A 112,768-nucleotide genomic window follows, 5' to 3' on the forward strand; every position below is an offset into this window, starting at 1 on the left:
CCACCCCCCAGGTCATCCCATCGACAGGGGGCAACAGTCATGCCGGGCCCGGAGGCCAGCGGCCCTCTTGCAGGACCGCGAAAAAGATAACGGGGGCTGTGCGCGGGTGGTCCCGGCCGGGGGGGTGGGGGCGGTGTGGGGTGGGTTTCGGCCGGGAGGCGGGGGCTGTGCGGGCGCCGGTCCCGCGCGGGAAGCGAGGGCGATACGGGGGCGGAGAGCACCGGGACGGCGGGGCCGGAGCGGGGTGGGTGACGCGGCTGGTCACCCGGGTGTGTGGGCTATGTTGAACCCTCGTGGGAGACGAAGGAGGCGCACCGGTGCCATCGCCGCAGCAGGCACGCGCACAGGCATCCGCGATCACCTCGGGGAAGGCGGGCCCGGACACGGAATTGTCCCCGACGGCCCAGCTCCGCACCCTCTTCGACCGTCCCCGGCTCTCCCCCGGCCAGCGGCGCATCGCGCAGTACCTCATCGAGCACATCACCGAGGCGGCGTTCCTGTCGATCACCGACCTCGCGGACCGGATCGGGGTGAGCCAGCCGTCGGTGACCCGCTTCGCCTCCGCGGTCGGCTTCAGCGGCTACCCCGCGCTGCGGGAGAGGCTCCAGGCGATCACCCTCGGCACCCGCTCCGGCGGGCACGCCGAGGAGAACCGGGCCAACGAGCTGCAGGCCGCGGTCGACGCGGAGATCGAGAACCTGGAGAACCTGCGGCGGGACCTCGCCGACACCGACCGGGTCATCGAGGTCGGACGCAAGCTGTCCGCGTCCGCGCCCCTCACCGTGCTGGGGCTGCGCATCTCCGTCTCCCTGGCCGAGTACTTCGCCTACGCCGCGCGCCGTATCCACCCGGACGTGCGGCTGGTGACGCTGGGCGGCAGCGTGGCCTACGACGCGCTGCTGCAGTCGCGGGAAGCGGGCGGCACCTGGGTGCTGGCCTTCTCCATGCCGCGGCACGCGCAGGAGACCCTCACCGCGATCCGGGTGGCGCGCAGCGCAGGGCTGAAGGTCGCGCTGATCACCGATCTGGCGCTCGGGCCGCTCGTGGACGAGGCGGACGTCACGTTCGGCACCGGCACCGGCTCCCGCCTGGTGTTCGACTCCTACGCCGCTCCCGGCGTGATGTGCGCGGCGCTGCTGCAGGCCATGACGGACGCCGATCCGGAGCGGACGCAGGCCCGGCTGGAGGACTACGAACAGGTGGCCGACGAGCATCAGTTCTTCCTCCGGGACTGAGCCAGGACCGAGCCGGTACCCGCCGGTCGTCGCCGTCACCGCCCGCTTCGAAGCAGGCGTGAATGTTTTCATACGTCTTGAAAACCGGTTGGCATATATAAATACTGCTCACGGATCACGGCCCGGCCGCTCCGGACCGCGTTCCGCCCACCGCACCCGCCCGCCCCTGGAGGCCGACGGTCCGCCATGCGCTGCACGCACCACCGCCGCGGCCCGGAACCGGTTTCCACCGGGCACCCGCGCGAACACCCGAAGCCGCCGGCTCCTACCCGCACCGGCGGCCCGGGTGTTCGGCCGGGCCTCCCCTGCCCGGCCACCCGTGGCGGTCCCGGTCATCCCCTAGACCGGGGCCGCCCCACCCCGTCGTCCGCGCCGGCGACGCCGTAGACCCGGAAGCGATGATCATGCCCCTGACGTCCACGCGCCTCAGCCCCGACTGGCCCTGCCAGGTCAAGCCCCCCGGGAGCTACGACTGGGAACGCTCGGCGGCCAAGTGGCTGCGCGGGCTGGTACCAGCGCGGTACGCGAGCTACCCGGCGTTCATCCGGCACCCCGTCCTGCTGGCCCGGCACGCCCAGATCCAGGTCGAGCACGAGATCCGGGTGGCGCGCACCGCCCTGCGGACCGCACGGGCCGACCTGCCCCGGCTGGGACTGCACGAGGGCGTGATCGAGCACACCATCAAGCTGTACGCCGCCGAGCTGATGCAGCTCCAGCACATCGCCCGCAGCGTGCGGGCGGTCACGCAGGCACTGGACGAAAGCGGCCGCTGACCGGGCGGCGAGCCCGCGCCGGCGGGGCCCCGTGGGCCGGGCCCCGCTCCTATCGGTGAAGGCGCAGTGCCTGCCCGGAGCCGATGCCCTTGTCGGCCCACTGACTGTGATGTCAGTCAAGGGCACCGTGTCCGGCGAAGGCGGTTTCCAGCACGTCGCGCAGGGCGAGACGTTGACCCTCCCGGTAGACGTGCGCGTAGGCCGTCTCCCCGAGCGTCCGACGTACCTGTTCCACGGCTCGCCGGCGGTGAGCGGCCATGTGCGCGAATCCGAAATGCCGGGGAACGCCGGAGGGTTTCCACACGCGGTCCACAGCTCCGAGCACAAGCGCTGCCGAGCGGGCGTCGCCCTGCGAGGCAAGCAGCCAGGCAAGGGTGTCGCTCAGTACCGCCTCTCCCATGCGCTCCTCGATGTCCTGCACGAGTCGGAGGGCACACCGCAGAAGGCCGAGGGCCTCCGGAATCTCCCCGGCTTCGCCGTGGATGATGGCGAGGATCCACAGCAGGTAGCACCGATGCCATGTGTCACCGCGCGTCGCGGAGATGGCGAGGGCTTCCTTCAGCAGGGCGAGGGCACGCACGCGATCTCCTCGCATCACCGCGGCGAGACCGAGTTGAGCAAGGCACTGTGGCTGCGTCAGCAGCATCGCCGACCACCGCCCGGAGGTCAGTGAGGACAGCGCGTACACGGAAGCCTGCGGGATGTCCTGTTCCATGAGGGCCGCCAGCCCCCGCAGTTGGAGGAAGGCGGCGGCAAGCTCGGCCCGCTCCCCTTCGTCCGCCGTCACGTCTGACGGGCCGGGTGAAGCGGACAGGTCTGCCAGCCGCTGGTCAGCCTTGCCGATCACCCGGTCGGCGTTGTCGCGGTCGCCGTGCATCAGCAGCAGAAAGCCGGCGACCCAGGCGGCGCGGCACCAGGAGAAGACCGCTCCCGGCGACTCGGACGGGAGTGGGTGACGGTCGATGATCATCTGCATCCAGTGAGCGCCTTCGCCCACCTTGCCCGACGTCAGACAGTGCAGCCAGAGTCCCTGAGCCGCGCGCAGGACGGCTTCGGCGGGCTCCCCGGCCGGCGGGACCTCGGTGAAGATCTGTCGCAGGTTGGGGTGCTCGGGACGCAACCGCCGCAACCAGTTGGCCTGCTCGGCGGAGCCGTAGGCGGCTCCCGCCCGCGCCGCGAGATCGAGGAAGCAGGCACGGTGGCGGCGTACGGCTTGCTGCCCGTGGTCGCTCTCCCTGAGACGCTCCAGCCCGTAGGCGCGGACCGTCTCAAGCATGTGGAGCCGGGTGTGACCGCCCGCGTCCACCCTGTTGACGAGGGACTTGTCCACAAGTCCGGACAGGGTTGCGAAGGCGTCGACAGCACGGTCGCCGACCGGAGCCCGCGTTCCTCGGGTGAAGGCAGCCCCGCAGAGCTGCTCGGCATCAGTCAGCAGCACTCCCCCGGCACACAGCGACAGCTGTTGCCAGGCGGCCCGTTCGTCAGCGGTGCACAGGTCCCAGCTCCAGTCGAACAGCGCACGCAGTGCGCGGTGTCGCGGAGGCGCGGTGCGCTCGCCGCCTCCCGGACCGAGCAGGCAGAACCGGTGCTCGATCCGCTGCGCGAGTTCCTCCAGCGTCAGCGTGCGCAGCCGACGTGCGGCGATCTCAAGAGCCAGGGGCAGGCCGTCCAGCAGGCGGCATACCTGAATGACCGCCGCCTGGTTGGTGCTGGTCACCCGGAATCCGGGACAAGCGGCCTCGGCTCGGTCCGTGAAGAGGGCGACGGCCGAGGATCTCGGACAGATGAGCCCGGTGGCTTCCTTCCGCCTCAGGCTCCCGTCGCGCACAGGGGGAACGTCCAGGGGCATCACCCGCAGCACATGCTCTTCGCCGATGTCGAGGGGCTGACGGCTGGTGGCGATGACGCGGAGTCCCGGCAACAGGGCCAGCAGCGTGCGGACGGTCCTGGCACACCCGTCCAGCAGATGCTCGCAGTTGTCGAGGAACAGGAGCACCCTGCGTCCCTGCAACGCGGTGGCAAGCTCGTGCAACGGATCCTGTTCGGCCGAGACGTGCAGACCGAATGCCGCGGTGATTGCCGCGGCCACGGAATGGCCGTGGCGGAGATCGGCCAACTCCACGCAGTGGACGCCGTCCTCGAAGCGATGTGCCACGTCCCTGGTCAGGCGCTGGGCCAGCCGGGTCTTGCCCACACCTCCGACTCCGACGAGCGTGACAAGTCGGCCGCGGTCGAGCAGCGCGCTGCCCGCGACGAGCTCGGACGTCCGGCCGACGAAGCTCGTCGCCTGCTCCATGCCATGCCCGACAGGAGCCCGCGGGGCCGGCACATGCGCGGCACCGCCAACCCGCACGTCCCGCCGGCCCTGGTTACCGCGCTGTCGCGGCGGGGCGCCCGTCCCGCCCGCCTGGACGAAGCCGCTCTCGCCGATACGACGGCGCCACCCGCGTCCGGCCGTCTCCTGGAGCCTGGTCGCCAGATCGGAGATCTCCCGGCCGATGGCAGGCAGCCGCTCGGCGTTGCCGGGTGCCTGCGCCTTCAGCGCTCGAGCGACGGCCGCGCTGTCCTCGACACCGGGGAGCCGGTTGTGTTTGGTGCCGGGAAGCAACTGCCCACGACCGCGGAGCCAGTACGACAGCAGGGGCCCGTCGATGGCGGCGCGCGCCGCCCACTCCGGGGTGTGCCGCTCCCGCTCCAACAACCTGACCAACGTCTTGCGCGCCGGTCGGCCCCTCGACACCGCATTGTCCACGCACACGGCCCATGCGTCGAGCGCCCGTACAAGGCCGTACGCGAGGCTCTCGAAGCAGTCCTCTTCCCCCGTCGTCAACTGCCGCTACCGCCTGTCCTTTGTTGCAGTGCAACCGAGAGGCAGCAGGTTACGGAGATGCACATTGCACCGCAAATGCGGAGATTACTTGCACTGGTGTTCTCCTCGCCCGGCTACGGAACAGTCGTGCCCAACGGCACGGAACGTCCGGCCGACGCCCTGCGGCAAGGGCGGACAACACGGGAGAAAGCACATCACCATGAACATGATGAACAGGCTGGTGGTGGGGATCGCCACCGCGGCCGTACTCACGACCGGAGCGGTCACCGCCACCGCCCAGCCGACCGCCGGTACACCGTCGGCTCCTCACGCCACGGCCGCGTCCGCTGTGGCGCTGGTGTTCGTGAAGAACAAGAAGGACCCGTCCAACTCGACGCTTCAGGTCTGGAACGGCAGGACCCACGTCACCAGCTACCGCGCCGGGTCAGGTCTGGGAACCGCGGCCGACAACGGGACGAAGGCGGGCAAGCGGTACCGGGACGAATGCGCCTCGAACGCAGGGTGGCTCCCCAACGGCACGTACCGACCGTCGTCGTTCGAGACCAGCCGGAACGGGACGATCAAGGGGTACGCCATCGGTCTGCCCGCCAAGAAGTGCCACCCCCGTAAGACCGAGCGCAACGCGCTGTTCATCCACAGCGAGATGACCAAGCACAGGAAGCAGGGGCCACGCAAGGGAGCCGACAGCCCGCAGCGCTGGGACGGGGTGTCGGACTACAAGTCCTACGGCTGCATCAAGCTCCACCCCCACCACATCGCCCAGCTGTTCAGCTACATGAACAAGCACGGGCGCGCCACCCTGCTGACGGTGCGCTGATCCGCGCGTAGCGCACGACGCAGTTCGCCGGACGTTCCGTCCCCGGAGGCTTCGGCATCCGGGGACGGAACGTCCGCACTCCCGCATCGGCGGGGCCCCAGGGCGGGCGGCGTGACGCACGGCCCCGGGTGGGGGCGTCCGGGGTCCGTGGGGTCGGGGGCTCACTCCCGGGCCCCCGTGCCCGGGCGTGAGCGCCGTGATCCGGGCCGGGCGGGAATCCGTAGGAACAAGCCGGTCAACGAACCCGCGCGGGTATGCCATGCTCGGGATGTGAAGAGCGATCGCCTTGCCCCGGTCGAGCCCGGAACAGTCCCGGACCTGGTCGAACTGGCCAGGGTCGTCGCCCAGCAGCGCGCGGAGATGGACCGGCTGCGCGAGCAGGCCGCGACGACCGTCGTCGTGGAGCGCGCCAAGGGCGTCGTGATGGCTCGGACGGGCTGTACCGCCGACGCCGCGGAGGAGACCCTGCACGGGCGTGCCAAGGCCGCCCGCCGCACCCTGCTGGAGGAGTGCTGGATCACCCTCGGCGAACAGACGCCCGCCCGGCCGGGCACCGACGCGGCCACCGGCGGCCCCGACTCCGGCGACAAGGACGCGGCGGCCGCGGCTCTCGTGGACGCCCCGGCGCCCTTCTCGGCCCCCGACGACGTCGCCGACGCCCTGGCCCGCCTCGGCCGCGCCCTGGTCCACGTGGACACGCACCAGACCCTCGCCCGGTGCCTGCTGGACCACCTCGCCCCTGAGCTGGACGCAGACTCGGTGATGATCTACGCCCGGCGGCCCGAAGGCGGCCTGGAACTGGTCGGGCACGCCGGCGTCGACGAAGGGCTGGCCGCCCGATGGCGTCAGGTCCCGCCGTTCAGCGGGGTCGCCGTGCTGGACGCCCTGCGCTCCGATGAACCTCGCTGGCTGGAGAACTTCGCCGAGGACAGCACGCGGTACCTGCTGATCGGCGAGCCGCCCGAGCGCTGGCAGTCCCGGGTCTGGCTGCCGCTGGCGGGCGGCGACGGCTCCCACCTGTCCATCGGGGTGCTGCGCGCACGCCCCGGCGCCTTCTCCCCGCGCGACCGCGCGCACCTGCACGCGATGATCCGGCTCTGCGCCGGCCGCCTGCGCACCTTCACCGCTCCCACGGAGGCCGCCGACGACACACACACGGACGCGGTCCAGGCACTGTTCGCGGCCCTGCCCGTCCCGGCGATGCTGCTCACCCCGCTGGGCGGGGCGTCCGGCGACGTCGAGGACTTCCGCGTCGACGCCGCGACGGCCCAGGCCGCCGACCTCCTCGGCAGCCCCTCGGGCGAACCGACCGGACGTCGGCTGCGGGAGGTGCGGCCCGACCTGACCGACCTGCCGATGTGGCAGGGCTGCCTGGACACCCTGGCCGGCGCCGGGCCGTACGAGAGCGAGCCGTTCGCGCACCAGGAGGCCGTGGACGGCGCCCTGGAGCTGGCCACCTACTCGGTACGGGTGACGCGTCTGGAGGACGCGCTGGTCGTCACCTGGCTCCGGCACGCCTCCTCGGACCGGCAGGAGCAGCGGCTGGCCGAGCTGCAGCGGCTGGGCAACCTCGGCTGGGCCAACTGGAACCTCTCCAAGGACGAGGCCTCCTGGTCGGCGCAGGTCTTCGCGATCCTCGACCGGGACCCGGCGGACGGGCCGGTACGGCTCGTCGACGTTCCCGCGCTCGCGCTGTCCGACGACCGGCCCCCGCTGGAGGCGGCCGTCAAGGCGCTGCTGCGCGAGGGACAGCCGTTCGACGCCTCGTTCCGGGTCCGCGGCGGGCGCGGCGTACGGCATCTGCGGTTCGTCGCCGAGGTGGTGGCCGACTCCCACGGCACGCCCGTCGAGGTGCACGGGGTGGTGCAGGACCTGACCGCGCGACGGCGGGCCGAGCTCGCCCTCGTGGAGAGCGAGCGGGCGATCCTCACCCAGCACGACGTGCTGCAGTCCGAGCGGGTCCTGGTGGCGCGGCTGCAGAACGCCCTGCTGCCGCTGCCCGACAAGGTGGTCAACCTGGCGGGGCTGCGCGTCGAGGTCGCCTACCTGCCCGCGCAGGCCGGCATCCATGTCGGCGGCGACTGGTTCAGCGCCGTCGAACTGCCCGACGGGGACGCTTTGTTCGTCGTCGGGGACGTCGCGGGCCACGGCGTGGACGCCGTCGCCACGATGGCGCAGCTGCGGTTCACGGCGAAGGGCATGGTCAGCACCGGTTCGTCGCTGACCGGAGCGCTGGCCCGGCTCAACACGCTGCTGCTGCACTCCCGGGACGCCCACGGCACCGCGACGATGGCCCTCGCCCGCTACCACGCGGCGGACCGGCGCCTGGTCTGGGCCCAGGCGGGCCACACGCCGCCACTGCTGCTGCGCGGGGGCGAGGCGACGTACCTGCCGCGGCCCCCGGGCATGCTGCTCGGCGCCACCGACGCCCCGTACTTCGAGGAGACCGAGTACCTCCTCGAACCGGGCGACCGGCTGCTGCTGTACACGGACGGTCTGGTCGAGCGTCCGCCGGAGAACATCGACGTGGGCCTGGCCCGCCTCGCGGACGCCGCGCTCACCCACCCCGCCGACGCCGAGGGCGCCGGCGCCGGCGCCCTCGGGACGCTGCTGGACGCGATGCTGGAGGGGGAGCGCCGGGACGACGTGTGCGTCCTGGACATCCGCGTGCCGCGGGACTTCTAGCCCCCTGCGGGGGACAGCCTCAGGGGTCAGGGGCCGCCCGTGTGGGTCTCCAGGACCCGGCGGGTGTCGTCGCCGTAGACGCCGGTCTCGTCGCCGCGGACGCCGTACCAGAGCTGGAAGCGGGCGACCGCCTCGGTGAGGGTGGTGTCGTAGCGGCCGTCCGTGGTGGCGTCGCGGTAGACGTCCGGGACGCGCAGCAGCCGTTCCTGGAGGGCGGCCACCTCGGGTCCCGTGTCGCCCTCGCGGAGGAAGCCCGCCTCGGCCGGGGCCGACGGGCCGGCCGGCGTGGGGACGCCGGTCGTGGGGGCGGTCGTCGCCGGGGCGGCCGGTGCCGCGTTGTCGTCGGGCGGGGGCTGGGTGAACAGGAGCGCGCCCCCGAAGCCGGCCAGCGCGGCGACGCCCACCACGAGGGCCGGAGCGGCGCGGCGCAACCGGGACGGGCGGGCCGGGGCCGGTGGCGGGCCGGCGGGCACCGGCGGGAGTTCGCGGGTGACCTCCTCGGACCCCTCCGGCGGCGGAGGGGGCGCCACCTCCTCGTCGTCGCCCCGCTCGATGTCCCGGAACAGCTCCGCGAGGGCGTCGGTGCGGCGCGGGCGCAGCACGCGGACGGGTTCGAGGGGTGGTCCGTCAGGGGACCCGGGCCCCTGCGCTGTCGTCACGTCGCTCTCCTTCCGTACCGGACGGGGGAGTCGATCCGTCTACGGCAGGAGGTACGTGCGCGGGGCCCCGCCGGTTCAGCTCCGGGGGCCGGCGGCTCCGCGCAGGAAGTCGCGCAGGGAGGCCGACATCGCGGTGACGAACGCGTCGCGCCGCGCGTCGTCGAGGGCGTCGAGGGAGAGGTACGGGTTGAGGTCCTCCAGCTCGACCAGCAGCAGTTCCCCGCCCGGCGCGCGACAGGCGTCGACCCGCTGGATGCCGTGGGCGAGGGTGTTCCACTCGACGAAGCGGCGGGCGAAGTCCAGGTCGCCCGCGGTCGGCCGGTACGGCTCGAGCTGCCAGCGCCGCGCGGGGTCGGGGGCGTGGAGGGCGTACTGGAAGGTGTGGTCGACGAAGTAGAAGGAGACCTCGTACACGAAGTCGATGTACGGCTGCACCAGGACGTCGCCGCCGGCCGGGGCGGTCACCTCGCCGGGCGGGACGACGCGCAGTCCGTGGGAGTCGGCACCGAGCCGGGGCTTGACGACGTACCGCTCGGCGCGGGGCAGCCGGTGCAGGTCCTCCGGCCGTCCGACGGTGGGGATCACCGGGAAGCCGGCCTCGGTGAGGTCCAGCAGGTACTGCTTGCCCGCCATGTCCCCGCGTCCGGTGAGCGGGTTGTAGACCGGGGTGCCCGTCGCGACGGCGTGCGCGCGGAACGCCTTGTAGGCGTCCAGGTATCCCAGCACCGGCCCGCTGTTGCGCACCACGACGCCGTCGAACCCGCCCATCAGGGCGACGGCGTCCCGGGGATGACACAGGGCGAGGTCCACGTCCGCGCGCAACCGGGAGGTGAGGAAGATGTCCTCGTCGCAGTAACGGCGCCCACGGGCCGGGTAGGCCAGGTCGCTGACGTACAGGATCCGCGGGCGGACGGACGGCATGGGGGGCTCCTCGGGGCGACGGTGACCCGCGCATGAGAGTGGCACGGACGTGCGACTCATCATGACGGGCGTCGGCCGTCCCCCGATCACCGGAGGGCCGCTTCGGCGGGCGGTGTCAGTGCACGGTGGGGCGGTAGACGCATTCCTGGATGCGGTCGTCCAGGGTGCGGCACTCGATCAGTTCCAGGTCGAAGTCGACCGCGCCCTCGAAGATACGGTCCAGGCCGGTGCGGCCGGTGATCACCGGGAAGATCGTCACCTGGAGGCGGTCGACCAGGCCGGCCGCCATCAGGGCGCGGTTCATCGACAGGCTTCCGTGCGAGCGCAGCGGCACGTCGGACTCCTCCTTGAGGCGGGCCACGACGTCGACGGCGTCGCCCTTGACCACCGTGGCGTCCGGCCAGTCGAGCGGCTCCTGGAGGGTGTTCGACACCACCGTCGCCGGCAGGGCGCGCAGCCGCGTGACCCAGGGGTCGCGTACGTCCGACTCCTCGGTGCTCGTGGCCAGCATCTGGGCGAAGGCCCGGTAGGTGTGGGCGCCCATGACCATCCGCTGCTCCCCCGCGTACTGGGCGAGGCGGTGGTCGAGCAGTTCCGGGCCCTGTTTGCCCCAGTAGCCGGTCCAGTCGCCCCCCGCGCCCCCGTATCCGTCGAGGCTGGAGAAGACGTCGAAGGTGTAGGTGGCGGTCATGGCGGGCTCCTCGGGGTGTGCGTCGGCGTGAAGGCGACGGCGGACGGGCGGGGTGCCGGTCACGTAGGGAGGACTCCGCCGGCGTGCCTGGCTCATCGCCTCGTCCGCCACCGTTCCTCAGGTGTTCCGCCCCCGCACCTCAGAGGGCGATCCGCGCCGCCACCGGGAGGTGGTCGCTGCGGGTCGCGGGCAGGGTCCAGGCCGATGTGGCCCGCACTCCCCCGACGAGGATCTGGTCGATCCGGACCACCGGGAAACCGGACGGCCAGGTGAAGCCGAATCCCGCCCCCGACGTGGCCTGCGCCGAGGCGAAACGGGAGGTCAGGGGGCGTAGCGTCCGGTCGTCGGCGGAGCCGTTGAAGTCGCCCAGGACCACGGCCCGGGAGGCGTCCTCCGCCCGGATGACGCCGGTCAGCCGGGTGAGCGCCGCGTCACGGGCGCGCGTGGTGAACCCGGCCGCCGGGCTCACCCGCACCGACGGCAGGTGTGCCACGTACACGGCCAGCGGGCCCTGGGGCGTCTCGGCCGTGGCGCGCAGGGCGCGGGACCACGGCATGATCGGCAGGCTGCGCGCGTCGTGCAGGGGAAAATCGCTCCAGATGCCGACCGTTCCCTGGAAGAAGTGGTAGCGGTAGGCGGGCGCCAGGGCCCGTTCGTAGACGGGTGCCGTCTCCGGGCTCAGCTCCTCCAGCGCCAGGATGTCCGCGTGGGCGGAGGCCAGTTGGCGTGCCGTGCCCTCCGGGTCGGGGTTGTCCTGGTTGACGTTGTGGCTGACGACGGTGAGGTCGCCGCCGCCGGCGGACTTGTCGGTGAGCGTGCCGCCGAAGGCCGTCAACCACAGGGCGAGCGGCAGGGCCGCGGCGGCCAGGGCCGTACGGGAGCGGCGCAGCAGGGCCACGGCCGGCAGCAGGGGGAGCGCGAGGACCGTCCAGGGGAGCAGGGTGTCGGTCAGGCTGCCCAGGTGGCCGGGGCTGTCGGGCAGCAGACCGGGGCATGCGAGAAGCGCGGCGAGAAGGACGGCGCAGGCGGTCGTCAGCGCACCTCGGCGACGCCGTCTACAGGGCGGTCGGGGCTCGGCCGTCGTCCGGGGCCGGTCCGGGGCAGGAGTGATGGTCATCGCCGTTCAGCCCTGCGTCCGTACCGGCAGCAGCCGGCCGCGGAGGCCGTCGATCAGGGCGTGGGCGGCCTCCAGGGCGGCTGTCAGTCCCTCGACGGGGGTGGTGTTCGCCCGCTGGTGCAGCACCGCGCCGAGGAGGAGGCGGGTGCGGTCGCCGGTGTGGATCTCCGACGCCCACAGGAGGTTGCCTCCCGCCGGGGTGCTGGAGCCGGTCTTGAGGCCGACGACGCCCGAGGTGCCGAGCAGCGTGTTGCTGTTGCTCACCCGGCCGACGCCGGGGACGGTGGCCTCGCGGGACGCCACGATCTCGCGCAGGACGGGGTTGCGCATCGCCCGGCGGGCGAGCTTCAGCTGGTCGTCGGCCGTGCTGGTGGTCGTCACCTCGATGCCGCTGGCGCCCGTGTAGGTCGTGTCGTGCATGCCCAGCTCGTCCGCGGCGCGCTCCATCTTCCGTACGAACGCCTCCTGGCTCCCGGCGTCCCAGCGCGCCAGCAGGCGGGCGATGTTGTTCGCCGAGGGGAGCAGCAGCAGTTCCAGCAGGTCCCGCTCGGTGTGGCGGTCGCCGGCCGTGACGACGACGGTGGACTCGTCGCCCACGCCGGCCTCGTACGCGGCCTCCCGGTCCACCTCGATCCGGGGGCCCTCCTCGCCGGGCCGCAGCGGGTGGTCGGTGAGGACGACGTAGGCGGTCATCACCTTGGTGAGGCTCGCGATCGGTACGGGCCGTTGCGTGCCGCGCGTCACCACCGGGCCGGTGCCCTCCAGGGCCACGGCGGTCTGGCCCTCCCCCGGCCACGGGATGCCGCCGTCGTCGGCGATCTCCCCGAGGCCGCCCTCCGGCATCGCGGGGGCGGTGTCCCGCCCGGCGGAACCTCCCGCCCCGCCGAGGCCGGCCGGGAACACGGCGAACAGGACGACCAGTGCCGTCAGGCCGGTCATGACGAGCAGTGTGCCCCTCGTGCGGTTGCGGGGGACGGGGAACAGGGACATGCGGGGTGCCACCTCCGGGCTGTCGTACGGCGGGTACGGCAGCAAGGCTGCGGGGGTGGTGCGTCCGGAGGACGGGCGGCGAAGCACCGGCGGCACTCGGTGACACGTCAGTTGTGTATCAGGGGCGGGCGGCAGGCATCGGGGGGACGACCGGCGGGCGGCGAGCACCCGTGGGGGGTGATCAGCAGGCGGCGGGCACCCGTGGGGGGGGGATCAGCTGGCGGCGGGCATCCCGGGGGGCACAGCAGGCGGCGAGCACCCTGGGGGTGACCAGCCGGAGGGAACATCCCTGGGGGTGACCAGCAGGCGTGGGGCATCCGGGAGGGGGACACCGCAGGCGGAGCACCCCTGGAGCGCGACCAGCAGGCGGCAGGCGTCCCCGGGGGCACAGCACGGGGCAGACGTCCCTGGGGCGACCGGCAGGCGGCCGGCGTATGAGGGCGGCCCGCAAGCGGCGGGTCATGGGCCGCGGTGGTCAGCGGCCGGGCGGCGTGGCCCCGTCCGGGAGTCGCAGTTCCGCCACCGCTCCCCCGTCCGCCGAGTGGTTGCGGAGGTCGAGCCGGGCGCCGATCACCTTCGCCTGGCCCCGCGCGATCGTCAGGCCCAGCCCGTGTCCCCGGCCCCGCTGCTCCGCGCCCGTGCGGAACCTCTGCGGGCCGTGGGCCAGGAGGTCGGCCGGAAAGCCGGGGCCGTGGTCGCGCACCGTGACCGTCAGGCCGGAGACCGCGATCTCCACGGGCCCGGCGCCGTGCCGGTGGGCGTTGACCACCAGGTTGGTGACGATGCGGTCCAGCCGGCGTGGGTCCGTCTCGGCGGCCGGCGCGCCGGTCGCGGTGACCGTCGCGGGGAGGCCGGTCCGGGCCACCGACTCCTCGACCAGTTCGGCGAGGGCCACCCGCCGGGGCTGGACGTGTTCGGCGCCCGCGTCGAGGCGGGAGATCTCCAGCAGGTCCTCGACGAGGTCGCGCAGCACCCGCACCCGGTCCCGCACCAGCTCCGTCGCCTCTCCCTCGGGGAGGAGCCCCGCCGAGGTGACCAGGCCCATCAGCGGGGTGCGCAGTTCGTGGGCGACGTCGGCGGTGAACCGCTGCTCGCTGACGATGCGCTCGCGCAGGCTGTCGGCCATGGAGTCGACCGTGGCCGCGATCTCGGTGATCTCGTCGCCGCCCCGCCGGCCCATCCCGGTGCGCGCCTCCAGGTCGCCCGCCGCGATGCGGCGTGCCGTGCGGGCCACCCGGCGCAGCCGCCTGGCCGGCAGCTCCGTGGCGAGGGCCGTCGCGGGGATGACGACGGCGAGGGTGACCAGCGAGTACTTCCACAGGTGCCGGTCCAGGGCCTGCCGGGTGAGCAGGTCCGCGGTCATGTCGGTCTTGAGGGCGTGGAGCTGCCCGTCCTTGCGTTCGGCGGCCCAGTAGGCGGGCGCGGGCGGGCCGTCCTCGTAGAAGGTGCCGCTGCCGTGCCGCTCGACCTGGCGCAGCAGGGACTCCGGGAGCTCGCCCGGTGTCGCCAGCGGCGGCGCCTGGCCGGTGCGGCGTGCGTCCTGTTCCGCCCGGTGGAGCTGGTCGGCGGCCCTGAGGGCTCCCTCGTGCATCGACCGGGCCAGCGTCGACTCGTGCACCAGCACCCCGACGGTGAGGGCCATGGTGGCGCAGGCGACGCTCACCAGCAGGATGATCTTCCAGTGCAGGGAGCGCAGGTTGAGCAGCGCCCGTACGATCGGCATGTCCGGCTCTCCGGGTCAGCGGCGCAGTTTGTAGCCGAAACCGCGGACGGTCTCGACGCGGTCGGCGCCGATCTTCTTGCGCAGCCGTTGCACGCAGAGGTCGACGACCCGGGAGTCGCCGTCCCAGCCGTAGTCCCACACGTTGCGCAGCAGGGTCTGCCGGTCCAGCACGATGCCGGGGTGCTCGGCGAACTCCAGGAGCAGCCGCAGCTCGGTGGGGGCGAGCTCGACCCGCGTGCCGTCCCGGTACACCTCCAGTGCGGCGGGGTCGATGGCCAGGTCGCCGAAGACGAGCCGGTCCGGCGTGCCGGGCGGGCCGCCCGCCCGCGCGGGCGCGAAGGTGGCGCGGCGCAGCAGGGAACGGATACGGGCCACGAGGACGGCGGTGTCGACGGGCTTGACGACGTAGTCGTCGGCGCCCGCCTCGAGGCCGGACACCACGTCGAGGGAGTCGCCGCGGGCCGACATCATCAGGATGGGGGCGGTGCTGGTCTCCCTGATCCGGCGGCACAGTCCGATGCCGTCCAGGCCGGGCAGCATCACGTCGAGCAGCAGCAGGTCGTGGTGGCCCTCGCGGAACAGTTCCAGCCCGCCGAGCCCGTCGGCGGCCGTGACCACGTGGTAGCCGTAGCGCTCCAGGGCCAGGGCGACGGACCGGCGGATCACCTCGTCGTCCTCGACGAGGAGGACGGTGACGGCGGGGGTCTCAGGCATGTGCTTCCAACGGGGCGTCGCAGGGTCGGTGGGGGCGGCGGACAGGCCGGGCCGCGGTTCGGGGTCGGGGACCGGTACTCCATGATGCCTCGCCGCGTCGGTGATCCCCGGTGCCGGCGGAGGTGGGGTACAGCTCATGTCCGCCCGGCCGAGCTGGGAGGACGCGGGGCGGACGCACAGCCGATACACAGCCGTGCGGTCGCCCGATACACGGCCGCCGCACAGCTGCCGCACACCCGAGCCGTCGCCGACACCTCGGGTTCCGGAAGGTGGCCGAAGTGCGGGGTCCGCGTGCGGGCGCCCTTCTATCGTCAGCCGGATGATCTCCAACTGGCGTACCCGCAAGAGGCGATCGCTCGGATCGGCCCTGTCGCTCACCCTCTCGCTGCTGCTGGCCGCGCTGTGCGTCCCGAGCGCCTCGGCCGCCACGTCCGGCTGTCAGGAGGACGGGAACTACGAGGCCTGCTTCATCTACGGCGGGACCGAGGACACCCTGCTCGTGTCCAAGATCAGGGGCAAGGTCGACGCGGCCGCCAGGGCGTCGGCGGCCGGGGAGGCGGGCAACTACGTCCGCGTCGCCCTGTACGGCTGGAAGGCCGACGGCGGCGGCCTGGCCCTCGCCTCGTCCCTGGTGGACGCCGCGAGGAGCGGGGTGAGCGTACGGCTGGTGATCGGCACGGCCGCCGCCTCGGTGAAGGCGGAGCTGGCCAAGGCGGACATCGGCATCACGTACTGCGCCGACGCCTGCGCGACCCCGGGCTCGGGGGCGATGCGCAACAAGTTCTTCCTGATCAAGAAGGGCGCGACCAAGCTGGTCCTGCAGTCGTCCAGCAACATCGGTTCGACGCAGGCCCGGCACGCGCAGAACATGCTCGTCGTGCGGGACGACGACGCGCTGTTCTCCGCGTACGTCAACTACTGGCGCCGTCTGAACGCCAAGGGCTGGACCTACGACGGCGTCACCTGGGGCACGGACGCCTCGCGGACGCACGACGGCGGCAACGACCTGTCCGAGGCGTACTTCTTCCCTCAGCCGGGCAGCACGCGGGTGGCCGACGTGCTGGGCAACGTCAGTGCCTGCGCGGAGGGCAACGACCGGGTGTGGCTGGAGGCCGGCCTGCTCGACTCCAGTTCCCACTCGGCGGGCGTCGCCGCCCAGTTGAACCGGCTGGAGTCGCTGGGCTGCGACGTGAAGATCGTGGTGCAGAAGGGCGCGGGGCGGGACACCCTGCTGGCCAAGGGCATCGCCTCGTCCCATGTGCGGTGCGACGGCTACAGCCACAACAAGGTGATCGTGCTCGACGCGAAGTACGCGGGCCAGTGGCGCAAGGCCGTGTTCGTCGGCTCCTACAACCTGACCGAGAACTCCGCGACCCGCGCCAACGACGCGATGCTGCGCGTCGTCAACGGGTGGGTCACCAACCGGTACATCGAACAGTTCCGTCAGCTGTGGACGAACCCCCGCGCCTGCGACTGACGAACCGGGGGCCCGGCGCACGCACGGCGCCGGGCCCCCGGCCGGGGTCATGTCAGCGTCTGCGGGGCCGTCCGGCCCCGATGCCCGCGACATGCAGGGCCAGGGCGGTGAGCCCCAGCAGCATGACGTTCACCGAGGAGAACACCTCGTTGGTTCCGATCTCTGCCGCGTTGATCAAAAAGGCGATGAAGAACAGCACCGCCGCCACTATGCCGAGCATGAACGAGCTCCTCTCGTCGGGATGTTGCCCGTATGCCCGGCCATCGCGGACCCAGACCCGTCACATGCCGGAAGGCCGCGAAAGCCGCCCGCGCCCCACACAAGAGGGTACTGAGTGCCTTTACTCGTGGCACTCAGTGCCATAATCTGTGGCTGTGCGCGGTGGCACGGCCACCGGGCAGGCGCGTGCCCGGGCGACCGGGCGCGTGGAAGTCCGGCCGAGTGCAGGGAGTTGACCAGCGTGTACCACTTCTCAGGGAACGTCGCTCAGCAGGCAGCCGGTTCCGCGACGCGCCTGCTCGAACCGCGGGGCGCGAACCAGGACGCGATGCTCTTCCAGCGTTGCACCTGGTGCGGCACGGCGATGTACCACCGGTTGCTGTGCCCGGTCTGCCAGGGCAGCGACCTACGGACGGAGGCCAGCGAGGGCGTCGGTACGGTGCGCCACTCGACGGTTCTGCACCGCAACACGCCGGCGGCGCGCAACGTGTCGCTGATCGAGATGGCCGAGGGGTTCGTGGTGCGCGGGCGGGTCATGGGCCCGCCCATCGGCATCCACAGCGGCGACCGGGTGCGGCTGTCGACGGCAAAGGACCCGGTGCGCGGCGAGCCGGTGTTCCAGCTCGTGGACGAGCCGCTGCGCGCTTGGACCTGACCCGGCCCCGGCTCAACTGCCGTGCGCGGGGCGCCGGTCAGAGGGTGACGCGGATGCCCACCGTGCCGCTCGCACCGCGGCGCAGACGGCTGCCCAGCAGCGTCAGCCGGCCCATCAGGCCGTACTTGCGGGCGATCAGCTCCCGATAGCGGGCGGTGGTGTCCGCGTCGCAGACCCCGGCGGTGGCCGGTACCTGGTCGCCGGTCGGGTTGCCGCGTGCGTCGCACGGTCCCACGAGGACGTCGCCACGGGCGCGGACGCGCTTCACCTTCCAGGAGTCGGCGGCGGTCCACACGCCGAGCGCGTCTCCGTCCCGTACCACCCACACCGGTGTGGCGACGGGCGTGCCGTTCTTCCGGAAGCTGGTGAGCAGCAGGTACTTCCCCGCCCCGAGCCGGTCCCGCAACGCGTCGTCCATGCCCCGAGTGTAGGCCCGTTCGCGACCGAACCGCGGGGAATCGTCCCCGTAGCGTGACCGGAAGCGATCGCGGGAGGGCGCGGGCGGAGGCGGGCGGCGGGAAATCAGGATGCGGTACGACGGGTGGTCTGCGACAGTCTCGCGCTGTGAACAGTGATGATGTCGTCCTGCGCCGTGCCGACCGTGCGGACGCGCTCGGCGCGGCCGATGTGTGGCTGCGTTCCTTCGCCGCCGCCCTGCCGTCGGTGCGCCGCGCGCATGACGACGCCGAGGTGAGGGCCTGGTTCTCGCACGTGGTCGTGCCCCGTCACGAGACCTGGGTGGCGGTCGTGGACAGCGATGTGGTGGGGGTCCTCGTGCTGGAGGGAGGGGAGCTGGAGCAGCTCTACCTCGACCCGTCGTGGCGCGGGCGGGGGTTGGGCGACCAGTTCATGGCCCTGGCCAAGCAGCGGCGGCCGGACGGGCTGGCGCTGTGGACGTTCCAGGTCAACGAACCGGCCCGGCGCTTCTACGAACGGCACGGCTTCCTCGCGGTCGAGCACACGGACGGGTCGCGCAACGAGGAACGCGAGCCGGACGTCCGGTACCTCTGGCAGCCCCGGCACACCGGCTGAGCCCCGGCCGCCGTACGCGGGACCCGTCACCTCCGGTACCGCTGTGCCACCGCCGTGAAGGCGGCCCGCCCGGCGCGTCCGCCGGCCGCGTGGGACCGACCGTTCCCGAGCGGGAGGCAGGGCTTCAGTCCTCCGGCCGGCGCGCGACGAACACGAACTCGCGGCCCGGGCGGTCGGGGGCGTCCCGTACGTCCTCCAGGACGTAGCCGTGGTCGGCGAGGTCCGCCTCGACCTCCTCGCGCTCACGGAACCGCAGGGTCGAGTCCGAGGTCAGGACCGCTCCGTCCGACGTGAACTCGAACGTCGTCCGGAAGGACACCAACGGGCCGTCCACGTCGGTCACTTCGTGCCAGCTCGCCACCCCGCCGGCACCCGGTATGTCGGCTCTGACGTAGGAGTGCTCGCGGGTCCAGCGTTCCCAGGCGCGCCGGGCCGGGTCGCGGGTCTCGAAGACGAGATGGCCGCCGGGCCGCAGTGCCGCCCGGGCGGCGCGCAGGGTGGCCCGCCAGGTGCCGGGGTCCGCGATCGCCTGGGCGACGTTCGCCGTCATGGTGGCCAGGTCGGCCCGGAGTGGGGGCAGGTCCGTCGCGTCGCCCTCGATCCAGCGGACCCGCGCGGCGCCCGGCTTGGCGCGGGCGACGTCGAGGGACGCGGCGGCCGGGTCGACGCCCACGACGTCGATGCCGTGGTCCGCGAGGAGCAGGGCGAACACTCCCGTGCCGCAGCCGATGTCCAGCAGCTGCCGGGCGCCCAGTTCCCGGGCGACGCGCAGATAGGGGCCGAGGTCACCGCGGTCGGGGTCGAGCGGGTCGTAGAGGGCCGCGAGGCGTGGGTCGGCGAAGCAGTCGTCAGGCACGGGCGCGGCCCGCCGCCGTCACGGCGTCGGCCATCCGCCGTACCGCCTCCGTGAGCACCTCGGGCGAGGTGGCGAGGTTCAGCCGGGCGTGGCCCGCGCCGCCCGTGCCGAAGGGCAGCCCGCCCGTGAGCGCCACCCGGCCGTGCGCGAGGAACACCGCGGCGGGATCGTCGCCCAGGCCGAGGTCGCGGCAGTCCAGCCAGGCGAGGTAGGTGCCGTCGCCCGGACGGTACCGGACGGCCGGCATGTGTTCGGCCAGGAGGGCGGTGAGCAGCCGGCGGTTGGCGTCGAGCCCGGCGAGCAGGGCGTCCAGCCAGGCGGTGCCGTCGCGCAGGGCGGCGGTGTGGGCGAGGATGCCGACATGGCTCGGTCCGTGGCCGACGATCTCGGGCATCCGCGCCAGCTCGTCGCCCGCCCCGGGTCCGGCGACGGCGAGGGCCGCCTTCAGCCCGGCCAGGTTCCACGCCTTGGACGCCGACATCAGCGACAGCCCGCGCTCACCGCCGGGCACGCTCAGGTACGGCACGAAGCGGGCGTCACCGAGCACCAGGGGCGCGTGGATCTCGTCGGCGACGACGCGCACCCCGTACCGCTCGGCGAGCGCCGCCACCGCCGTGAGCTCGTCGGCGGTGTGCACGGTGCCGGTCGGGTTGTGGGGGCTGCACAGCAGGTGGGCGGCGCGACCGCCGCCGGCCGTCACCTCGCGGAAGGTGTCCTCCAGGACGTCGAGGTCGAGCCGTGCGTCCGCGCCGAGCGGGGCCTCGACCACCCGGCGCTCCGCGTGCCGCACGAAGTCGAAGAAGGGCGGGTAGACCGGCGGGTTCACCACGACTGCGTCGCCCTGCCCGGTGACCAGCCGCAGCATCTCGACCACGCCCAGCATCACGTCGGGCACGATCGCGGTGCGCTCCACGGCGAGCTCGGGCCAGTCCCAGCGCTTGTCGGCGAAGGCGGCCAGCGCCTCGGCGTAGGCGGTGCCGGCGGGATACCCGGTGTCGCCGGTCCGCATCGCCTCCGTGACCGCGCGGACGACCGGCTCGGCCACGGGCACGTCCATCTCGGCCACCCACACGGGCAGGACGTCCTCGGGATAGGTCCGCCACTTCATGCTGGTGCGACGGCGCAGCTGATCCAGGGGAAGCGCCGTGAGGGGATTCGGTTCACCGGACGTGTCGTGCGGGATCCTGGTCATGAAACACACGATAGGGGGCGTGGTGTGGACCCACATCAGGATTTCCGGGCGCCGCCCGGAGACGGTGACGGGACGGTCCTGGAGATCGCCTGCGACGAGTCGGGGTCGGACGGCGAGCGCTCGACGACCTGTGCCGGGCGTACGCCGGTACGGCCGCGGCGGCGGTGCCGGCTTGGCTGACGGCGGGGCGCGAGCGGGCCGAGGCCTGCCGGGCGGGGCTGCTCGACGGCCCGGCGGCGCGCATCCCCGTCCTCAGCCCGCTGCTCCCGGCGATCGTCGCCACGGCCGCGTACTGGAGCCGGCCCGGGCACCGTCCGGCGCGGCTGGTGCACGACCGGCAGAACCTGCTGACGGCCGAGCGCATCGCCTGGACCGAGGACACCGCCCGGCACTCCGGTGTCGCACTGCGGGAGGTGCGGCTGGTCGTCGCGCGGGACGATCCACGGGTGCGGCTGGCGGACTTCCCCGCCGGGATCGCCCGTAAGGCGGCCGGCGACGCACTGCGCGGCGTCGGCGACCCGCGGCTCGTCCCGCTGTCGCGCCCCTACGTGGACCCGGCGTCGGTGTGGGGGGGGACGCCCGCAGCGCGGCCGTGCCGGCCCTCGGCGCCCCCGACTCCCCGGCGCGTGCGGCCGGTTGAGCGCGAGGCCGCGCACATCGACGTGCGTCCGGACTGAACGCGGCGGGTCCCGGGTCCGTATGGACGGGGGGCACTCGGCTCGGAGGAGGCCCCGCGGTGCGCGCACCGCGTGTCGAGGTTCTGGAGCCATGCATGAGGCACGCACGACGACGGGTGGTCCGGCGAGTGACACGGCTGGCGGCCGTCGGCGGACTCCTGCTGGGCGCCACGATGGTCACGCAGGCCGTGGCCGGCGAGCCGGGCACGCCCGACGCCGTCCCGTTCTCCACCGCCGCCCCCACCGACAAGGCTGCGGGGCCGGGCGCTGCTCTGGTCCAGCGGCTGGGCACGTCCCGTACGGCGGGCAGCTGGATCGGCCCGGACGGCCGGACGGTGGTCGCGGTCACCGACGCGGAGGCGGCGGCCGAGGTGCGGGCGGCGGGCGTCGAGCCGAAGATGGTGCGCCACAGCATGGACGACTTCGACTCCGCCACGAGGACGCTGAGTTCGGCGCCGCGCGTCCCCGGCACGGCCTGGCTCAAGGACTACCGGACCAACCAGGTGGTGGTGCGCGGCGACACCACGGTGTCCGCGGACGACTGGTCGGCGCTGACCGACGTCGCGGACGGCATCGGGGACTTCGTGCGGATGGAGCGGGTCGGGGGCGCCTTCAGCACCCGCCTCAACGGGGCCCTGCCGATCCTGTCGACGGCCGGGCGCTGTTCGGCCGGGTTCAACGTGACCGACGGGGAGAAGGACTTCATCCTCACGGCCGGTCACTGCGGCCCGGAGGGGTCGGTGTGGTTCGCCGACAACGGGGGCCGGCAGGCGGTCGGCACGACCGTCGGGCTCAGTTTCCCGGGGGACGACTACTCGCTGATCGCTTACGCCGGCGGCAAGGCGGGGGCCGACCCCGGTGTGGTCGCGGTGGGCGGCGGCAAGGGTGTGCGGATCACCGGGGTGGCCGACCCGACCGTGGGGCAGCGGATCTTCCGCAGCGGCAGCACCAGCGGGCTGCGCGACGGGGAGGTGACCGCGCTCGACGTGACGGTGAACTACCCGGAGGGCACGGTCGGCGGGCTGATCGAGTCGGACGTGTGCGCGGAGCCGGGCGACAGCGGCGGGCCGATGTTCTCGGAGGGTGTCGCGCTCGGCGTCACGTCCGGTGGCAGCGGCGACTGCCGCGCGGGCGGTACGACGTACTTCCAGCCGCTGACGAAGGCGCTGACCGACCTGGACGTGCGGCTGATCGTGGCGCCCCAGGAGGGCGGGGGCGCGGCGGACCCCTCCCCGGCGCCGTCGCAGGCGCAGGGGGCGGCGGCGCCGGGCTCCGCCTCGCCGGGGTCGTCGGCCCCGGTGCGTGGCATCCTGCCGGATCCGTCGACGCTGCTCTCGCGGCTGGCCGACCCGCGGAACGTGGGTCCGGGGCTGCTGGTGATGGGCGGGAGCCTGGTCGCGCTGGTGGCGTCCCGCTGGATCAGGGCCGAGCAGGACCGCAAGGCCTACCGGCGGCAGTACTCGGCGATGTGGGGCTGAGAGAGGGGAGATGTGGGGCTGAGAGAGGGGAAGGGCACCCGTGCGCTCACGGGTGCCCCGTCGTGCTGCCGAGGGCGGTCAGGCCGCCGTGGCCGCCTGCGGGTGGGCCGAGGCCCACTCCTCGACCAGGCGCTGGTACTCCTCGCGCTGTTCGACGCTGAGTGTCCCGCCCGACCGGAGCCACAGAGCCCGGATCTCCTCGTTGACCTCGGCAGCCGATCGCTCGGAGGAAGGTTCAACACTGGTGGACATACCGTGAAGCATACGGCCCCGGAGGTGAAGACGCTGTGAGTAATCGCACGCGCATCGGGTATTTCGGACAGTGTTGCTGATCACGTCCATCTGGCAAGCAACGTGGGCGAGTTCACACCCGACGCGCCGCGTGGCGCCCGGCCGCGGGCCGGGCGCCGGGAGCCGTCAGGTGCCCGGCTTGCGGCCGTACACGTAGACGTCGTCGCCCTTCTTCAGCAGCGACCAGTACTTCATGGCGGCGGTCTTGGTCATGTTGACGCAGCCGTGCGAGCCGGGCGGGTTCCACATGCTGACACCCACGGAGTGGAAGGCCTGCCCGCCGTCGAAGAACTGGCTGTACGGCATCGGCACGTCGTAGATGGTCGAGACGTGGTTCTTGTTCCGCCAGTAGACCTTCTCCAGGCCGGTGCGGGTCTCGTACCCGTTGCGTCCGGTGCGGACCGGCACGGGGCCGTAGACGAGCTTCTTGCCGTCCTGGATCCAGCTGAGCTGGAGGGTCAGGTTGACGCAGGCGATGCGCCCCTTGTTGGTGGGGCACTTGCCGGCCTTGTTCGGGTTCTTGCCGACCGCCTTCTGCTTGTTCATCAGATTCATGACACCCCAGGTCACGGGGCCCGCGTAGCCGATGTTCGGCCTGATGCCGTGCTTGTTCTGGAAGGCCCGGACCGCCTTGCAGTCGGCGGCGGACTGCTTGCCGTCGACCGGGCGGCCGAGGAACTTCTCGACCTGCTTCTGGTACGGCCCCGCCGAGGTGGTGCAGCTCGCGGCCTGGGCCGGTGACGCCCCGAGCACGAGCGTGAGCGGGGCCACCAGTGCGGTGACCCCCAGGGCGACGACACCCCGTCTACGTATGTCCCCCATGGTCCGTTTCGCCTTTCCCGCGAAGGTGTGCGCTGGCCGCGCACTCTGCCAGGTAGACGGCTTGGGAGGAAATTCGGTTGTACGCGCAACCGGACCGTTATGTCCGTCACTCCGGGCGCTTCGCTGTGAGGCGCCTCACGCCGTACGACCCGCTGTGCGGGGCCCGTCACCTCCCGGTGTGGTCCACGGCCCGGTGGAAGCCGTGGTTGACGGCCGTGACGCCGCCGTCGACGACCAGGGTGGTGCCGGTGATCCAGGAGGCGTCACGGGAGGCGAGGAACGTGACGGCGGCCGCGATGTCCTCCGGCTCGCCGACCCGGCCCAGGGGGTAGAGCTTCGAGATCGCCGCCATGTCGTCGTCCCGGCCCGCCCAGGCGCGGGTACGGACCGTCCCGGGCGCCACGAGGTTGACCCGGACGCCCCGGGGGCCGGCGTGCCCGGCGAGGGTGCGGGTGAGGGAGATCAGGCCCGCCTTGGCGGCGCTGTAGGCGTGGTTGCCGAAGTCCTGCAGCCCGTTGACCGAGCCGACGGTGACGATCGCGCCCCGGCCGGACGCCTCCAGGTGTGCCAGGGCGGCGCGGCAGCACCGGTACGCGCCGGTGAGGGTGACGTCCAGGTCCGCGGCCCACTCCTCCTCCGGCTCGTCCTCGAAGCGGGGCGCGTCCGGGGTGCAGTGCGCGGCGTTGTTCACCAGTACGTCGAGCGAGCCGAAGCGGCGGACGGCGTGGGCCACGGCCGCCTCGACGGACGCCCGGTCGGACACGTCGCAGGCGACGGCCTCCACCGTCAGCCCGCGTCCGCGCAGCTCCGCCGCCGTGTGCTCCCCCGCTTCCGGGTCGGCGTCCGCGACCAGGACGCCCGCTCCCTCCTCGGCGAACCGCGCGGCGGTGGCGGCGCCGATGCCGCGTGCCGCCCCGGTGATGAGCACCCCGTACCCCGCGAAGCGTCCTGTGTCCGTCGTCATGAGGTGAAGGTAGCGGCTCGGACGGTCACCACGGCAAGCCCTTCGCGCACCGCCCGGCCCGGGGGACTCAGCGATAGCCAGTGACGTCCGCCGGCCGGCCCGGGTCCTGCACCTCCACCAGGTAGCGCCAGGCGTCGGGGCGGCTGCCGTCGAGGTCGGTGAAACCGTACTCCCGGGCGAGACCGCCGCTGGAGAGGGAGGTGCCGTTCAAGCGGGCCACGTCCGGGTCGGCGGCGAGCGCGGCGACGGCGCGGCCCACGTAGCGCGGCGTCTCGGAGATGGCGAAGTGCGGCACCTGCTCCAGCGCGTCGCGCCAGTTGTCCTCCCGCACCCCGAAGTGGTCGAGCATGATCTCCGAGCGCAGCCAGCCCGGGGTGAGGGCGACGGCCGTCGCGCCGCGCGGGCCGAGTTCGTGGCCGAGGGCGAACGCCATGCGCAGCACCGACGACTTGGCCAGGTCGTAGAAGAACGACACCCGGTAGTGGTCGCGGTTGTACTCGGCGGTGCCGTCGGTGACCTCGACGACCAGTCCGCCGGGGCGGCGCAGCAGCAGCGGCAGGGCGTGGTGGCTGGTGATCGCGTGGGTCTCCACCGCGAGGCGCAGCAGCCGCAACCCCTTGTCGAGGTCGTGCTCCCAGACGGGGGCGTCCCATGCGAAGAGCGTCTCGCCGCCCCAGATGTCGTTGACGAGGACGTCCAGTTGGCCCTGTTCGGCGGCGATCCGGTCGACGAGCGCCTTCACCCGCGCCGGTTCCAGGTGGTCGGTGGGTACGGCGATGCCCCGGCCGCCGGCCTCGGTGACCAGGTCGGCGGTGTCCTCGATCGTCTCGGGGCGGTCGTACTCCGAGCGGCGGGCGCGGGTGCTGCGGCCCGTGACGTACACCGTGGCGCCCGCCGCGCCGAGTTCCACGGCGATGCCCCGTCCGGCTCCCCGGGTCGCCCCGGCCACCAGCGCTACTTTGTCCCGCAACGGCTGTGTCATGTGTTCCCGGCCTTCCGTTCCCTCGTCCCGTCCGTCGACGACGAGCCTGACGGGTAAGCCGGACATCCTCTGTCTCCTTTTCGGCGAGGATCACCCGGGGCGTCGGCGGGTTCACCCGGACGCGCCCGCACGGCCGGTGCTGGGAGCGGACGCGCGCCGACACGACGTGCGCCCGGACGCCGGTGCGTCCGGGCGCGTGGTGTGAGGGGGCGTGTCGTCCGGGCGCGTGGCGTCCGGGCGGTGGCGGCCGGACGGCGGTGTGCCCGGTCAGTGGCCGCGGGCGATCCACTCCTCCAGGTGCGGCGCCTCGGCGCCGATGGTGGTCGGATCGCCGTGGCCGGTGAGGACCTTCGTCTCGGGCGGCAGGGGCAGCAGCCGGTCCCGGATCGAGTCGATGATCGTCGGGAAGTGCGAGAAGGAGCGGCCGGTGGCGCCCGGGCCGCCCTGGAAGAGGGTGTCGCCCGTGAACACGGCCGCGAGCCCCGGGTCGTACAGGCAGACCGCGCCGGGGGCGTGGCCCGGGGTGTGCAGCACGGTGAGGTCGGCGCCGCCGGCCTCGATCACCTGCTCGTCGGCGAGCCAGGCGTCGGGGTCACGGTTCGGGTGGGTCTGCTTCCACAGCTGCAGGTCGTCGGGGTGCAGCCAGATCATGGCGCCGGTGCGGTCGGCGAGGGCGGGGGCGGCGTCGATGTGGTCGTTGTGGGCGTGGGTGCACACGATGGCGGTCAGGCGCCGGTCGCCCACCGCCTCGGCGATGGCGTCGGCGTCGTGGGCCGCGTCGATGACGACGGCCTCGTGGTCGTCGCCCACGATCCAGACGTTGTTGTCGACGTCCCAGGTGCCGCCGTCGAGGGTGAACTGGCCGGAGGTGACGAGTCGTTCGATGCGGGCGGTCATCACAGCACCACCACCGAACGCAGCACGTCGCCGCGGTGCATCCGCTCGAACGCCTTCTCCACCTCGTCCAGGGCGATGGTCTCGGTGACGAACGCGCCGAGGTCCAGGCGGCCCTGGAGGTGCAGGTCGATCAGCATCGGGAAGTCCCGGGAGGGCAGACAGTCGCCGTACCAGGAGGACTTGAGGGCGCCGCCGCGGCCGAAGACGTCGAGCAGCGGCAGTTCGATCTTCATCTCGGGGGTGGGTACGCCGACCAGGACGACCGTGCCGGCCAGGTCACGGGCGTAGAAGGCCTGCCGGTAGGTCTCGGGGCGGCCGACTGCCTCAATGACGACGTCGGCGCCGAACCCGCCGGTGAGTTCCCTGATCGCCTCCACCGGGTCCGTCCGGCGGGAGTTGACGGTGTGGGTGGCGCCCATGGAGCGCGCGGTCTCCAGTTTGCGGTCGTCGATGTCGACGGCGATGATCTTCGCCGCGCCGGCCAGCCGGGAGCCGGCGATCGCCGCGTCCCCGACGCCGCCGCAGCCGATGACGGCGACCGAGTCGCCGCGGCCCACGTTGCCGGTGTTGATCGCGGCGCCGATGCCGGCCATCACGCCGCAGCCGAGCAGCCCGGCCACCTCCGGCGCGACGGCGGGGTCGACCTTGGTGCACTGTCCTGCGGCGACCAGGGTCTTCTCGGCGAAGGCGCCGATGCCCAGCGCCGGGGAGAGCTCGGTGCCGTCGGTGAGGGTCATCTTCTGCTTGGCGTTGTGCGTGTCGAAGCAGTACCAGGGGCGTCCGCGCAGACAGGCGCGGCAGGTGCCGCACACCGCGCGCCAGTTGAGGATCACGAAGTCCCCGGGCGCCACGTCGGTGACGTCGTCACCCACCGACTCGACGACGCCCGCCGCCTCGTGGCCGAGAAGGAAGGGGAAGTCGTCGTTGATGCCGCCCTGTTTGTAGTGCAGGTCCGTGTGGCACACCCCGCAGGCCTGGACGCGCACGACCGCCTCGCCGGGTCCCGGGTCGGGTACGACGATCGTCTCGATCCGTACCGGCTCGTCCTTGCCGGGTGCGATCACGCCGCGTACTTCCTGGGCCATGGTGCTGACTCCTTAGTCGGCCGGGTCCGTCTCCCCCGTCGTCTCCCGACCCTACGCGGGAATGATCGGCTCCGCCGCCCACCGTGCGGGGCGGCCGCCCGGCCCACGTAGCCTGAACATCCGTCCGACGCCGAGGGGGCCACGTGAGCATCGCAGGGGAACAGACCGGCCGGCCGGCCTGGCGACTGCTTCTCGGGTACGTACGGCCGCACCGGTGGGCGTTGCTGGGCGGCGCCGCGCTGTCCCTGGTGACCGGTGCGACGGGGCTGGTGCTGCCGCTGGTGGCCCGGGAGCTGATCGACGACCTCGCCCACGACCGTGCCGTGACCGGTGCGCTGCTGCTGATGTCGGCCCTGGTGATCGCCAACGCGGTGCTGGGCGCGGTGGGTTCCTACGTGCTGCGGCGCACGGCGGAGTCGGTGGTGCTCGGGGCGCGGCGCAGGCTGTCGTCGTATCTGCTGCGGCTGCGCATCGCCGCCGTGGACCGCGCCGAGCCGGGCGACCTGATGGCCCGCGTCACCTCCGACACCACGCTGCTGCGCGAGGTGACCACCGATTCGCTGATCGGTCTGGGCACCGGCGGCCTCACCCTGGTCGCCACCGTGGTGCTGATGGGCTTCGTGGACCCGGTGCTGCTGGCGGTCACCCTCGGCGTGATCGCGCTGGCGGGCACGATGCTCGGGGTGATCGTGCCCCGGATCCAGCGGGCGTCCCGCCAGGCGCAGGACGCGGTGGGCGTGATCGGGGCCTCGCTGGAGCGGGTGCTGGGCGCGCTGCGCACGGTGAAGGCGTCGGGTGCCGAGCCACGGGAGGAGCGGACCCTGCACGAGGCCGCGCGCGAGTCGTGGCGGATGAGCGTGCGGGCGGCCAAGTGGTCGGCGGCGGCGGGCAACACGGCGGGGCTGGCGATGCAGCTGGCGTTCATCACGGTGCTCGCGGTGGGCGGCGCGCGGGTGGCGACGGGGGCCATCGACATCGGGACTCTGGTGGCGTTCCTGCTGTTCGTGTTCTATCTGATGGCGCCGATCTCGCAGGTCGTCGGCGCGGTCACGCAGTACCAGGCGGGCAGCGCCGCGCTCGCCCGGATCCAGGAGGCGCTGCGGCTGCCCGCCGAACCGGACGCCCGCCCGGCGGAGTTGCCCACGCCCGGTGCCGCCCCGGCCGCCGTCGCCTTCGAGGACGTGCGGTTCCGCTACGCCGACGACCTGCCGTACGTCCACCACCGGGTGACGTTCACCGTGCCCGCGCAGGGGCTCACCGCGTTCGTCGGGCCGTCCGGCGCGGGCAAGACCACGGTGTTCTCCCTCATCGAGCGGTTCTACGACCCCGAGTCGGGCGTGATCACCGTCGACGGGCGGAACCTGGCGGACTGGGACCTGCCGGAGCTGCGGGCCGCCATCGGGTACGTGGAGCAGGACGCGCCGGTGCTGTCGGGTTCCCTGCGGGACAACCTGCTGCTGGGCAACCCTGGGGCGGACGACGCCGCGCTGACGCGGGTGCTGAAGACGACCCGCCTCGACGGCCTGGTCTCCCGGCTGCCGGACGGCCTCGACACCCTCGTCGGACATCGCGGCACCAAGCTGTCGGGCGGTGAGCGGCAGCGGGTCGCCATCGCCCGCGCCCTGCTGCGCCGGCCTCGTCTGCTGCTGCTCGACGAGGCGACCTCGCAGCTGGACGCGGTGAACGAGGCGGCGCTGCGGGACACCGTCGCCGACGTGGCCCGCACGACCACGGTGCTGGTGGTCGCGCACCGGCTGTCCACGGTGACGGCGGCCGACCGCATCGTGGTGATGGACGCGGGCCGCGTCCGCGCGGTCGGCACGCACCGTGAGCTGGTCGCCGCGGACCCCCTGTACGCGGAACTGGCCGCGACGCAGTTCCTGGCGACGGCGGGCTGACAACGGGGGCGGCCCCGTGACCGGCCGGTGGGGCTTGCCCGGGGTCGCGCGGCGGAGGACGCTCGTAGGAGAGGCCGTAGGGGCCCGCCGAAGTTCCGGGCCGCGGCCTCGGAGGAGGTGGGTCATCATGACGACCGCCGCACATCCTGCCTTCGGCACCGACACCCTGCGCCGCGGCATCGAGGCGGACACGCCGGCGATGCTGGCCTCGCTCTACGCGGACGACGCGGAGCTGCGCGTCGTGGACCACGTGAGCGGGCCGAGCCGGCCGAAGGTGCTGCACGGCAAGGACGAGATCGCCGCCATGCTGGACGACGTCTACAGCCGCGACATGACGCACGCGCTGGAGGCGTGCGTCGTGCAGGGCGACCACGCCGCGTACTGCGAGAGCTGCCGCTACCCGGACGGGGTGCGGGTGCTCTCGGAGTCGATGCTGACGCTGCGCGACGGGCAGATCACGGGGCAGGTGATGATCCAGGCGTGGGACGAGTGACATCGCGGGCGCTGGGTCCCGCCGGAAGGGTCACGTCTGCGTCGCGTCCGGCTCGGTGAGCGTCGCCCTCGTCGCGTCCACGAAGGACTCGACGAGTGGCGAGGGGCGCTCGCCGACCCAGGCGAGCGCCACCTCGCCGGGCGGTGCGTCGGTGACGGGCAGGTAGGCGATGTCGGGGCGCGGGAAGACCGCCGCGACCGACTCCGGCACGAACACCACACCGCTCCCGGCGCGGACGTACGCCAGGATCTCCTCCATGTCGTGCACGTCCGGCCCGCGCCGCCACGGTGTGCCGTCGGGCCGGGGGTCGGCGTTCCAGACGGCCGACCACGCGGGGGCGGCGCCCGCGTACCGCAGCAGCGGTTCGTCGGCGAGGTCGCGCAGCCCGACCGTGGCCTCGCCGGCCAGGGGATGACGGACGGGCAGCACCGCGCACAGCCGCTCCCGGTACAGCGGCAGCACGCGCAGCCGCCCGGAGTCGACGGGCGGGCGGACGAAGCCGACGTCGGCGGTGCCGTCGAGCAGGTCGGCCGCCTGGCTCCACCAGCGCAGCCGCACCAGTTCGATACGCACCTGCGGCCGGCGCGCGGAGAAGGCGTGCAGCGGCGCGGTGATGTCGGAACTCAGCATGAAGCCGACCTTCAGCACGCCCTCCCCCGCGGCGAACCGCCGGACGCGGTTCTGCGCGGCACGGGCGGCGGCCAGGAGCTCCCGCGAGTCGTGGAGGAACTGCTCGCCGGCGGGCGTGAGGGCGACCTCCCGGCTGCTGCGGTGGAACAGGACCACGCCGAGGTCGTGCTCCAGCTGCTGGATCTGCCGGGAGAGCGCGGGCTGGGTGACGTGCAGCGCCGCCGCGGCCTGACCGAAGTGCAGCCGTTCGGCGACCGCGACGAAGGACCGCAGCCTGCGCAGATCCAGATCCGTCTGTCCGCCGTCCATGGCTCCCTCTCCCCTGCTGCCTGCGCCGATGCACCGACGTCATCGTAGGCACCGAAGGAAGCATTGGACCTCCGGGAAACCGCAGGTCACGCTGGTTGGTGTACCGCGGGGGCACCGATCCTCCGCCCGCCTCCTCCCCGATCTCCTGGAGTGTTCGTCATGATGCGTGCCGCCGTCGCCGTCGGGGCCGACACCCCGCTCGCCCTGCAGGACCTGGAGATTCCCGAACCGGGTCCGGGCGAGGTGCTCGTCAAGGTCACCGCCTGCGGGGTCTGCTTCACCGACCTCAACCTGCTGCGCGGCCACTATCCGTTCGCCCGTTTCCCCGTCGTCCCGGGCCACGAGATCACCGGCGTGGTCACGGCCGTGGGACCCGGTGTCACCTTCCCCGAGGTCGGCACCGCCGTGGGCGGCCAGTTCCTGTACGACTCCTGCGGTCACTGCGACTACTGCGTGCGCGGCGACCAGATCCTCTGCCCGCGCAAGGTGATCACCGGCATCGTCGCGGACGGCGGTTACGCCCCGTACGTGCTGCTGAAGGCGGGCTTCGTCACGCCGCTGCCGCACGGGCTGGACCCGGTGGCCGCCGCGCCGCTGATGTGCGCCGGGCTGACCGCCTACAACGGGCTGCGCCAGGGCGGCATACGGGCCGGTGCCCGCGTCGCCGTCGTGGGCGCCGGGGGCGTGGGCGCGCTGGCGGTGCGGTACGCCGTCGCCATGGGGGCCCGGGTCGCCGTCGTCGGCCGGTCCCGGCACGGCGAGGACGCGGCGAAGGCGCTCGGCGCGGAACTGTTCGTCGCGGCCCAGGAGTCGGACCCGGCGCAGGCGCTCAAGGCGTGGGAGGGCGGCGCGGACCTGGTGCTGAACGCCTCCCCGTCCACCGAGGCGGCCACCGCCACGCTCGGCGGGCTCGCCCCGGACGGCACCCTGATGCTGTGCGGCTACGGCCCGGAGCCGCTGGTGCTGCCGACCCAGCCGATGATCCTCAACCGGCTGCGGGTGGGGGCGTCCCCGTCCGGCTCGCCGCACGACCTGCGCGACACCCTGGCCTTCTCGGCCGCGCACGACATCCTCCCCGACGTCACGCCGATCGGCCTGGACGAGGCCCCGGCCGTGCTGGACGCGATGAACGCGGGCACCTCCCGCGGCCGCAGCGTCATCGTCTTCTGACCCCGCTCCCCCGCCCCCCGCTTTCCCCAGGAGCACATCATGTCCGCTCACGTCATCCTGATCACCGGCGCCTCCAGCGGCTTCGGGGCGCTCACCGCCCGCGCCCTCGCGGACGCCGGGCACACCGTCTACGCCGGGATGCGGCACACCACCGGGCGCAACGCCCCGGCGGTCGCCGAGGCCCGCGCGTACGCGGAGGAGCACGAGGTCGACCTGCGCACCGTCGAACTCGACGTCTCCCGCCAGGAGTCGGTGGACGCGGCCGTCGCCTCGGTCACCGGGGAGGCGGGACGCGTCGACGTGGTCGTCCACAACGCCGGCCACATGGTGCTCGGCCCCGCCGAGTCCTTCACCCCCGAGCAGCTCGCCGAGATCTACGACACCAACGTGCTGTCCACGCAGCGGGTCAACCGGGCGGTGCTGCCGCTCATGCGGGAGCGCCGGGACGGTCTGCTGGTGTGGGTCGGCTCCACCAGCACCTACGGCGGCACGCCGCCGTACCTCGCCCCGTACTTCGGCGCCAAGGCGGCGATGGACCACCTGGCGAAGAGCTACGCCGTGGAGCTGTCCCGGTTCGGCATCGACACCTCGATCGTCGTGCCCGGTTCGTTCACCTCCGGCACCAACCACTTCGCGCACGCGATGCGTCCCGAGGACACGGCGACGGCCGAGGCGTACGACGAGTTGTACGAAGGGCTGATGGACGACGTCGGCAACCGGCTGGCCGCGCTGTCGCCGCCGGACGCGGACGCGGGCGAGGTCGCCCGCACGATCGTGGCGGTGGTCGACGCGCCGAAGGGCGAGCGCCCCTTCCGGGTGACCGTCGACCCCGCCGACGACGGTTCGGAGAGGGTCGGCGAGGTGGCCGACCGGATCCGTGCCGAGTTCTACGACCGCATCGGCTTCACCGATCTCCTGACCACCCGGACACCCGCCGACGGCTGACCCGGGGCTGGTATGACTGGGTGCATGCACGCAGACACCGCCCGGTCGGCCATCGACACGTTCATCTCGGCGTTCAACGCCTCCGACGACGCCTACGTCACCTCGCTGCTGTCCCAGGCGCTCACCTCGGACGTGGTCTTCTGGGGTCCGCTGGGCCGCAGCGAGGGCATCGAGGCGGTGGAGCGCTTCGTGCTGGACATCCGGCGGCACCCGGCCGGGTCCGGCACGATGGTCCGCTGCTCGGGGGTGGACATGCCCGACGAGTGGGCCCGGTACCGGTGGGTGTTCACGACCCCCGACAACGGGCCACGGCTGGCCGGGACGGATGTCGTCCATCTGCGGCGGGGGCTGATCGACCAGATGATCATCTTCGCGGGAGACATCGCACCGACCGGCTGACCCGCCGTCAGCGAGCCGGTGAGCGGCGGGCCGGACGAGTCGGGCGGCGTGGGTAGGTCCGGTGCGCGGGTAGGTCCGGTGCCGGCAGATCGGGCGGGTCGGGCGGCGCAGCAGGTCGGGCGGCTGGTTCCGGTCCCCAGGCACGCGGGCGGCCCGCCGGCGCGGGCGGGTCCGGCGCGCGGGCACGCCCCGTGGCGGCGGATCAGGCGACGCCGGCAGGCCGACCGGCACGAGCAGGTCCGGTGCCATGCGAGACGGCCGGCTACGACCGGTCCGCGGGTGCGGGCGGGGCTTCCGGCGCGGGCAAGCCCGGCGGTACCGGCGGTACCGGCGGTACCGGCGGTACCGGCGGGTGCAGGATCGCCAGGAGCTGGCGGACCAGTTCGTCCACCACCTCGTCGAGGGTCGCCTCGACCCACCCCGCGTTCCAGTCGTGCAGCAGCCCGTTGACACTGCCGATGAACCCGGTCGCGGCGAGCCGGTGGTCGCGGGGCGGCGCCTCACCGCGGGCGACGGCGGCCTCCGCCTCGGCGCAGATGAGGTCGACCCAGCGGGCACGGCGGGCCAGCCGCTGCTCCTCCAGGCGCGGGCTCACCCCGATGATCTCCACGAAGGCGATGCGGATGCGGCGCGGGTCGCGGGTGACGTCGGCGGCGTAGGCGCGGAAGATCGCCGCGGCGCGCTCCGCGATCGGCGCTCCGGCCGCCTCGGCGGCCGCGGTCAGGACCGCCGTCTCCGCCCAGTCGTTGACCTGGAGGTGCAGTGCGGCGAGGACGTCCTCCAAGGTACGGAACTCCTCGTAGAACTGACGGGTCGACAGCCCCGCGGCCTCGCTGAGGGCGGCGACCGTGGTGGACCGGTACCCGGGTCCGCCGCCGAAGAGTTCGAGGGCCGCGTCCAGGAAGCGCCGGCGCCGCTCGGCCTTCCGCTCCTCGGCGGACTTCCCGGCGTACCGGCCGCTCGGTGCGCCCAGTCTGCCCGCCATCGGACCTCCCCTCCTCGCCTCCGCAATTTTGTCGTGTCCGCGGTCTTGTGGAGAGGGGCGGCCCTTACCTACTTTTCAGTAAGTTCATTCTGAAAGCACGCCTGTTCAGATTCCCCTTCCGTAATTGGCATGTCCCGCTCATAGCGCCCCCACCCGCAGAGGAGACCCCGCCATGCCGATCCGCAGCAGACACCTGTGCACCCTCGCCGCCGCCCTCGCCCTGACCGTCACCGCCCCCGCCGGCGTCGCGAGCGCCGCCGGCCAGGCGCCCTCCGCGGACCTGCGGGAGGTGCTGTTCGTGGGCAACAACTGGGACGGCACCGCCGACGTCATCGAGTCGGGCGGTGACTTCGGACGGATCGGCCGGATCGACGTCGTCCCCGACAAGGCGCAGCGGATGGCGGAGATCAACGCCAACCCGATCCGCTGGATCTACTTCATGGCCATCCGTAACAGTGTCGGTGAGGGGCACGACCAGTTCGTCGACGACATGTACTCCACCCCGGACGGCACCGCGGTGGTGGTCTCCCGGCCCAGCTTCGCCGACGTCGTCTCGCTCGACCTGGCCACCGGACAGGTCAACTGGCGTTTCGCCGTGTCCGGTTACCGGGCCGACCACATGGCCGTGTCGCCCGACGGCACCCGGGTCGCCGTCTCGGCGTCGACGTCCAACACGGTGCACGTCCTCGACATCACGACCGGCGAGCAGGTCGGCTCGTTCAAGACGGGCGACAAGCCGCACGAGAACGTCTTCAGCCGCGACGGCCGCCACATCTGGAACATGTCCATCGGTGAGGTGAACACCGACCTGGACGCACCCTGGCTGGACTGGACGAAGGGCGACCGCAAGATCACGGTCGCCGACGCTCGGACGTTCCAGCAGGTCAAGGTCATCGACATGCGGGACCGGCTGAACGCGGCCGGTTTCAAGGACCACTCCGACGCCGTCCGCCCGGCGGCCTTCTCCCCCGACGAGTCGAAGCTGTACTTCCAGGTGTCGTTCTTCAACGGCTTCTTCGAGTACGACGTCGCCGCCGACCGGATCACCCGTGTCAAGACGCTGCCGAAGAACCCGGCGACCGGTGAGGACCGCACCACCTGGGTCAACGACTCGCGCCACCACGGCATCACGATGAAGCCCGACGGCGCGAAGCTGTGCGTGGCGGGCACGATGGACGACTACGCGACCGTGGTCGACCGCGACACCTTCGAGCACGGCCCGCTCGTCCCGGTCTCCAAGCCGTACTGGGCGACCGTGAGCGGTGACGGGGAGTCCTGCGTGGTCTCCGAGAGCGGCGCCGACCAGGTCACCGCGATCGACTTCGCGACGGGCGAGAAGACCGTGTCGGTCCCCGTCGGCGACCACCCGCAGCGGGTCCGGCTCGGCCATGTGCGGGAGGGCTGGACCGCCCCCTCCGGCGGCTGATCCGGCCCGGCGCGGCGGGTGGGCGGCGCACGTCAACCGCCCACCCGCCGCACCACGTTGAGCAGGTACTCCCTGCGGTTCAGCGGGTTGTGGTCGGTGCGCGGGCGGTGCGGCACCGGGCCGTGCGTGACGGGCGCGTAGTGCCCGAATTGGGTCTCCAGCTCGCCCTCGCCCCGCGTCAGCCCCGGCAGCCGCTGCTCCAGCTCCCGCACCCGGGCCGCCGGCACCGTGCCGTCCAGCACACCGAGCGCGCCCCGGGTGGCGGTGCTCCCCGGCACGGCGCCCAGTCCGCCGAGGACCGGCAGCAGGGCGCCCAGGGTGTCCGCCGGGGCCTCGATCCGGAAGCGGTGCACGGGCTCGTGCACCACGGTGCCGGCCCGTCGCAGCGCGTCCATCAGCACCAGCGGGGTGAGGCCGCGGAAGTCGGCGCCGGTGCTCGACATGCTCTTGTCGAAACGCTGGTGGGCATGGCTCTGGCGGGGCCAGTACCCGCAGTGCGTCATGGTGACCGCGCAGTCGGTGACCTGCCAGCCGTGCGGCCCCTGCCCGAGCGTGGCCCGCACGGTGTCCTCCACCGCCTTGAAGAAGGCGTAGGGCATGGCGCCCAGCTCGACCTCCAGCCGGAAGTCCGTGCCGGAGCCGGGCGGCGCGGGGTCGACCCGCAGCCCGACCGTGGCGATGAACGGGTTGCCGTCCTGCTTGATGAACTCGGCTGCCTCCCCCGGCCCGGCGAGCCGCTCCACGCACAGCGGGGTGGTGCCACGGAAGGTGACGTCGAGCCCGTACTCCTCGGCGAGGGTGGCCTGGACGACCTCCTTCTGGACCTCGCCGTAGAGCGACACGGAGGTCTCGCGCCGCCGTTCGTCGTGGCGCAGCCCGATCAGCGGGTCCTGTTCGGCGAGCTGGGCGAGCGCGAGGTGCAGCCGGCCCGGGTCGACGCCGTCCCCGGGCACCACGACGGTCTCCAGGGTGGGCGGAGCGAAGAAGTGTCCGTGCTCTTTTGCGGGTTCGCCGATCGCGTCGCCGACGCGGACGTCCGTCAGGCCCCACAGCCGGGCGATCCTGCCCGCCTCCACGGCGTCCGCGCGGGTGTCGGTGCCGCGGTCGAAGACGCTGACCCCGGTGACCCGGCCCTCCGTGGTGTCCCCGGCGCCGAACGGGACGCGGTCACGGGCGCGGAGCGTCCCGGAGAACAGGCGCGCGTAGGCGATCTTCTCCCCCGCGGGTCCCCGCTCCACCTTGAACACCGTCCCGGAGACCGGCCCTTCGGGATCGCCGCCCGCCGGAGGCAGCAGCTCCCGGACGCCGGTCAGCAGCGCGTCGACACCCGCGCCGGTGGCGGCGGAGCCGAAGTGGACCGGGTGGACGAGGGCCTGCCGGGTCTGCGTGACGAGGGCGTGCCGAAGCCGGTCCTGGGTGAGCGTGCCGTCCACGTAGGCGGCGAGCAGGCCGTCGTCGTGCTCGGTGAGCGCGTCGAGGGCGGCCGACCGGACACCGGGGACGAAGCGGGCCCGCGGGGTGCCGAGCCCTTCGGTGGTACCCACGGGCGCGAGCGCGGGGGTCAGGCGCGCCGCCATCTCGCGGAGCAGCTCCGCCTCGCGTGCCCCGCGCCGGTCGATCTTGTTGACGAAGATCAGGGTGGGCAGGGACAGTCGGCGCAGGATGCGCATCAGCACCCGGGTCTGCGCCTGGACGCCCTCGACGGCGGAGAGCACCAGCACGGCGCCGTCCAACACGCCGAGCACCCGCTCCACCTCGGCGACGAAGTCCGGGTGGCCGGGGGTGTCCAGCAGGTTGACGGTGATGTCGTCGAGCGGGAACGAGACGACGGCCGACTTGATGGTGATGCCGCGCCGGCGCTCCAGCGCGAGGGTGTCGGTGGTGGTGCTGCCGTCGTCGACGCTGCCCACCTCGTCGATCACGCCGGCGGTGTGCAGCAGCCGCTCGGTCAGGCTGGTCTTACCGGCGTCGACATGGGCGAGGATTCCCAGATTGAGCACGTGCACGAAGTGTCATGTCCTTCGGAGAGAGGGGTGTTCCTTCCTGGGGGGACATGAACGCTCCTCGCACTGCTGCTCCTCGGTTCCCGGCTGCGGTTCCCGAGCAGTTGACCAGACGGGCACGGGCGGCACAACGGATTAATGCTCAACAAAAAGCCCCGTCCCGACTCTCGCCCCGTCACGAACGTCCCCCTTAGAGTGACGCGCATCACGTCCGGTGACCGACCGGTATCCCTCGCACGCTTCTGGGAGGGCACATGACCCGTATCTCGGTGAAGGTGGACGGCACGACGTACGAGGACGAGGTGGAGCCCCGGCTGCTGCTGGTCCACCATCTGCGCGACCGGCTGGGCCTGACGGGGACGCCCGTCGGCTGCGACACCTCCAACTGCGGGGCCTGTACCGTCGATCTGGACGGGGTGAGCGTCAAGAGCTGCTCGGTCCTGGCGGTGCAGGCCGACGGGTGCACGGTGACGACCGTGCAGGGCCTGAACACCGACGGCGAGTGGACCGGCCTGCAGCGGGCCTTCCACGAGCGGCACGCGCTGCAGTGCGGCTACTGCACCCCCGGCATGCTGATGGCGGCCCGCGACCTGCTGAAGGAGAACCCGCGGCCGACGGCCGACGAGGTGCGGCACGCCCTGGAAGGCAACCTGTGCCGCTGCACCGGCTACCAGAACATCGTGCGCGCGGTGCTGGCCGCCGCCTCCGACGAGGAGGTGCGGGCATGACCGAGGGCGCCGTCGAAGCCGAGGTGGGCCGGGCGCGGCTGCGCAAGGAGGACGCCCGGCTGCTCACGGGCCAGACGAACTGGACCGACAACATCCAGGCCGCCGGGATGCTGCATCTGGCGATCCTGCGCAGCCCCATGGCACACGCGCGCATCGAGCGCGTCGACGTCTCCCACGCCCGGCAACGCCCGGGCGTGGTGGCCGCGCTCACGGGAAGCGACCTCGCGGAGGGGATGGGGTCGCTGCCGTGCGCGTGGCCGGTGACCGAGGACATGGTGCACCCCGACCACCCGCCGCTCGCCGTGGACGAGGTGCGGCACGCCGGCGACCCGGTGGCGGTCGTGGTGGCCCGCGACCGCTACGCGGCGGCGGACGCGCTGGAGGCCGTCGAGGTCGAGTACGAGCCGCTGCCGGCGGTGCTCGACCTGGAGGCCGCGCTCGCCGACGACGCGCCGCTGGTGCACGCCGGCAAGGGCACCAACCGCTGCTACGACTGGCCGCTCAGGGCCGGTGAGGACTTCGCGGCGGTCCGGGAACGCGCCGAGGTGGTCGTCAAGCGCCGTTACCATCAGCAGCGGCTGATCCCCAACGCGATGGAACCGCGCGCGGTGGTGGTCACCCCGCTCGCCGCGTCCGGCGAGTACACGGTGTACTCGGCCACACAGATCCCGCACATCCTGCGGGTGATGCTCGCCATGGTCACCGGCATACCCGAGCACAAACTGCGGGTGGTCGCCCCCGACGTGGGCGGCGGCTTCGGCTCCAAGCTCCAGGTGTACGGCGAGGAGGCGATCGCCCTTGCGGTCGCGCGGCGCCTCGGCCGCCCCGTGAAGTGGACCGAGTCCCGCTCCGAGGGCTACCTGGCCACCCACCACGGCCGCGGCATGATCCAGGACGTCGAGATCGCCGCCGACCGGGACGGCAGGCTGCGCGGCCTGAAGGTGGACCTGCTCGCCGACATGGGCGCCTACCTGATGCTGGTCACCCCGGGCGTGCCGATCCTCGGCGCCTTCATGTACCCGGCGATCTACAAGATGGACTCCTACGAGTTCCACTGCACCGGCGTCTTCACCACCCGCACCCCCACCGACGCCTACCGCGGCGCGGGACGCCCGGAGGCGACGTACGCCATCGAGCGGATCATGGACGAGCTGGCCGCCGAACTCGGCATGGACCCGGTCGAGTTGCGGCGCAGGAACTGGATCCGGCACGAGGAGTTCCCGTACGACTCGATCGCGGGGCTCACCTACGACAGCGGCAACTACGAGGCGGCCACCGACAAGGCGCTCGAGCTGTTCGGGTACGACGAGCTGCGCGAGGAGCAGCGCAAGCGCAACGAACGCGGGGACACCGTACGGCTCGGCATCGGGGTGTCGACGTACACCGAGATGTGCGGGCTCGCGCCGAGCCGGGTGCTGCGGGACCTGCGGTACGCGGCGGGCGGCTGGGAGGCGGCGAGCATCCGCATGCTGCCCACCGGCAAGGTCGAGGTGGTCACCGGCACCAGCCCGCACGGGCAGGGGCATGTGACGTCCTGGAGCCAGATCGCGGCGGACGTCCTGGGCGTGCCGTTCGAGGACGTCGAGGTGGTGCACGGCGACACCCGGGCAGCCCCGCAGGGCATGGACACCTACGGCTCGCGCTCGCTGGTGGTGGGCGGCGCGGCGGTGCACCACGCGGCCCGCAAGGTCGTCGACAAGGCGCGGAAGATCGCCGCGCATCTGCTGGAGGCGAGCGAGCGGGACCTGGAGTTCACCGGAGGGGTGTTCTTGGTGAAGGGCTCGCCGGAGGCGCGGAAGTCCATCCAGGAGGTGGCGTTCGAGGCGTTCACCTCGCACGACCTGCCCGACGGCATGGAACCCACGATCAACGCCGAGCACGTCCTCGACCCGGAGAACTTCTCCTATCCTCACGGCACCCATCTGTGCGCCGTGGAGGTGGACACCGAGACGGGGATGACCCGCATCCGCTCCTACGTGTGCGTCGACGACGTGGGCCGCGTGGTCAACCCGATGATCGTCGAGGGCCAGGTGCACGGCGGGCTCGCGCAGGGCATCGCCCAGGCGCTGTACGAGGAGGCCGTGTACGACGAGGACGGCAACCTGCTGTCCGGCACGATGGCCGACTATCTGGTGCCGTCGGCCGTGGACCTGCCGGACTTCGTGACGGACCGGACGGAGACACCCGCCGACTCGAACCCACTGGGCGTCAAGGGCGTCGGCGAGGCGGGGACGATCGCCTCCACCCCGGCGGTGGTCGGGGCGATCGTGGACGCGCTCAGGCCGCTGGGCGTGACCGACGTGACCATGCCGTGCACCCCGGAGCGGGTGTGGCGGGCGATCCACGGCGGCGAGGAGGACCCGGCATGATTCCCCCGGCATTCGACTACGTCCGCCCGCACACCGTCGAGGAGGCGGTACGGGCCCTCGCCGACGGCGGCGAGGACGCGAAGGTGCTGGCCGGCGGGCAGAGCCTGCTGCCGCTGATGCGGTTGCGGATGGCGTTCCCGCAGCTGCTGGTCGACACCGGCCGCGTCCCCGGGCTGCGCGGCAGCCGCATGGAGGGCGACACGCTCGTCGTCGGCGCGATGACCACCCACCACGACGTACTGCACGACGCGCTGGTGCGCCGGCACGCCGGCCTGCTGGCCGCCGCCACGGCGACGGTCGCGGACCCCGCCGTACGGCACCGGGGCACGCTCGGCGGGTCGCTCGCGCACGCCGACCCGGCCGCCGACCTGCCGGCCGTCGTCCTGGCGCTGGAGGGCGAGCTGGTCGCGGTGGGGCCGCGCGGGCGGCGCACGATCCGCGCCCGCGACTTCTTCACCGACTACCTGGAGACCGCGCTGGCGCCGGACGAGCTGCTGGTGGAGGTGCGGCTGCCGTCCACCGACGGCTGGGGCTTCCACTACGAGAAGTTCCAGCGGGTGGCGCAGGCGTACGCGATCGTCGGCGTGGCCGCGCTGGTGCGGCGGGAGAACGGGAGCATCGCCGAGGCGCGGGTGGGGCTGACCCACATGGGCTCGACCCCGCTGCGCGCCCCGGCGGCCGAGGAGGCGCTGGCGGGCGCGGGTGACGCCACGGCCGTGAAGCGGGCGGCCGGTGAGGCGGCCACCGGCACCCGGCCGTCCCGGGACACCTCGGCCTCCCCCGAGTACCGGGCGCATCTGGCGCGGGTGCTGACCAGGCGGGCGGTGCTCGCCGCCGCCGGATTGGGGTGAGGGGCCCATCACCGGTGAGGAGTGGCCGGGCGGCCCGGAGCAGGTGCGGGCCCGCCTGGAGGAGACAGGCTACCTCGTCGACGAGGGGCTGGCCATCGCGTGCTTCCTGGCGCTGAGGCTGCGCCGTCCGGTCTTCTGCGAGGGCGACGCGGGCACGGGCAAGACCGCGCTCGCCTCCGCCCTCGCCGAGGTGCTGGACGCACCGCTCGTCCGCTTGCAGTGCCACGAGGGCATCGACGCCTCGCAGGCCCTGTACGACTGGGACTTCCCGCGTCAGCTGCTGCGGCTGCGGGCCGCCGAGGCGGCCGGGGTCACCGACCCGGAGAAGCTGGAGGGCGCGCTGTACGACCGCCGCTATCTGCTCGCCCGGCCGCTGCTGCGGGCGCTGGAAAGCGCCCCGTGCGTGCTGCTGGTGGACGAGATCGACCGGGCGGACGACGAGTTCGAGGCGTTCCTGCTGGAGCTGCTGTCGGACTTCGCGGTGACGATTCCCGAGCTGGGCACGGTGCGGGCGGAGGTGCCGCCGCTGGTGGTGCTGACCTCCAATCGCACCCGCGAGGTGCACGACGCGCTGAAGCGGCGCTGCCTGTACCACTGGTTCGACCATCCGGACTTCGGCCGTGAACTCGCCATCGTGCGACGAAGGTTGCCGGAGGTCACGGAGCGGCTGGCCGAACAGGTGACCGCGCTGGTGCAGGAGCTGCGGCGGCACGACCTGGTGAAGCCGCCCGGGGTGGCGGAGACCATCGACTGGGCGCGGGCCCTGGACGCGCTGGGGGCGAGCGAGGTGGACGCGCGGCTGGCGACGGCCACGCTCGGCTCGGCGCTGAAGTACCGCGAGGACACGGAACGGGCCCGGGGCCTGGATCTGGCGGCCGTGCTGGCGGGGCGGGGGTGACCGGTGTGGACGGTGCCCCGTCCCAAAGCGGCGTGTCGCCCGGTGACGTGCCGGACCCGGCCGCCCTGCTCCTCGGGTTCGCGCGGCGGCTGCGCGCGGCCGGCGCGGACGTGAGCGGGGAGCGGGTGCGGGCGTTCCTGCGGGCGGCGGAGGCACTACGGCCGTGGGCGCGGAGGGACGTGTACTGGGCGGGGCGGCTGACGCTGTGCGGCGGCCCGGACGACCTGGCCCGCTACGACCGGGAGTTCGCGGCGTGGTTCGGCACCGGCGGTCCGCCCGCGCCTGATCCGGTCCCGGCGCCGCCGCGTCTGCGCCCGGTCCTGCGGAACGCGGCCGCCCCGACCGGGAGGCCCGGCACGCCGGAGGAGCGGGCGCCGCGGCTGCCCGCGCCGGCCGCCTCCACCGACGTGCTGCGTCACCGGGACGTGGCGGAGCTGAGCGCGGCCGAGCGGGAGCAGGTGCGGCGGCTGCTGGCGGCGTTCGCGCCGCGCGGCCCGGTGCGGCGCAGCGCGCGGCGGCGGCCGGCCCGGCGCGGGGAGACCGATCCCCGCCGCACGGTGCGGGCCATGCTGCGCGGCGGCGGCGAGCCGGTGCGGCCGCTCCACCGGGTGCGGGCCGAGCGGCCCCGCCGGGTGGTGCTCCTCGTGGACGTCAGCGGGTCGATGGCGCCGTACGCGGACGCGTTGCTGCGGTTCGCGCACGCGGCGGCGCGCGGCCGGCACACCGAGGTGTTCACCGTGGGCACCCGGCTCACCCGGGTCACCCGCGCGATGGCGCACCGGGATCCGGACGCGGCGATGGCGGCCGTGGCGTCGGCGGTGCCCGACTGGAGCGGCGGGACCCGGCTCGGGGAGCTGCTGAAGGAGTTCCTGGACCGCTGGGGACGGCGGGGCACGGCGCGCGGCGCGGTCGTGGTGCTGCTGTCGGACGGCTGGGAGCGTGGCGATCCGGAGCTGCTCGCCGAGGGAATGCGACGCTTGCACCGGCTCGCGCACCGCGTGATCTGGGCCAATCCGCTCAAGGCGCGGCCGGGGTACGCGCCCCTGGCGGCCGGAATGGCGGCGGCGCTGCCGAGCGTGGACGCGTTCGTCGAGGGGCACAGCCTCGCAGCGCTGGAGCGGCTGGCGCGGGTGGTGCGCGCAGGCCGCCCGGTGGAGGGGGTGCCCGTGGAAGGAGCGGATGGTGCGTGACGTACTCCCGGCGCTCGGCCGCTGGTACGCGGCCGGGGCGCCGTTCGGCCTGGCCACGGTCGTCGAGGTGAGCCGCAGCGCGCCACGCGACCCCGGTGCGGCGATGGCCGTCGGCCCGGACGACGAGGTGGTGGGCAGCGTCTCCGGGGGCTGTGTGGAGGGCGCCGTCTTCGAGCTGGCGCGGGAGGTGGTCGCCGAGGGCGAGGCGCGGCTCGAGACCTTCGGCTACAGCGACGAGGACGCCTTCGCGGTCGGGCTGACCTGCGGTGGTGAGCTCACCCTGCTGGTGCGTCCGGTCACGCCGGAACTGGACCCGGCGTTCGGTGACGTCGCCGCGTCGGTGGCGGCGGCGGAACCGGTGACGGTGGCCACGGTCACCGGGGGTCCCGCACGGCGCGGGGCCACCCTCGCCGTGTGGCCGGACCGGGTCGCCGGCGGCCTGGGGACGGAGGGGCTCGACGTGGCGGTCACCGCGGACGCGCGCGGTGAACTCGCCCTCGGCTCCACCGGGTTGCGGCACTACGGGCCACAGGGGCAGCGCCGCGAGGACGCGGTGCAGGTGTTCCTGCAGAGCTTCGCGCCGCCGCCGCGCATGCTGGTGTTCGGCGCGATCGACTACGCGGCGTCCGTGGCCCGCATCGGTGTCTTCCTCGGCTACCGGGTCACCGTGTGCGACGCCCGCCCAATGTTCGCCACGCCCCGGCGCTTCCCCGCGGACGTGGAGGTGGTCGTCGAGTGGCCGCACCGGTACCTCGCCGGCACGGACACCGACGAGCGCACGGTGATCTGCGTGCTCACCCACGACCCCAAGTTCGACGTGCCACTGCTCACCGAGGCGCTGCGCCGGCCGGCCGCCTACATCGGCGCGATGGGCAGCCGTCGTACGCACGAGGACCGTGCCGGGCACCTGAAGGAGGCCGGGGTCACCGAGCGGGAGCTGTCCCGGCTGCGGTCCCCGGTGGGCCTCGACCTCGGCGCCCGTACGCCGGAGGAGGTGGCCGTGTCGGTGGCCGCCGAGATCGTCGCCCTGCGCTGGGGCGGCTCGGGCGCCCCGCTCACCACGACCCGGGGCGCGGTCCACCCGGCCCGGCCACCCGCCGGTTCCGCCCGCCGACCCGCCCGCTGACAGGAGGAAGTCATGGATCTGCGCCACGAGTTCACCGTGCCCGTCCCGGTCGACGACGCCTGGAGGGCCCTCCTCGACATCGAACGGGTCGCGCCGTGCCTGCCCGGGGCGAGCGTGGAGGAGTACGACGACAAGACGGTGACCGGGTCGGTGCGGGTCAAGGTGGGCCCGGTGACCGTGACGTACAAGGGCACCGCCGTCTTCGAGGAACGGGACGAGGAGGCGCGGCGCCTGGTGCTGGTCGCCGGGGGGCGGGACGCCCGGGGGCAGGGCACGGCCCGCGCCACGGTGACCGGCACCCTGAGCGAACGGGACGGGGCCACGGCGGTGACCGTGCACACCGATCTGACGGTGACCGGGCGGCCGGCCCAGTTCGGGCGGGGTGTGCTGGCGGAGGTGGGCGAGCGGATCATCGGCCAGTTCGCCGCGTGTCTCGCGGAGCGGCTGACCGAGCCGGCGGCCGACCGGGACGACGCGCCTGGGGACGGAGCTCGCGGGCAGGCGGCCGACGAGGCGAACTCCGCGTCCGTCACGGCACCGGAGCGGTCGGCGCCCGGGGCGCAGGAGCCGCTGGACCTGCTGCGCACGGCCGGGCTGCCGGTCGCCGCGCGCGCTGCCGCGGTGGTGGCGGCCGCCGTGGTGGTGGCCGTCTCCGTACGGGGGATACGCCGGCGCGGCAAGGCCCGGAAGAATCTCGTCCGGGGTGTGTGAGGCCTGCGGGCAGGGGTAGTCGCCCGGTATCACCTCCGATGGTGGGAAGGAGGTCCGTGGAAGAGTCGCATCTACTCGTAGCGCCCGGGCCGTTTCCACCGAGTGAGACGGCCCGGACCGTCAGCGCGGCGGCAGCCGGTGGAGGTCCACCTCGGACAGCCGGCCCCCGGTGATCGCGGCGGTCATACAGGTGCAGTGGGGCTGCCGGCGGCGATCCGTCGGTGAGCCCGGATTGAGCAGTCGAAGTCCCGTGGGCGCCGTGGTGTCCCACGGGATGTGACTGTGTCCGAACACCAGGACGTCGAGATCGGGGAAGCGCGCGGCGCACCGCTTCTCCCGCCCCTGCGCGGGGCCGGTCTCGTGGACCACCCCGAAGCGCAGCCCGCCGAGTTCCGCACGGGCGACCTCGGGCAGCCGGGCCCGCACCTCCGGCCCGTCGTTGTTGCCGAACACGGCGAGGAGCCTGCGGCTGCGGCTCTCCAGCAGATCGAGGGTGTCGGTGTCGACCCAGTCCCCCGCGTGCACGACGACGTCGGCGCGGGGAATCTCCTCCAGCAGCGGCTCGGGCAGCTTCTTGGCGCGTTTCGGCAGATGGGTGTCGGACATCAGGAGCAGACGCACGGTGGGCAGCCTAGAGGTCGGGGCGGGGGATGCGGGGAGCCCGCGCACACGCCGCCGGGCGCGCGCCCCGGTGGGTGCGGGCCCGGTCGTGGCGGCGGGGTCCCTGGCGCCGGGCGGCTTGACGGCCGTCGGCCGGGCGGGTCCGGACCCCGGGCGGGGTCAGTCCTCGCCGCGGACGATGTTCTCCTCGGCCCAGGTGACCGGGGCGGCCGTCGTGGTGTTCCGGTCGACGGCGGGCAGGCAGGTCCGCAGCGGCTCCTGGCCGCGCAGGCGCCGCGCTCGCGCCCAGCCGGTCTCCGGACGGCGGGTCCGGGGCTTGTCCATGCTCTCCGTGATCACGTCACATCATCTTCCTTCTGCGGTCACCGGGCGGCCGGGTCCCCGACACCGCACCGCCTAAACCCCGCCGTCACGCTTCCGTGCAACTCCCTCACGGCAATAGGCACTTACGTGTGCGGCCGGGCCACACTGATGTCGCCGAGGGCCGACTGCGGGTCGCGCTCCATGGCGACGTCCCCCAACGACACGACGCCGACCGGGAGTCGGCCCTCGACCACCGGCACGCGACGCACGGCGTGTTCCCGCATCAGCCGCACCGCGAGGTCCAGCTCGTCGTCGGGCCCCACGGTCACCACGTCGTCGCTGCACGCGCCGGCCACGGTGGTCTCCTCCGGGTCGACGCCCTCGGCGACGGAACGCACCACGAGGTCACGGTCGGTGACCAGTCCCCGCAGCCGCCCGTCGTCGGTGACCAGGACGGCTCCGAGGTCGCGGTCCCGCATGATGCGGGCGACCTGGGCCACGGAGGTGTGCGGTCCGACGGTCACCGGCGCGGCGGTCATGATGTCGCGGACGTACTGGGTCATGGCGTGTCCTTCCCTTCCCCGTCTCGGTGAGGTGGACCGGGTACCCACCGGGCGGCGACCCCTGCCGCCCGTCACGTCCGTACGGTGAACTCCGCCCACACCTGCTTGCCGCCGCTGACCGGCAGCGTGCCCCAGGTCGCCGACACGGCCTCGACGAGCAGGATGCCGCGGCCCCCGGTCGCCTCCCAGCCGATGCTGGTGGGCTTCACCGGGGAGCGGGGCGAGGCGTCGGCGACGGCGAGCCGCAGCCGGTCGCCGACCAGGGAGAGATCGAGACGGACCTGTCCCTCGGTGTGCACCAGGGCGTTGGTGACCAGTTCGGACACGGCGAGCAGCGGGGCGTCGATCTCGTCGGTCACGCCCCAGGAACGCAGGGTGCGCCGGGTGAAGCGGCGTGCGTGCCCCACCGCCTGCGGCACCCGCCACACGGTCCAGCTCTCCCGCAGCGGGCGGTTCTCCATGCCGTCGTAGCGCATCAGCAGCAGCGCCACGTCGTCGCTGCGGAGCGCGTTGCCGAGCAGCGCGTCCGCGACCGGCCCGAGGCGTGCCGGGTCGGCGGCGGACACCTGACGGGCGAACCGTTCGAGCCCCTCGTCGATGTCGGAGTCGGGCGACTCGACCAAACCGTCCGTGGTGAGGGCGACCAGCGTGCCGGGCTGGAGCCGCAGCGGGCTCATGGGGAAGTCGCACTGCCGCACCACCCCGAGCGGCGGGCCGCCCTCCGCCTCCGCGATCTCGGTGCGTCCGTCCGGGTGGCGCAGCACCGGCGGCAGGTGGCCGGCGCGGACGCACCAGGCGGCGCCCGCCTCCATGTCGACGTCGACGTAGCAGCAGGTGGCGAAGAGGTCCGTCTCCATGTCGACGAGGAGCCGGTTGGCGTGCGAGACCACCACGTCCGGGGGGTGGCCCTCGACGGCGTAGGCGCGCAGGGCGGTGCGCATCTGTCCCATGAGGGTGGCGGCGCCGGCGCTGTGCCCCTGGACGTCCCCGATGACGAGGGCGACGTGGTTGTCGGGCAGCGGGATGACGTCGTACCAGTCGCCGCCGAGTTCCAGCCCCGCGGTGCTGGGCAGGTAGCGGGCGACGGCGACCGCCCCGGGCAGCCGGGGCAGCCGGCGCGGCAGCAGCTGCCGCTGGAGCATGCCGACCAGTTCGTGCTCGGCGTCGAAGGCGCGGGCCCGCATCAGCGCCTGGCCGGCCAGGTTGGCGGCGGCGGTGAGCAGGGTGCGCTCGTCCGCGCCGAAGTCGTGCGGGGCGTCCCAGCCGACCAGGCAGGCCCCGGCCATGCGGTTGCCCGCGGCCAGCGGCAGCACCGCCAGTCCGCCGGGGCCGACCCCGGCCAGGGCGGGCTCCAGCGGGGAGCCCGCGGGCCAGATCCCGGGGCGGCCCTCGCGCAGCGCGGCGGCCAGGGTGGGCATGGTGCGCACGGGCGCGTCGGGCCACTCGGTGCGCCACTCCGACCGCCACACCTCGGGCCAGGCCTCGGGCTCGGGCGGGTCGAGGACGGTGACGACGAGCCGGTCGCTCTCCAGCTCGGCGAGGGCCATCCGGTCGGCGCGCAGCGGGCGGCGCAGCGCGGCGACCACCGCCTTCCCGACGTCCCGCACGGTCACGGCGGTGGACAGCGCGGCGGCAAGCCGCTGCACCCGGGCCACGTCGGTGACGTCGGCGCGCAGCGAGGAGGCGTCGGTGACGGAGCCGACGAGCCGGGCCGGGCGCCCCTCGCCGCCGGGGGCCAGCCGGCCGAGCAGCCGGAGCCATCTGGGCGGGCCGGCGGGCTGGAGCACCCGGAACTCCAGTTCGCGGTCGCCGATGGTCATGTGGTCGGCCTCGACCACGGACATCAGCGAGGGCAGATCCTCGGGGACGGTCAGGCCGAGCAGGGTCTCCACCCGCCCGTCGAAGTCGTCCGGGTCCACGCCGAACAGGTCCAGGACGTCGTCGTGCACCCGGAGCCGCCCGGTGTCCATGGCGAGGCTGAAGCCGCCCGGCGGCAGGTCCGCGCCGTCGGCGGGCACGGGCGGCGCGGGGGCGGCGACCGCGTCGGCGACCAGGCCGAGGCACGCCCGCTCGTCGGCGTCGAAACCGCCGGGCCGCTCGCTCACCGCGAGCAGGCAGCCGCCGCCGTCGTGGCGCACCGGCAGCGCGGCCAGGTGGAAGTCCCGGCGGGGGGTGCGCCGGGACTGGGCTTGAGCCGCCAGGTCCTTCGGGCCGAGCCACACCGTCCGTCCGCGCGCGGCCTCGGCGACCGGGCTGCGGCCGGTGGCCGAGTAGCAGTCACGCACCCCGCACAGGGTCCTCGGCACCCCGGCGGTCTCCGTCAGGCAGAGCAGTTCGCCGTCCTCGCCGGGGGCGTAGACGCCGGCGAACGCGGCGCCGGCGAAGACCAGGGCCTGCTCCAGGATCCTGCGCAGCCGCTCGGGTGAGTCCGGGTCCGCGGCGAGCGCCGTCAGGGCGCCTTCGGCGCGCAGCGTTCTCGTGCTGCGTCCCGCAGCGCCCTCACCCACCACGTTGGCCATTACAGCGCTTATGGGACACGTGCGCAGCCCCTGTGCACGAACGACGCCCTGGGCGGACCTCTCGCGGGGCTCCGCCCTTGACCCCGCTCCTCGAGCGTCGAGCGCCGGAGGGGCTGATGCCAGCCCGTCCGGCCCTCGAGGACGCGGCCCGCCAGGGCCGACAGAGGGGCTCACAACCGCGGAACGGGGTATTCGCACAGATGCGCGCTCAGAGAGTCCCGCTCGCCGTGCGGGACGCCCTCCCGCAGGGGAGATTGGGTGCGGGTCGTGCGAGGAGGTGGTCGGCGTGTCCGAGGGACAGGCGTCCGCGCAGTCGCACGCCCCCGTGGGCCGTCCGCTGCTGTCGCTGACGCTGGCCGCGTTGATGGACGAGGTGCACGCCCACTCCGGGGCGGTGTACCTGCTCTCCCCCGACCAGCCCGTGCTGGAGATGGCGGTGATGGCCGGACTGCCCCGTGCCTTCGCGGCGCCGTGGGAGCGGGTGGGGCTGAGCGCGCCGATCCCCGTGTCCGACGCGGTGCGTGAACGGCGGCTGGTGTGGGTGGGCGGCGAGGAGGAGATGGCCCGCCACTACCCCCGGATCGCGATGGTGCTCCCCTATCCGTTCTCGCTGGCCGCGCTGCCGGTGGCGACGGCGGCGAAGGTGTACGGCGCGGTCTTCGTGACCTGGCCGGGCTCGCACCCGCCGGAGCTGTCGGACTGGGAACGCGAGCACCTCACCGCGGCCTGCGACCGGCTCGCGGTGCGGCTGGAGCGGGCCGCCGAGAACAGCCTGCCGCTCGCGCCGGAGCCGGACCTGCTGGCCGCGCCGGTGGTGGGCGGGGCGGCCGGCACGCTCGGCACCGTGGAGGCGGCCCGGATGGTGTCCCGGCTGCCGTACGGGCTGTGCTCGCTCGACCTGCACGGGCGTATCGCCTTCGCCAACGCCGCCGCCTCAGAACTGCTGGGCGTCCCGTCGCAGCGGCTGGTGGGGGCGCAGATGTGGGCGGCGGTGCCGTGGCTGAACGACCCGGTGTACGAGGACCGGTACCGGGCGGCACTGTTCAGCCAGCACGTCACCTCGTTCGTCGCGCTGCGCCCGCCCGACGCGTGGCTGTCCTTCCGGCTGTATCCGAGCACCACCGGCCTCAGCGTCCGGATCAGCAGGGCGCGCGCGGTCACGGAGATGAATCGCGCCACGCCCCGGCGGGGGACGGCCCCGGAGCGGCTGGTGACCATCACCCAGGTGCTCAGCCTGGCCGGTGCGCTGACCGAGGCGGTCGGGGTGCAGGACGTGGTGCAGCTGGTCGCGGACGAGATCGCGCCGGCGGTGGGCAGCCAGGCACTGGTCGTGCTCGGCTCCCGGGCCGGCCGGCTGCGCGTGCTGGGGCACCGCGGGTACGCGGACCCGCTGGTGGTGGAGCGGTTCGACGGGATGCCGCTGTCCCGGGCCACCCCGGGCGGGCAGGTGCTGCGCTCCGGGGTGCCCGCCTTCTTCGAGACCCGGGAGGAGCTGGAGCGGCTGTACCCGGCGCTGCAGAGCCACCCGTCCGGGTTCTCGGCGTGGGCGTACCTGCCGCTGATCGCCTCCGGCCGGCCGGTGGGCACGTGCGTGCTGTCCTACGCGGCCCCGCACCACTTCACGACGGAGGAGCGGGCGGTGCTGACCAGCCTGGCGGGGCTGATCGCGCAGGCGCTGGAGCGGGCCATGCTGTACGACGTCAAACACCGTCTGGCGCACGGGCTGCAGGAGGCGCTGCTGCCGCACACCCTGCCGTCGCTGCCGGGGATCGAGGCCGCCGCCCGGTATCTGCCGGCCACCCGGGGCATGGAGATCGGGGGCGACTTCTACGACCTGGTGCCGACGCAGGGCACGGCGGCGGCGGTGATCGGGGACGTGCAGGGGCACAACGTGACGGCGGCCGGGCTGATGGGCCAGGTCCGTACGGCGGTGCGGGCGTACACGGCGGTGGGGCAGGCGCCGGACGAGGTGATGCGCAGTACCAACAGGCTGCTGCTGGACCTTGGTTCGGAGCTGTTCGCGAGCTGTCTGTACCTGCGCCTCGATCCGCTGCGCCGGCGGGCCGTGATGTCCCGCGCGGGGCATCCGCCGCCGCTGCTGCGCAGGCCGGACGGGCGGGTCCGGGTGCTGGACCTGGCCGGCGGCCCGCTGCTCGGCATCGACGGGGCGGCGGTGTACCCGTCGACCGAGGTCGCGCTGGAGCCCGGTTCGCTGCTGGTGCTGTACACCGACGGCCTGGTGGAGTCTCCGGGCACGGACCTCGAGGACGCCCTCGCCGACCTGTGCCGGCGCCTGACCGACCTCGGCGACCTGCCCCCGGACGACCTCGCCGACGCCCTGGTCAGGCACGGCCCCCACACGACGGACCGCCTGGACGACACGGCGGTCCTGCTGCTCAGGTCGGTCCCGGTGGTCTGACGGGGGCGCTTCCGGCGGGGGTGCGGACAGCGTGACCGCCCGGTACCGGGGGCCTCCCGGTACCGGCCGGCCGTCGGCGTCAGCGCGTCGAGGTCAGCCCGGCTCCGCCTCCGTGACGGCCGGAGCCGCGGCCGTGTCCCGCGCCCTCGCCGGCCTGCCCGTCACCGGTGTCCTGATCCGCGCCCGCGTCCTCACCGGCGCCCGCTCCGGCGTCCTGCTCGGCGCCCGCCTGGGCTCCCGCGCCCTGGCCGGCGCCCGCGCCCTGGTCGCCCGCCTGGGCTCCCGCGCCCGCGTCGTCTCCCGCGCCGAGGGTCGCGCCGACCGCCTCCAGGGCGGTGGTCACCGGCTGGAAGAAGGTCTCCCCGCCCGACGTGCAGTCGCCGCTGCCGCCGGAGGTCAGGCCGATGGCGAGACCGTCCTGGGTGAACATCGAGCCGCCGCTGTCGCCGGGTTCGGCGCAGACGTCGGTCTGGATGAGGCCGGTGACCGTGCCCTCGGGGTAGTTCACCGTGGCGTTCAGGCCGAGCACCTGGCCGTCGGCGAGACCGGTGGTGCTGCCCATGCGGAACACCTGCTGGCCGACCGCGGCCTCCGCGGCCTGGACGACGGGGACGATCTGTCCGCCGACGTTCACCTCGCTCGGGGCCTCGGTGGCGGGGTCGTTGTAGGTGACGAGCGCGAAGTCGCCCGCGCCGGGGAACAGCGCCTGGTCGACGGTGGCGATCGGCTGTCCGCCCTGCTGGTCCGACCACTCGTCACCGGCGGCGGCGCAGTGCCCGGCGGTGAGGAACGCGGGCGTGCCGTCGGCCGCGGTGACGTTGAAGCCGAGCGAACAGCGGGCGCCGCCCGCGAAGATGGCGTCGCCGCCGGACGCGAAGGTCCGGAAAGTGCCCGAGGACTTCTTGATGGTGGCCATGCCGGAACCGAGGCTCTCCACGGTGGACTCCAGCCGGTCCCACTTGTTCCCGGTCACCGTGCTGTCCGCGGTGACGAGGATCTTGTTGGTGCGCGGGTCGACCGCCCAGGACGTGCCCGGGATGGTCGCCTGCGCCCTCAACGTCTGGGCGCCGGACTCGAGTTCGGCCATGCTGTTGTCGACCTCACGGACGGCCGCACCCGCGCCCTGCGCCCGCAGGGCCATGTCGCCCTCGCCGCGCACCACGTTGACGACCAGCCGCTTGCTGTCGCCGTCGTAGTAGGCGCCGGCGTACGCGTCGCCGAGCATTCCGGCGAGGCGGGTGGCGAGATCCGAGGCGTCGCCCGCCTTCAGGGTCCTCGGCGCGGCCGCGGCGTCGTCCGGCGCGCCGTCCTGTGACGCGTTCGCGCTGGGAAGCAGGATCGCGGCGGCGCCGAGGGCCACCACACCGCCCACCGCCATCGCGGCCTTGCGCTTCGGAATTCGCTTGTGACTCAAACTTCTCGACCTCCTGGGGGGACCGGAGTCGTGCCGCCGTGGGGCGGCTGTCGGGGCGCCTGGATGGCCGTTGGTACGCAAGGGAGTTGAGGAGTGTTCAACGCCCCCCGTGACCTCACCGTCCGCCACCGGACGCGAACGCTCCGTGTCCGGTGCCGCCTTGAATCCCGGCTTCGGCGAATCTGCACACCGAATGCCCAACCCGGTCACCGCAGCGAGGTGCGTGCACAACGCATGTATCCGGGAAACGCCCTTGCGGCCGGTGTGTCGCTTTCCGGCCACGGGGGCGCAAGTGGCCGGATGGGGCGATGCCGTGGGCCATGTGAAGAAGTCGCCGCCGAGCCGTGCCCCCGTCTGCACGCTTGGGTGCGCCTCGGGCGCAAGTTGCCTGGTGAGGCGCCCGAATGATTGGAAGCCCGCAGCGGCGGCGTGCTTTGATCCATCGCACCGCAAGGCCGTTCCGGGCTCCCGGCGACGGGCGTCCGACGCCCGCGGTCGCGGCCTTCATCTGTCCCCAGAGGGGGCCGCTCCCCCCTTGTGAATATCCATACGAAGGGAAGTTCCCCCATGAACTCCACCCCGCAGGTCGAGACCGCCGAGATCTCCGACGCCGACCTCGACGCCGTCTCCGGTGGTCTGTCGGTCAACGCCGTGAGCACCCTCACCGGCGCCCTGGACGGCATCGCCCCGGTCTCCGGCCTGGTCGACACGGTCGTCGGCACCGTCGAGGGTGTCACCGGCCTGAACACGGCCCCGGTCACCAACCTGGTCGCCGGTCTCTGATCGCGTCCTTGTGTCACCGAGTCCCGGAGCCGCTCCCCGGCTCCGGGACTCAGTGGTGCGTCCGCAGTCCTTCCGTCACGTCGCACAGTTCACCCAGGTGAGGGAAGACCCGTGCAATTCCGCCAACAGGCCCTCGCCAAGCTCCAGTCACCGGAGGAACTCGACCTCCCGGTGCGCTTCGCCCGCCCGCAGGGCTGGCTGGTGCTGTCCGTCACCGTGATCGCGATGGCCGCCGCGTCCGTGTGGGCGCTGACCGGTTCGGTCACCTCCACCGTCCAGGCACCCGCCATCCTCACCTATGGGCAGGGCAGTTACATCCTGCAGAGCCCGGTCGCCGGGCAGGTCACCGCCGTACTCGCGCGCGAGGGCGAGCGGCTGCCGGCCGACTCCCCCGTGCTCAAGGTCCGTACCCCGGACGGGGACCAGGTGGTGCGCACCCTTCAGGCGGGCCGGATCACCGCGCTCGCCGCAAGCGCCGGGCAGATCATCGCGACCGGCGCGGACGTCGCCGCGGTGGAGAAGGTCCGCGGCGCCGAGTCGCCCCTGTACGCGACGGTGTACGTCCCCGCGCAAAAGGCCGCCGGCATCCCCGCGCACGCCTCCGTCGACCTGACGGTGCAGTCGGTGCCGAGCCAGGAGTACGGCGTGCTGCGGGGCGAGGTGACGGAGGTGGACCGCTCCGCCCAGTCCCCACGGCAGATCACCGGGTTCCTCGGTGACACCCAGCTCGGTGAGGAGTTCACCCGGGACGGCAGGCCGGTGGCCGTCACCGTGAAGCTGAAGCGGTCGTCGGCGACGGAGAGCGGGTACGCGTGGTCCTCGGCCGAGGGCCCGCCGTTCGAACTGACGTCGATGACCCTGGCCACCGGTTCCATCCGGCTGGCCGACCGGCGTCCCGTGGATTGGCTGCTGCCGTGAGCACCGCACAGGAGACGCGCGGCAGACGCCGTGCCGCCCCGCCCCGCCGCAAGGTCCCCACGTCCAAGGTCAGGACGGTCCGTACGCCCACCGTGCTCCAGATGGAGGCCGTGGAGTGCGGTGCCGCCTCCCTCGCGATGGTGCTCGGCCACTACGGCCGCCACGTCCCGCTGGAGGAGCTGCGCATCGCCTGCGGGGTGTCGCGGGACGGTTCGCGCGCCAGCAACCTGCTGAAGGCGGCCCGCGGTTACGGGCTGACCGCCAAGGGCATGCAGATGGACCTGGCCGCCCTCGCCGAGGTGGCGGCGCCGGCCATCCTGTTCTGGGAGTTCAACCATTACGTCGTCTACGACGGCATGGGCCGCCGGTTCGGCCGCCGCGGCGTGTTCGTCAACGACCCCGCCAAGGGGCGCCGGTTCGTGCCGCTGGAGGAGTTCGACGGCAGCTTCACCGGTGTCGTGCTGGTGATGGAGCCCGGCGAGGACTTCAGCCGGGGCGGGCGCAAACCGGGCGTGCTCGGCGCCATGCCGGCCCGGCTGCGCGGCACCGCGGGCACCATGCCCGCCGTGGTGCTGACCAGCCTGCTGCTGGTGGCGGTGGGCGCGGCCGTGCCGGGACTCAGCCGCACCTTCATCGACGACTTCCTGATCGGGCAGCAGACCTCGACGCTGGACGCGCTGTTCCTGTCGATGGGCGCCTGCGTGCTGCTCACGCTGCTGCTGACCTGGCTGCAGCAGGCCAACCTGCTGAGCGGCCGGCTGATCTCGTCCACCCTGTCCAGCGCGCGGTTCCTGCGGCATCTGCTGCGGCTGCCGGTGACGTTCTTCTCCCAGCGCAGCCCCGCCGACCTGGTGCAGCGCCTGCAGTCCAACGACGCGGTGGCCGAGACCCTGGCCCGCGACCTGTCGGCGGCGGGCGTCGACGCGGTGGTGGTCGTGCTGTACGCGGTGCTGCTGTACACGTACGACCCGCAGCTCACCTTCGTGGGCATCGGGGTGGCGTTGCTGAACATCCTGGCGATGCGGATCGTGATCCGGCTGCGCGCCACCCGCACGGCGAAGCTGCGCGCGGACACGGCGCGGCTCACCAACACCGCGTACACGGGGCTTCAGCTGATCGAGACGCTGAAGGCGACCGGCGGCGAGGACGGCTACTTCCGCAAGTGGGCGGGACAGCACGCCACCACGCTGGAGGAGCAGCAGCGGCTAGGGGTGCCGAGCGCGTGGCTCGGCATCGTCGCGCCGACGCTCGCCACGCTGAACAGCGCGCTGATCCTGTGGATCGGCGGCATGCGGGCGGTCGAGGGGCACATCTCGGTCGGTCTGCTGGTCGCCTTCCAGGCGCTGGTCGCCCGGTTCACCGCGCCGCTGACCCGGCTGAACGGGGTGGCGGGCCGCATCCAGGACTTCGCCGCCGACGTGGCACGGCTGAAGGACGTGGAGAACTTCCGGGCGGACCCGCTGTACGGCCGTCCCGGCGCCGGTGAGTCGACCCGGCGGCTGCACGGCCATGTGGAGCTGCAGAACCTCGCCTTCGGCTACAACCCGCTGGACAAGCCGCTGCTGACCGGCTTCGACCTGACGGTCGGTCCGGGGCAGCAGGTGGCGCTGGTGGGCGGCTCGGGCAGCGGCAAGTCGACGGTGTCGCGGCTGATCTCGGGGCTCTACACGTCGTGGGAGGGCGTGATCCGGATCGACGGGCAGCGCATCGAGGACATCCCGCGCGGGGCGCTGGCCGCGTCCGTCTCCTTCGTCGACCAGGACGTGTTCCTGTTCGAGGGGACGGTGCGGGACAACGTGGCGCTGTGGGACCCGTCGGTCCCGGACGAGGCGGTGGTGGAGGCGCTGAAGGACGCGGCGCTGTACGACGTGGTCGTGCGCCGTCCGGGCGGCATCCACAGCCCCGTCGAGCAGGACGGCCGGAACTTCTCCGGCGGTCAGCGCCAGCGTCTGGAGATCGCGCGGGCGCTGGTACGGCGGCCGAGCATCCTGGTGCTCGACGAGGTGACCAGCGCGCTGGACGCCGAGACGGAACTGGTGGTGATGGACAACCTGCGCCGGCGCGGCTGCGCGTGCGTGGTGATCGCGCACCGGCTGTCCACGGTCCGCGACAGCGACGAGATCGTCGTGCTGGACCAGGGCACGGTCGTGGAGCGCGGGCGGCACGAGGAGCTGGTGGCGCGCGGCGGCGCGTACGCGGCGCTGGTCAGGGAGCGATGAGATGACTGCCGTGCAGGAGGGGCAGGGCGGCGACGTCGTCCTGGGCGCGCTCGGCGCGCTGGGCACCCCGGTCGACTGCTCCGGGTTCGGGCGGCTGGACCTGGAGGGGCCGCAGGTGCTGTGGCTGATCGCGTCCGGCGCCGTGGACCTGTTCGCGGTGGACGCGGAGCAGCAGGGTCACTGGCACCACCTGGGCCGTCTGGAGGCGGGCTCGCTGGTGCTGGGCCCGGTGGCCGGTCCGGCGCACACGCTGGTGGCGCGCCCGCTGCGGGACTGCGTGGTGCACCGCGTCGCGCTGCGCGAGCTGTACCAGGAGGCACAGACCCAGACCTGGTCGTACGACGAGTACGGCAACCCGCAGTACGTGCCGCCGACGACGAGCCCGCTGGAGTACGCGCTCGCCCTGGGCGTGGGCCGGAGCCTGGCCGTGCTGTTCCAGGCGCCGATGGCGACGGAGCGGGCGGCGGCCCCCACCGACGACGACGTGTTCTGGATGCAGGTGCCGCCGGGCAGCGTGCAGTACGGCTCGCTGTACGGGGCGGAGGCCGCGGCGGACCTGCTGATGGACCCGGCGCTGTGGCAGAGCATGGTCGACCAGCAGTACCGGCTGATGACCACGCTGGACCGGTGGATCGAGCAGCTGGAGGAGACGCACGAGTCGCGCACCGCGCAGGGCATCGCGGCCGGTGAGGCGGTGCGGGCGCAGGCCGACCGGACGTTGCTCGCGTCGATCGGCAAGCGGCCGGGCCGGCGCACGACGGCCGCGGACGCGGACGCCACGTACGCGGCCTGCGAGCTGGTGGCGCGGGCGGCCGGGATCACCCTGGCCTCGCCGGCGCAGTCCGGCACGGGCGCCGACCGGCTGGACCCGGTGGAGCAGGTGGCGCTGGCTTCGCGGCTGCGCACCCGGGTGGTGCGGCTGGAGGGCCGGTGGTGGCGCGACGACGTGGGGCCGCTGGTGGGCCGGCGAGCCCTGTCGGGGGCGCCGGTGGCGCTGCTGTGGCGGCGCGGCGGCTATGTGGCCGTGCATCCGTCGACGGGCCGGGAGACCCCGGTGGAGAAGGCGAACGCCGAGGAGTTCGAGCCGCGCGCGGTGATGTTCTACCGTCCGCTGCCCGAGCGGCGGCTGAGTTTGCTGCGGCTGATGCGGTTCTGCATGGGCGGCACCCGGGGCGACCTGACGGGGCTGATCCTCAGCAGTCTCGTGACGGTGGTGCTGGGGGCGCTGGTGCCGCTGGCGACGGGCCGGGTGCTCGGCGAGTACGTGCCGAAGGCGCAGACGGACCTGATCGTGCAGGTGTGCCTCGCGGTGATCCTCAGCAGTGTGGTCGCGGCCGCGTTCATGCTGCTGCAGAACCTCACGCTGCTGCGGCTGGAGGGCCGGGTGGAGGCCACGCTCCAGCCGGCGGTGTGGGACAGGCTGCTCAGGCTGCCGACCCGGTTCTTCACGGAGCGGTCCACGGGTGAGCTGGCGAGCGCGGCCATGGGTATCAGCGCGATCCGCCGGATGCTGGCCGGGGTGGGCCCCACGGTGACCCAGTCGGTCACCGTGGGCGCGGTGAACCTGGGACTGTTGCTGTGGTTCAGCGTGCCGATGGCGCTGGCCGCGCTGGGCATGCTGGTGGTGGTCGCGAGTGTGTTCCTGGGGCTCGGTCTGTGGCAGGTGCGCTGGCAGCGGCGGCTGGTGGTGCTCACCAACAAGCTGAACAACCAGGCGTTCCAGACGCTGCGCGGGCTGCCGAAGCTGCGGGTGGCGGCGGCGGAGAACTACGCGTACGCGGCGTGGGCCTCGCAGTTCGCGCGCAGCCGTGAGCTGCAGGCGAAGGCCGGCCGGATCAAGAACCTGACGGCGGTGCTGGGCGCGGTCTATCTGCCGCTGTGCACGCTGGGGATGTTCATGCTGCTGGCCGGCCCGGCGCGCGGGTCGATGACGGCGGCGGAGTTCCTCACCTTCAACACGTCGGTGACGATGGTGCTGACGTCGGTGACCCAGCTGACCGGATCGTTCGTCTCGGCGGTCGCCGCGCTGCCGCTGTTCGAACAGATCCGGCCGGTGCTGGACGCGACGCCCGAGGTGCGTACGGCGAGCACCCGGCCGGGCCCGCTGACCGGGGCGCTCGAGGCCCGGCGGGTGTCCTTCCGTTACTCCGACGACGGTCCGCTGGTGCTGGACGACGTGTCGTTCGAGGCGCGTCCGGGCGAGTTCGTGGCGGTGGTGGGGCCGAGCGGCTGCGGCAAGTCGACCCTGCTGCGGCTGCTCATCGGCTTCGACCGGCCGCAGTCCGGCTCCGTGCTGTACGACGGGCAGGACCTGGCGGCGCTCGACCGGTCGGCGGTGCGCAGGCAGTGCGGTGTCGTGCTCCAGCACGCGCAGCCGTTCACCGGGTCGATCATGGACGTGATCTGCGGGAGCGAGCCGTACACGCCGGAGGAGGCGATGGCGGCGGCGGAGATGGCGGGGCTGGCGGAGGACATCCGCCGGATGCCTATGGGGCTGCACACCATCGTCTCGGGCAGTGGCGCGGTCTCCGGCGGTCAGCGGCAGCGGCTGATGATCGCCCAGGCGCTGATCCGACGGCCCCGGATCCTCTTCTTCGACGAGGCGACCAGTGCTCTGGACAACGAGACGCAGCGCACGGTGATCGAGAGCACCAAGGCCCTGCGGGCGACCCGCATCGTCATCGCGCACCGCCTGTCCACGGTGCTGGACGCGGACCGGGTGGTGGTGATGGAGGCCGGCAAGGTGGTCCAGCAGGGCACGCCTGCCGAGCTGCTCGCCGACACGCAGGGGCGCCTGCACGAGCTGGTCCGCAGGCAGCTCGCCTGATCCGTCAGGCGTCCGCCCCGGGATACGGCGCCCCCGAGGGCACCCCCGCCGCCACGTAGGCCTCGTACAGCTCCCGGGCGGGCGCCTCGGGGCCGGCGTGCGGTCCCTCGAAGCGCTCGCCGCGCGCCAGGAACACACGGCTCATGGCGCGTCTTCGTCGTCCCCCGCGGTCAGGTCGTTGGCCGGGGCGGGAAATGGGTACCCACGGGCCATGCGGACCAGCGTGGTGGATGTCGGGTCGAAGACCGTCAGGCTCGTCGTGTCGGACACGGAGGGCGGGGCGCCGCTGCCCGTGCACACCGCCAAGTGGCGCCTGCGGCTGTCCGAGCAGGTCACGCACGGCGGGCCGGTGCCCGACCGTGCCGTGGAGGACCTGGTGGACGCCGTGGCGGCGGCGGACCGGACCGCGGCGCGGTGGGGCGCCGCCGGTCCCCTGGCCTTCGCCACGGCCGTGGTGCGCGGCGCTCCCAACCGGCAGGAGGTGCTGCGCACGGTGCGGGAGCGGACCGGCGTCGAGCTGTGCACCCTGCCCGGCGAGGTCGAGGCGGAGCTCACCTTCCTCGCGGCGCGCCGCTGGATGGGCTGGCGCTGCGGGCCGCTCGCCCTGCTGGACATCGGCGGCGGTTCGCTGGAGGTCGCCTTCGGGCGCGGCCGGCTGCCCGACTTCGCCGCCTCGCTGCCGCTGGGGGCGGCCCGGCTGACCCACGAGTACTTCGAGGACGAGGACCCGCCCTCGCCCGACCGGCTACGGACCCTGCGCCGCAAGGTGCGGCACCAGCTGCGCGACGCGGCGGCCCGGATCCGCTGGGAGGGCCCGCGTACGGCGGTCGCCACCTCCCGCACCTTCCAGCAGCTCGGGCGGCTGTGCGGGGCCGCACCCGGCCGGCACGGCCCGTTCGTGGAGCGGGAGCTGTCGGCGTCCGACCTGCGCGTGGCGATCGACCGGCTGGCCGCGCTGTCCGCGGCCGAGCGCGCCCGGCTGCCCGGCATCTCCGCGCCCCGCTCGCTGCAGAGCCTGGCGGGCGCGGTCGTGGCACACACCGCGATGAAGCTGACCGGCCTGGCGACGGTGACGATCTGCCCCTGGGCGCTGCGCGAAGGAGTACTGCTGCGCCACGTCGAGGACGGTCCGTCCTGGTGGGCGGAGATCATCCGGAGCAACGAGAAGGAGGCGGCGGGCGCCGATCCGGTGCCCCTGCGCATCGCCGCCGCCCGGCACTGACGTCCGCCCGCGGGGCGGCGCACCGACCAGTACGACCAGAACGACCAGTACGACGTGAGGAGAATCCGTGTCCGAGCACGACGACACCCCCAAGGACGAGTCGGCCGTCGACGAGGTGCTGCGTGAGGTGGAGGAGGCCGAGCGCCGGACCCGGGACACCGAGGAGGACCGCCGGCACCGCGGTGAGGCGGGCGAGGCCGTCACGCCCAACACCGAGGCGCAGGAGCAGGCAGAGGGAGAGTAGCCACGTCGGGGCTGCCGCCGGGGTCCGGCGGCAGCCCCGGGCCTCGGCCCTACTGCGGCGGGGCCCCGAGCGGCCGGGCCGCGAGAGCGCGGGCGACGCCCAGCAGGTTCGCCGCCATGGCGCGGCCCGTGCTGCGCGACCAGTCCTGGCCGCTGCCGCCCTCCAGGAAGGACGGCCCCGGGCCCGGACCCTGGTTCCAGTACGTCCACGCCTGGCCGGGGATGGTGTAGCCGATGTCCTGGAGCCCGCCCGTGATCTCGCTGATCACATGGTGGGCGCCGTCCTCGTTGCCGGTGACGACGACGCCGGCGACCCGGTTGTAGGCGACCGGGCGGCCCTCGTCGTCGGTCTCGGACAGCATCGCGTCCATCCGTTCCAGGACCCGCTTGGCCACCGACGACGGCTGGCCCAGCCAGGTCGGCGAGGCGATGACGAGGATCTCGGCCGCGAGGAGCTTCTCGTGCACCCGGGGCCAGTCGTCGCCCTCGTGGACGGCCTCGCTGACCACGCCGGGGGCGATCTCCAGGTCCACGGCGCGGACGACGTCGACCTCGACGCCCTCCCGCTCCAACTGCTCGGTGACGGTCCGGAACAACGCCTCGGTGTTGGAGGTCTCGGGTGACTTCTTGAGCGTGCAGTTGATGACCAGTGCCTTCATGACGTCATGGGGTACCCCGCGGGCGCGCCCCCGCCACGCCGTCGGGCGTTTCCGTCCGCCGTCCGGGTACTCGGGGCCCATGGACGACCCCCGAGACGAACCTCTGCTGCCCGGACCACGCGGGCCGCTCAGCCGTGCCGTGACGACGTATCTGCGGGGCGCCGGCCCGTTGCCCTCCGAGGAGGACGTGGCAGCGGCCGCCGTGTACGGCGAGGACCTCCAGCTCGCCCTCTACCTCTGCTACGAGATGCACTACCGCGGTTTCGCGGACGTGGCGCCGGCCCTGGAGTGGGACCCGGACCTGCTGCGCACCCGGGCCGCCATGGAGCGGCGCTTCCTCGCCGCCCTGCGCGCGGACGCCCCGCGCCACGAGAGCGTCGACGACGCGCTCGCCGGGATCCTCGTGGAGCCGGTGGACGGCACGGGCGTCAGCCACTTCCTGCGGGACAAGGGCGAGCTGTGGCAGCTGCGCGAGTACGCCGCCCTGCGCTCCCTGTACCACCTCAAGGAGGCCGACCCGCACGCCTGGGTGCTGCCGAGGCTGCGCGGCCGGGCCAAGGCGGCGATGGCCGCCGTGGAGTTCGACGAGTACGGCGGCGGGCGGGGCGACCGGGTGCACGCCCGGCTGTTCGCCGACCTGATGACCGACCTCGGACTGGACACGACGTACGGCCGGTATCTGGACGCCGCCTGCGCGGAGCTGCTGGTCACGGTGAACCTGATGTCGCTGTTCGGCCTGCACCGCACGCTCCGGGGCGCCCTGGTCGGCCACTTCGCGACGGTCGAGATCACGTCCTCGCCCGGGTCCCGGCGGCTGGCGGAGGCCATGCGCCGCACGGGCGCCGGTGGCGCCGCCGAGCACTTCTACGACGAGCACGTGGAGGCGGACGCCGTGCACGAGCAGGTGGTCCGCAAGGACGTCATCGGCGGTCTGCTGGAGGACGAGCCGCTGCTCGCCCCGGACGTCGCCTTCGGTGTGGCGGCCACGGTGTTCACCGAGGACCTGCTCGGCGACCGGCTGCTCGCCCAGTGGCGGGAGGGCCGCTCGGCCCTGCGTGTTCCGCTGTCACAGGAGGTGACCCATGTCTCTTGACCAACGGGGTACTCGGCCGCCTGTGAAAAGTCTGGCACTCCCGGGTGTGTACGCCCCTCAAGAGGACACCGAGCTGCTCGCCGCCGCCCTGGCCGACGAGCCCGTCCCGCCGGGCGCCGACGTCCTCGACGTCGGTACCGGCTCCGGAGCCCTGGCCCTGGCCGCCGCCCGGCGCGGCGCCCGTGTGACCGCCGTCGACGTGTCACGGCGGGCTGTGTGCACGGCCCGGCTGAACGCGCGGCGGGCCCGTCTCTCCATTCAGGTCGTGCGCGGAAACCTGTTCGATCCGGTGCGGGGCCGGACGTTCGACCTGGTGCTCACCAATCCCCCCTACGTTCCCGCGCCCGCCGGTCACCGGCCGCCGCGCGGCGCGGCCCGCGCCTGGGACGCGGGCGGTGACGGCAGGCTGGTGCTGGACCGGGTCTGCCACGAGGCCCCCGGGCTGCTGCGGCCGGGCGGTGTGCTGCTCCTCGTGCAGTCGGCGCTCAGCGATCCGGAGCTGACCGTGGACTGCCTGCGCTCCGCCGGGCTGAAGTCCGCGGTCACGCAGCGGCGGCGGATCGCCTTCGGTCCGGTGCTGCGGACCCGGGAGAAGTGGCTGCGGGAGCGGGGGCTGCTGTCCCCCGCCGACAACGAGGAAGAGCTGGTGGTGGTCCGTGCCGAACTCCCCGTCTGACCCCGCGCCGTCCCCCTCCGGGTCCGCGCACTCCCCCTCGGGGTCCGCGCACTCCCCGTCCGGGCCTACGGGTGACCCGCGCCGCGTCACCATGCGGCGCAAGGGGCCGATGCTGGTGGACGGGCCGGTGGAGGTGGAGCTGGAGGACGGCTCGGTCGTGTCCTCCGACCGCTTCCGCGTGGCCCTGTGCACCTGCCGGCGCAGCCGGCGCTATCCGTGGTGCGACACCAGCCACCGCGACCGCGCCTGAATCCTTCCCGATACGGCCCGGAGGCCGGCGGGCGGCCCCACTCCGCCCGCCGGCCTCCTTGTGGGATCGCACTGTCCGCGCGGTGCCCCGTACTCCCCAGTCCGCGGGCCGCCACACGGTCACGGGAACGTGCGATCCCGGTCTCAGAAGGCGAAGACGCTCGACCCGTGCGCGTTCATCTCGCACGTGTTGGAGAACGAGCGCTCGTAGGAGACGCGCTTGCCCTGCCAGACGCCGTCGACGGTGACCAGCACCGGGTCGTACACCATCGGGCACATGACGTCGCCGCTTCTCGTCAGCGCGCTGAGGTCGCCGCCGACGCCGGTCAGGTCCGCGCAGGCCAAGGCGGCGGCCGGATGGGTGCCCGAGGGTCCCGGGGCACAGGTCAGGGTGACCGCGCGTTCCGGCGTGACGGCCGTCGCGCTGACTCCCTTACCGACCGTGAGCACCAGGGCCGAGGGGGCGTAGAGCGCGGACGGGGCATGACCCGGGGCGGCGAGCGCGGCCCCGGAGAGGGGGGCGCCGACGGCGGTGGCCGTGAGACCGAGGGTGATGGCCCAGCGCGCGGTGTTCCGCATTGTGTGCATCCTTCCGCTTCGTTTTCTTCCGATTGCCGGCCCGTGCTCGGTTGGTGCCGAACCGGCGTGCCGGAGTCTGCCGAGTCCACGGCGGAAACTCACGTCGACCCCATGCATTTCAGTAACATTGCGTATTGAATCAGTGGCGTGAAGTGACCAAATGGACGCGCGTCGACCCGGTGACCGGGCGGCTGTCACCGGTGCCGCACAGCCGGGTGGCCGAATTCCCGTCGCTCGTTAATCGGCCTGAAACATTCCGATTCCGCCGTACACAGGCAGAACAGAAACCCCTTGCGGTCATGAAAGGGTCACTCGCCGGTCATCCGAGGACTCGCCGCGAGGCCCCGCGGGCACAGCCGACGCCCGTCTCGGCGCGCTGGACTCCACGGGCACATACCGGCCAGTATGCGTCGGGACCATGTGGCACGAGGAGACAGGGCGGGACGGATGGCGAAGCACTGGGCCGACTTCCAGTACGAGATCTACCTGAACGGCATGACGGGCGCCGTGCCGCGGTTGCCGACCGACCTGACCCGGCTGGAGGAACTGACCGAGCGGCGTCTCGGCCCCGGCCCGGTCGGCTACGTCGCCGGCAGCGCGGGCGACGGCGGCACCGCCCGCGCCAACCGTGCCGCCCTGGACCGCCGCCGGATCGTGCCGCGCATGCTGCGCGACGTCCACGAGCGGGACCTGTCGGTGGAGGTGCTGGGCCGCTCCCTGCCCGCGCCGCTCGCCCTGGCCCCGGTCGGCGTGCTGTCGATCATGCACCCGGAGGCCGAGTCGGCTGCCGCCCGGGCAGCCGCGGCCCAGGGAGTGCCGTTCGTGCTGTCCTCGGCGTCCAGCACGCCGATGGAGCAGGTCGCCGAGGCGATGGGGGACGCCGAGCGCTGGTTCCAGCTGTACTGGCCGAAGGACATCGAGGTGGCGCGCAGCTTCCTCGGCCGGGCCAAGGCGGCCGGGTACACGGCGTTGGTCGTCACCCTGGACACCCCGCTGCTGTCCTGGCGCCCGCGCGACCTGGACCAGGCGTACCTGCCGTTCCTGCGGGGCGTGGGCACCGCGAACTACTTCTCCGACCCCGCGTTCCAGGCGGGGCTCGCCAAGCCGGTGCACGAGGACCCGAACGCCGCGGTGATGCACTTCGTGGGCATGTTCTCCGACCCCGCGAAGACCTGGCCGGACCTGGCGTTCCTGCGCGAGAACTGGGACGGTCCGATCGTCCTGAAGGGGGTGCTGCACCCCGACGACGCCCGGCTCGCCGCCGACGCGGGGATGGACGGGGTGGTGGTGTCCAACCACGGCGGCCGTCAGGTGGCGGGCGCGATCGGGGCGGCCGACGCGCTGCCCGGCGTGGTGCGGGCCGTCGGGGACCGGCTGACCGTGCTGTTCGACAGCGGGGTGCGCACCGGCGACGACGTGTTCAAGGCGCTCGCGCTGGGCGCGCGGGCGGTGCTGGTGGGCCGCCCGTACGTGTACGGGCTGGGCCTGGACGGGCAGGCGGGCGTGGAGCATGTGATCCGCTGCATGCTCGCCGAACTCGACCTCACCCTCGCCCTGTCGGGGCACTCCGGTCCGGGCACGGTCGGGCCCGACGACCTGACCGAGGCCGTGGTCTGACCCGTCCGGGGCGGCCCTCGGGGCCGCCCCGGAGGCGCGCCGTCAGCTCGCCGGCTCGGCCAGGTCCGCGTACCGGGCGGAGGGGGTCGTCGGACCGGTGATGGAGAGGGAATCCGTGGCCGAGCGCACCGGCTCGGCGGCCCAGCGCTGCTCCACGGTCCGGTCGCGCACCTTGACGACGATGTCGGCGTTCGCGTCAGGGGTCGCCGGGGCGAGCGCCAGCTGGACGTCCCAGCGGGGCACGAGTTCGCCCTGCACCGTGAGGTCGTAGCGCACGTCGTCGGCGGTCCGGTCGCCGGTGTCCGCGCACGTCCCGAGGACCACGACACCGGCGTCCTTGTGGGAGTCGAGGCACAGCCCCGGGTCGGCGACGCTGCGCAGCAGGCCGTCCTCCTCGTACGTCCACTGCTGGCTCCACGCCGAGGAGCACTTCGCCAGCCGGGTGCCCGTTCCGTCCTGAGGCTCGTCCCGGGCGTCCAGGCACAGGCCCGAGGCGATGTTGCGCAGCCGGGTGCGGTCGGGCGCCGAGGGCAGGCCGGCCACGCCGGGCGGGGAGGCGGACGGCACGGCGGCACGGCCGCCCGCGCCGGTGGCGCCCGTCGGATCGGCGGTGCCGCCGTCCGGGGTGGACGACCCGGCGATGAGCACGCTGACCAGCACCCCGGCGGACACCGCGCCGAGTCCGGTGAGCAGGGTGCGGGTGGAACGCACCGGGTCGGGCAGCGCGATGTGGCCGAGTCGCTCGGGCACCGGGAACCGGGACAGCAGCCGGTGCCCGCTGTGCCCGCCGTCGCCGCCCCCGCCCTTGCGCCGGCGGCGGCCGGCACGCCCGGTGCGCGGTCCCGCCGTGGCGCGTCCGGGACGCGAGTCGAGGTAGCGCCGGGCCCCCCACCCGAGCACCGCCTCCGCGATCAGCGTGCCCAACGCGCTTTCGAAGTGGCTCAGTTGCTCGGCCGCGTTGCGGCAGTAGCGGCACTCGCCCAGGTGCCGGCGGACCTCGGGCAGCAGCGCCCCGCCCCGGCGGATGGGGACGTCGAGCAGCCGGTTGTAGAAGCCGCACTCCTGGGTGGGCGCCAGTTCTTGATGGGCACGGACCAAACCTTGACGGAATTTTTCTCGCGCCTGATCGAGTGCGCCCGACGCGATGTCGGGATCCGTGCCCAGCAGACCCGCCGGTACGGAAATCGGCTCGGCCTCGACCTCGACGTGCCAGAGCAAACAGCGCGCGAGTGCGGGCAGGGAACGGAATGCCCGCTGGGCGAGTGTGCGGTTTTCCGGCGTCATGGTCGTCGCCGCGCGCATGCCGCGTCCGCCCGCCGGTTTCAGCAGCCCCGGCAGAACGTCGGCTATTCGGTCGTCGGCGGCCCACTCGCGGACCGTGTCGCGCACCCCCACCAGCAGGACCGGACGGAGTGCGACGGCGGACTCACCGACGGCGACCCGGTCGAGCACCCGGTGCAGGGCGGCCCCGGTCACCATGGAGGCGGTCTGCCCGCTCGAGGCGAGGCACACGGTCGCGTAGTCGTGCATGGCGTGCCAGTGCCGCGCCGTCAGCAGGGCGACGGAATGGGCGGCCTCGCCGTCCGGACGGCCCCGCAGCCGCGCGGCGAGTGTCTCGTCGGATTCCCCCGGATCACCGCCCGGCGGGGGATAGGGAGATCGAGGGGGGTGGGGGGTGTGCACTGAGATTGGTTCCTTCCCACAGCGCATGTGGCATTCGAGCGTTTCCGGCACCGAAAAGGGACGCCCGATCGGTGCATACCTCTTTGGTGTGGCGCGGGGGGCGGGAATTAACCGACGGCGCATCCGACCCGGTTCATCAACTCGCGTGCGTCCCCGGCCTTTACCCCCACACGGGGGGCTCACTCTCGCACAACCCGCACGCGGCCAACAAGGCGGTCGGACAACCTGCCCGCGTTGACAGAAAGTCAAAAAGACAAGGCCGTCCGCGGCGATCGGTCCGGCATTCGCGTCGCCTTTTTCCCGGGGTTCCCACCGGGTGCTGCGAAAAGGGCGCGACCGGAAGCCGGTGAACACCGCTCCCCCGGCATGCGCGCGCCGCCGTTTCCGCACCGCGCACCCGGTGTGAACGGCCCGCGCCGAGCCCGGTGGCGGGGGGCGTCAGATCTGCCAGGAGCGCAGCCGGTCGGCGGCGCCGTAGACGTCGGCCGCGCCGGAGATCAGGTCACGGGCAAGGTCCACCAGGGCGCCGTAGGGCGGGTCGATGCCGGCCCCGCTGACGAACATGTAGGCCACGGCCGTGGCACAGGCGAACCGGGCGTTGGCGGAGGGCAGCGGTCGCAGCACGGCCAGGGTGTGCAGCAGGGCGGCGGCCCGCCACGCGGCGTCGGAGTTCACGCCGAGGCGGGGCGGGTCGACGCGGTGCCGGGCGACGGCCGCCACGAGCGCGGAGAAGTCGTTGACCGTGGGCTGGTCCGGAAGGACTTCCTCATGCCGCTGGAGCAGCCACGGAACGTCGATGTGCAGCACGGGTGCCATCGGTCAGGCGGCCCGCCCGGCGCCCGTGGCGGGCGGCTCGTCGTCGGGGAAGGCGGCGGCGAACTCGTCGGCGTGCGTGGCGAAGAACCGGCGGAAGGCCTCGGCGCCCTCCTGGAGGGCGCGGTGGCGGGCGATGTCCGCCGCTGCCGCCTCCCGCACGAGCGCCTTCATGGACGTACCGCGTTCCTTGGCGATCTGCCGCAGGTCCTCGAGCTCGCGGTCGCTGAACTCCACGTTGAGAGCTGGCATGGACTTAACGGTACCGCTCGGGTACTGATCAGTAAATATCCGCAGGTCAGAGCATACGCGATGGGGTACCTCCGGACACGCGGGCGGGCCGGTGACCGCGTCGGTCACCGGCCCGCGCGAGGAGCGGTGGGTCAGCCCCGTCAGCCCTGGTCGGCCACGAACGAGGCCATACGGGTCAGGGCGGCGTTCCAGTTGATGGTGTGCTCGTTGGTGGACCAGGACTGGATGTCGTCGATGAAGCAGAACTGTCCGACGCAGCCCTGCAGTTTCGACTGGGCGAACGGGTCCTGGATGCTGGAGTTGGGTCCGCCGGACAGTGTGCCGGCGGGCGGGTTGGGCAGGTTCGGGTCGAGCTGGCGGGCGTACCACCGGCTGTGCTGGTTCTTGGCGTGGACCTCGCCGTAGCCGGTGACGTAGGACATGTTCAGGGCGTTGCGGCCGAGGATGTAGTCCATGCTCTGCAGCGCCCCGTCCCGGTACCTGGCCGCGCCGGTGAGGTCGTAGGCGGTGGCGAGGACGACGGCGTTGTTGAGGATCTGGTGGCTGGAGCCCCAGTCGTAGAGGTTGCCCTGCGGCGCGTACGGCATCCCGTACGGGTGTGCCGTGAGGGTGGCCAGGTAGGCGTCGGCGCCCTCGATCACGGAGCGGCGGACCTTGTCGAGCCCGGGCAGCTTGTTCGGCACCGTGGCGAGGTCGAGCCGGCCGGCCGCGGCGGTGCGCGCCCAGTCGAAGCCGATCGGGCCGAAGATGTCCGCGGTGTGCACCGGGGACTTCAGCAGGTGGTCCTTGAACGCGCGCTCACCGGTGGTGAGGTAGAGCTCCGCGGCAGCCCAGTAGAACTCGTCGGACACGGTGTCGTCGGGGTAGGCGCCGCCGCCGATGCCGTCGTCGGGGTCGGCGAGCAGGTCCGGGTGGGCCAGTGCGGCCGCCCAGGCCGTGCGTGCCGCGGCCAGGGTGCGGTCCGCGAACTTCTTGTCGTAGGGGCGGTAGAGCCTGGCCGCCTGCGCCGCGGTGGCGGCGAGGTTCAGGGTGGCGGCGGTCGTCGGCGGGTGCAGCTCGCGCTTCTGCGGGTCGTCGCTGGGCAGCAGGGGCAGCCCGGTCCACTGCTCGTCGTGGATCTTGTGGTGGGCCATGCCGGCCAGCGGCTCACCGACGGGCACCTGCATCTTCAGCAGGAACTCCAGCTCCCAGCGGGCCTCGTCGAGGATGTCGGGGACCTTGTTGCCGCTCTCCGGGATGTTCAGGGTGCGGTCGCCCAGCTTGTGCGCCTTGCCGGTGCGGGCGTGCCGGGCGCGCTCGTAGGTGCTGAGCAGCTCCCAGGTGCTGATGCCGCCGTTGACGACGTACTTGCCGTGGTCACCGGCGTCGTACCAGCCGCCGGTGACGTCGAGGGTGTAGTCGCATTCCCCGGGCCGGCAGGGCACCGCGCCGTCGCCCTGGTTCGGGGCGACGTCCACGTGGCCGGCCGGGCGGCCGTAGCCGGGGCGCAGGTCGTCGCGGATCGCGACGCCGCTGCGCTGGGTGTAGTAGTACTTCGCCGAGTCCAGCCGCAGCCGCTCGTAGGCCTTCGCGTCGATGTCGAAGGGGTGGCTGCTCTCGCCGTCGGCGGTCAGGGTGAAGCCGGTGCCGTGGCCCCGGTAGGAGCCGAAGTCGACGGAGTGCACGTTCTGCCCGGAGGAGCCGTCGACGCCGCGCGGCACGGTCCAGCCGGTGCGGACCACCCGGCCGCGGCCGTCCTTGAGCTGCCAGGGCAGCTTCTTCGTGGCGTCGGTGACGAGCGTGGCGTTCTTCGGCCCGGCGGGCAGGTAGCCGACCTGGTTGACCCGGACGCGCGGCCCGGTGTCCGGCTCGTACGGCTCCGGGGCGACGCCGCCCAGCAGCGACACGTCGTCCACGCAGAACCGCCAGGGGTCGGGGCTGCCGCCGAGCTGGAAGCCGACCTGGGCCTGCGCGGTGTCGACCGGCGAGGTGAAGGTGTACGAGTAGCTGTCGCCGGAGACGCTGAGCTGCGGCGACACCTCGTGGTAGGTGTCGTACGGGTCCACCTGGAGGCCGACGATCGCCCGGACCACATGACCGGCGGGCGAGCCGGTGGCTCTGAAGGAGAAGCGGTACGTCTCCCCCTCCACCAGGGTGATGTCGTTGTGGCCCACGATCGCGTCCCAGCGGTTGGCCGTGCCGCCGGGCACGTCGGCGCACAGGCGGCCGTCGGAGGCGCCCGCGGTGACGCCCTCGGACGCCCACCAGGGGTCGGTGCCGTTGTCGAACGTGCCGTTGCGGACCTGCTCGACCTCGTCGGCCCCGGCCGGGGCGGCGGGCAGCGCGGTGAGCGCGGTCGCCAGCAGACCGGTGAGGGTCAGCAGAGCGGTTCTGCGTCTGTTCACGTCTGGGCTCCTCTGCGGAGGTGCGGGGGACGAGAGCGTCATGGGAGCGCTCCCAACTCCGTGCGCCGACCATGGTTGTGGCAGATGTGACGCGCCGTCAACGGTCGTGACACGAACAACCGCGCCTACTTGGCGCGGAGGCGGGGGCCCCGGTTCCCGTTCATGTCGCGCCCCGACGCACTAGGCTGGGTCTCTGGCGATGCACCGGTTCACGGTGAGTGTGCGCGATGGAGTGGCGAGGATGAGGCCGGACGACCCGTTCGACGATGCCGTGACGGCCAGGGCCGTCATCGCCGCCGACGGCACGCTCGCGCGGTGGAGCGAGGGCGCGCGCCTGCTGCTGGGACACCGGGCCGAGGAGGTCGTCGGCCGGCCCGCCGCCGACCTGCTGGCCGACGGTTCGGGACCGCTCCCGCTGCCCGCCGACCGCTGGAGCGGCACGCTGGTGCTGCGGCACCGCGACGGCGGCACGGTGAGCGTGTGGGTGCTCGCCCACCACCGGCAGCCGGCCGGCGAAGGCCCCGGCGAGTGGCTCGCGGTGACCCCGCTGGAGGCCACCGACCACGAGCTGCCCGACGATCCGCTGGTCAGGAAGGCCGTCTTCCAGTCGCCGTGCGCCACGATGGTGTTCGACCAGGCGCTGCGGCTGCGCGGGGTCAACGACGCCATGGCCCACCTCCTCGGGCTGCCCGCCGACCACCTGCGGGGACTGCGTCCCACCGACATCGGGGGCCGCCCGCAGCACAGCGAGCTGGAGCGGCAGCTGCGCCAGGTGCTGCGCACCGGACGGCCGCACGACATGCAGACGTACATGAAGGCCACCAGCGAGAACTACGCGCACGCCTGGCTCGCCCGGATGGCCCCGCTCACCGACCGGTCCGGCCGGGTGCGGGGCGTGTGCGTCACCGCCCACGACTTCACCGAGCAGTTCCGGGCCCGGGAGCGGCTGCAACTGGTCAACGAGGCCAGCATGCGCATCGGCACCACTCTGGACGTCACCCGGACGGCGCAGGAGCTGGCGGAGGTATGCGTGCCCGCGCTCGCCGACTTCGTGAGCGTGGAGCTACTGGAGCCGGACGAGGCCGGGGGTGAGCCCGCAGGTCCGCTGTCCCCGCCGGTCTCGCTGCGCCGGGTCGCCCAGCAGTCCCTCACCGCCGGCAGCCCGGAGGCCGTCGCGGACGTGGGCGAGATGGTCGTCTACCCGGAGGCCTCGCCGCAGGCGGACTCGCTGCTCGCGGGGCACAGCATCGTCGCCTCGGTGCCCTCCGGCGACCTCGACCCCTGGCTGTCGGTGGACGCGATCCGCGCCCGGCGGATCGAGGAGTACGGCGTGCACTCCATGCTGTCCGTCCCGCTCCAGGCGCGCGGCACCACCCTCGGCGTGGCCGCGTTCACCCGTTTCAGCCAGCCCGAGGCGTTCACCCACGACGACGTGCTGCTGGCCGAGGAGGTCACCGCCCGCGCCGCCGTCTGCATCGACAACGCCCGCCGCTACTCGCGCGAGCGTGAGACCACCCTCGCCCTGCAGCGCAGCCTGCTCCCCCGCACGCTGCCCCGGACGGCGGCGCTGGAGGCGGCCACCCGCTATCTGCCGGCCGCGCGAACGGGGGTGGGCGGCGACTGGTTCGACGTGATCCCGCTGTCCGGGATGCGGGTCGCGATGGTGGTGGGTGACGTCGTCGGGTACGGCATCCAGGCGTCGGCGACGATGGGCCGGCTGCGCACGGCGGTGCGCACCCTCGCCGACATCGACCTGGCCCCCGACGAGCTGCTCACCCACCTCGACGACCTGGTGCTGCACCTGTCGGAGGAGGCGGGCGGCGACTCCGGCCCCGGGGAGGTCGGCGCGACCTGCCTGTACGCGGTGTACGACCCGGTGTCGCGGCGCTGCACCCTGTCCCGGGCGGGGCATCCGGCGCCCGTGCTGATCCCGCCCGGCGGGCCGCCCCGCCACCTGGAACTGCCGTCCGGGCCTCCGTTGGGGCTGGGCGGGCTGCCCTTCGAGTCGGCCGAGTTCGAACTGCCCGACGACAGCGTGCTGGCGTTCTACACCGACGGACTGGTCTCCTCCCGGGAACGCGACCTCGGGCAGGGCGAGGCGCTGCTCCGCGAGGCGCTGTCCGGGGCGGCGGCCGGCCCGCTCGACGAGACCTGCGACCGGGTGCTGAACAGCGTGCTGTCACCGGGCGGCGCGACGGACGACGTGGCGCTGCTGCTGGCCCGTTTGCGGGGGCTGCCGTCCTCGCAGGTCGCCACCTGGGACATCCCGGCCGACCCGGCGCTGGTGGCCCCCATCCGCAAGCAGGTCCTCGACCAGCTGGCCGCCTGGTCGCTCACCGACGCGTCGTTCACCGCGGAGCTGGTGGTGAGCGAACTGGTCACCAACGCCATCCGGTACGGCGCCCCGCCGATCCGGCTGCGGCTGATCCATGACGAGGCGACGCTGATCTGCGAGGTGTCGGACACCAGTCACACGGCCCCGCACCTGCGGCGCGCCAAGACCTGGGACGAGGGCGGCCGGGGGCTGCTGCTGGTCGCGCAGCTCACCCAGCGCTGGGGCACCCGGCACACGGCCGAGGGCAAGACGATCTGGGCGGAGCTGACCCTGACCGACACGCTGTGACCGTCCGGCAGGGTGCCCCGGGGGCGCCCTGCTGGACGGTCAGGCCGCGCCGGGGGCGCCCTGCCGGACGGTCAGGCCGCGCCGGGGGGCGCGGGCTCAGTGGCCGGCGATGGTGCGGGGCGTGTAGGGCTGGGCGAGTTCCTCGAGCTCCTTGTCGGTGAGTTCGAGGTCGACGGCGGCCACGGCGTCCTCGATGTGGCCGGGCTTCGCCGCGCCGACGATGGGCGCGGTGACCGTGTCCTGGTGGAGCAGCCAGGCGAGGGCGACCTGGGCGCGCGGCACACCGCGGGCCTCGGCGACGCGGGCGACCGCCTCCACGATCGCGCGGTCGCCCTCCTGGTACAGGGTGCTGCCGAACTGGTCGGTGGCGCTGCGTTCGGTGGTGGCGTTCCACTCCCGGGTGAGCCGGCCGCGGGCGAGCGGGCTCCACGGCAGCACGCCCACGCCCTGGTCGGCGCAGAGCGGCAGCATCTCCCGTTCCTCCTCGCGGTAGAGGAGGTTGTAGTGGTTCTGCATGGACACGAACTTCGTCCAGCCGCGCAGTTCGGCGGTGTACTGCGCCTTGGAGAACTGCCAGGCGTACATCGAACTGGCCCCGATGTAGCGGACCTTGCCCGCCTTGACGACGTCGTGCAGCGCCTCCATCGTCTCCTCGACCGGCGTGTGCGGGTCCCAGCGGTGGATCTGGTAGAGGTCGACGTGGTCGGTGCCGAGGCGGCGCAGGCTGTGGTCCAGCTCCGTCATGATCGCCTTGCGGGAGAGTCCGCCGCCGTTGGGTCCGGGCCGCATCCGGCCGTGCACCTTGGTGGCGAGCACGACGTCGTCACGGCGGGCGAAGTCGCGCAGGGCCCGGCCGACGATCTCCTCGCTGGTGCCGTCGGAGTAGACGTTCGCGGTGTCGAAGAAGGTGATCCCCGCCTCCAGCGCCTGCCGGATCAGCGGCCGGGACGCCTCCTCGTCGAGGGTCCACTCGTGGTTGCCGCGGCCGGGATCGCCGTAGGTCATGCATCCCAGGCAGACGCGCGAGACCTCCAGGCCCGTCGAACCGAGCTTCACGTACTGCATCGTTGCTGCTCCTGCCGTCGGGAACGGTTCCTGTCGCAGGAGCGTACGTGTTCGTGCGCACTCGAAGCCGGGTGCGGCTCAGCCTCGCCGCAGCAGGTCCAGGGCGCTCTCCCAGCGGAACTCCCCCCGTGTGCCGTCCGCTTCGGGCCCGCCGGCGTAGGGGTCGCCGAAGCGGACGCCCATGCCGCGCAGCCGGGCGACGCTGTCCCGGTAGGCCGGGTGGGCGGCCAGGGCGTCGGCGACGCACGGCAGGACGGCGATCGGCACCCCGAGCCCGGCGGCCTCGCACAGGGTGCCGACGGCGAGGGTGTCGGCGATGCCGGCCGCCCACTTGTTGACGGTGTTGAAGGTGGCCGGCGCGACCACCACGGCGTCCGGTGCCGGGAAGGGGCGCGGGTCGCCCGGGCGGCGCCAGGCGGAGCGGATCGGGCGGCCGGTCTGCGTCTCGACGGCGGCGGCGTCGAAGAAGCCGTTCATCGCCGTCGGGGTGGCGATGACACCGACCTCCCAGTCCCGCTCCTGCGCGGCGGTGATCAGCTTGCTGACGTCCGCGGCGACACCGGCGGCGCAGACAACGACGTAAAGGAAGGGCTTGTCGGTCACCCGGGCACCCTAGTCAGGCAAAACCGTTTGCCGGTACCGGGCGGCAGGCTCCAGGATCCTGCCCATGTCCACGCACACGCTTCCGCTGCCGTCGTCCGCCCTCGCCGCCGTCGCGGGCCGACAGCAGCGGTCCGACGCCCGGGAAGGCACGACTCCCCCGCGCTCGTGACGGCCGCGTTGCTCGCGGGGCTGCTGGCCGGCTACGGCATCGCCGTCCCCGTGGGCGCCGTCGGCACCTACCTCGTCTCCCTCTCCGCCCGTACGTCCCTGCGCACCGGGGTGTCCGCGGCGCTCGGCGTCGCCACGGCCGACGGACTGTACGCGCTGGCCGCGGTCCTCGGCGGCTCCGCCCTCGCCTCGGCGCTGCGGCCCGCCCTGGGCCCGCTGCGCTGGGTGTGCGTCCTCGTCCTGGCCGCGCTGGCGGCGTGGGGCGCGGCCACCGCCGTACGGCAGTACCGCGGCCGGCGGCTCGCCACCCGCGCCGGTGCCACGCCCCCGAGCCCCGTGCGGGCGTATCTGGCGCTGCTGGGGATCACCCTGCTCAACCCGACGACGGTGATCTACTTCGCGGCGCTGGTGCTCGGCTCGCAGGGCGGGGCGGCGGCGGGGACCGCGGAACGCGCCGTGTTCGTGACGGCCGCGTTCGCCGCCTCGGCGAGCTGGCAGGTGCTGCTCGCCGGCGGCGGCGCGCTGCTGGGCCGGGCGCTGACGGGCCACCGCGGACGGTTGGCGACGGCGCTGGTCGCGAGCGCCGTCATGACGGCACTCGCGCTCCGCATGGCCTTGTCCCCGTCCTGACGAGCCGAGCCCGGCCAAATGCCCCGCCGAACGGCACTCGACCGGCCACACGGGCACCGGGTCCGGCCCGACGGACGGCACGCCGACCGCACCGCACCGGGCCCCGCCCACCGACGGCACGCGGCCGGCCAGCCTCACGGCACCGGGCCCCGCACCACCGACAGCACGCGACCCAGCGGCTGCACGACACCAGGTCCGGCCCAACGGACGGCACAAGGCCGACCGGCCTCGCGGCACGGGGGCTCGTCCGGCGGGCGAGGACGGGGCCCGCAGGGCCGGAGGGGGTGCGGGGGCGCAGCCTCAGGGACGGGAAGGGAAGCGGCGGCGGGGGCAACCCGACCCGGCCGCACCACCCCGGCTTCCGCCCCGACCGACACCGCGCGGCCAGGCAGGCACGGGCTCCTTCCGGCGAGGCGCCCTCGGGGTGCACGATCCGGGGCTGCGTTGCGCCCCTGCGTGAGTCGGCCGCACGCCACCGCCCCGGCCCTGACCGCGCGCGGCGCGGGCGGCAGGGGCGCGGCCCTTCCTGGCCGGCCGGGCGTCAGTGGGTGCGGGCCAGGAGGAGGGTGACGTCGTCCCGTGGGGCCCCTCGGGTGGGCAGCGTTTCGACGACCTCCGTGCACAGGGTCTCCAGGGACGGTATGGTCCGCCCCCGGGCGAGGGCCTCCCGCACGCGCTCCATCCCCACGTCGATGTCCTGGTGGCGGTCCTCGACGAGCCCGTCGGAGTACAGGGCGATCAGTCCGCCCGCCGGCAGGTCGAGGACCGTCGACTCGTACGGCAGCAGGCTGTAGCCGAGCGGCGTGCCCGGGGGGAGTTCGGGGAAGGTGACGTGGCCGTCGGGGTGGGCCACGACGGGCGGCGGGTGCCCGGCCAGGGCCACCGCGCACGTCCGGGCGGCCGGGTCGTACACCGCGTAGACGCAGGTGGACCCGATGGTGCACCGCTCCGTCTCGCTCTCGTCGTTGTCCGCGGACAGGTGGACGGACGTCCGGTCCAGGCGGGCGAGCAGGTCCGCCGGGGGGAGGTCGAGGTCGGCCAGGGTCCGGATGGCCGTACGCAGCCGGCCCATGGCGGCCGCCGCGGCGATACCGTGTCCGACCACGTCGCCGACGACGAGCGCGACCCGTCCGCCGGGCAGGCCGAACACGTCGAACCAGTCGCCTCCCGCGCTGTACTCGGCGTCCGCGGGGAGATAGCGGGCGGCCACCTCCAGGGCGTCGCCGCCGTCCACCCGGCGCGGCAGGAGGCTGCGCTGCAGGGTGAGCGCCGCCGTGCGTTCGCGGGTGTAGCGGCGGGCGTTGTCCAGGCTGAGCGCGGCGCGGGAGACCAGTTCCTCGGCGAGCAGCCGGTCGCCCTCGTCGAAGGGGGCCGGATTGCCCGCCCGCACAAAGACCGCCACGCCCATCAGGAGGCCGCGGGCGCGGACCGGGACGATCAGCAGGGAGTGCATGCCGTACTGGTCGATCTTCTCGGCCCGTGCCGGGTCGGCGTCCAGCCAGCTGCCCGGGGAGGTGTCGAGGCGCGGCTGGAGCAGCGGGCGGCCGGACCGCAGGACCTGCATGAACGGGGAGGCCTCGGGGACGTAGACGGCCTCGCCGGTGGCCCACAGGGACTCGGGGGTGCCGTCGAGGACGGAGGCGGCGCCCGCCCGCCGGAAGGTCGGCACGCGCCCGTCGGCCGAGCCGAGCAGTTCCAGCGGCTCCCCGCCGAGCCGTACCGCCTCGGTCAGGTCGACGGTCGCGTAGTCGGCGAGCAGGGGCACGGAGAAGTCGGCCAGTTCCTGTGCCGTGCGCATGACGTCCAGGGTGGTGCCGATCCGGGCGCCGGCCTCGCTGATCACGGCCAGCCGGTCCCCCACGCCCCGCCCGTTCCTGACGTCCAGCACCAGCAGGCACACGCCCAGTGGCCGGCTGTCCGTGTCGTCCAGCCGCAGGAAGGACGCGGTGAGGACGCGGGGCGCCCGTTCCCCGGGGCCGGGCGGCACACGGTACGCGCGGCCGGCGGCGCACCGGCCGGTGGCGAGTACCTCCCGCATGACCGCCTCCAGCCCGGCGGCGTCGCCGGCCAGCGCCTGACGCGGTGGCCGCCCGAGCCGCCGCTCACGGGGGATGCCGTCGTACCGGGCGACGACGTCGTTGGCCCAGACACAGCGCAGTTCGGTGTCCCACACGGCGAGTCCGAGACCGGAGCAGGTCAGCAGGGCCCGCAGGGCCGGGCCGGCCCGCTCGCCCGCCGTCCGAATCGCGTCCGCCACGCCCGGCGGTTCGGCTGCGGGATCCGCTGCTGCCACGATGTCCAGCCTCCCGGATTCGATCACGTCCTGGGTTTGGCGGGCCTGCGTCCATCAAATCGGCGTGCCGCCGACGGGGCAACTCGCCGGCCCGCCGCCGGCGACGCGGCAGGGTGCCGGAGCGACGCCGGGCCGCCCGTGGCCGGGACACGCCGGTTCGGACGACTTCCGCGTGCGGTGGTGTGGGAGAAATGATCGACTCGGCCGCACAACGCGAGAACGATGGGACGGATGCCATGCCTCTCGAAGGCGAGTACGAGCCCAGCCCGACGGCCTGGGTGCGGGATCAGGTGGACCTGTACGAGCGGTCCGGCGGTACGGAGGGGACGACGCTGCAGGGCAGGCCCGTCGTCGTGCTGACCAGCCGGGGCGCGAAGAGCGGCAAGCTGCGCAAGACCCCGGTGATGCGGGTGGAGCACGAGGGCAGCTACGCGGTGGTGGCCTCGCTGGGCGGCGCGCCCCAGCATCCGGTCTGGTACTTCAACGTACGGGCCGATCCGCATGTCGAACTCCAGGACGGCACGTCCAAGTGGGACATGACGGCCCGTGAGGTCACCGGGGAGGAGAAGGCCGAGTGGTGGAAGCGCGCGGTGGAGGCGTACCCGCCGTACGAGGACTACCAGAAGAAGACCAGCCGTGAGATTCCGGTCTTCGTTCTGGAGCGGTCCGGGCAGGGCTGACGGATGCGGTGCGACGGGCCGGAAAGATTGTCCGGCCCGGTGCGCATGAAGCCCTGGCCCCCGGGCACACGAGCGTCAGGCCCCGCCGCGTTCCCCCGTCGCGGCGGGGCCCTCCCATGCCTCCACCGCGCCCCGGTCGGTCACGTCCAGGAACACCTGCTCCGCCTCGGGGACCGTCCGGACGATGGACCGCTTGATGCGTACGGCGACCTGTTCGACCCGCTCGCTGTCCAGGCCAGGAACCAGGTCGATCCGCGCGGCCACCAGAGCAGTGTCGAGCCCGGTCTTCATCGTGAACAGCGCCTCGACGCTGTCTATCTCGGGTTGGGCGCACAGGAGTTCACGGATCCGCTCGGTCGCCCGCGGGTCGGCGGCCTCGCCGATCAGCTGGTCGCGGGCCTCGCGGCCGAGCCGGTAGGCGACGTACACCAGCAGGCAGCCGATGGCGAGCGAGGCGGACGCCTCCCACACCACCTGTCCGGTGCGCATGTGCAGGGCCATGCCGGCCATGGCCAGGGTGACGCCGATCACCGCCGTGCCGTCCTCGGCGACGACCGTGCGCAGCGCCGGGTCACCGAGTCCGCCTCCCTGCCGGCGCACCTGGTGGAGGGCGCGCAGCAGCGAGCCGCCCTCGGCGAGCAGGGCCACGCCGAGCACGACGAGCCCGGCGATGTAGCCGCTCAACTCTTCCTCTCCCCCGTTCCGCAGGGCGTCGATCCCCTGGTAGAAGGAGAAGCAGCCGCCCATCACGAAGATGCCGACGGCCGCGAGCAGCGACCAGAAGAACCGTTCCTTGCCGTAGCCGAAGGGGTGACGGCGGTCGGCGGGGCGCCGGCTGCGGCGCAGGGCGGCCAGCAGGAAGACCTCGTTGACGCTGTCGGCCACCGAATGCGCCGCCTCCGACAGCAGCGCCGGGGAGGCGGCGGCCAGACCGCCGACCGCCTTGGCGGCGGCGATCACCAGGTTGGCCGCGAGCGCCACCAGCACGGTGACCCGCGTCTTGCGATCCGATCGTGTAGTCACGCGGGGCGATTGCCCCGGTCGGCCCAGCTCATACCGTGCCGTCGGGGGAAAACGGGGAACGCGGTCACAGGGACGTACCGACGACAGAGGGAGACCACCATGAGCGGCCGCGACGACGGAGGCGGCGGCAACAGCTCCTACGGGAAGAAGGCGTTCAAGCGGTCCAGGGCCCACTTCGCGGACCGGATCACCGCGGACGGCCGGGACGGATGGCCGGTGGAGGCCGGACGCTACCGCCTGGTGGTGAGCCGGGCCTGCCCGTGGGCGAGCCGCGCGCTGGTCTCACGGCGGCTGCTGGGGCTGGAGGACGCGGTGTCCCTGGCCGTCACTGACCCGATCCAGGACGACCGCAGCTGGCGCTTCACCCTGGACCCCGACGGCCGTGACCCGGTGCTCGGCATCCGGTACCTGAGCGAGGCCTACGACCGGCGGGAGACGGACTATCCGGGCGGGGTGAGCGTGCCGGCCGTGGTGGACGTGCCCAGCGGACAGCTGGTCACCAACGACTACCAGCAGATCACCCTGGACTTCGCGACCGAGTGGACGGCCCTGCACCGCGAGGGCGCGCCCGACCTGTATCCCGCGGAGCGGCGCGACGAGATGGACGCGCTGTTGGACGACGTCTTCCACGACGTCAACAACGGGGTGTACAAGGCGGGTTTCGCAGACGGGCAGGAGAAGTACGAGGCCGCCTGCACGGCGCTGTTCCGGCGTCTGGAGTCGCTGGAGCGGCGGCTGGAACGGCAGCGGTACCTGGTGGGCGACACCATCACCGAGGCGGACATCCGGCTGTTCACCACGCTGGTGCGGTTCGACGCGGTGTACCACGGCCACTTCAAGTGCAACCGCTGGAAGCTGACGGAGAGCCGGGTGCTGTGGGGTTACGTCCGTGACCTGTACCAGACGCCGGGGTTCGGCGACACCGTGGACTTCGACCACATCAAGCGGCACTACTACCAGGTGCACACCGGTATCAACCCGTCCGGCATCGTCCCGGTCGGGCCCGACCTGGCCGGCTGGACGACTCCCCATCACCGGGAGGAACTGGGCGGCCGGCCGTTCGGGGACGGCACCCCTCCGGGGCCGGTGCCGCCCGGTGAGGAGGTCGCGGCGCGCGGGCGCCCCTGACTTCCGGGCTCCGGCCTCAGTCCGACGATCCATTCATCCACGAGACGACGCAGCCGACCGAGGAGAGCGACGTGGCGAAGAAGAACAAGAAGGCGAAGAAGAAGCTGCCCCTGGCGTACAAGCCCATCGGGTTCGCGCTGGGCTGGACCAGCGGCACCGTGGCGGGCATGGCCTTCCAGAAGACCTGGAAGGTGATCAGGAAGGAGGACAACGCGCCCGACGCGCTGGACCGGGACCGCAGCTGGGGCGAGATTCTGCTGGCCGCGGCGATTCAGGGCGCGATCTTCGCGGTGGTGCGCAGTGCGGTGGACCGGGCCGGCGCGAAGGCGATCGAGCGGTCGACCGGGGCGTGGCCGGTCCCCGACCAGGGCGGCCGGGACTGACCCGGAGGTCACGGGGCTCCGCCCGGACCCCGCACCTCGAACGCCGGAGGGGCTGATTCTTCAGCCCCTCCGGCGTTTCAGCCCTGCTTCGGTGCCGTAGGCACGCCCCGCCTCACCGTGAAGCTGTGTCCCGCCGGGTCGGCGTACCCGCGCTCCTCGGCCGCGCCGGACGGGTCCCCACTCTCCGTCGGGCGGCCGCCCAGGCTCACGATGCGCCGCTCCACCCCGTCCAGGTCTTCCGCCACGAACTCCAGGTGCGCCTGGAGGGAGTTCTCCGGGCGGGGCCAGCTCGGCGCGGTGGCGTTGACGTCCCGGCGCAGGGCCAGGCGGAAGCCGTCGGCGGCCCGGATCTCCACCCGGTTGGCGCTCGCGTCGACGTGGTCCGCCTCCAGCAACTCCCGGTAGAATTCGGCGAGTTTTTCGGGTTCGGCGCAGTCGAGCACCACCACACCCGCGGTCACCAGTGCCATGTCTCCTCCGAAGCGTCCGTGCGGGGCGCTCCGTCCCCGCCTCCAGGGACACCTGTCCGCGCTCGCCGCTTTCAGTCACCGCACGAAGTGGCGAAGAACTCGGCCACCCGGCGGCAACATATGTCATTCGAACATGCTCGAATGCAGCCGTCCTCGGGTAACTTGCCGATTGGGGACGGGAGTTGGGGCCAGGGCCCGTCCTCGTGGTGCGGAGCAGGCTTGGAGGCGATGGCGTCGTGCGGTACGAACCCCCGCCGTTGACCCGGTACCTGCGCGTGCGCCACGAACGGGGCCACACGGTGCTGGAGTTCCGTGGTGAGATAGACATCGCGGCCGCCTCGGAGATCGTCCCGCACCTGGATCTGGCCACCGCCGAGGCGGACACCCGGGTGGTCATCGACCTGACCCACATCGAGTTCTTCGACGCGTCCGGCCTGCGTCTGCTCCACCGCGCCCGGCACCGGCTGGCGGACGGGCGGCTGCTCCTGGTCTGCGCCCATCCGCTGACCCTGCGCATGCTGCGGATCACCGGGCTGTCCCGGCTGCTGCCGCCGTCGCCCGACCTGGACACGGCACTGACACGGCCCGGGTCCCGCTCCGGCCCCGCCTAGGGCCCGTCCGGCGGGCCCCAGGTCGGCTGCCCGGTGTACGGCGTGCGCCCCCCGCGTGCTCCCGTTGCCGGGTCCTGTCCTCCAACTGCTCAGTCTGTTCCGTGAGATGACGGGCATGCGGACGGGAGGAAGGAGGGCCGTCGCCATGACGACTCCGGTGAAGGGACCGGCCGCGCGGGTGCCCGGCTGGGTGAAGGTGCTGGGCTCCGTGGTGGTGCTGCTGGCCGTGCTGTTCGCCGGGATCCGGCTGAGCGTGCTGCCGGGGCTGAAGGACCTGTTCGGCACGGAGACCCGCGACCGCTCCGGGCCCGCGCTCCTCGAGTCCATCCAGGACATCAGCCGCTACGACGCCGCCTCGGGCAACTTCCAGGTGGTGGTGGACCTGGAGAAGGACACCAAGTTCCTGCCCGACGCCGTCCGCGGCAGCCGCACCCTGTACGTGGGCGCGGGCACCGTCGACGCCTATGTGGACCTCGGCGGGCTGAAGGAGGGCGACGTACGGGTCGACGAGGACCGCACCTCGGCCACCCTGCGGCTGCCCCGCGCACGCCTCGGCACCCCGGCGCTGGACGTGGACCGCTCCTACGCGGTGTCCAAGCAGCGCGGGCTGCTCGACCGGCTCGGGGACCTGTTCTCGGACAACCCCAACAGCGAACAGGCCGTGCAGAAACTCGCGGTGCGGCACATCCGGGAGGCGGCCGAGGAGAGTGAACTCACCACCCGGGCGGAGGCCAACACCCGGGGGATGCTGCAGGGCCTGCTGCGGTCCCTGGGCTTCGAGCACGTGCGGATCAGCTTCGCCGGCTGACCGGACTGACCGTCTCGGCCGGGGGTAACCGCCGTACCACGTACGGACGTTGACGACTGGAGGACTCCCGATGGCCCGCGCCGCCCCCCATCAGCTCCCGTTGCCCCTGCGGCTTCTGGTGCTGCTGTGCGCCTTCCTCTTCATGGTGGTCTTCGCGGTGGTCCTGGCCCGGCTCACGCTGCAGCCGTCCCCCGCCTCGGAGGCCCTGACGCACACCAATCTGCACCCCGGCCGCTCCCTGCGGGCCTATCTTGACCAGCCGGCGCTACGGGACGCGGTCAAGCAGATCGGCGGCAACATCCTGCTGGGCGTCCCCTTCGGGGTGCTCGCCCCGGTGATCGCGCCGCGCACCCGGGGCTTCCTGCGGATCCTGGTGCTCACGGCCGTGGTGATGCTGCTGGTCGAGGTGGCGCAGGGCGCGCTGGTGACCGGGCGCGCCTTCGACGTCGACGACGTCATCCTCAACACCGCCGGAGCGCTCATCGGCTACCTGCTGCTGGGCCGGCGGATGAGCAGGGCCGTGCACGCGCGCCGCACCAAGGAATGACCGGACCGCCGCTCGCCTCCGCCTCGCTACGGGCGGAGGCGAGCGGCCGTCTACGGCTCCTTCTTCTGCTCCTCGCGGACCCGGGGGGCCTCACGTGAGGACCAGGTGAACTTGTCCCCGCCCACCCAGCGGACCGTGTCCGGGTCGTCGAGGTCGTGCACGATGATGCCGTACGCGACGGCGGCCTGCAGCACGTCGGTGATCGACCTGGCCTCACCGACGACCTCTCCGTCGATCTGCACGATCCGGAACGGCGGCGGCCCGGGCTGCACCCCGAGCACCATGATCCGCGGCTGCGACATGTACGGGCTCGCGCTTTCGGTCATGAGTCGAGGGTAGAGCGCAAAGGGCGTGAACGCGGCATCCGGGACACAACGGCACGGGGTCCCGCACCCTCAGGGACGCCGCCAGTCGTCGTTGGTCAGGTGCGACCCGGCCTGCGGTCCCATCCGGAGCATCCCGCCGTCCACGCTCCACGAGGCACCCGTGACGTACGAGGCGTCGGGCCCGGCGAGGAAGGCGATCACCGCGGCGACCTCTCGGGCGTCGCCGGGCCGGCCGAGAGGGATGCCGGGGCGGCTCTCGGTGTGCGGGTCGGTGTCCTCCTGGCCGGTCATGGGGGTGGCGATCTCACCCGGGGCGACCGCGTTGACGGTGATGCCGTGCTCGGCGAGCTCCAGCGCCATCACCTGGGTGAGCAGCCCGAGACCGCCCTTGGCCGCGCAGTACGGGGCGGCCCCCACTCGCGGCTGGTGCTCGTGCACGGACGTCACGTTGACGATGCGGCCGCCGTCCCCCTGCCGGATCATGTGCCGGGCCGCCTTCTGCCCGCACAGGAACGGGCCGAGCAGGTCGACGTCCAGGACCTCGCGCACCTTCTCGGGCTCCAGGTCCGGGAACGGTGTCATCGTGCCGGTGCCGGCGTTGTTGACCAGGACGTCGACGCGCCCGAGCCGTCCGCACAGCTCGTCGACGGTGTCGGCGGCGCCGGGCAGCCGGGTCAGGTCCAGATGGGCGACCTCGGCACGGCATCCGTGCGCCCGCACCTCCTCGGCGGTCCGCTCCGCGCCCTCGCGGTCACTGTTCCAGGTGATGCCCACGTCCATCCCCGACGCGGCGAGGCGTACGGCGGTGGCCCGGCCGATACCCGAGTCCGCGCCGGTGACCACGGCGACCTTGCCGTTGACAGGAGTGGAGAGTGACATGCGGGCCTCCTCGTCGTCGCTGTGCGGGATGCCGGGTCGCAGTACCCCCGTCGACGTGGGCCAACCTCCCCCGGCCGCGGCGTGCGGCCCCACCCGCCCTGGGGAACCCTGGAGCGAGGAGGTGGCCATGGACCCCGTCGAGGCGCTCGACGACATCGCGTTCCTGCTGGAGCGGTCGCTGGCTCCGACGTACCGCGTGCGTGCCTTCCGCACCGCGGCGCGCACGCTGCGGGATCTGGGCCCGGACGAGGTGCGCGAGCGGGCCGCGGCAGGGACGCTGGAGCGGCTCAAGGGGGTGGGGCCGAAGACCGCGCAGGTGGCGCGGGAGGCGCTGGCCGGGGACGTGCCGGAGTATCTGCGCACACTGCGCGAGGAGGCGGAACGGGAGCCCGCGGACCGGGCGGGCGGCGAACTGCGGGCGCTGCTGCGCGGCGACTGCCATCTGCACTCCGACTGGTCGGACGGCGGCAGCCCGATCGAGGAAATGGGCCGCACCGCCGCCGCGCTGGGGCACGAGTGGGCGGTCCTCACGGACCACTCCCCCCGGCTGACCGTCGCGCGCGGGCTGTCGGCCGGACGGCTGACCGAACAGCTGGACGTGGTGGCCGAGCTCAACGAGACCTGGGCGCCGTTCCGGCTGCTGACCGGCATCGAGTGCGACATCCTCGAGGACGGCTCCCTCGACCAGGAGCCGGAACTCCTCGAACGGCTGGACGTCGTGGTGGTGTCCGTGCATTCCAAGCTGCGGATGGACGCCCGGTCGATGACCCGCCGGATGGTGGCCGCCGTACGTAACCCCCACTCCGACATCCTCGGGCACTGCACCGGGCGGCTGGTCACCGGGCGCGGCCGGCCGGAGTCGCAGTTCGACGCGGACGAGGTGTTCGCGGCGTGCGCGGAGACCGGCACCGCCGTGGAGATCAACAGCAGGCCCGAGCGGCTCGATCCGCCCCGGCGGCTGCTGCGGCAGGCGGTGGAGGCCGGCGTGCTGTTCTCCGTGGACACCGACGCGCACGCCCCCGGCCAGCTGGACTGGCAGATCCTCGGCTGCGCCCGCGCGGAGGAGTGCGGGGTGCCGCACGCACGGGTGGTCACCACCTGGTCCATGGACGAGCTGCTGGCCTGGACGCGGGACCGGGCCACGCCGGCCGGCGTGGCGAGCGGCGAGGGTGGTACCCGTACCGGTCCGCGAGGAGAGGAAGGACCTTCATGACACGGGCGGCGGTCTTCGACGTCGACGGCACCCTGGCCGACACCAACCATCTGCACGTCACGGCCTGGTGGGAGGCGTTCCGGCAGGCCGGGCACCGGGTGCCGACGCACGCGATCCACCGGGCCGTGGGGCTGCCCTCCACCGACCTGATCGCGCATCTGCTGGGCGAGGACCGGGACACCTCCCAGGACGCGGAGCTGAGCGCCGCGCACAAGACGCTGTACGGGCAGTACTTCGACCGGCTGCCGGCCCTGCCGGACGCCGGACGGCTGCTGGAGCGGCTGCACGAGGACGGCTGGACGGTGGTGCTCGCCACCTCGGCCGGCGGGGCGGAGCTGGGCGCGCTGCGCCGGGCGATCGACGCGGACCGGGCGATCACCGCGACCGCGAGTGCCGACGACGTCGACGAGGGCAAGCCCGCACCGGAGCCCGTCGAGCACGCCCTGGAGCTGGCCGGGGTGCCCGCCGACCGGGCGGTGTTCGTGGGCGACACGGTGTGGGACATGCGGGCGGGCTCCCGGGCCGGGGTGCGCTGCGTGGGTCTGCTGTGCGGGGGCATTCCGCGGGCGGACCTGACGGAGGCCGGTGCGGACGCGGTGTACGACGGTCCGGCGCAGCTGCTGGCGTCGCTGGCGGACTCCCCGCTGGCGTGAGATTCCCCATGCGTGACCGGTGGCGGCGCGGGGAAACCCGCAGCTCATGACGCGGGTGATCGACGAGACACGGGACAGGGGCTCCGCCGGGCGGATGGGCCGCGCGGCGGACGCCGTGCGGTGGGAGGCGCGCTCGGTAAGCCGGGCGGCGCGGGCCGTCGTCCGCGGGCCGGGGCGGGAGCGGGACCTGCTGGTCCAGTCGCTGAAGGCCGCCCTGGCGGCGCTGCTGGCCTGGCTGGTGGCGCAGGTCTGGCTCGACGACCCGATGGCGCTGATGGCGCCCTGGGTGGCGCTGGTGCTGGTGCAGGCCACCGTCTACAGCTCGCTGGTGCAGGGGGTGCGGCAGTTCGCCGCGATCTGCATCGGCGCGCTGGTGGCATCGGGCGCGCAGGCGGTCACCGACGACAACACGGGTGCCATCGCCCTGTCGGTGCCGGTGCTGGTGCTGCTGTCGAACTGGCCGCGCTTCGGTGACCAGGGCATCTACGCCGCCACGACGGCCGTGTTCACCATCGCGTCCGGGACGGTGAGCGCGACCGCCGTGGGACACCGGCTGGGGCAGGCGGCGCTGGGCGCGGCCATCGGGGTCGCGGTGAACGCGCTGATCCTGCCGCCGGTCCACCTGCGGGACGTACGGGAGAACCTGGCGGCGCTCGCCCGGGAAGCGGGCGAGGTGCTGCACGCCGTCGCCGGGGACCTGAGGGAGGGCGAGTGGGACGCGCAGTCGGCCGTCGGGCGGCTCGACGCCGCGAAGCGGCTGCAGGACCGGCTGGACGCGCTGCACTCGGCGCGCGGCTGGAGCCGGGAGAGCCTGCGGCTGACCTCGGGCATCCTGCGCTCCCTGCACCGGGCGCCGACGGAGGCGCTGCCGGCGGAGGACGAGGACGAACGCTTCAGCCGGATCACCGGCCATGTCACGGCGCTCACCCGCACCCTGGCGGTCGCCGCGGACGAGGAGCGCTCGCCCGTCGCGCCGGACGCGGAGGTGCTGCGGTCCTACGGGAAGCTGCTGGAGCTGCTCGGGGACAGCCTTCACGCGGAGGCGGACCGGCTGCTGGGCGAGGAGGGTTCGGCGGACCCGCTGCTGGACGAGCGGACCGAGGCGGCGATGCGGGACCTGCACACCAGGCTCCAGGAGGGGCTGACGGAGCAGGCGGGCAAGGGCGCGGCGCGGACGGCGGTGCTGGGCACGCTGGTGCTCCAGGCGGAGAACCTGTGGTCGGACCTGGACCCGGGGGCGCGGGGCCGCTGACCTCCCGCGCAGCGTGGTGACCCATGTCACCGCTCCGGGGCGCCACCGGCGGAACACATCGGGGCTGTTGCCCGTTGAACAGACCGTGGGTGCGGATGGGACAGTGTCCCCGGGCCTCACCATTCGCCCACAGGGACGATCGTTCGGCTGAAGCCCTGTGGAGCCTTTCGCCGAGAGGCGACCGCCATGCGCACCCACCTTTGGCCGCCCCGGCCGTGATTCCCCCGTCACGGCCGGGGCTTTCCCTTTTCCTCTCCCGGGTACCCGGAGGCCTCCGCGGAGCGTTCCGGCCGGAGGGAGCGGAAGGTGAGCAGCGCAGCAGGCATCAGGGTCGTCGTCACGGGCGCCACCGGCAATGTGGGGACCGGCGTGGTGCGGGCCCTCGCCGAGGAACCGGAGGTCGGCTCCGTCCGGGGCCTGGCCCGGCGGATCCCCGACTGGTCACCGCCGAAGACCGAGTGGTCGGCGGTGGACCTGGCCTCGGACCGGTTCGACCTGGTCCAGGAGTTCGCGGGGGCCGACGCGGTCGTCCATCTGGCCTGGGCGTTCCAGCCCACGCACGATCCCGCGACCACCTGGCGCAGCAACGTCCTCGGCAGCATGCGGGTGTTCGACGCGGTGGCCCGGGCCGAGGTGCCGGCGCTGGTGCACGCGTCGTCGGTGGGGGCGTACTCCCCCGGCCCGAAGGACCACGCGGTCGAAGAGTCGTGGCCGACGCACGGCTGGCCCGACGCCGCGTACTGCCGGGAGAAGGCGTATCTGGAGCGGGCCCTGGACATCGTGGAGCGCGACCACCCCGCGCTGCGGGTGGTGCGGATGCGGCCGGCGTTCCTGTTCAAGCGGGAGTCGGCGAGCGAGCAGCGGCGCATCTTCGGCGGCCGCTATCTGCCGGGGCAGCTGGCCCGGCCGGACCTGCTGCCGTTCCTGCCGGACATCCCGGGGCTGCGGATGCAGGTGATGCACACCGACGACGCGGCGCAGGCGTACCGGCTGGCCGTGCTGTCCGCGGACGCGCGCGGGCCGTTCAACCTGGCGGCGGAGCCGACGGTCGACGTGGAGCTGCTGGGTGAGATGTTCGGCACCCGCCGGGTGCGGCTGCCGCGCTCCGCGGCCCGGTCGGCGGTCGCCGCGGCCTGGGGGCTGCGGCTGCTGCCCGCCTCCCCGCACCTGTTCGACGCGGTGCTGCGGCTGCCGCTGATGGACTGCACCCGGGCGCGGGTGGAGCTCGGCTGGCGGCCGACGCGCACCGCGACGGAGGTGGTGGAGGAGTTCCTGTCGGGCATGCGGCAGGGCGCGGGAGAGCGGACGGCGCCGATGCGGGGCCGCGCGGTGGGCTGAGCGGCGCGGTTTCGCGCGCCCTCACGGAGGTACCCGCGAGGGCCGTACGGATGAAGGGAGAGGGTCGTGACCGACCACCGCCTCGAGGGACCCGGTGAGAACGGCGTCGGTGTCCCCCGGGATCTGCCCGACCAGCAGGCCGGCCCCGACGAGGACCCCTGGGAGGTCGCGCCGGCCGCCGCGGAGCGGGAGAGCGAGCGCAAGGCCGAGAAGGCGAAGGGGCGCAAGCCCGACGACGACGGCGAGGACGGCGAGGACGTCCCCGACACGGACGAGGCGGGCACCGGCCGCCAGGGTGCCCCCCATTCGGCGGCGTCCTACCCGGAACACCCGGTCCCGGACGAGTCCACGGGCTGACCCGGTCCCGGGGGGCCGGGGGCGCCTCCGCGCGAGGGGCGTGGCCCTGGGGCGGAGTCGATTGCGGGGCCCACCGCCCCGGCACGCGACGCGGTGCGGCTCACCCTCCGCGTGGATGTGCGCTGTGCGCTGTGGCACCGACCACGTCGGCTCAGAACACGCTCCCGAGCACTCCACCCGCCTGGGACGCGTCGCCGTAGAAGCGCCGGCTCGGCGCGGGACGTGTCACCGGGCCGGTTGCCAGGCGCTGAACACGCTCCCCGCTCGCTCGGGGCGCTCTCCCAGGGCCCGCGGGGCGGCGCGCGACGCGACGCCACAGCCTCCGGCCCGGCGCCGAACGGATTCCTGTCCTCGGCCCGGCTCGGGACGCGTCTCCGGACGGGAACCGGCTCAGCGTGGGCGCGAGTGGGACACCCCGGCGCGGAACATGCCTCCCAGCGCTCCACCCCGCGCAAGACGCGAGCGGACATTCCTGACCGGCACGGGGTGCGTTGCCGCAAGAGCCCCGCGTTTCAGCGGGGGAGGCGTTCCTGGAGGGCTGTGTGCCAGGCGGGGGCCGGCACCGTCGGGTCGGGGGCGGGGCGGCGGCCGCCTCGGTCGAAGAAGTCGGCGAGGGGCAGGATCGCGGCGCCCACGGTGACGGCGTCCGGGCCGAGCCGGCCCAGTTCGATCGTCACCTTCTGCGCCGGGTGGCGCAGCGCGTACGACAGGGCGTGCCGGCGCACGGCGGGCAGGAAGCGGGAGCCGAGCTGCAGGCCGGCCCAGCCGCCCATGAGGATGCGTTCCGGCTGGAAGAGGTTGATCAGGTCGGACAGGCCCGCGCCCAGGTACTCGGCGGTCTCCTCGAGGACCGACAGGGCCACGGGGTCGGCGGCGGCCCCGTCGGCCGGGTAGGCGGCGGCGAGCATGCCGGTGAGCGCCGTCTCCTCGTCCGTACCTTCCGGCACCCCGCCCTCCTCGCGCCAGCGGGCGAGCAACGACTCGGCGCCCGCGTACGCCTCCAGGCAGCCCAGGGCGCCGCAGCGGCAGCGGCGGCCCCGGACCCGTACGGTCAGGTGCCCCCATTCCACGGCCCGGCCGTGTTCCACCTGCGGGGTGACCAGGCAGGCGCCGACGCCGGAGCCGAACAGGACGACCAGGGCGTTGCTCGCGCCCCGTCCCGCGCCGAACCACATCTCGGCCTGGCCGAGCGTCTTGGCGCCGTTGTCGGTGAAGTAGGGAACGCTTTCGGGCAGCGGGGAGCCGTCGCGGAGCAGGGACTCCAGCGGGACGGCGTCCCAGCCGATGGTCTGGCCGTGCACGACGGCGCCCCGGTCGGGCGTGTGCTCGACGATCCCGGGGACCCCGATGCCGACGCCGAGGAGCCGCTCGGGGGCGAGGTCCGCGGCGGCGAGCACCTCGTCGATGCCGGAGCGGATGTGGTCCACGATGACCTCGACCTCGTACCGCTGCTGCTCCAGCGGGCGCTCGGCGCGGGCCAGCTCGGTGAGGGTCAGGTCGAACAGCTCGACGCGGACCCGGGTCTCGCCGACGTCGACGCCGATCATGTGGCCGCTGAGTGGGGCCACCCGCAGCAGGGTGCGGGGGCGGCCGCCGTCGGAGTCGACGCTGCCGGCCTCCTCGACGAGCCCGTCGGCGACCAGGTCGGCGACCACGTTGCTCACGGAGCCGGAGCTGAGTCCGGTCGCGGGGCCGAGTTCGAACCGGCTGAGGGGGCCGTCGAAGTAGAGCCGCTGCAGCACGGCCGCGCGGTTGGCCCGTCTGAGGTCGCGCACCGTGCGCCCGTTCCGCCCCGCCATGTGGCTCCTTCCGAAACCCTGCCCGACCTGCAACATACCGCCGGACAGTCGCCCGGCGCGACTTTCCCGCAGCCTTAGTTCATGATGTGAAGTTGGCTGTGGTGAGTTCGGTGATCTCCTTCAGCACGGCCTCCAGGTGCGGGCCGACCCGCTCCCGGACCTGCCCCGCGGCCTCCGCGCCCACGGCCCGCGGCACCGTCTCGGTGAGCATGATCAGGTCGAGGTAGGCACGGTACTGGGCGAGGCGGAGCCGGGCCCCGTCGTCGAAGACCAGGCGGCCGCCCTCCCGCGCGTAGCCGGCGAGGAACGCCTCGTCCCGCCGGATGTCGTCGAGCAGCGCCAGGGAGACGAGGTCGGCGAGCGGGTCGCCCCAGAACATCCGCTCCCCGTCGATCAGACCACCGATCCGGGCCGGGCCGTCCGCCGGCCGGTCGACCAGGATGTTCCCGGGCCACAGGTCGAAGTGGACCAGCGCCGGCACGGTGACCTCGTCCAGCGCCGGAGCGGCGGCCCGCAGCACGGCGGCCACCTCGTCGACGGGGCGGGGCAGCCAGGGGTCGTGGTCGCGGGCGTCGGCGAGCACGGCGTCGGTCATGGCGGTGAAGGCGGTACGCCAGTCGGGGGCGAGCGGGCCGAGCGCGCCCGAGGGGTAGCCGTAGGCGGTGCCGGTGACCCGGTGCAGCCGCGCCGTCCGGCGGCCCAGTTCGGTGCGCAGCGCGGTCCGTTCCGCCGGGGTGGGTTCCGCCTCGGGCCAGGGCACGCCCGGGCAGGCGGTCATCAGCAGGTGCGGTACGGCGTCGTCCGCGGCGAGGGACACGACCCGGGGCGCGGGCACCCGCGCCTCGGCCGCTCCTCCGTAGAACGTGGCCTCCGCGACCAGCAGGCGCCGCTCGTGGCGCAGGCCGGGGGCGGTGGGTGGGGGCGGGACCTTGAGCACGTAGCGGGTACCGTCGCGGAGGGTGATCTCCTCGACGGTGTTGTAGGTGCCTCCGGCCAGCGGGCGCACCCCGGCCGGCGCGTCGGACGGCAGCCCCGCGCGGGCGAGCACCCGCCGGGCACGGTCCCGTGAATCCCCCATCGTGCGCTCCCCTCCCCTGGGTGACTGCGGTACAGCGTACGGAACTCCCCCGGACCCGGTGCCAGGAGGAAATTCGGTGGCTCGCGCGGGGGGCGGGTCCCTACGCTGGCCGCCGAAACCTAGACCTCCTAGGTTTCCCCGATGCTTGACCCCCGTCGCACAGGAGACGACCCATGAGAGCACTCACCGAGCAGGACATCCGCGGTTCCTTCATCAACTGCTCGAAGGGTGAGGCGAAGCGGCTGAACGTGCCCCGTGACCTGGCCGAGCGTCCGTGGGACGACCTGGACTTCCTGGGCTGGCGCGACCCGGGGGCGCCCGACCGCAGCTATGTGGTCGTCGAGCGGCAGGACGGGCTCGTCGGGGTGGCCATGCGCTTCCAGCCGGCACAGCGGGGCTTCCTGCACCGCAGCATGTGCTCCCTGTGCCTGACGACCCATCCGCGGGGCGGGGTGTCGCTGATGACCGCCCGCAAGGCGGGTCCGGCGGGCCGTGAGGGCAACTCGGTCGGCGCCTACATGTGCACCGACCTCGGCTGCTCCCTGTACCTGCGCGGTCTGAAGGTGCCGGAGACCGGGGCGCGGTTCGAGGAGAGCCTCACCCTGGAGCAGCAGATCGACCGCACGAGGGGCAACCTTCTCGCCTTCATCGGCAAGCTGTAGTCCCCTTGCCCGTCCCCCGGGCGACTGCCGTCACACCGGAACACGTTCGTCACACGGCGGGAGGGGGAACCGTCCGAGGATGCACGTTCGCCAGATGATCACGCCTGCCGCCCGGCTCATCAAACAGCACCGGGACCCGCTGACCGTGCAGTTGGTGCGGTCGGCGGCCGCGGCGACCCTGGCCTACATCATCGCGGTCCGCCTGAGCCCGGAGGCCGCGCCGCTCACCGCCCCGCTGACGGCACTGCTCGTCGTGCAGGTCACCCTGTACTCCACCCTCACCACCGGTCTGCGCCGGGTGAACTCGGTGGTGACCGGCGTGGTGCTGGCGATCCTCTTCAGCCTGCTGGTGGGTCTGACCTGGTGGAGCCTCGGGCTGCTGATCCTCGCCGCGCTGTTCGTCGGCCAGCTGGTGCGGGCGGGCGAGTTCGTGCAGGAGGTGGCGATCAGCGCGATGCTCGTCCTCGGGGTGACCACCCACGGGGACACCGCCTGGGCCCGGATCGTCGAGACGCTGATCGGCGCGATCGTCGGGATGGCGTTCAACCTGCTGTTCGCGCCGCCCGTGTGGGTGGAGGAGGCCGGCCGGTCGATCGAGGAGCTGGCGCGCCGGGTGCGGCAGCTGATGCTGCGGATCGGTGAGGAGGCGGCGGGCCGCCCGCCCGCCTCGCGCGCGGCGGCACGGCTGCACGAGGCGCGTCGCCTGGACCACGACATCAGCGAGGTGGACGCGGATCTGCGGCAGGCGGAGGAGAGTCTGCGGCTCAACCCGCGGGTGCGCGAGGGTCTGCTGCACCGGGTGGTGCTGCGCACCGGTCTCGACACGCTGGAGATCTGCACGGTGGTGCTGCGGGTCCTGGCGCGCACCCTGACCGACCTGGCCAAGGAGCGCGAGCCGGAACGGCTCTTCGAGGAGGAGACGGGGGCGGTCTTCGAGCAGCTGCTGGCGGAGATCGCCGACGCGGTGGTGAGCTTCGCCGTGCTGGTCACCACGAGCGTGAGCGCCAACGCCGAGTCGGCGGAGGAGCGGCTCGCCTCGCAGCTGCGCCAGGCGGCCGGGACCCGGGACAAGCTGGCGGAACTGCTGTACGCGGAGGCCGGGCGCGACCCGCAGCGCTGGCAGTTGCTCGGCGCCCTGCTGACGGAAGTCAACCGCATCCTCGACGAGATGAACACCGAGCACCGCACCCGACGGTTGTTCGAGGAGCTGGACCGGCACTCGCGGGAGCAGCGCGAGCGGCTGCCCAGGCTGACCCGGATGCGGGACCGGATGCACGTCCCGGCCCGGCTGCGGCGGGACCGCGGCGCGACATCGGGACGCCAGCGGTGAGCTCGGCACCCCGCCGGGGCGGCACCGTGCCCGGCCGGTGAGAGGCACACCCGACCGGCCGGCACGTGCCGCGCCCCCGACCCGGCGCGATGCCCCGGCGCGGGTGCCGCGCTCTGGGGACGCCGCTCTCTGCCTGGATGCCCGGCTCCGGCTTCGGGCGCCGCGACCGGAGCATGACCGGGTGTCCCCTGGGCCCGCCAGTGAGAGGCATACCCGACCGTTGGCGCCGCTTGAGTGCACCCGGTGCGGCGCCAGACCGGCCAGGGCGCCCGGCCGGCATCAGAAGCCGCGACCCGCCCGCACGACCGGGTGCCCCTCGCTCCCGGCCCTTGCGGCGCCCTCCGCGGGGCGCCGTACACCTGGGGCGGCACCTTGCCGGGCCACGGCCCGCTCCGGTTCCAGGCGCCGTGACCCCGCCGCGCAAACGAATGCCCCTTGCTCCCACCCGTACGGCGCCCCGTCCGGCGCCGTGGACCCCGGCGCTGCGCCATGCCCGGCCAGGGCGGCCGGACCGGCTTCTGGCGCCGCAACCCGCCTGCACCACCGGGTGTCCCCGCACCCGGCGGGTCGGAGGCGCACCTCAGGTGGCGTCGTGCACCCCGTACGTCACCGTGCCCGGCCGGGGCGGCGCCGTGCCCGGCCGGGGCGTCACCGTGCCCGGCCGGGGCGGCGCCGTGCCGGGGCGGGGCGGCGCCGTGCCGGGGCGGGGCGGTCGGCTTCGGCGTCGGACGCCACGACCCGCCCACGCCGGCGGGTGGCCCTTGCGTCCGGTGGGTGATCGACGTCAAGGTGGCCGTGGCGAGCGGGACGGGAGACGACCGAAGGTGCGTGTGATGAACAGGGCCGACTTGAGCAGGCGCCGCTTCGTGGGTGCGTTCGCGGGGACGGCCGCAGGAATGACGCTGCCCGCCTGCGACGACGGTCCCCCGCCGTCCGGGGCGCCGACCCCCTCCGCCCCGGCGACGGTGACCGGCCCGCCGTCGCCGAGCGGGACGCCCACGGGACCGCGCCCGCTGTACCTGGGCACGTACACCTCGGTCGACGGAGGGGGCGAGGGCATCGGGCTGGCCGTCTACGACCCGGCGTCGGGACGGATCACCGGCGCGGGCGCGATCGGTGACGTCGCCGACCCGTCGTACCTGGCCGTACACCCGGACGGCCGGACGCTGTACGCGGTGAACGAGCAGGAGGACGGCGCGGTGACCGCGGTCAGGCTGTCCGACCGGAAGGTCCTGGGCAGCGCCGGCACCGGGGGTTCGTCCCCCTGCCATCTGTCGGTGCATCCGGGCGGCCGGTACCTGCTGAGCGCCGACTACGGCTCGGGCACCGTCGCGGTGCACCGCATCGAGGCGTCGGGGGCGGTGGGCGAGCGCACGGCGCTGGTCACGCACTCCGAGCCGGCCCCGGGTCCGGGGCAACAGGGCCCGCACGCCCACCAGTTCATCACCGCGCCGGACGGGGGCCACGTACTCGCCGTGGACCTGGGCACCGACACGGTGTACACGTACCGCCTCGACGAGCGGGCGGGCACCCTGACCGAGGTGGCGCGGGCGAGCACCCGGCCCGGCGCCGGACCGCGCCACCTGACCTTCCATCCCGGGGGGCGGTACGCCTACCTCGCCAACGAGCTCGACAACACGGTGGCGGTGTGCGCGTACGAGCCCGGTCCGGGGCGGCTGCGGATCGGCGAGGCACAGCCGACGGGGACGGGGTCCGGCACCAGCTACCCGGCGCAGTTCGTCGTCACCGGCGACGGGCGGTACGCCTACCTCGCCAACCGGGGGCACAACAGCCTCACCCGGTACGCCGTCGAGGCGGACGGGGCCCGGCTGCGGCTGCTGGACACCGTGCCGGTGGGCGGTGACTTCCCGCGGCACATCGCCCTCTCCCCCGGCAGCGGGCTGCTGTTCGCGGCGAACCAGAAGTCGGGCGACGTCACCGTGTTCCACGTGGACGCCGACAGCGGCGAACTGCGGTCGGCCGGTGAGCCGTTCGCGTCACCCGTCGCCGTCTGTGCGCTGCCGCTGTAGCGCACGGGGGCGGGAGGCGGCGTTCGCCTGGGTGAGCAGCACGTGCATGCGTTCGGTGAGCTGGGAGACATCGTCGGCGGGCGCGTGGAACGGCAGCCGTACGTCGCCGTCGGTGCGCAGGCGTTCGACGCGCAGGGTCAGGCCGTGCCGGTCGACGGCGAGCGGCCGCACCCGGACCGCGCCCTGCAGGCCGGCCGAATCCACCAGGCGGGTCAGCCGTTCGACGGCGTCGCCGTGGCAGTCCGCCAGGTGGGTCAGCAGCCGCGCCTCGGCGCCGGCCAGCGGGTCGGGCGCGGCGGTGGCGAACTCGTCGCGGCCGACGACCAGCGCGCCGGACGGCCGGCGGAGCACGACACGGGTGGGTTCGAAGGCGAGCCGGCCGCCCTGGACGGCGAACCATCCTGCCAGCCAGACCCGGGCGCGGATGCGGTCGCGTACGGGGACGGGCGCGACGTCGGCGAACTCCAGTACGGCGGACGGCTCTCCGCGTGGCGCGCAGACAGCGGCCGTGAGCAGCGTGCTGTCCTCGGCCACGTCCAGCAGCACCCGCCCGTCGTCCGTCACGGTGTGCGCGCCGACGAGTTCCTCCCGGGTGCCCTCCGCGGTCACCGTGCAGGACCAGGCGGCGGCGAGCACCGAGCGGGCCCGCTCCGCCGCACCGGGCGCGGCGGCCCAGGCGTGCGTGTGGTCACCCATCCCAACCTCCTCTTAGGTAAGCCTTGCCTAACCTATCGGAGATCAGGGTGCGCGCCAACCGCCCCCGGTGATCTCCTCGGGACCTTTCAGGATGTGAGAACGCCCAGCAGGGCGCGTGCGCACAGGGCACGCACCTGCTCGCGCCCCAACTCCGAGCCGCGCAGCCACTCCAGACAGACCGCCGTGGTGAAGGCCAGCCAGCCGCGCACCGCGAGCCGGGTGTCCGGCCGGGTGCCCAGTACCGGACCGAACTCGGGGTCGGCGGCGAGCGCGGCGAGGATCTGCCGCTCCTGCGCGGCCAGCGCCCGCCGGTAGACCCGCCGCACCGCCTGGTCCCCCGCCGCGTCGGCGCGGTGGAACGCCCGGTAGCCGTGCGCGTGGGCCTCCACGTACTCCAGGTAGGTGTCGAGGCCCGCCGTCAGCTGCTCGCGCACCGGGACGCCGGGTACCGCCGCCGTCATGCGCAGCATCCGCTCGCTCTCGCGCTCCACCACGGCCGCGAAGAAGTCCCGTTTGGCCGGGAAGTAGTGGTAGAGCAGCCCGCGCGACACTCCGGCGATCTCGGCGACCTGCTCGATCCACACCTCGTCGTAGGGGCTCTCCGAGAACAACCGTGCGCCCACCGCGAGCAGTTGCTCCCGACGCTCCTCGGTGCTGAGCCGACGGCGTGTGCGCCCGCCCTCTTTCGCGGCCATTCCCGCACTGTAGTTGACGCCGCTCCGGCGGCCGGACCAGACTGGAGCCGCGTTATTGAACTCACGTGCAACACGTCGCACTCGCTCGCCGGATCGAAGGAGATCGCGCCATGGCGGAGACGACGGAACGGGCCGTACTGCCGAAGGGGTTCCGCAGCGCGGAGCAGGGCTGGCCCGCGCTGCGCCGCATACCGCACCCGCCGCACCGGCTGCCGCTGCTGGGCGACGTCATCGGGTCGAGCAGAAGCACCCCCGTGCAGGACTCGGTGCGTCTCGCCCGCCGGCTGGGCCCGATCTTCCGGCGCAACGCGTTCGGCAGGGAGTTCGTGTTCACGTGGGGCGCCCGGCTGGTGGCCGACCTGGCCGACGAGTCACGGTTCGCCAAACATGTGGGGCTCGGCGTGGCCAATCTGCGGCCGGTCGCGGGCGACGGGCTGTTCACCGCCTACAACCACGAGCCCAACTGGCAGTTGGCGCACGACGTGCTGGCGCCCGGGTTCAGCCGGGAGGCCATGGCCGCCTACCACCCCATGATGCTGGACGTGGCCGCGCGCCTGACCGAGCACTGGGACCGCGCGGCGGCCGGCGGCCGTTGGGTGGACGTCCCCGGCGACATGACCAAGCTGACGCTGGAGACGATCGCGCGCACCGGGTTCGGGCACGACTTCGGCTCCTTCGAACGGGCCCGTCCGCACCCGTTCGTCACGGCGATGGTCGGCACCCTCGGCCACGCCCAGCGGCTGAACAACGTCCCCCCGCCGCTGGCCCCGCTGCTGCTGCGCCGGGCCAACCGCCGCAACGCGACGGACATCGCGCGGCTGGAGCACATCGTCGACGAGGTGGTCCGCCGCCGGCGCGCGGACGGCCACGCCGAGGGCGATCTGCTGGACCGCATGCTGGAGACGGCCCACCCGGACACCGGGGAGCAGCTGTCACCGGAGAACGTCCGCCGCCAGGTCATCACCTTCCTGGTGGCCGGTCACGAGACCACCTCGGGCGCCCTGTCCTTCGCCCTCCACTACCTTTCCCTCCACCCCGAGGTGGCGGACCGCGCCCGCGCCGAGGTGGACCGCGTCTGGGGCGCCACGGACACGCCCGCCTACGAACAGGTCGCTCGCCTCCGCCACGTCCGCCGCGTCCTCGACGAGTCGCTGCGGCTGTGGCCGACGGCACCGGCCTACTCGCGCGAGGCGACCGAGGACACGGTGCTGGCCGACGAGCATCCGATGCGGCGCGGCGCGTGGACGCTGGTGCTGACGCCGATGCTGCACCGCGACCCCGAGGTGTGGGGCGCGGACGCCGACCGCTTCGACCCCGACCGCTTCGACCCGCGGGCGGTACGGTCCCGGCCGCCGCACACCTACAAGCCCTTCGGGACGGGCGCGCGGGCGTGCATCGGCCGTCAGTTCGCGCTGCACGAGGCGACGCTGGTCCTGGGCCTGCTGCTGCGCCGCTACGACCTGCACGCCGATCCCGGGTACCGCCTGCACGTGACGGAACGGCTCACCTTCATGCCGCGGGGGCTGCGGCTGCGTCCGGACCGCCGCCGCGCGCCCCGCCCGGACGCACCGGGCAGGGCGGCGGGCGAGGGGGCGGCGCCGGTGGGCGAGGAGCGCCGGACCGCGGGCTGAGCCCGCCGGCACGGCGCCCCGCGTCAGTGGTGGGCCGTCGGGTCGAAGCCCTCGGGGGCGCGGTCGAGGAAGGCGGTGATGGCGCTGATGCGGCCGTCCTCGTCGAACTCGATCACGTCGGTCCCCGTGGCGAAAGACGTGCCGTCGCCGGTCAGGATCTCCCACCGCAGCCGGGCCCGGCCGTGGTGCACCTCGGGCCGCTCGCGCCGGCGGACCGTGGCGGGTCCCCGGTGCGACACGAACTGGTCCCGGAAGTCCGCGAGCGCAGCGGCCCCCCGCAGGAAGCCGACGGCGGCGCGGTACTCGACCGTGTCGGTGAAGACCACCGAGGCCAGGCGGTGCCGTTCGCCCTCGGGGCCGGTGTTCCAGAAAAGCGTGTACCGCTCCAGTTGCTCGAACACGTCGGCGGCGCCCTCGTTCCGCCGTGCCGCCGGTGCTGTGGTTCCACTCATGACGGGTGTCCCTTCGTCCGGCGCGGTGCCGTACGGCGCACCGCGCTCCGGTCTCCGACTGTGCGAGCCCGCGGGCCGACTGTCGATGACCTGCCAGGTCATTGCCGTCGTGGCGCCCCACGCGGCAGCCTGGGGGCCATGACGAGGACCAACGCACCGGTCGGGACGCAGCTGCGGCAGTGGCGCGAGCGCCGCCGCCGTTCCCAGCTGGACGTGTCGCTCGCGGCCGAACTGTCCACCCGGCACCTGAGCTGCGTCGAGACCGGGCGTGCTAACCCGAGCCGGGAGATGATCCGGCGGCTGTGCGACGAGCTGGACGTGCCGCTGCGGGAGCGCAACCCGCTCTATCTGGCGGCCGGGTTCGCCCCGGTGCACGGCGAGCGCGCGTTCGCCGATCTGGGCGCGGCACGTACCGCCGTGGAGGCGGTGCTCGCGGGCCACGAGCCGAACCCGGCGCTCGCGGTGAACGTGCGCTGGGAGTTGCTGGCCGCGAACCGCGCGATGGGACTGTTCCTCGGCGATGCGCGGCGGGAGCCGTCGGAGCCGCCGTTCAACGTACTGAAGGCGACTTTGCGGCCCGACGGGATGGCCGGGCGCATCCTCAACCTCGCGGAGTGGCGCGCGCACATGCTGCGCCGGGTCCGCCGCCAGCTGGAGCGGACGGCCGACGCCGGTCTGGCCGAGCTGCTCGCCGAGCTGGAGAGCTACCCCGCCCCGCCGCGGACGGACCCGCCCGCCCCGGCCGGGGAGGCGAACGACCTGGTGGTCCCGTTGCACCTGGCATCCGAGCACGGGGAACTCGCCCTGCTGTACACCACGACGGTCTTCGGCTCACCGCGCGACGTGACACTGGACGAGATCGCCATCGAGACGTTCTTCCCCGCGGACCGCGACACGGCGGCACTCATCCGCAAACTGTCCGGCTGACGCCGCCCCTCCCCGGCCGGTTCCGTGAGGTGGGCCGGCCGCGAGCCGGTCAGTCGGCCTCGGGTGGCAGGGCCAGCCCCTCCAGCCGGTCCGGGTCGGCCAGGATGTACAGGGCCGTGATGCGGCCGTCCCGGACCGTGACGGACATGACCGAGTTGATGCGGCCGTCGGCCACGCCGACCAGGCCGGGGGCGCCGTTGACCAGGACGGGGCGGGCCCGCGCGTTGAAGCGGGCGAACAGCATCGCCGACTCGGCCACCTGCCGCGCGCCCCGCAGCGTCTTCGAGCCGGCCACTCCCCGGGCCGGCGCGCCCGCGTCCGCGCGCAGCACCACGTCCGGGTGCAGCACCGCGACCAGCGCCTCGAAGTCGCCGGTGCGTGACGCGGCGCGGAAGGCGTCGAGTGCCTGCCGCTGCCGTCCGGCGTCGGGATCGGCCGGCGGGGTGGCTGCGCGGACCCGGCGGCGGGCCCGGCTGGCGAGCTGCCGGGTCGCGGCGGCGCCGCGCTCCACCACCGGGGCGATGTCGTCGAAGGGCACGGCGAACATGTCGTGCAGCACGAACGCCAGCCGCTCGTCGGGGTCGAGGGTCTCCATCACGACCAGCAGGGCGATGCCCACCGAGTCGGCCTCCAGCGCCTCCTGCTCCGGGTCGACCCGGGACAGCGGCCGGAGCAGCGGGTCGGGGACGAAGGTGTCCTCCATCGGCTGCTCCCGGCGCGCCGTGCGCGACCGCAGCAGGTCCAGGCAGATCCTGCCGGTCACGGTGGTCAGCCAGCCGCCCAGGTTGTCGATCCCGCCGGGCTCCACCCGGCTCAGCCGCAGCCACGCCTCCTGCACGGCGTCCTCCGCCTCGGAGACCGAGCCGAGCATGCGGTAGGCGACCGCCTTGAGGTGGGCCCGGTGGTCCTCGAAGTCCCGCGCGAGCCGTTCCTCGTCTCCCCCCACGGCGGTCACCGGGGGAACAGCTCGAAGGCGACCGCGGGGCGGTTCCCGAACCGCTTCCCGGTCTCCTCGGCGAAGCCGGTCAGCAGCGTGCGCGCGTACGTCTCGGGGTCCTCGTCGGTGAGCGCCTCGATGTAGGTGCGGTGCTCCAGCAGGGAACGCACCGCCCGCTCCAGCCCCGCGGTGGCGTCCACGGCGTGGGTGGGCTCGCTGGATCCGGCGACCGCCACCCAGCGCACGCCGTCCCAGGGTTCGAGCCCCTGCTCGGTCAGCTCGGGGAAGATCCAGCGGTTGCCGGCGTCCCCGGCCGCGTCGAGCGTGGCCCGGCCGACGGCCACGTGGTCCGGGGTGTTCCAGGCGGTGCCGCCCCAGGTGTCCCGGTGGTTCAGGGTGATCACCAGCTCGGGCCGGTACCGGCGGATCGCCGCCGCGATGTCCCGGCGCAGGGCCGGACCGTACTCGATCACGCCGTCAGCGTGGTCGAGGAAGGCGACCTCCGAGACGCCCACCACGGCGGCGCTCGCCCGCTGCTCGCGCTCCCGGAGCGGTCCGCACGCACCCGGTTCCAGGGTGTCGATGCCCGCCTCGCCGCGGGTCGCGAGGACGTAGGAGACCTCGCGGCCCGCGTCGGTCCAGGCGGCGATCGCCGCCGCGCACCCGTACTCCAGGTCGTCCGGATGGGCGACCACGGCCAGGGCGCGCCCCCAGTCGTCGGGCAGGGGCGGGAGTTGACTGATCGTCGGCTCGGTCATGACCGGCAGACTAACCCCGTGCACCGACAGTGCACGGGGGCGCGCGGTCAGGCCTCGTCGCGGGCGAGGGCGAGCAGCCGGTCCAGGACCCGGGGGCCTCCGGTGCGGACGCCGTCGTGGTCGAACTCGTCGGTGACCCAGGTGCGCAGCCCGCGGATCGCGCGGGCGGTGGCCAGCGCGTGCGTGGTGTCGACGTACATGTCGTCGTGGTAGACGGCCGCCGCGACCGGGACCTCGTTGGCGGCCAGGCGCGCCGGGTCGTACAGCGGGGTCCAGTCGGTGCGCGCGGCGAGCAGTTCGGCGGTCTCCCGCAGCGGGCGCAGCGTCGGGTCGCAGTCGAAGATCCACGGGTGGACGGTCTCGCCGGTGAACAGCAGCGGCTCGTCGCCGGCGAGCGCCTTGGTCGCGTCGAACCGCGGGAACTCGGACCGTACGCGTTCGGCGGACCAGGCGGTGGGGCGGGCGTCCTGGGCGTAGATCGCCTCGTGCACCAGCGCGTACAGCGGGTGTCCGGCGAACGACAGCAGCGCCTGCGCCTGCTCCTGGAAGGCGTCGGAGAGCGCGGGACCGCCCGGGGTGGGGACGAACGCGTCCTCCAGGAGGTGGTGCAGGCGGTGGCTGCCGTCGCCGCCGCCGAGCATCAGGCCGAAGGACTGGAACGCCTCGACGGTGAACCGGTAGCCGTTCGGCAGGACCACGTCGTGGGTGAGGAGGTGGTCGGCGATGCGGCGGGCGCGCTCGACGTCCTGCGGGTAGCGGGCGTAGTGGGCGGCGACCTTCCGCTCGATGCGCGGGTAGGCGGCCCGGTAGACGTCGTCGGCGTGCGCGTCGAGGGAGGGCAGGCCGCCGGTGATCAGGGCGGTGTGCAGGCCCTCGGGGGCCAGGGAGAGGTAGGTGACGGTGCAGAATCCGCCGAAGCTCTGGCCGAGCACGGTCCACGGGGCGCCGCCGGTCACCTGGGGACGGATGGCCTCGCAGTCCCGCACGATCGAGTCGGATCGGAAGTGCGTGAGGTAGTCGGCCTGCTCGGCGGGGCCGCCGCGGAGCGGGAGCGTCTGCCGGTTGGCGGGGGTGGAGGCGCCGGTGCCGCGCTGGTCCAGCAGCAGCACCCGGTACTCCTCCAGGGCGCGGCCGAGCCAGGCCGGCTTGCCGACGAAACGGTTCGCCCCGAAGCCGGGGCCGCCCTGGAGGTAGAGCAGCCAGGGCAGGTCCTGGCCGGCCTTGTCACTGGCGACGACCTCGCGCGCGTACAGCTCGATCGTCTCCCCCGAGGGGTCGGCGTGATCGAGGGGCACGGTGAACCGGCGGTCGGTGAGGACCACGCCGGGCTGGCGGTAGGTGTCGGTCAACGGGACTCCCGGGACGAACGGATTGTCGGGCCGCGACCCAGTTCAGCACATGTTCCTGCGGCCAACGACCCCGGGATCATGAAATGTTCCCGGGCGGCGGTCAGCGGGCGGACAGGCTGGAGCGCCGGACCACCAGTTCCGGGGCGAGCACGACCCGGCGGTGCTCGTGCGGCGGGTCCGTCTCCTCGGTCTCCTCCAGCAGGAGTTCGGCCGCCAGCGCGCCCATGGTGACGGCGGGCTGGCGCACCGAGGTGAGCGGTACGGCCGCCGCGGCGGCGAACTCGATGTCGTCGTAGCCGACGATCGCCAGGTCGTCGGGGACGCGGACGCCGGCCGCGTACATCGCCTGGAGCACGCCGAGGGCGAGCAGGTCGTTGGCGCAGAACACGCCCGTGGGGCGGCGGGACAGGCCGAGGAGCCGGGCGCCCGCGTCGCGTCCGGCGGCGACGTCGAGCCGTTCGGTGGGCAGTTCGTGCAGGCTGTCGGGGCCGAGCCCGGCCTCGGCGAGGGCGTTCAGCGCGCCGGTGCGGCGGTCCCTGACCTGGTTCAGTCCGGGCGGGCCGCTGACGTAGGCGAGAGAGCGGTGCCCGGCGTCGACGAGGTGCCGTACGGCCAGGGCGCCGCCCGCCACGTCGTCCACGGAGACCGAGCACTCGGTGGTGCCCTCGGCGACCCGGTCGACCAGTACGAACGGGATGCCGTGCCGGCGGAACGCCTCGATGTTGCGGCCGGTGGCGTCGGCGGGGGTGAGCAGCACGCCCCGCACCCGCTGCTCCGCGAACAGCGACAGGTACTCGGCCTCCTCGCCGGGGCTCTGGGCGCTGTTGCAGACCATGACGCCGAGGCCGGCCTGGCGGGCGGCGCGCTCGGCGCCGCGGGCGACGTCGACGAAGAAGGGGTTGCCCATGTCGAGGACGAGCAGGCCCATGATGCGGCTGCGGCCGGCGCGCAGCTGGCGGGCGGACTCGCTGCGCACGTAGCCGAGCCGGTCGATGGCGGACAGCACCCGGGCCCGGGTCTCGGCGGCGACCGTGTCAGGGCGGTTGATCACGTTGGAGACGGTGCCTACGGAGACTCCGGCGACGCGGGCGACGTCCTTGATACCCACCGACTGGGCCATCGGACAGGAACCTCCAGGGGAACGAGGGGGCCGGGGGGCGGCGCGGCGGGCCATCACACTACCCGCACGGCCGCCCCTTTTCGGTCACGGGCGGAGTGGGGACGTGCCCGTCAGCGGGGGTGGAAGACCTCGGTGAGCGGGGTCATCGCGCGCGGTACTCGTCGATGCGGTCCTGGCGGACCTTGAGCAGGAAACACACGCGTCGCACGGGGTACCACCTCTCCGTCAGGGCCGGACCGGGGTCAGAAGTCGAACTCGTCGATGTTCCCGGCGTTGAAGACGGTGGGCTTGCCGAGGTTGATCACGCCGTCCTTGCCGATGGTGTAGTCACCCATCGCGCCGGCCGTGAACGTCTCTCCCTCCTGGCCGGTGATCTGGCCGGACGCGAGCGCGACCGCGGTGCGGGCGGCCAGCTCGCCGAGCTTGGCCGGGTCCCACAGCTCGAACGCCTCGACGGTGCCGTTCTTGACGTACTTGCGCATGTCGTTGGGGGTGCCGAGGCCGGTCAGCTTGACCTTGCCCTTGTACTTGGAGCCGGACAGGTACTGGGCGGCGGCCTTGATGCCGACGGTGGTCGGGGAGATGATCCCCTTCAGGTTCGGGTACTCCTGGAGCAGGCCCTGGGTCTGCTGGAAGGACTGCTGGGCGTCGTCGTTGCCGTAGGCGACCTCGACCAGCTTCATGTCCTTGTACTTGGGGTCCTTGAGCTCGTCCTTCATGAACTCGATCCAGGTGTTCTGGTTGGTCGCGGTCTGCGCGGCGGACAGGATCGCGATCTCGCCCTGGTGGCCGATCTGTTCGGCGAGCAGCTGCACCTCGGTGCGGCCGAGGTCCTCGGCGGACGCCTGGGAGACGAAGGCGTTGCGGCAGCCAGGGGTGGTGTCGGAGTCGTAGGTGACGACCTTGATGCCGTTCTTCATGGCCTGCTTGAGCGCGGTGCACAGCGCGCCGGGGTCCTGCGCGGACACGGCCATCGCGTCGACCTGCTGCTGGGTGAGGGTGTTGACGTAGGAGACCTGGCCGGCGGTGTCCGTGGCGCTGGTGGGGCCGACCTCCTTGAAGCTGGAGCCGAGTTCCTTCACCGCCTTCTCGCCGCCCTTGTCGGCGCTCGTGAAGTAGGGGTTGTTGACCTGCTTGGGCAGGAAGCCGACGGTCATGCCCTTCTTGGTGACCGCGTCCGGGTCGGCCTTGCCGGCCGAGGCGGCCGCTCCGCCCTCGTTCTTGACGTCCTCCTTGGTGGTGCCGCCGCAGGCGGTGGCGGCCAGGGCGAGGGAGGTGACGGCGGCGAGCGCCGCGCAGGTACGGCTCAGGGATGCCTTGCGCATGGTGGGTTCCTTAAGGAAGAGGACGGTTCAGGAGGTCGGTGCGGGCGTCCTGGGGTCCGGATCGGGTGCGGTGGCCGCCCTCCGTCCCGCCCGGGCGACGGCCGTCTGCCGGGCGACGCGCGGGCCGAGGACGGACAGCACCAGCAGCACGCCGGTCACGACGATCTGGGACTGCGCGGACACGTCCTTCAGGCTCATCACGTTCTGCAGTGCCCCCAGCAGGAACACACCGGCGACCGCGCCGCCGAGGGTGCCCTTGCCGCCGTCGAAGTCGATGCCGCCGAGCAGCACGGCCGCGACGACGGACAGTTCGAGGCCGGTGGCGTTGTCGTAGCGGGCGCTGGCGTAGTGCAGCGCCCAGAAAACGCCGGTGAGGGCCGACATCAGGCCGGTCACCGTGAACAGGATCAGCTTCTGCCGCCTGACGCGGACGCCGGCGAACCGGGCGGCCTCCTCGCCGGCCCCGATCGCGAACAGCGTCCGGCCGAACGGGGTGGCGTGCAGGGCGACGACGGCGATCGCGAGCAGCACCAGGAACGGCGGGAAGGCGTACGGGACGAAGGTGTCACCGATGCGTCCGGCGGCGAAGTCCAGGTAGGCGGACGGGAAGTCGGTGACCGCGTCGGAGCCGAGCACGATCTGCGCGATGCCCCGGTAGGCGGCGAGGGTGCCGATGGTGACGGCCAGGGAGGGCAGCCCGAGGCGGGTCACCAGCAGGCCGTTGACCAGGCCGCAGACCACGCCGATGAGCAGGCAGACCGGGATGATCGCCTCGATGGCCATGCCCTGGTTCCACAGGGCGCCCATCACCGCGCCGGACAGGCCCGCCGTGGACGCCACGGACAGGTCGATCTCGCCGGACACCACGAGCAGCGTCATGGGCAGGGCGATCAGCGCGATCGGCAGGGTGTTGCCGACGAGGAACGACAGGTTGAGGGCGTTGCCGAAGCCGTCGACGGTGGTGAACGACAGCAGCAGGACGACGACGAGCAGGGCGCCGACGACCGTGTCCCAGCGGACGGCGCGCGTCAGGGAGTCAGGCATGGCGGGCGTTCCTCTTCTTCAGGGCGGAGGCCACGCGCAGCGCGACGACCCGGTCGACCGCGATGGCGAGGACGAGCAGCACGCCGTTGATGGCGAGCACCCACACGGAGCTGACGCCGAGGGCGGGCAGCACGCTATTGATCGAGGTCAGCAGCAGCGCGCCGAGGGCGGCTCCGTAGACGCTTCCCGAGCCGCCGGTGAAGACGACGCCGCCGACCACGACGGCGCTGACGACGGTGAGTTCGTAGCCGGTGCCGGTTCCGGAGTCGACGTTGCCGAAGCGGGCGAGGTACAGCGCGCCGGCCAGACCGGCGAGGGCGCCGCAGAACGTGTACGCGGCGAGGATCCGCTTGCGCACCGGGATGCCGGCGAGCCGGGCCGCCTCCGGGTTGGAGCCGAGCGCGTACAGCTCGCGCCCACCGCCGAAGTGCCGCAGGTAGTACGCGGTCGCCACCAGCACCGCGAGGGCGATCAGCGCCAGGTACGGCACGGCGGAGAGGCCGCCGGAACCGAAGTCGACGAATCCGCCCGGGAGGTCGGCGGCGGTGATCTGGCGGGAGCCGACCCAGATCGAGTCGATGCCGCGGACGATGTACAGCGTGCCCAGGGTGACGACGAGGGCGGGCACCTGGCCGAGGGAGACGAGCAGGCCGTTGAGCAGACCGAAGCCGATGCCGAGCAGGACGGCGAGGGCGACGGCGACGACCGGGTTCCCGCCGCCCTGGAGGTGGAGACCGGCGGCGAAGGCGCTGATGCCGAGGGTGGAGCCGACGGACAGGTCGACGTTGCGGGTGATGACGACCAGGGACTGGCCGGTGGCGACCAGCACCAGGATGGTCGCGTTCAGCAGCAGGTCCTTGATGCCCTGCTCGGACAGGAACGCGCTGTTGCCGGCCTGGGTGACGGCGATCATCACCAGGAAAACGGCCAGGATGGCCAGTTCGCGCATCTTGAACACGCGGTCGACCAGTCGGGTGGCGCCGGTCTTCGGCACCTCGGCGACGGGTGCTTCGCCGGGAGCGGTGACCGTCATGCCGTGCCCCTTTCGTTCGCTTCTCCGCCCGTGCGGCGCGGAGGTGCGGGCGTCGTGTCCGTCTGCGGGCCGGTGGCCGCGCGTGCTCCCCCACTGCCTGAAGGGCGTGGGCGGTACCCCCGCCTCACGCGGCCCTCCCGGTGGCTGCGGCCATCACGGTTTCCTCGGTGGCGTCGGTGCGGGGAATCTCGGCGGTGAGCCGGCCCTCGTGCATCACCAGCACGCGGTCGGCCATGCCGAGGATCTCGGGCAGGTCGGAGGAGATCATCAGGACGGCCACGCCGTCGGCGGCGAGCTGTGACAGCAGCCGGTGCACCTCGGCCTTGGTGCCGACGTCGATGCCGCGCGTGGGCTCGTCGACGATCAGCACCTTCGGGTGGGTGGCGAGCCACTTGGCGAGGACGACCTTCTGCTGGTTGCCGCCGGACAGGGTGTTCACCGAGTCGGCGATCCGGGCGTACTTGACGCGCAGCTTGACGGCCCAGTCGAGGGAGCGGCTGCGCTCGGCGCCGCGGTCCATCAGGCCGGCCCGCACGGTGGTGCCGAGGCCGGTGAGGCCGATGTTGCGCTCGATGGACAGGTCCGTCACCAGGCCCTGGGCGCGCCGGTCCTCGGGAACCAGGGCGAGTCCGGCGGCCATGGCGGTGGAGGGGGCGCCGTTGGTGAGCTTCCGCCCGTCGACCTCCACCTCCCCGGCGTCCAGGCGGTCGATGCCGAACACCGCGCGGGCCACCTCGGTGCGTCCGGCGCCGACGAGTCCGGCGAGCCCTACGATCTCGCCGCGCCGTACGTCGAAGGAGACGTCGGTGAAGACCCCCTCGCGGGTCAGCCGCCGCACGCTGAGGGCCACCTCGCCGGGTGTCACCTCCTGTTTGGGGTAGAGCTCGGCCAGGTCGCGGCCGACCATGCGGCGGACCAGGTCGTCCTCGGTCATGCCGTCGAGGGGTTCGCTCGCGATCCAGGCGCCGTCGCGCAGGGTGGTGACGCGGCGGCAGATCTCGAAGATCTCCTCCAGGCGGTGCGAGATGAACAGGACGGCGGCGCCCTGGTCCCGCAGCGCGCGGACGACGCCGAAGAGACGGGCGACCTCGCTGTGCGTCAGGGCGGCGGTGGGCTCGTCCATGATCAGGACGCGGGCGTCGAAGGAGAGCGCCTTGGCGATCTCGACGATCTGCTGGTCGGCGATGGACAGTCCGCGGGCCGGACGGTCCGGATCGAGTGCGACGCCGAGCCGCTTCATCAGCGCGGCCGTGGCGTCGCGGGTGCGCTTGTGGTCGATCCGGCGCAGCGCGCGGCGGGGCCGGCGCCCCATGAAGATGTTCTCGGCGACCGACAGGTCGGGGAAGAGCGTCGGTTCCTGGTAGATGACGGCGATGCCGGCGTCGCGGGCGTCGCCCGGTCCATGGAAGACGACCGGCCTGCCGTCGAGCAGCACCTGGCCTGCGTCCGGCCGGTGCACTCCGGCGAGCGTCTTGATGAGGGTCGACTTGCCGGCTCCGTTCTCACCGGCCAGGGCGTGCACCTCCCCGGGGAACAGCTCCAGGGAGACGTCCCGCAGCGCGCGGACCGCGCCGAAGGACTTGGAGATGCCCTTGAGTGCGAGAACCGGGGCCGGACCCGTGTCGGACGGGTGGGTCATGAGGGCTCCTCGACGACGCCGGCGGGTCGGCCCTCACGGCGTCGTGAAAGGTTTCAACTGGGTTGCCGGGACGGTAGGCGCGTCACGCATGTCACGTCAATGGGTCCCGGTCGAGAAACTTTCGACGGCTGTCGGTTGCACCGAGGTCGTGGCGGATCGACGTGACCGCGAGGGTTGACACCCCTTCGGGGGGCACCTAGCTTCACGTTCTGAATCGTTTCATCAAGTGGTCGTCACGACCCGATGTCACAGGAGCCCTGACGTGACCGAGCGCGCCGCGGTGAAAGCCGCCCTCAAGACCCAGGCAGTCGAGACGCCGTCGTGGGCGTACGGGAACTCGGGCACCCGGTTCAAGGTGTTCGCGCAGCAGGGTGTCCCGCGTGATCCGCGGGAGAAGCTGGACGACGCGGCCAAGGTGCACGAGTTCACGGGTGTGGCGCCGACCGTGGCGCTGCACATCCCCTGGGACAGGGTCGACGACTACGTGGCGCTGGCCCGGCACGCCGAGGACCGCGGGCTGCGGCTGGGCGCGGTCAACTCCAACACGTTCCAGGACGACGACTACCGGCTGGGCTCCGTCTGCCACCCGGACGCGGCGGTGCGCAGGAAGGCCGTGGACCATCTCCTGGAATGCGTCGACATCATGGACGCGACCGGCTCCAAGGATCTCAAGCTGTGGTTCGCGGACGGGACCAACTACCCGGGGCAGGACGACATCCGGGCGCGGCAGGACCGGCTGGCGGAGGCGCTCGCCGAGGTGTACGGACGGCTCGGCGACGGCCAGCGGATGCTGCTGGAGTACAAGTTGTTCGAGCCGGCGTTCTACGCGACGGATGTGCCGGACTGGGGGACGGCGTACGCGCACTGCCTGAAGCTGGGGCCGAAGGCACAGGTCGTGGTCGACACGGGGCATCACGCGCCCGGCACCAACATCGAGTTCATCGTGGCGACGCTGCTGCGGGAGGGGAAGCTCGGGGGGTTCGACTTCAACTCGCGGTTCTACGCCGACGACGACCTGATGGTCGGCGCGGCCGACCCGTTCCAGCTGTTCCGGATCATGTACGAGGTGGTGCGCGGGGGCGGGTTCACGTCGGACGTGGCGTTCATGCTGGATCAGTGCCACAACGTGGAATCGAAGATTCCCGCGATCATCCGGTCCGTCATGAACGTGCAGGAGGCCACCGCCAAGGCGTTGCTCGTCGACCGGTCGGCGTTGGCCGATGCTCAGCGGGCGGGTGATGTGC

At 73.4% G+C, this 112,768-nt stretch carries 105 protein-coding genes (1 of these 105 cut by a window edge); 52 read left to right on the forward strand and 53 right to left on the reverse strand.

Annotated features, from left to right (window positions below; translation table 11 throughout):
* Positions 1-317 precede the first annotated feature (317 nt).
* Together B100_RS0105205 and B100_RS0105210 are read left to right on the forward strand one after the other, a co-directional pair.
* Positions 318-1,235 (forward strand): MurR/RpiR family transcriptional regulator, encoded by a 918-nt coding sequence (locus B100_RS0105205; RefSeq protein WP_024883382.1) that lies wholly within the window; start codon positions 318-320, stop codon positions 1,233-1,235.
* A 398-nt stretch (positions 1,236-1,633) separates the two neighbouring features.
* Positions 1,634-2,008 carry a hypothetical protein gene (locus B100_RS0105210; protein ID WP_024883383.1) on the forward strand — a complete coding sequence of 125 codons (375 nt, stop codon included), beginning with the start codon at positions 1,634-1,636 and terminating at the stop codon, positions 2,006-2,008.
* A 112-nt stretch (positions 2,009-2,120) separates the two neighbouring features.
* Here B100_RS0105210 and B100_RS0105215 read toward each other — a convergent pair whose 3' ends face one another.
* Positions 2,121-4,838 carry an AAA family ATPase gene (locus tag B100_RS0105215; protein WP_024883384.1) on the reverse strand — a complete coding sequence of 906 codons (2,718 nt, stop codon included), beginning with the start codon at positions 4,836-4,838 and terminating at the stop codon, positions 2,121-2,123.
* Between the two features lie 199 nt (positions 4,839-5,037).
* Between B100_RS0105215 and B100_RS36910 the strand changes: the two genes are divergently transcribed.
* Positions 5,038-5,655 carry a L,D-transpeptidase family protein gene (locus tag B100_RS36910; protein ID WP_024883385.1) on the forward strand — a complete coding sequence of 206 codons (618 nt, stop codon included), beginning with the start codon at positions 5,038-5,040 and terminating at the stop codon, positions 5,653-5,655.
* Positions 5,656-5,925: 270 nt separating this feature from the next.
* A complete protein-coding gene (locus B100_RS0105225) occupies positions 5,926-8,340 on the forward strand; it encodes a SpoIIE family protein phosphatase (RefSeq protein WP_024883386.1) in 2,415 nt (804 codons plus the stop codon).
* A 26-nt stretch (positions 8,341-8,366) separates the two neighbouring features.
* Here the strand turns inward: B100_RS0105225 and B100_RS0105230 are convergent, their stop codons facing one another.
* From B100_RS0105230 to cseB, 7 genes are all read right to left on the reverse strand, one after another.
* A complete protein-coding gene (locus B100_RS0105230; protein WP_024883387.1) occupies positions 8,367-8,999 on the reverse strand; it encodes a peptidoglycan-binding protein in 633 nt (210 codons plus the stop codon).
* 75 nt (positions 9,000-9,074) lie between these two features.
* Complete coding sequence (locus B100_RS0105235; protein WP_024883388.1) at positions 9,075-9,920, reverse strand: hypothetical protein; 846 nt, start codon at positions 9,918-9,920, stop codon at positions 9,075-9,077.
* A gap of 115 nt (positions 9,921-10,035) precedes the next feature.
* Positions 10,036-10,611 (reverse strand): dihydrofolate reductase family protein, encoded by a 576-nt coding sequence (locus tag B100_RS0105240; protein WP_024883389.1) that lies wholly within the window; start codon positions 10,609-10,611, stop codon positions 10,036-10,038.
* Between the two features lie 139 nt (positions 10,612-10,750).
* Positions 10,751-11,728: an endonuclease/exonuclease/phosphatase family protein gene (locus B100_RS0105245; RefSeq protein WP_024883390.1), complete on the reverse strand. Its 978-nt coding sequence runs from the start codon at positions 11,726-11,728 to the stop codon at positions 10,751-10,753.
* Between the two features lie 6 nt (positions 11,729-11,734).
* Complete coding sequence (locus tag B100_RS0105250; RefSeq protein ID WP_051489942.1) at positions 11,735-12,718, reverse strand: D-alanyl-D-alanine carboxypeptidase; 984 nt, start codon at positions 12,716-12,718, stop codon at positions 11,735-11,737.
* Between the two features lie 475 nt (positions 12,719-13,193).
* Positions 13,194-14,441: a sensor histidine kinase gene (locus B100_RS0105255; protein WP_024883392.1), complete on the reverse strand. Its 1,248-nt coding sequence runs from the start codon at positions 14,439-14,441 to the stop codon at positions 13,194-13,196.
* Positions 14,442-14,456: 15 nt separating this feature from the next.
* The gene (cseB, locus tag B100_RS0105260; protein WP_024883393.1) at positions 14,457-15,155 is read right to left on the reverse strand and encodes a two-component system response regulator CseB; all 699 of its coding nucleotides are present in this window, start codon (positions 15,153-15,155) and stop codon (positions 14,457-14,459) included.
* Positions 15,156-15,474: 319 nt separating this feature from the next.
* Between cseB and B100_RS0105265 the strand changes: the two genes are divergently transcribed.
* A complete protein-coding gene (locus B100_RS0105265; RefSeq protein WP_024883394.1) occupies positions 15,475-16,632 on the forward strand; it encodes a phospholipase D-like domain-containing protein in 1,158 nt (385 codons plus the stop codon).
* 52 nt (positions 16,633-16,684) lie between these two features.
* On the opposite strand, the gene B100_RS37195 is transcribed toward B100_RS0105265, so the two are convergent.
* A complete protein-coding gene (locus tag B100_RS37195; protein WP_167534540.1) occupies positions 16,685-16,852 on the reverse strand; it encodes a hypothetical protein in 168 nt (55 codons plus the stop codon).
* Between the two features lie 240 nt (positions 16,853-17,092).
* On the opposite strand from B100_RS37195, the gene B100_RS0105275 reads away from it, so the two are divergent.
* Positions 17,093-17,506, forward strand: a complete 414-nt coding sequence (locus B100_RS0105275) for a zinc ribbon domain-containing protein (RefSeq protein WP_024883395.1) — start codon at positions 17,093-17,095, stop codon at positions 17,504-17,506.
* 37 nt (positions 17,507-17,543) lie between these two features.
* On the opposite strand, the gene B100_RS0105280 is transcribed toward B100_RS0105275, so the two are convergent.
* Positions 17,544-17,924 carry a PPOX class F420-dependent oxidoreductase gene (locus tag B100_RS0105280; protein WP_024883396.1) on the reverse strand — a complete coding sequence of 127 codons (381 nt, stop codon included), beginning with the start codon at positions 17,922-17,924 and terminating at the stop codon, positions 17,544-17,546.
* A gap of 146 nt (positions 17,925-18,070) precedes the next feature.
* Here B100_RS0105280 and B100_RS0105285 point away from each other — a divergent pair, with 146 nt between their 5' ends.
* Complete coding sequence (locus B100_RS0105285) at positions 18,071-18,538, forward strand: GNAT family N-acetyltransferase (RefSeq protein WP_024883397.1); 468 nt, start codon at positions 18,071-18,073, stop codon at positions 18,536-18,538.
* A 124-nt stretch (positions 18,539-18,662) separates the two neighbouring features.
* On the opposite strand, the gene B100_RS0105290 is transcribed toward B100_RS0105285, so the two are convergent.
* Together B100_RS0105290 and B100_RS0105295 are read right to left on the reverse strand one after the other, a co-directional pair.
* The gene (locus B100_RS0105290; RefSeq protein ID WP_024883398.1) at positions 18,663-19,394 is read right to left on the reverse strand and encodes a class I SAM-dependent methyltransferase; all 732 of its coding nucleotides are present in this window, start codon (positions 19,392-19,394) and stop codon (positions 18,663-18,665) included.
* A complete protein-coding gene (locus tag B100_RS0105295) occupies positions 19,387-20,586 on the reverse strand; it encodes an aminotransferase class I/II-fold pyridoxal phosphate-dependent enzyme (protein ID WP_024883399.1) in 1,200 nt (399 codons plus the stop codon). The genes B100_RS0105290 and B100_RS0105295 overlap by 8 nt, the downstream gene beginning before the upstream one ends.
* Before the next feature lie 164 nt (positions 20,587-20,750).
* On the opposite strand from B100_RS0105295, the gene B100_RS33685 reads away from it, so the two are divergent.
* Complete coding sequence (locus B100_RS33685) at positions 20,751-21,263, forward strand: hypothetical protein (protein ID WP_024883400.1); 513 nt, start codon at positions 20,751-20,753, stop codon at positions 21,261-21,263.
* 95 nt (positions 21,264-21,358) lie between these two features.
* Positions 21,359-22,741, forward strand: a complete 1,383-nt coding sequence (locus B100_RS0105305) for an alpha-lytic protease prodomain-containing protein (RefSeq protein ID WP_037722459.1) — start codon at positions 21,359-21,361, stop codon at positions 22,739-22,741.
* A gap of 78 nt (positions 22,742-22,819) precedes the next feature.
* Here B100_RS0105305 and B100_RS0105310 read toward each other — a convergent pair whose 3' ends face one another.
* From B100_RS0105310 to B100_RS0105335, 6 genes are all read right to left on the reverse strand, one after another.
* Positions 22,820-23,005 (reverse strand): hypothetical protein, encoded by a 186-nt coding sequence (locus tag B100_RS0105310; protein ID WP_024883402.1) that lies wholly within the window; start codon positions 23,003-23,005, stop codon positions 22,820-22,822.
* Positions 23,006-23,158: 153 nt separating this feature from the next.
* Positions 23,159-23,854, reverse strand: coding sequence for a L,D-transpeptidase family protein (locus B100_RS0105315; protein ID WP_024883403.1), 696 nt, complete (start codon positions 23,852-23,854; stop codon positions 23,159-23,161).
* A 166-nt stretch (positions 23,855-24,020) separates the two neighbouring features.
* Entirely contained in the window at positions 24,021-24,818 is a 798-nt protein-coding gene (locus B100_RS0105320) for an SDR family oxidoreductase (protein WP_024883404.1), read from the reverse strand.
* Positions 24,819-24,885: 67 nt separating this feature from the next.
* Positions 24,886-25,800, reverse strand: a complete 915-nt coding sequence (locus B100_RS0105325) for an SDR family oxidoreductase (protein WP_024883405.1) — start codon at positions 25,798-25,800, stop codon at positions 24,886-24,888.
* A gap of 267 nt (positions 25,801-26,067) precedes the next feature.
* Entirely contained in the window at positions 26,068-26,697 is a 630-nt protein-coding gene (locus B100_RS0105330) for an MBL fold metallo-hydrolase (protein WP_024883406.1), read from the reverse strand.
* Positions 26,697-27,782, reverse strand: coding sequence for an S-(hydroxymethyl)mycothiol dehydrogenase (locus B100_RS0105335; RefSeq protein WP_024883407.1), 1,086 nt, complete (start codon positions 27,780-27,782; stop codon positions 26,697-26,699). The genes B100_RS0105330 and B100_RS0105335 overlap by 1 nt, the downstream gene beginning before the upstream one ends.
* Positions 27,783-27,925: 143 nt before the next feature.
* Here B100_RS0105335 and B100_RS0105340 point away from each other — a divergent pair, with 143 nt between their 5' ends.
* Together B100_RS0105340 and B100_RS0105345 are read left to right on the forward strand one after the other, a co-directional pair.
* Positions 27,926-29,680 carry an ABC transporter ATP-binding protein gene (locus B100_RS0105340; protein ID WP_024883408.1) on the forward strand — a complete coding sequence of 585 codons (1,755 nt, stop codon included), beginning with the start codon at positions 27,926-27,928 and terminating at the stop codon, positions 29,678-29,680.
* 127 nt (positions 29,681-29,807) lie between these two features.
* Complete coding sequence (locus tag B100_RS0105345) at positions 29,808-30,173, forward strand: nuclear transport factor 2 family protein (protein ID WP_024883409.1); 366 nt, start codon at positions 29,808-29,810, stop codon at positions 30,171-30,173.
* Between the two features lie 30 nt (positions 30,174-30,203).
* Here the strand turns inward: B100_RS0105345 and B100_RS0105350 are convergent, their stop codons facing one another.
* Positions 30,204-31,112, reverse strand: coding sequence for a LysR family transcriptional regulator (locus B100_RS0105350; protein WP_024883410.1), 909 nt, complete (start codon positions 31,110-31,112; stop codon positions 30,204-30,206).
* Between the two features lie 159 nt (positions 31,113-31,271).
* Here B100_RS0105350 and B100_RS0105355 point away from each other — a divergent pair, with 159 nt between their 5' ends.
* Genes B100_RS0105355 through B100_RS0105365 form a run of 3 tightly spaced genes read left to right on the forward strand, consistent with a single transcriptional unit; the run spans position 31,272 to position 33,626 of the window.
* The gene (locus B100_RS0105355; protein ID WP_486585588.1) at positions 31,272-32,282 is read left to right on the forward strand and encodes an alcohol dehydrogenase catalytic domain-containing protein; all 1,011 of its coding nucleotides are present in this window, start codon (positions 31,272-31,274) and stop codon (positions 32,280-32,282) included.
* A 39-nt stretch (positions 32,283-32,321) separates the two neighbouring features.
* Complete coding sequence (locus B100_RS0105360; protein ID WP_024883412.1) at positions 32,322-33,227, forward strand: SDR family oxidoreductase; 906 nt, start codon at positions 32,322-32,324, stop codon at positions 33,225-33,227.
* Positions 33,228-33,251: 24 nt separating this feature from the next.
* Positions 33,252-33,626, forward strand: coding sequence for a nuclear transport factor 2 family protein (locus tag B100_RS0105365; protein ID WP_024883413.1), 375 nt, complete (start codon positions 33,252-33,254; stop codon positions 33,624-33,626).
* 262 nt (positions 33,627-33,888) lie between these two features.
* On the opposite strand, the gene B100_RS0105370 is transcribed toward B100_RS0105365, so the two are convergent.
* A complete protein-coding gene (locus tag B100_RS0105370) occupies positions 33,889-34,611 on the reverse strand; it encodes a TetR family transcriptional regulator (protein WP_024883414.1) in 723 nt (240 codons plus the stop codon).
* Positions 34,612-34,783: 172 nt separating this feature from the next.
* Between B100_RS0105370 and B100_RS0105375 the strand changes: the two genes are divergently transcribed.
* The gene (locus tag B100_RS0105375) at positions 34,784-36,037 is read left to right on the forward strand and encodes a PQQ-binding-like beta-propeller repeat protein (RefSeq protein WP_024883415.1); all 1,254 of its coding nucleotides are present in this window, start codon (positions 34,784-34,786) and stop codon (positions 36,035-36,037) included.
* A gap of 32 nt (positions 36,038-36,069) precedes the next feature.
* On the opposite strand, the gene B100_RS0105380 is transcribed toward B100_RS0105375, so the two are convergent.
* On the reverse strand, positions 36,070-38,043 hold the full coding sequence (locus tag B100_RS0105380) for an elongation factor G (protein ID WP_024883416.1): 1,974 nt from the start codon (positions 38,041-38,043) through the stop codon (positions 36,070-36,072).
* 251 nt (positions 38,044-38,294) lie between these two features.
* Here B100_RS0105380 and B100_RS0105385 point away from each other — a divergent pair, with 251 nt between their 5' ends.
* The 7 genes from B100_RS0105385 to B100_RS0105415 are packed head-to-tail and all read left to right on the forward strand — an operon-like array spanning position 38,295 to position 45,913.
* Positions 38,295-38,768, forward strand: a complete 474-nt coding sequence (locus B100_RS0105385) for a (2Fe-2S)-binding protein (protein ID WP_024883417.1) — start codon at positions 38,295-38,297, stop codon at positions 38,766-38,768.
* Positions 38,765-41,137: a xanthine dehydrogenase family protein molybdopterin-binding subunit gene (locus tag B100_RS0105390; protein WP_024883418.1), complete on the forward strand. Its 2,373-nt coding sequence runs from the start codon at positions 38,765-38,767 to the stop codon at positions 41,135-41,137. Before B100_RS0105385 ends, B100_RS0105390 begins: the two co-directional genes overlap by 4 nt.
* Positions 41,134-41,988 (forward strand): FAD binding domain-containing protein, encoded by an 855-nt coding sequence (locus B100_RS0105395; protein ID WP_024883419.1) that lies wholly within the window; start codon positions 41,134-41,136, stop codon positions 41,986-41,988. Before B100_RS0105390 ends, B100_RS0105395 begins: the two co-directional genes overlap by 4 nt.
* A 43-nt stretch (positions 41,989-42,031) precedes the next feature.
* A complete protein-coding gene (locus B100_RS0105400) occupies positions 42,032-42,886 on the forward strand; it encodes an AAA family ATPase (protein WP_024883420.1) in 855 nt (284 codons plus the stop codon).
* 32 nt (positions 42,887-42,918) lie between these two features.
* Positions 42,919-44,076 (forward strand): VWA domain-containing protein, encoded by a 1,158-nt coding sequence (locus B100_RS0105405; protein ID WP_051489943.1) that lies wholly within the window; start codon positions 42,919-42,921, stop codon positions 44,074-44,076.
* Positions 44,069-45,202, forward strand: a complete 1,134-nt coding sequence (locus B100_RS0105410) for an XdhC/CoxI family protein (protein WP_024883422.1) — start codon at positions 44,069-44,071, stop codon at positions 45,200-45,202. Before B100_RS0105405 ends, B100_RS0105410 begins: the two co-directional genes overlap by 8 nt.
* A 12-nt stretch (positions 45,203-45,214) precedes the next feature.
* On the forward strand, positions 45,215-45,913 hold the full coding sequence (locus tag B100_RS0105415) for an SRPBCC family protein (RefSeq protein ID WP_024883423.1): 699 nt from the start codon (positions 45,215-45,217) through the stop codon (positions 45,911-45,913).
* A gap of 120 nt (positions 45,914-46,033) precedes the next feature.
* Here the strand turns inward: B100_RS0105415 and B100_RS0105420 are convergent, their stop codons facing one another.
* From B100_RS0105420 to B100_RS0105435, 4 genes are all read right to left on the reverse strand, one after another.
* Entirely contained in the window at positions 46,034-46,534 is a 501-nt protein-coding gene (locus B100_RS0105420; protein WP_024883424.1) for a metallophosphoesterase family protein, read from the reverse strand.
* Positions 46,535-46,693: 159 nt separating this feature from the next.
* Entirely contained in the window at positions 46,694-46,873 is a 180-nt protein-coding gene (locus B100_RS0105425) for a hypothetical protein (protein ID WP_024883425.1), read from the reverse strand.
* A gap of 107 nt (positions 46,874-46,980) precedes the next feature.
* Entirely contained in the window at positions 46,981-47,400 is a 420-nt protein-coding gene (locus tag B100_RS0105430) for a CBS domain-containing protein (RefSeq protein WP_024883426.1), read from the reverse strand.
* A 71-nt stretch (positions 47,401-47,471) separates the two neighbouring features.
* Complete coding sequence (locus B100_RS0105435) at positions 47,472-49,919, reverse strand: SpoIIE family protein phosphatase (RefSeq protein ID WP_024883427.1); 2,448 nt, start codon at positions 49,917-49,919, stop codon at positions 47,472-47,474.
* 286 nt (positions 49,920-50,205) lie between these two features.
* Between B100_RS0105435 and B100_RS0105440 the strand changes: the two genes are divergently transcribed.
* Complete coding sequence (locus B100_RS0105440) at positions 50,206-52,338, forward strand: SpoIIE family protein phosphatase (RefSeq protein WP_024883428.1); 2,133 nt, start codon at positions 50,206-50,208, stop codon at positions 52,336-52,338.
* 79 nt (positions 52,339-52,417) lie between these two features.
* Here the strand turns inward: B100_RS0105440 and B100_RS0105445 are convergent, their stop codons facing one another.
* On the reverse strand, positions 52,418-53,752 hold the full coding sequence (locus B100_RS0105445) for an alpha-lytic protease prodomain-containing protein (protein WP_024883429.1): 1,335 nt from the start codon (positions 53,750-53,752) through the stop codon (positions 52,418-52,420).
* A 567-nt stretch (positions 53,753-54,319) separates the two neighbouring features.
* Between B100_RS0105445 and B100_RS0105450 the strand changes: the two genes are divergently transcribed.
* The 4 genes from B100_RS0105450 to B100_RS0105465 all read left to right on the forward strand — a co-directional run bounded on the left by B100_RS0105450 (position 54,320) and on the right by B100_RS0105465 (position 60,499).
* Positions 54,320-54,535, forward strand: a complete 216-nt coding sequence (locus B100_RS0105450) for a hypothetical protein (protein WP_024883430.1) — start codon at positions 54,320-54,322, stop codon at positions 54,533-54,535.
* A gap of 111 nt (positions 54,536-54,646) precedes the next feature.
* On the forward strand, positions 54,647-55,453 hold the full coding sequence (locus B100_RS0105455; protein ID WP_024883431.1) for an HlyD family efflux transporter periplasmic adaptor subunit: 807 nt from the start codon (positions 54,647-54,649) through the stop codon (positions 55,451-55,453).
* Complete coding sequence (locus tag B100_RS0105460) at positions 55,450-57,672, forward strand: NHLP family bacteriocin export ABC transporter peptidase/permease/ATPase subunit (RefSeq protein WP_024883432.1); 2,223 nt, start codon at positions 55,450-55,452, stop codon at positions 57,670-57,672. Before B100_RS0105455 ends, B100_RS0105460 begins: the two co-directional genes overlap by 4 nt.
* 1 nt (position 57,673) lies before the next feature.
* Positions 57,674-60,499 carry an NHLP bacteriocin export ABC transporter permease/ATPase subunit gene (locus B100_RS0105465; protein WP_024883433.1) on the forward strand — a complete coding sequence of 942 codons (2,826 nt, stop codon included), beginning with the start codon at positions 57,674-57,676 and terminating at the stop codon, positions 60,497-60,499.
* Between the two features lie 4 nt (positions 60,500-60,503).
* On the opposite strand, the gene B100_RS35290 is transcribed toward B100_RS0105465, so the two are convergent.
* Positions 60,504-60,644 (reverse strand): hypothetical protein, encoded by a 141-nt coding sequence (locus tag B100_RS35290; RefSeq protein ID WP_486585589.1) that lies wholly within the window; start codon positions 60,642-60,644, stop codon positions 60,504-60,506.
* Between the two features lie 66 nt (positions 60,645-60,710).
* On the opposite strand from B100_RS35290, the gene B100_RS0105475 reads away from it, so the two are divergent.
* A complete protein-coding gene (locus tag B100_RS0105475; protein ID WP_024883434.1) occupies positions 60,711-61,721 on the forward strand; it encodes a Ppx/GppA phosphatase family protein in 1,011 nt (336 codons plus the stop codon).
* Between the two features lie 67 nt (positions 61,722-61,788).
* Positions 61,789-61,965, forward strand: a complete 177-nt coding sequence (locus B100_RS37200; protein WP_167534538.1) for a hypothetical protein — start codon at positions 61,789-61,791, stop codon at positions 61,963-61,965.
* Positions 61,966-62,014: 49 nt separating this feature from the next.
* Here the strand turns inward: B100_RS37200 and B100_RS0105485 are convergent, their stop codons facing one another.
* Entirely contained in the window at positions 62,015-62,623 is a 609-nt protein-coding gene (locus B100_RS0105485) for a flavodoxin family protein (protein WP_024883435.1), read from the reverse strand.
* Between the two features lie 79 nt (positions 62,624-62,702).
* Here B100_RS0105485 and B100_RS0105490 point away from each other — a divergent pair, with 79 nt between their 5' ends.
* The 3 genes from B100_RS0105490 to B100_RS35295 all read left to right on the forward strand — a co-directional run bounded on the left by B100_RS0105490 (position 62,703) and on the right by B100_RS35295 (position 64,642).
* The gene (locus tag B100_RS0105490) at positions 62,703-63,716 is read left to right on the forward strand and encodes an iron-containing redox enzyme family protein (protein WP_024883436.1); all 1,014 of its coding nucleotides are present in this window, start codon (positions 62,703-62,705) and stop codon (positions 63,714-63,716) included.
* The gene (locus B100_RS0105495) at positions 63,706-64,392 is read left to right on the forward strand and encodes a HemK2/MTQ2 family protein methyltransferase (RefSeq protein WP_051489932.1); all 687 of its coding nucleotides are present in this window, start codon (positions 63,706-63,708) and stop codon (positions 64,390-64,392) included. The genes B100_RS0105490 and B100_RS0105495 overlap by 11 nt, the downstream gene beginning before the upstream one ends.
* Positions 64,393-64,483: 91 nt before the next feature.
* Positions 64,484-64,642: a CDGSH iron-sulfur domain-containing protein gene (locus B100_RS35295; RefSeq protein WP_051489933.1), complete on the forward strand. Its 159-nt coding sequence runs from the start codon at positions 64,484-64,486 to the stop codon at positions 64,640-64,642.
* Between the two features lie 143 nt (positions 64,643-64,785).
* Here B100_RS35295 and B100_RS0105505 read toward each other — a convergent pair whose 3' ends face one another.
* Entirely contained in the window at positions 64,786-65,220 is a 435-nt protein-coding gene (locus B100_RS0105505; RefSeq protein ID WP_024883439.1) for a subtilase-type protease inhibitor, read from the reverse strand.
* A gap of 447 nt (positions 65,221-65,667) precedes the next feature.
* On the opposite strand from B100_RS0105505, the gene B100_RS0105510 reads away from it, so the two are divergent.
* Positions 65,668-66,837 carry a lactate 2-monooxygenase gene (locus tag B100_RS0105510; RefSeq protein ID WP_024883440.1) on the forward strand — a complete coding sequence of 390 codons (1,170 nt, stop codon included), beginning with the start codon at positions 65,668-65,670 and terminating at the stop codon, positions 66,835-66,837.
* Between the two features lie 42 nt (positions 66,838-66,879).
* Here B100_RS0105510 and B100_RS0105515 read toward each other — a convergent pair whose 3' ends face one another.
* From B100_RS0105515 to B100_RS0105530, 4 genes are all read right to left on the reverse strand, one after another.
* Complete coding sequence (locus tag B100_RS0105515; RefSeq protein ID WP_024883441.1) at positions 66,880-68,520, reverse strand: RICIN domain-containing protein; 1,641 nt, start codon at positions 68,518-68,520, stop codon at positions 66,880-66,882.
* Between the two features lie 438 nt (positions 68,521-68,958).
* The gene (locus B100_RS0105520) at positions 68,959-69,336 is read right to left on the reverse strand and encodes a hypothetical protein (protein ID WP_024883442.1); all 378 of its coding nucleotides are present in this window, start codon (positions 69,334-69,336) and stop codon (positions 68,959-68,961) included.
* A 3-nt stretch (positions 69,337-69,339) separates the two neighbouring features.
* A complete protein-coding gene (locus B100_RS0105525) occupies positions 69,340-69,585 on the reverse strand; it encodes a hypothetical protein (protein WP_037722460.1) in 246 nt (81 codons plus the stop codon).
* Between the two features lie 140 nt (positions 69,586-69,725).
* Positions 69,726-71,969 carry a glycoside hydrolase family 9 protein gene (locus tag B100_RS0105530; RefSeq protein WP_024883444.1) on the reverse strand — a complete coding sequence of 748 codons (2,244 nt, stop codon included), beginning with the start codon at positions 71,967-71,969 and terminating at the stop codon, positions 69,726-69,728.
* Positions 71,970-72,210: 241 nt separating this feature from the next.
* Here B100_RS0105530 and B100_RS0105535 point away from each other — a divergent pair, with 241 nt between their 5' ends.
* Positions 72,211-74,592 carry a SpoIIE family protein phosphatase gene (locus B100_RS0105535; protein ID WP_024883445.1) on the forward strand — a complete coding sequence of 794 codons (2,382 nt, stop codon included), beginning with the start codon at positions 72,211-72,213 and terminating at the stop codon, positions 74,590-74,592.
* A gap of 96 nt (positions 74,593-74,688) precedes the next feature.
* Here the strand turns inward: B100_RS0105535 and B100_RS0105540 are convergent, their stop codons facing one another.
* Together B100_RS0105540 and B100_RS0105545 are read right to left on the reverse strand one after the other, a co-directional pair.
* Positions 74,689-75,657 carry an aldo/keto reductase gene (locus B100_RS0105540; RefSeq protein WP_024883446.1) on the reverse strand — a complete coding sequence of 323 codons (969 nt, stop codon included), beginning with the start codon at positions 75,655-75,657 and terminating at the stop codon, positions 74,689-74,691.
* A gap of 78 nt (positions 75,658-75,735) precedes the next feature.
* Positions 75,736-76,260: a flavoprotein gene (locus B100_RS0105545; protein ID WP_024883447.1), complete on the reverse strand. Its 525-nt coding sequence runs from the start codon at positions 76,258-76,260 to the stop codon at positions 75,736-75,738.
* 165 nt (positions 76,261-76,425) lie between these two features.
* On the opposite strand from B100_RS0105545, the gene B100_RS0105550 reads away from it, so the two are divergent.
* Entirely contained in the window at positions 76,426-77,058 is a 633-nt protein-coding gene (locus tag B100_RS0105550; RefSeq protein ID WP_024883448.1) for a LysE family transporter, read from the forward strand.
* 541 nt (positions 77,059-77,599) lie between these two features.
* On the opposite strand, the gene B100_RS0105555 is transcribed toward B100_RS0105550, so the two are convergent.
* Positions 77,600-79,351 (reverse strand): SpoIIE family protein phosphatase, encoded by a 1,752-nt coding sequence (locus B100_RS0105555; RefSeq protein WP_486585590.1) that lies wholly within the window; start codon positions 79,349-79,351, stop codon positions 77,600-77,602.
* A 236-nt stretch (positions 79,352-79,587) separates the two neighbouring features.
* Here B100_RS0105555 and B100_RS0105560 point away from each other — a divergent pair, with 236 nt between their 5' ends.
* A complete protein-coding gene (locus B100_RS0105560) occupies positions 79,588-80,031 on the forward strand; it encodes a nitroreductase family deazaflavin-dependent oxidoreductase (RefSeq protein WP_024883450.1) in 444 nt (147 codons plus the stop codon).
* A 75-nt stretch (positions 80,032-80,106) separates the two neighbouring features.
* Here B100_RS0105560 and B100_RS0105565 read toward each other — a convergent pair whose 3' ends face one another.
* Positions 80,107-81,018, reverse strand: coding sequence for a cation diffusion facilitator family transporter (locus tag B100_RS0105565; RefSeq protein ID WP_024883451.1), 912 nt, complete (start codon positions 81,016-81,018; stop codon positions 80,107-80,109).
* Between the two features lie 135 nt (positions 81,019-81,153).
* Between B100_RS0105565 and B100_RS0105570 the strand changes: the two genes are divergently transcribed.
* Together B100_RS0105570 and B100_RS0105575 are read left to right on the forward strand one after the other, a co-directional pair.
* Positions 81,154-82,182 (forward strand): glutathione S-transferase C-terminal domain-containing protein, encoded by a 1,029-nt coding sequence (locus B100_RS0105570; protein ID WP_024883452.1) that lies wholly within the window; start codon positions 81,154-81,156, stop codon positions 82,180-82,182.
* A gap of 71 nt (positions 82,183-82,253) precedes the next feature.
* Complete coding sequence (locus tag B100_RS0105575; RefSeq protein ID WP_024883453.1) at positions 82,254-82,565, forward strand: DUF4235 domain-containing protein; 312 nt, start codon at positions 82,254-82,256, stop codon at positions 82,563-82,565.
* Between the two features lie 77 nt (positions 82,566-82,642).
* Here B100_RS0105575 and B100_RS0105580 read toward each other — a convergent pair whose 3' ends face one another.
* Positions 82,643-83,035: a VOC family protein gene (locus tag B100_RS0105580; RefSeq protein WP_024883454.1), complete on the reverse strand. Its 393-nt coding sequence runs from the start codon at positions 83,033-83,035 to the stop codon at positions 82,643-82,645.
* A gap of 236 nt (positions 83,036-83,271) precedes the next feature.
* Here B100_RS0105580 and B100_RS0105585 point away from each other — a divergent pair, with 236 nt between their 5' ends.
* The 3 genes from B100_RS0105585 to B100_RS0105595 all read left to right on the forward strand — a co-directional run bounded on the left by B100_RS0105585 (position 83,272) and on the right by B100_RS0105595 (position 85,001).
* Entirely contained in the window at positions 83,272-83,646 is a 375-nt protein-coding gene (locus tag B100_RS0105585) for an STAS domain-containing protein (RefSeq protein ID WP_024883455.1), read from the forward strand.
* Between the two features lie 145 nt (positions 83,647-83,791).
* Positions 83,792-84,454 carry a DUF4230 domain-containing protein gene (locus B100_RS0105590; RefSeq protein WP_024883456.1) on the forward strand — a complete coding sequence of 221 codons (663 nt, stop codon included), beginning with the start codon at positions 83,792-83,794 and terminating at the stop codon, positions 84,452-84,454.
* A gap of 70 nt (positions 84,455-84,524) precedes the next feature.
* Positions 84,525-85,001 carry a VanZ family protein gene (locus B100_RS0105595; protein WP_024883457.1) on the forward strand — a complete coding sequence of 159 codons (477 nt, stop codon included), beginning with the start codon at positions 84,525-84,527 and terminating at the stop codon, positions 84,999-85,001.
* Positions 85,002-85,051: 50 nt separating this feature from the next.
* On the opposite strand, the gene B100_RS0105600 is transcribed toward B100_RS0105595, so the two are convergent.
* Entirely contained in the window at positions 85,052-85,327 is a 276-nt protein-coding gene (locus tag B100_RS0105600) for a hypothetical protein (protein WP_024883458.1), read from the reverse strand.
* A 69-nt stretch (positions 85,328-85,396) separates the two neighbouring features.
* Positions 85,397-86,206, reverse strand: coding sequence for an SDR family oxidoreductase (locus B100_RS0105605; RefSeq protein WP_024883459.1), 810 nt, complete (start codon positions 86,204-86,206; stop codon positions 85,397-85,399).
* Between the two features lie 127 nt (positions 86,207-86,333).
* Here B100_RS0105605 and B100_RS0105610 point away from each other — a divergent pair, with 127 nt between their 5' ends.
* From B100_RS0105610 to B100_RS0105630, 5 genes are all read left to right on the forward strand, one after another.
* Positions 86,334-87,419, forward strand: coding sequence for a PHP domain-containing protein (locus tag B100_RS0105610; RefSeq protein ID WP_024883460.1), 1,086 nt, complete (start codon positions 86,334-86,336; stop codon positions 87,417-87,419).
* A complete protein-coding gene (locus tag B100_RS0105615; protein ID WP_024883461.1) occupies positions 87,416-88,072 on the forward strand; it encodes an HAD family hydrolase in 657 nt (218 codons plus the stop codon). Before B100_RS0105610 ends, B100_RS0105615 begins: the two co-directional genes overlap by 4 nt.
* 46 nt (positions 88,073-88,118) lie before the next feature.
* Positions 88,119-89,324 carry an aromatic acid exporter family protein gene (locus B100_RS0105620; protein WP_024883462.1) on the forward strand — a complete coding sequence of 402 codons (1,206 nt, stop codon included), beginning with the start codon at positions 88,119-88,121 and terminating at the stop codon, positions 89,322-89,324.
* A 306-nt stretch (positions 89,325-89,630) separates the two neighbouring features.
* Entirely contained in the window at positions 89,631-90,662 is a 1,032-nt protein-coding gene (locus B100_RS0105625; protein ID WP_024883463.1) for an SDR family oxidoreductase, read from the forward strand.
* 66 nt (positions 90,663-90,728) lie between these two features.
* Positions 90,729-91,019: a hypothetical protein gene (locus B100_RS0105630; protein ID WP_024883464.1), complete on the forward strand. Its 291-nt coding sequence runs from the start codon at positions 90,729-90,731 to the stop codon at positions 91,017-91,019.
* 512 nt (positions 91,020-91,531) lie between these two features.
* On the opposite strand, the gene B100_RS0105635 is transcribed toward B100_RS0105630, so the two are convergent.
* Positions 91,532-92,818, reverse strand: coding sequence for an ROK family transcriptional regulator (locus B100_RS0105635; RefSeq protein WP_024883465.1), 1,287 nt, complete (start codon positions 92,816-92,818; stop codon positions 91,532-91,534).
* 79 nt (positions 92,819-92,897) lie between these two features.
* Entirely contained in the window at positions 92,898-93,896 is a 999-nt protein-coding gene (locus B100_RS0105640) for an aminoglycoside phosphotransferase family protein (protein ID WP_024883466.1), read from the reverse strand.
* A 173-nt stretch (positions 93,897-94,069) separates the two neighbouring features.
* On the opposite strand from B100_RS0105640, the gene B100_RS0105645 reads away from it, so the two are divergent.
* The 3 genes from B100_RS0105645 to B100_RS0105655 all read left to right on the forward strand — a co-directional run bounded on the left by B100_RS0105645 (position 94,070) and on the right by B100_RS0105655 (position 97,918).
* Positions 94,070-94,558: an FBP domain-containing protein gene (locus tag B100_RS0105645; protein WP_024883467.1), complete on the forward strand. Its 489-nt coding sequence runs from the start codon at positions 94,070-94,072 to the stop codon at positions 94,556-94,558.
* Between the two features lie 79 nt (positions 94,559-94,637).
* Positions 94,638-95,888, forward strand: a complete 1,251-nt coding sequence (locus B100_RS0105650) for an aromatic acid exporter family protein (protein WP_024883468.1) — start codon at positions 94,638-94,640, stop codon at positions 95,886-95,888.
* Between the two features lie 833 nt (positions 95,889-96,721).
* The gene (locus B100_RS0105655; protein ID WP_024883469.1) at positions 96,722-97,918 is read left to right on the forward strand and encodes a lactonase family protein; all 1,197 of its coding nucleotides are present in this window, start codon (positions 96,722-96,724) and stop codon (positions 97,916-97,918) included.
* Here the strand turns inward: B100_RS0105655 and B100_RS0105660 are convergent.
* A complete protein-coding gene (locus B100_RS0105660) occupies positions 97,886-98,614 on the reverse strand; it encodes a DUF2470 domain-containing protein (RefSeq protein WP_024883470.1) in 729 nt (242 codons plus the stop codon). The genes B100_RS0105655 and B100_RS0105660 overlap by 33 nt on opposite strands.
* 86 nt (positions 98,615-98,700) lie before the next feature.
* On the reverse strand, positions 98,701-99,309 hold the full coding sequence (locus B100_RS0105665) for a TetR/AcrR family transcriptional regulator (protein ID WP_024883471.1): 609 nt from the start codon (positions 99,307-99,309) through the stop codon (positions 98,701-98,703).
* Positions 99,310-99,419: 110 nt separating this feature from the next.
* On the opposite strand from B100_RS0105665, the gene B100_RS0105670 reads away from it, so the two are divergent.
* The gene (locus tag B100_RS0105670; RefSeq protein WP_024883472.1) at positions 99,420-100,940 is read left to right on the forward strand and encodes a cytochrome P450; all 1,521 of its coding nucleotides are present in this window, start codon (positions 99,420-99,422) and stop codon (positions 100,938-100,940) included.
* Between the two features lie 23 nt (positions 100,941-100,963).
* Here B100_RS0105670 and B100_RS0105675 read toward each other — a convergent pair whose 3' ends face one another.
* The gene (locus B100_RS0105675) at positions 100,964-101,392 is read right to left on the reverse strand and encodes a hypothetical protein (RefSeq protein WP_051489935.1); all 429 of its coding nucleotides are present in this window, start codon (positions 101,390-101,392) and stop codon (positions 100,964-100,966) included.
* A 138-nt stretch (positions 101,393-101,530) separates the two neighbouring features.
* On the opposite strand from B100_RS0105675, the gene B100_RS0105680 reads away from it, so the two are divergent.
* Entirely contained in the window at positions 101,531-102,319 is a 789-nt protein-coding gene (locus tag B100_RS0105680; protein ID WP_024883474.1) for a helix-turn-helix transcriptional regulator, read from the forward strand.
* A gap of 49 nt (positions 102,320-102,368) precedes the next feature.
* Here B100_RS0105680 and sigJ read toward each other — a convergent pair whose 3' ends face one another.
* From sigJ to B100_RS0105720, 8 genes are all read right to left on the reverse strand, one after another.
* Positions 102,369-103,274: an RNA polymerase sigma factor SigJ gene (gene sigJ / locus B100_RS0105685; protein ID WP_037722462.1), complete on the reverse strand. Its 906-nt coding sequence runs from the start codon at positions 103,272-103,274 to the stop codon at positions 102,369-102,371.
* Entirely contained in the window at positions 103,271-104,014 is a 744-nt protein-coding gene (locus B100_RS0105690) for a PIG-L deacetylase family protein (RefSeq protein ID WP_024883476.1), read from the reverse strand. The genes sigJ and B100_RS0105690 overlap by 4 nt, the downstream gene beginning before the upstream one ends.
* A 47-nt stretch (positions 104,015-104,061) precedes the next feature.
* Complete coding sequence (locus tag B100_RS0105695) at positions 104,062-105,363, reverse strand: alpha/beta fold hydrolase (RefSeq protein ID WP_024883477.1); 1,302 nt, start codon at positions 105,361-105,363, stop codon at positions 104,062-104,064.
* 100 nt (positions 105,364-105,463) lie between these two features.
* Complete coding sequence (locus tag B100_RS0105700) at positions 105,464-106,483, reverse strand: LacI family DNA-binding transcriptional regulator (RefSeq protein WP_024883478.1); 1,020 nt, start codon at positions 106,481-106,483, stop codon at positions 105,464-105,466.
* Positions 106,484-106,725: 242 nt separating this feature from the next.
* Positions 106,726-107,808, reverse strand: a complete 1,083-nt coding sequence (gene rhaS / locus B100_RS0105705; protein ID WP_024883479.1) for a rhamnose ABC transporter substrate-binding protein — start codon at positions 107,806-107,808, stop codon at positions 106,726-106,728.
* 27 nt (positions 107,809-107,835) lie between these two features.
* Positions 107,836-108,852 (reverse strand): ABC transporter permease, encoded by a 1,017-nt coding sequence (locus B100_RS0105710; protein WP_024883480.1) that lies wholly within the window; start codon positions 108,850-108,852, stop codon positions 107,836-107,838.
* Positions 108,845-109,885 (reverse strand): ABC transporter permease, encoded by a 1,041-nt coding sequence (locus tag B100_RS0105715; RefSeq protein ID WP_024883481.1) that lies wholly within the window; start codon positions 109,883-109,885, stop codon positions 108,845-108,847. Before B100_RS0105715 ends, B100_RS0105710 begins: the two co-directional genes overlap by 8 nt.
* Positions 109,886-110,009: 124 nt before the next feature.
* Entirely contained in the window at positions 110,010-111,524 is a 1,515-nt protein-coding gene (locus tag B100_RS0105720; RefSeq protein WP_024883482.1) for a sugar ABC transporter ATP-binding protein, read from the reverse strand.
* A 262-nt stretch (positions 111,525-111,786) separates the two neighbouring features.
* Between B100_RS0105720 and rhaI the strand changes: the two genes are divergently transcribed.
* On the forward strand, positions 111,787-112,768 hold the 5' portion of the coding sequence (gene rhaI / locus B100_RS0105725) for an L-rhamnose isomerase (protein WP_024883483.1). Its footprint extends 179 nt past the window's final position; only the first 982 of its 1,161 coding nucleotides appear in the window; it begins with the start codon at positions 111,787-111,789; its stop codon lies off the right edge, out of view.

Source organism: Streptomyces sp. CNH189 (assembly GCF_000527195.1).

Bases quoted from the DNA above. Each gene is read 5' to 3' on its own strand.
- B100_RS0105210 (WP_024883383.1), top strand. From the start codon at position 1,634: ATGATCATGCCCCTGACGTCCACGCGCCTCAGCCCCGACTGGCCCTGC.
- B100_RS36910 (WP_024883385.1), top strand. From the start codon at position 5,038: ATGAACATGATGAACAGGCTGGTGGTGGGGATCGCCACCGCGGCCGTA.
- B100_RS0105235 (WP_024883388.1), bottom strand. From the start codon at position 9,920: ATGCCGTCCGTCCGCCCGCGGATCCTGTACGTCAGCGACCTGGCCTAC.
- B100_RS0105240 (WP_024883389.1), bottom strand. From the start codon at position 10,611: ATGACCGCCACCTACACCTTCGACGTCTTCTCCAGCCTCGACGGATAC.
- B100_RS0105245 (WP_024883390.1), bottom strand. From the start codon at position 11,728: ATGACCATCACTCCTGCCCCGGACCGGCCCCGGACGACGGCCGAGCCC.
- B100_RS0105250 (WP_051489942.1), bottom strand. From the start codon at position 12,718: ATGTCCCTGTTCCCCGTCCCCCGCAACCGCACGAGGGGCACACTGCTC.
- B100_RS0105255 (WP_024883392.1), bottom strand. From the start codon at position 14,441: ATGCCGATCGTACGGGCGCTGCTCAACCTGCGCTCCCTGCACTGGAAG.
- cseB (WP_024883393.1), bottom strand. From the start codon at position 15,155: ATGCCTGAGACCCCCGCCGTCACCGTCCTCCTCGTCGAGGACGACGAG.
- B100_RS0105265 (WP_024883394.1), top strand. From the start codon at position 15,475: ATGATCTCCAACTGGCGTACCCGCAAGAGGCGATCGCTCGGATCGGCC.
- B100_RS37195 (WP_167534540.1), bottom strand. From the start codon at position 16,852: ATGCTCGGCATAGTGGCGGCGGTGCTGTTCTTCATCGCCTTTTTGATC.
- B100_RS0105280 (WP_024883396.1), bottom strand. From the start codon at position 17,924: ATGGACGACGCGTTGCGGGACCGGCTCGGGGCGGGGAAGTACCTGCTG.
- B100_RS0105295 (WP_024883399.1), bottom strand. From the start codon at position 20,586: ATGACCAGGATCCCGCACGACACGTCCGGTGAACCGAATCCCCTCACG.
- B100_RS0105305 (WP_037722459.1), top strand. From the start codon at position 21,359: ATGAGGCACGCACGACGACGGGTGGTCCGGCGAGTGACACGGCTGGCG.
- B100_RS0105310 (WP_024883402.1), bottom strand. From the start codon at position 23,005: ATGCTTCACGGTATGTCCACCAGTGTTGAACCTTCCTCCGAGCGATCG.
- B100_RS0105315 (WP_024883403.1), bottom strand. From the start codon at position 23,854: ATGGGGGACATACGTAGACGGGGTGTCGTCGCCCTGGGGGTCACCGCA.
- B100_RS0105320 (WP_024883404.1), bottom strand. From the start codon at position 24,818: ATGACGACGGACACAGGACGCTTCGCGGGGTACGGGGTGCTCATCACC.
- B100_RS0105325 (WP_024883405.1), bottom strand. From the start codon at position 25,800: ATGACACAGCCGTTGCGGGACAAAGTAGCGCTGGTGGCCGGGGCGACC.
- B100_RS0105330 (WP_024883406.1), bottom strand. From the start codon at position 26,697: ATGACCGCCCGCATCGAACGACTCGTCACCTCCGGCCAGTTCACCCTC.
- B100_RS0105335 (WP_024883407.1), bottom strand. From the start codon at position 27,782: ATGGCCCAGGAAGTACGCGGCGTGATCGCACCCGGCAAGGACGAGCCG.
- B100_RS0105345 (WP_024883409.1), top strand. From the start codon at position 29,808: ATGACGACCGCCGCACATCCTGCCTTCGGCACCGACACCCTGCGCCGC.
- B100_RS0105350 (WP_024883410.1), bottom strand. From the start codon at position 31,112: ATGGACGGCGGACAGACGGATCTGGATCTGCGCAGGCTGCGGTCCTTC.
- B100_RS0105355 (WP_486585588.1), top strand. From the start codon at position 31,272: ATGATGCGTGCCGCCGTCGCCGTCGGGGCCGACACCCCGCTCGCCCTG.
- B100_RS0105360 (WP_024883412.1), top strand. From the start codon at position 32,322: ATGTCCGCTCACGTCATCCTGATCACCGGCGCCTCCAGCGGCTTCGGG.
- B100_RS0105365 (WP_024883413.1), top strand. From the start codon at position 33,252: ATGCACGCAGACACCGCCCGGTCGGCCATCGACACGTTCATCTCGGCG.
- B100_RS0105370 (WP_024883414.1), bottom strand. From the start codon at position 34,611: ATGGCGGGCAGACTGGGCGCACCGAGCGGCCGGTACGCCGGGAAGTCC.
- B100_RS0105375 (WP_024883415.1), top strand. From the start codon at position 34,784: ATGCCGATCCGCAGCAGACACCTGTGCACCCTCGCCGCCGCCCTCGCC.
- B100_RS0105385 (WP_024883417.1), top strand. From the start codon at position 38,295: ATGACCCGTATCTCGGTGAAGGTGGACGGCACGACGTACGAGGACGAG.
- B100_RS0105390 (WP_024883418.1), top strand. From the start codon at position 38,765: ATGACCGAGGGCGCCGTCGAAGCCGAGGTGGGCCGGGCGCGGCTGCGC.
- B100_RS0105395 (WP_024883419.1), top strand. From the start codon at position 41,134: ATGATTCCCCCGGCATTCGACTACGTCCGCCCGCACACCGTCGAGGAG.
- B100_RS0105415 (WP_024883423.1), top strand. From the start codon at position 45,215: ATGGATCTGCGCCACGAGTTCACCGTGCCCGTCCCGGTCGACGACGCC.
- B100_RS0105430 (WP_024883426.1), bottom strand. From the start codon at position 47,400: ATGACCCAGTACGTCCGCGACATCATGACCGCCGCGCCGGTGACCGTC.
- B100_RS0105435 (WP_024883427.1), bottom strand. From the start codon at position 49,919: ATGGCCAACGTGGTGGGTGAGGGCGCTGCGGGACGCAGCACGAGAACG.
- B100_RS0105450 (WP_024883430.1), top strand. From the start codon at position 54,320: ATGAACTCCACCCCGCAGGTCGAGACCGCCGAGATCTCCGACGCCGAC.
- B100_RS0105465 (WP_024883433.1), top strand. From the start codon at position 57,674: ATGACTGCCGTGCAGGAGGGGCAGGGCGGCGACGTCGTCCTGGGCGCG.
- B100_RS35290 (WP_486585589.1), bottom strand. From the start codon at position 60,644: ATGAGCCGTGTGTTCCTGGCGCGCGGCGAGCGCTTCGAGGGACCGCAC.
- B100_RS0105475 (WP_024883434.1), top strand. From the start codon at position 60,711: ATGCGGACCAGCGTGGTGGATGTCGGGTCGAAGACCGTCAGGCTCGTC.
- B100_RS0105485 (WP_024883435.1), bottom strand. From the start codon at position 62,623: ATGAAGGCACTGGTCATCAACTGCACGCTCAAGAAGTCACCCGAGACC.
- B100_RS0105490 (WP_024883436.1), top strand. From the start codon at position 62,703: ATGGACGACCCCCGAGACGAACCTCTGCTGCCCGGACCACGCGGGCCG.
- B100_RS0105495 (WP_051489932.1), top strand. From the start codon at position 63,706: ATGTCTCTTGACCAACGGGGTACTCGGCCGCCTGTGAAAAGTCTGGCA.
- B100_RS35295 (WP_051489933.1), top strand. From the start codon at position 64,484: ATGCGGCGCAAGGGGCCGATGCTGGTGGACGGGCCGGTGGAGGTGGAG.
- B100_RS0105505 (WP_024883439.1), bottom strand. From the start codon at position 65,220: ATGCGGAACACCGCGCGCTGGGCCATCACCCTCGGTCTCACGGCCACC.
- B100_RS0105510 (WP_024883440.1), top strand. From the start codon at position 65,668: ATGGCGAAGCACTGGGCCGACTTCCAGTACGAGATCTACCTGAACGGC.
- B100_RS0105520 (WP_024883442.1), bottom strand. From the start codon at position 69,336: ATGGCACCCGTGCTGCACATCGACGTTCCGTGGCTGCTCCAGCGGCAT.
- B100_RS0105525 (WP_037722460.1), bottom strand. From the start codon at position 69,585: ATGCCAGCTCTCAACGTGGAGTTCAGCGACCGCGAGCTCGAGGACCTG.
- B100_RS0105535 (WP_024883445.1), top strand. From the start codon at position 72,211: ATGAGGCCGGACGACCCGTTCGACGATGCCGTGACGGCCAGGGCCGTC.
- B100_RS0105540 (WP_024883446.1), bottom strand. From the start codon at position 75,657: ATGCAGTACGTGAAGCTCGGTTCGACGGGCCTGGAGGTCTCGCGCGTC.
- B100_RS0105560 (WP_024883450.1), top strand. From the start codon at position 79,588: ATGCCTCTCGAAGGCGAGTACGAGCCCAGCCCGACGGCCTGGGTGCGG.
- B100_RS0105570 (WP_024883452.1), top strand. From the start codon at position 81,154: ATGAGCGGCCGCGACGACGGAGGCGGCGGCAACAGCTCCTACGGGAAG.
- B100_RS0105580 (WP_024883454.1), bottom strand. From the start codon at position 83,035: ATGGCACTGGTGACCGCGGGTGTGGTGGTGCTCGACTGCGCCGAACCC.
- B100_RS0105590 (WP_024883456.1), top strand. From the start codon at position 83,792: ATGACGACTCCGGTGAAGGGACCGGCCGCGCGGGTGCCCGGCTGGGTG.
- B100_RS0105595 (WP_024883457.1), top strand. From the start codon at position 84,525: ATGGCCCGCGCCGCCCCCCATCAGCTCCCGTTGCCCCTGCGGCTTCTG.
- B100_RS0105600 (WP_024883458.1), bottom strand. From the start codon at position 85,327: ATGACCGAAAGCGCGAGCCCGTACATGTCGCAGCCGCGGATCATGGTG.
- B100_RS0105605 (WP_024883459.1), bottom strand. From the start codon at position 86,206: ATGTCACTCTCCACTCCTGTCAACGGCAAGGTCGCCGTGGTCACCGGC.
- B100_RS0105610 (WP_024883460.1), top strand. From the start codon at position 86,334: ATGGACCCCGTCGAGGCGCTCGACGACATCGCGTTCCTGCTGGAGCGG.
- B100_RS0105615 (WP_024883461.1), top strand. From the start codon at position 87,416: ATGACACGGGCGGCGGTCTTCGACGTCGACGGCACCCTGGCCGACACC.
- B100_RS0105620 (WP_024883462.1), top strand. From the start codon at position 88,119: ATGACGCGGGTGATCGACGAGACACGGGACAGGGGCTCCGCCGGGCGG.
- B100_RS0105635 (WP_024883465.1), bottom strand. From the start codon at position 92,818: ATGGCGGGGCGGAACGGGCGCACGGTGCGCGACCTCAGACGGGCCAAC.
- B100_RS0105640 (WP_024883466.1), bottom strand. From the start codon at position 93,896: ATGGGGGATTCACGGGACCGTGCCCGGCGGGTGCTCGCCCGCGCGGGG.
- B100_RS0105645 (WP_024883467.1), top strand. From the start codon at position 94,070: ATGAGAGCACTCACCGAGCAGGACATCCGCGGTTCCTTCATCAACTGC.
- B100_RS0105650 (WP_024883468.1), top strand. From the start codon at position 94,638: ATGCACGTTCGCCAGATGATCACGCCTGCCGCCCGGCTCATCAAACAG.
- B100_RS0105655 (WP_024883469.1), top strand. From the start codon at position 96,722: ATGAACAGGGCCGACTTGAGCAGGCGCCGCTTCGTGGGTGCGTTCGCG.
- B100_RS0105660 (WP_024883470.1), bottom strand. From the start codon at position 98,614: ATGGGTGACCACACGCACGCCTGGGCCGCCGCGCCCGGTGCGGCGGAG.
- B100_RS0105665 (WP_024883471.1), bottom strand. From the start codon at position 99,309: ATGGCCGCGAAAGAGGGCGGGCGCACACGCCGTCGGCTCAGCACCGAG.
- B100_RS0105670 (WP_024883472.1), top strand. From the start codon at position 99,420: ATGGCGGAGACGACGGAACGGGCCGTACTGCCGAAGGGGTTCCGCAGC.
- B100_RS0105675 (WP_051489935.1), bottom strand. From the start codon at position 101,392: ATGAGTGGAACCACAGCACCGGCGGCACGGCGGAACGAGGGCGCCGCC.
- B100_RS0105680 (WP_024883474.1), top strand. From the start codon at position 101,531: ATGACGAGGACCAACGCACCGGTCGGGACGCAGCTGCGGCAGTGGCGC.
- B100_RS0105690 (WP_024883476.1), bottom strand. From the start codon at position 104,014: ATGACCGAGCCGACGATCAGTCAACTCCCGCCCCTGCCCGACGACTGG.
- B100_RS0105700 (WP_024883478.1), bottom strand. From the start codon at position 106,483: ATGGCCCAGTCGGTGGGTATCAAGGACGTCGCCCGCGTCGCCGGAGTC.
- rhaS (WP_024883479.1), bottom strand. From the start codon at position 107,808: ATGCGCAAGGCATCCCTGAGCCGTACCTGCGCGGCGCTCGCCGCCGTC.
- B100_RS0105710 (WP_024883480.1), bottom strand. From the start codon at position 108,852: ATGCCTGACTCCCTGACGCGCGCCGTCCGCTGGGACACGGTCGTCGGC.
- B100_RS0105715 (WP_024883481.1), bottom strand. From the start codon at position 109,885: ATGACGGTCACCGCTCCCGGCGAAGCACCCGTCGCCGAGGTGCCGAAG.
- B100_RS0105720 (WP_024883482.1), bottom strand. From the start codon at position 111,524: ATGACCCACCCGTCCGACACGGGTCCGGCCCCGGTTCTCGCACTCAAG.